Here is a 112,997-nt window from a genome sequence, read left to right as displayed (position 1 = left end):
AGCGCATGCGTGGGTTGCCCAAAAGGCTGCTGGGTCGCCCAAGGCAATTGCTTTGGTGTAGCAAGTTCGGCGGGGGAGTTGCAGGGGTTTGTTGCACCCTCGCTCTGGGCTTTTGTTAGGAGCGGGCGGAATCTTCAGTCACAAAGAACGCGTCCAGCACCGGCATCAGCCCCGGAAACTCCTGCGCAAACCGATCCCGGTTCACAAAATATGCCTCGCAGGCCACCGCAAAGAACTCGGACTGCGATGTGGCCCCATACGCGTCCAGCCAGGGTCGTTCGGCGCCAAAGCGCTCGGCCAGGATCACACGCTCGCGGAACTGTTCATAGGCTGGCTCCCAGGCATTCCACCAGGCCTCGTAGGCAGCGCGGCCAGTGCGGGCACCCAGGAAACCAGCGGGCAACGGTGGGCAGCCATTGGCCTCGCCGCTGCGCATGTCGAGCTTGTGAACGAACTCGTGCACCACCACGTTGTGGCCGCGCTCAGTGCTCTCACGCCCGTTGGAGGCGTGCTCCCAGCTGAGCATGATGGGGCCGCGTTCCATGGCCTCGCCCAGCAGCACCTGCGTGTGCTCATGCACCACACCGGCTTCGTCCACCGTCTGGCGGCGTGCCACCGCCTCGCCGGGGTGCAGCACGATGGTCACGAAATCGTCGTACCAGTCCAGCGCCTTCGCCGGGTCGCCCCAGTGCAGCAGGGGCAGGCAGGCCTGCGCCGCAATGTCGATGGCCATGGCGTCGGTCACCGCCAGGCCGTGGGCACCGTGGAATTCCTTGTGGTGCAGGAAGAGGGCGCTGAGCGCGCGCAGTTTGGCCTGGTCATGCAGCGACAGCGCCGCCAAAAAGGGGTAGCGCCGGAGGGTCTGCAGCCACAGGGCGGCGGAGATGTCGGGCACAGGGGCCACCGTGGCGCGGACACGGCTCCAGAGCCGGTTGAAAAGAGGTGGCATGGCGATCGAGCAGCGGGAAGTGAAACCCCGCACAGTTCAGGATCGCTCGTACATGGGGGCCAGGGGAAGCCGTTCCAAGCCCGCATGGGACAAACGCAGTATTTCCGCGCGGGGCGGGAATGCTGCAGCGTCCCAGTCGCTCAGCACCACGCGCTGCAGGTTCGAAGCCAGCTGATGGTCGGCCGGGCGGTGGGTGTGCCCGTGGACCAAGGTGTTTGCCTGGGCCGCCTGCAGCCAGGCGATGGCTGTGGGGCCGTCTACGTCGGCGTAGGTGACGCCGGACTGCTTGCGCGCCTCGCTCTCCTGGCGGATGCCGCGTGCCTGCGCACGGCGGGTGGCCAGGGGCTGTGCCAAAAACTGCTGTTGCCATTCGGCGCTGCGGGCCTGCAAACGAAAGCGCTGGTACTCGACATCGTCCAGGCACAGCAGGTCGCCATGGCTGAGCACGAAGCGCTGGCCAGCGAAGGTCAACACGGTCGGGTCTGCCAGGCCCGTGATGCCACACTGCGCAAGGAACGCTGGGCCCGCCAGAAAGTCGCGGTTGCCGTGCATGAAATACACGGGCTGGCGCTGGGCTGCCGCCCTGAGGGCCGCGCAGCCCTCGGCCTCAAAGCTGCCGTTCTCGGCAATGGCGTCGTCGCCCACCCAGACCTCGAACAGATCACCCAGGATGAAGAGGGCATCCGCTTCGGTGGTTGCCAGGTAGTGCTGCCACGTGGCCACAGTGGCGGGCTCGCTGGCCTGCAGGTGCAGGTCCGAAATGAATTCGACCGTGCGCCAGTGCGAGGGAGCGGCAAGCTCCTCGAACCGGGGCACGGTCGTCACGGCGGGGCCTGAATGGTTCATTCCTTGCGCTGCAGCGTGCAACTGGCGGCCGACACTGGCGCGGCCTCGGCGGCAGACGCCGAGCAAGGGCCGCCCCGCAGCGAGGGCGTCGTCCCCCTTCCCGCAGCGCGCAGCGTTGCGTGAGAAAGGAGAAAGCGCGCAGCGCCACAGGGGGATGCCATGCTCAGAGGGCGACGGCCTTCTCGATGATCACGTCTTCCTTCGGCACGTCGTCGTGGAAACCCTTGCGGCCGGTCTTCACGGCCTTGATCTTGTCCACCACGTCGGCGCCGCCAACCACCTTGCCGAACACGGCATAACCCCAGCCCTGGGCCGAGGGGGCGGTGTGGTTCAGGAAGCCGTTGTCGGCCACGTTGATGAAGAACTGCGCGGTGGCCGAGTGGGGGTCGCTGGTGCGGGCCATGGCCACGGTGTAGTTGGCGTTCTTCAGGCCGTTGTTGGCTTCGTTCTCAATAGGCGCGTCAGAGTTTTTCTGGTTCATGCCGGGCTCAAAACCGCCGCCTTGCACCATGAACCCGGGGATCACGCGGTGGAAGATGGTGTTGTTGTAGTGGCCCTTGTTCACATACGACAGGAAGTTGGCCACCGACTTGGGGGCCTTGGCTTCGTCGAGTTCGAGGGTGATGACGCCGTAGCCGGCAATGTGCAGTTCGACTTGGGGGTTGCTCATGGCAAGGTTCTTTCGATCAATGAATCAACAAAAAGGGATTACTTCACCAGCGTGGCGGAGTTGATGGTGACTGGGGTGGTGGGCACGTTCTGGTGCGGGCCCTTGTTGCCCGTGGCCACAGCCTTGATCTTGTCGACCACGTCGTTGCCGCTCACCACTTTGCCGAACACGGCATAACCATGGCCGTCCGGGCTGGGGGCGTTGAGCATGGCGTTGTCCTTCACATTGATGAAGAACTGCGACGTGGCGGAGTTGGGGTTGCCCGTGCGCGCCATGGCGATGGTGTAGTTGTCGTTCTTGAGGCCGTTGCTGGCTTCAAGGGGAATCGGGGCCTTGGTGGGCTTGGGGATCAGGTCGGCGGTGAAGCCGCCGCCCTGGATCATGAAGCCGTCGATCACGCGGTGGAACACTGTGCCGTCATAGTGCTTGTCCTTGACGTAGCCCAGGAAGTTCTCGACCGTCTTGGGCGCCTTGGCAGGATCGAGCTGGACCACGATGTCGCCCATCGAGGTGGACAGCTTGACCTTGGGGGCATCCTCCGCATGCACGGATGCTACTGAAAACATAGCTGCTAGCGCAACACTGGCAAGCGCCAGGGTCGAATTTCTTCTGGAAATCATCCAATCACTCCTTCGAAAAATATCTGCCATTGTTGGCCCCGCCGCGCCCAGTACTGGCGCTTGACGGGGCCCGTGCGGGCGCCTTCGGCGACTTCGCCGAACGTTACCACCATGGTGTCGGCGGAATCTGTCCAGCGCAGGTAAGACTTGTCCTTGAGGTGTAGTTCCCGGCCCCGCAGTGCGCGGGTCTCGGTCTTGAGCACCTGGGACCATTCTTCCAGCGGCTTCTTGCGGTAGCTCTGGAAATCCGGTGCGTAAAAGCCCAGCAGGCGCTTCATGTCGCCTTCGGTCTTGGCGCTGCGCCAGGCGTTGAGCACCGCGTCGAAAGACTTGCGGTCTGCCTGAACGGCGTGCGGTGCCACCCACTGCAGCTGGCGGGCGATGACCACGGGCGTGGAGCGGGGCTCCACGGTGCGCAGAATGCGTTCCAGGTCGGGGTTGGCCAGCACCAGGCAACCATCGGTGGCCAGCGGGGCGCGGGCGAACTGGTCGGGCGGCGTGCCGTGCAGCCAGATGCCGCTGCCAGTCTTGCCCCGGCTCTGGTCCAGGGGGTTGGGGTAGTTGATGGGCAGGGCGCCTGCGCCGTAGAAGTCCTTGAGCGTGGCGGGGTCCAGCCGGCTGGTGATGAAGTAGACCCCGAGCGGCGTGCGCTGGTCGCCTTCCAGGTTTTTCTCGATGCCCAGCTTGCCCACCGAGGCGTAGTAGTCCGCAATCAGCTGCAGGCCCTTGGGGGTGTTCTCGAAAAGATACAGGCGTGAGCGCGAAGCGTCCACGGCAATCGCATGGCGCGAGCGGGGCGAGAGCTCCAGGAACTGGGCGGGAATGCTGTGTGCTGGCGGGCGGCTGCGTTGGGCGTCCACGCGCTGGCGCGATTCGTTGCGCAGTTCTTCCAGGGTGGTGGCCGCCTGAAGACTGCGCGCCGAATCGGGTTCTGGCACATCGCCCATGCGGCGGATGGGCCGCGTGCGTGACATCAGCAGGTCGCCCACGGCCAGCTGCGCGAGCTGGAAGTTGGGATAGTCGCGCGCCAGGGTTTCGGCCTGGGCCAGCGCCTCGCGGCTACGGCCTTCCGCGATGAGCTTGTAAACCGCCAGCAGGCGTGCTTCCGCCTGCCCGTCGCGCAGATCGGGCGACTTGGCGGCGGCCGGTTCTGCCGCAGAGGAGAGGGCTGTGCGGCCGACCTTGCCGCTCTGGGCGTGCGCGGGCGCCGCCTGCAGCAGTGCGGCGAGGAAAAAAGTGCCAGCCGCGGCACGGCGGCCTGGTGCGGACAGCTCCACAAACATGCGCGGTTTCAGGTTCAGGCCTTCAGGGGCGGGCCGCAGAAAACGCCCGCGCTGCAGGCGCAGGCCCGGCGTCGGGGCTCAAGGTCAACCGCCGGTGGATTCGCGGACGATGGTCCAGCGGCCGTTGTGGTTCACCAGATCCAGCGTCTTGCGGCTGGTTACGTTGAGAGCATCGGCGGTGTAGGCCTGGCGAAAGCGGGCAGTGGCCTTGCTGCCATTGACCGCAACGCTGATATCGGACAGCTGGACGCTGATCTTGGATTTGCCCACGATGCGGGCCTCGCGCTCTTTTTCCCAGACGGCGCGCGTCTGGCGACCGGGTGGATCGAAGGATTTGTCGTAGGCACCCAGGTAGCCTGGCATGTCTTTGGAGGACCAGGCGGTGGCCCATGCCTGCACGGCGGATGTGACGGCCTGGACGGTGGCAGTGTCGCTCGCCGCTGCTGGGGCGGTGGCGGGTGCTGCGGCAGCCGCCTGGGTTTGGGCTGTCGCAGGAGCGGGTGTAGCGGCGGGAGCTGGCGCTGGTGCCGGTGTGGGGGCTGCCGCCGGGGCCGGGGCCGGTGCAGGCGCTGGGGCGGCTGCGGTTGGCGCGGGCCGCTGCGTGGCCACTATGGCGGGGGCCGGCGCGGTAGCGGGGGCGGTGGCAGCCGGACGGCCTGGCTTGCCGGTGGCATCGGGTGCGAACAATTCGCGGATCAGCGCCAGCTTGGGTTTGACGGAATTGGCATTGGTGGCATCGAGCTGCAGCGCCTTGTTGTACGCCTGGCTGGCGAGCTTGGCGTAGATGTCGCCGAGGTTCTCGTGGGCGGTGGCGTAGCTGGGGTTGGTGCGGATCGCCATCTCCAGCGCCGTGCGGGCCTTGTCCAGCTGGTTCTGGTTGGCGTAAAGCACTGCCAGGTTGTTATAGGGCTCGGGCAGCTCGGGATACTCTTCCGTCAGCTTGGTGAAGGTGGTGATGGCATCGGCGGGCTTGCCCGAATCTGCCTGCGCCACGCCGCGCAGGAAGCGCAGCTGCGGGTCGCGTGGGTTGGCTGCCAGGCGCTGGTCGGCCTTGGCGAGCGCGTCGGTGGGCTTGCCGGCCTTGATCAGCTGGGTGATTTCCGTGTAGTCGTCGGCCTGGGCCGCGCCAGTGCCCACAAGCGCGGTCAGTGCCAGCAGGCGCAGGAGGCGTGGAAGTGTGCGGCGGACTTGCTTCATGGGGGCTTCAAAGGTGTTGGGCAGCGTCTGTCCCGGGCGGGGGCTTATACTGCGGCGGATTGTAGCTGAGGGGGTTGTCATGACGGTACGCTGTTGCCGCGGGTGATTTCGCTGGACGCCCCTCGCTGGGCCAACCCCCACCAAGGGGCCGCCGCCCCCTGCTGCCGGGGCTCATTTCGCCCACCCCATCAAGTCTCCGTTACTGAAATCCCATGAGTTTGCGCATCTACAACACGCTGTCGCGTGCATTGGAAGACTTTTCTCCGCTCGAACCTGGCCATGTGCGCATGTATGTGTGCGGCATGACCATCTATGACCTGTGCCACATCGGGCACGCCCGCATGATGATGGCGTTCGATGTCGTGCAGCGCTGGCTGAAAAGCACTGGCTACCGCGTCACCTATGTGCGCAACATCACGGACATTGACGACAAGATCATCAAGCGCGCGCTGGAGCGGGGCATCACCATCCGTGCCCTCACCGACGAGATGATCGCCGCCATGCACCAGGACATCGGTCTGTTGGGCATCGAGCCGCCCTCGGTCGAACCCCGCGCCACCGAATACGTGCCCCAGATGCTCGCGCTCATCGGCCAACTGGAAGGCAAGGGCCTGGCCTACCGCGCCAGCAATGGCGATGTGAACTATTCCGTGCGCAAGTTCGACGGCTACGGCAAGCTTTCGGGCAAGTCGCTCGATGAACTCCGGGCGGGTGAACGCGTGGCGGTGCTCGACGGCAAGGAAGACCCGCTCGACTTCGTGCTGTGGAAGTCCTCCAAGCCCGAGGAGCCGCCCGAGGCCAAGTGGGACAGCGAATTCGGCTCCGGCCGCCCTGGCTGGCACATCGAATGCTCTGCCATGTGCGGCGCCACGCTGGGCGAGACGTTTGACATCCACGGCGGCGGGGCCGATTTGCAGTTCCCGCACCACGAAAATGAGATCGCCCAGAGCGAGGGCGCCACCGGCAAGCCGCTGGCCAAATTCTGGGTGCACAACGGCTTCGTGCGGGTCGACAACGAGAAGATGTCCAAGAGCCTGGGCAACTTCTTCACCATCCGCGACGTGCTCAAGACCTACGACGCGGAGACGGTGCGCTTTTTCATCGTGCGCGCCCACTACCGCAGTGCGCTGAACTACAGCGATGCCCATCTGGACGACGCGCGCCAGGCCTTGAAGCGCCTGTACACCGCGCTGAGCCTGGTGGCGTCCGCCGATGTGGCAAGCATTGATTGGGCCGACCCTCACGCAGCGCGCTTCAAGGCGGCAATGAACGAAGACTTTGGCACGCCCGAGGCGGTGGCCGTGCTGTTTGACCTGGCAGGTGAAGTCAACAAGACACGTTCAGCCGGGCTGGCGAGACTGCTCAAGGCGCTCGGAGGTTGCCTGGGCATCCTGCAAGGTGACCCCAAAGCCTTCCTGCAGGCGGGGGCGGGCGGGGTGGACGAGGCGGACATCCAGGCGCAGATTGCGGCCCGCGCTGCGGCCAAGGCGGCCAAGAACTTCGCGGAGGCCGACCGCATTCGCAATGCGCTGCTGGACCAGGGCATCGTGCTGAAGGACTCCGCCGCAGGCACCACCTGGGAAGCTGCGCAGTGATCTTCAAATATCTAGTGAAAAACGCCCCTGCGGCAGACAGGGTTTGCGGTGGCTGCTACTAAAAAAATAGCGCCAGATGCCCTGGTTGCAGAACCCGCGCTGGCCACGCCCGACTACTGGGCCGAGGCGTGCAAACACCTGGTGAAGAAGGACCGGGTGATGAAGCGCCTGATCCCGCAGTTTGGCGATGCCGCATTGCAGAAACGCGGCGACGCGTTCACCACGCTGGCGCGGTCGATCGTGGGCCAGCAGGTCTCGGTGAAGGCCGCCCAGACCGTGTGGGAGCGTTTTGTTGCGCTCCCCCGCAGCATGAAGCCCGCCTCCGTGCTCAAGCTGAAAATCGACGACATGCGTGCTGCCGGCCTGTCAGCCCGCAAAGTGGATTACTTGGTGGACCTCGCCATCCACTTTGAAGAAGGCAAGCTGCACGTGAAGGACTGGGCGGCGATGGACGACGAAGCCATCATTGCCGAGCTGGTCGCCATCCGCGGCATTGGCCGCTGGACGGCGGAGATGTTCCTGATCTTCTATCTGATGCGGCCCAACGTATTGCCCCTGGACGACCCAGGGTTGATCGCCGGCATCAGCCACAACTATTTCTCGGGCGACCCCGTCAGCCGCAGCGACGCCCGCGAGGTGGCCGAGGCCTGGAAGCCCTGGAGCAGTGTGGCGACTTGGTATATTTGGCGCTCGCTCGACCCATTGCCCGTTGCTAACTGACGCGCTTTAGAAAACTCGTTAACCGTCGGTTACAGTGCGTGCCATTCATGGCAGCCGCAACCGTCGCGATCCCCTAGGAGAAAAACGTTGGCGAAAAAAACCTTTCTGGATTTCGAACAGCCGATTGCTGAACTCGAATCCAAAATCGAAGAACTGCGCTACGTGCAGACCGAGAGTGCCGTCGATATCTCGGAAGAGATCGACCAGCTGAGCAAGAAGAGCCAGCAACTCACCAAAGACATCTACAGCGAACTATCGCCCTGGCAGATCACGAAGATTGCCCGCCACCCCGAGCGTCCCTACACGCTCGACTACGTGCGTGACATCTTCACCGACTTTGTCGAACTGCATGGCGACCGCCACTATTCAGACGACCTGTCCATCGTGGGTGGGTTGGCGCGTTTCAACGGCCACGCCTGCATGGTGCTGGGCCACCAGAAGGGGCGCGACACGAAGGAGCGCGCGATGCGCAACTTCGGTATGAGCAAGCCAGAGGGCTACCGCAAGGCCCTGCGCCTGATGAAGACGGCCGAGAAGTTCAAGCTGCCCGTGTTCACTTTTGTGGACACGCCCGGAGCCTATCCCGGCATTGACGCCGAAGAGCGCGGCCAGTCCGAGGCCATCGGCCGCAACATCTTCGAGATGGCGCAGCTGGAAGTGCCCATCATCACCACCATCATTGGCGAAGGCGGCTCCGGCGGCGCACTGGCCATCAGCGTGGGCGACCAGGTCGTGATGCTGCAGTACGCCATCTATTCGGTCATCAGCCCAGAAGGCTGCGCCTCCATCCTCTGGAAAACCAGCGACAAAGCCCAGGAGGCTGCCGATGCCCTGGGCATTACCGCCCACCGCCTGAAGGCCCTGGGTCTGGTGGACAAGATCGTGAGCGAGCCCGTGGGCGGTGCCCACCGCGACCACAAGCAGATGGCCGCCTTTCTGAAGCGCGCGCTGGGCGACGCGTTCCGTCAGGTGGCCGACCTCAAGACCAAAGACCTGCTGGACCGCCGCTACGAGCGCTTGCAGAGCTACGGCCGCTTCAGCGACACCAAGGCCGACAGCCGCTGACCGATTTGCAGCCTCTCGCGCATTGCGCCCACGGCCCTTCGGGGCCGTTGTTGTTTTTGCAGCCAGAACCTGGCGCCCTGCGCACTTACCCCGACTGGCGCACAGCCTGATACCGGATGTAACATGGCCCACGGCCGCCCGTGCGGTTGGATGAAGGGGTGCTCCATGTCGCTTCTGAAGACTCTCAAGGGCCAGATCCTCGCGCTGTCTGCCATGTGCATGATCGCTGCCCTGCTGGTGCTGACCCTGGTCAACTACCTTTCGGCGCGCGGGCAGGCGCAAGTGTCGCTGGCGGAGGAGGGCCTGGCCACGGCCAAAAGCCACGCCGAGACCATCGAGGAGTGGGCCCGGGCCAAGGCCGCGATCATCGCTGCGTCCGTCACCGCCTTTGAAGAGCCCGAGCCCGCCAAGCCGCTGGCCCTGCTGCGTGACGCAGGCAAGTTCAGCACGGCTTACTTTGGCTATGCCGACAAGAAGTATGTGTTTTCCGAAGCGCGCAATTTGCCCGCCGACTACGACCCCACTGCGCGGCCCTGGTACAAACAGGCGGCGCAGGCTGGCACATCGGTGGTCACGCCGCCCTACATTTCAGCGTCTGACCAGAAGCTTGTTGTGACGTTCGCCACCCCGGTCGGCGCAGGCACAGCCCTCAAGGGCGTAGCGGCGGGCGACGTCTACATGGAGTCGGTGGTGGCCAACGTAGCCTCTATCCGGCCCACGCCCCAGAGCTTCGGTTTCCTGGTGGCAGCCGATGGCAAGATCATTGCCCACCGCGATCAGGCGCTCACCCTCAAGCCCATTGCGGAGCTTTCCAAAGACCTCGCCATCGACAAACTGGTGGCAGCCGCCAAAGACAGCAGCACTCTGCTGCCAGCAGACATTGGGGGGCGCAGCCGCCTGCTGAGCGTGGTCCCCATCGCGGGCACCTCTTGGATGCTGGTGGTGGCGCTGGATGAGAGCGAGGCAATGGCTCCCATCCGCTCGATGCTGGCCACATCCCTGGTCTCCAGCGTGCTGGTTCTGGTGGTGGCCGTGGGGCTGCTCGGCGTGATCCTGACCCGGCGCCTGCGCCAGCTGACCTTGGTGCGCGACGCCATGCACGAGATCGGTGCGGGCGACGGCGACCTCTCGCGCCGCATCGACGCGCAGGGCGAGGACGAACTGGCACAAATTGCCGCCAGCTTCAACAGCTTTGCGGGCAAGCTCTCGGGGGTGCTGGCGCAGATCCGCGATGCGAGCAGCTCGGTGCGTGTGGCCGCCGAAGAGATTGCCACCGGCAACCAGGACCTGAGTGGGCGCACCGAGCTCACGGCGTCTAGCCTGCAGGAGACCTCGGCCTCCATGCAGCAACTGACTGAAACCGTGCGCCACAACGCAGACTCTGCCCGACAGGCCAACCAGCTGGTGGCCCAGGCGTCCAGCGTGGCGCAGCACGGCGGACAGGTGGTGGGCAACGTGGTGACCACCATGGAGCAGATCAACGCCGCGTCGCGCAAGATCAACGACATCATTGGCGTGATCGACGGCATTGCCTTTCAGACCAACATCCTCGCGCTGAATGCGGCGGTGGAGGCAGCACGCGCCGGCGAGCAAGGTCGTGGCTTTGCAGTGGTCGCGAGTGAAGTGCGCAGCCTGGCCGGGCGCAGTGCGGAGGCTGCCAAGGAAATCAAGCAGCTCATCAGCGCGTCGGTGGAACAGGTGGAAAACGGCTCGCGGCTGGTGCACGACGCGGGTACCACCATGAACGACATCGTGACCTCGGTGCAGCGCGTGACGGACATCATGGCCGAGATCACGGCATCCACCAACGAACAGAGCACGAGCATCAACGAGGTGGGGCAGGCGGTATCGCACCTTGACCAGATGACCCAGCAGAACGCCGCGCTGGTGGAGCAAAGCGCCGCAGCCGCGCAGAGCCTCAAGGACCAGTCGGTGCGGCTGTCGGAGGTGGTGGGCACGTTCCGTCTGTCCTCCGATGCCTCGCATGCCGCACCGCGTTTGTCTGCACCGGTTGCTTGACGGGGCAAAGAGTGTGGAATGTGAGAAGAAGGGAGGGCGCCCGCGATAATCGGCGCCCATGTACTCCCGCCCTGTCCATTGCTTTTGTGCACCTGATGCGGCACCACCGTTTCGTGGCGCAGGCCGGGTGCCGGAATGACCCAATCGTTCGATGCTGCCATGCAGGCGTTTGCGCCCGCACTGCCGCTGGCCGTGGGGCTGAGCGGCGGGGCTGATTCCACGGCTCTGCTGCTGGCCTGTGCGCGCCGTTGGCCCGGGCAAGTGCAGGCCATCCATGTGCACCACGGCCTGCAGGCGGCGGCCGATGGGTTCGAGCAACATTGCGCTGCCTTGTGCCAAGACCTTGGTGTGCCGCTGTGGGTGGAGCGGCCGGACGCCCGCCACGCCCCTGGCCAGAGCCCCGAAGATGCTGCCAGGCAGGCAAGATACAAGGCTTTTGAGGCTGTAGCGCTTGCCAGTAAAGCGCAATTAGCTATTAAATCAATAGCAATTGCACAACACGCGGACGATCAGGCCGAGACGCTGCTGCTGGCGCTGTCGCGTGGCGCGGGCGTTGCCGGGCTGGCCGCCATGCCCGCCCGCTGGGAACGCGCCGGCGTGGTGTGGCACCGCCCGTTGCTGCCGGTGGCCGCCATAGACATCCGCAGCTGGCTGCGGGCGCAGGGGCAGGGTTGGGTGGAAGACCCCACCAACACCGACCAGCGCTACACCCGCAACCGTATTCGTGCACAACTGTTGCCCGCACTGGAGGCCGCCTTTCCCGCGTTTCGCGATACGTTCGCCCGCTCGGCATCCAACGCCGCGCAGGCGGCGGAACTGCAGGGCGAACTGGCGCAGCAGGATCTGGCACAGGTCGGCGTACCGCCGCAGATCACCGCGCTGCAGGGCTTGAGCCGGACGCGCCAGGCGAATGTGCTGCGCCACTGGTTGCGCCAGTTTCACCACACCACGCCCGCGGCGGCGCAGCTGGGCGAGTTGCTGGATCAGTTGGCCGTCTGCACAACACGCGGCCACCGCATCCACATCAAGGTGGGGCGCGGATTTGTGGTACGGGCCGGGCCAAATATCGATTGGCACAGTCCCCAGGTTTTGGTCCCCTGATCGCACGAACATTGGCGGCGCGCCACAACCGTGTTTTGCCTGGCGCCGTGGCTTCGGAGGCGTCACCCCAACAATTCCAAGGGCATGGATCGTTCACGAAGAAGCCGGGTCCGGCACACTGATCACTTGTGAGGAAGACGAAAAAATGGAACAAGCCGTTGTATCCGGCATCGCTTGCAACCGCGATGAAGCCAAGATCTCCGTGCTGGGCGTGCCCGGCAAGCCCGGCATCGCCTACCTGATCCTGGGCGCCGTGGCCGAGGCCAACATCGAAGTGGACGTGATCATCCAGAACGTGGGCAAGGACGGCAAGACCGACTTCAGCTTCACGGTCCATCGCGGCGACTGTGCGCGCACGGTGGACTTGCTCAAGGAAAAAGTGGCGCCTGTACTGGGCGCGCAAGAGGTCGTTGGCGACACCAAGATCTGCAAGGTCAGCATCGTCGGCATCGGCATGCGCAGCCATGTGGGCGTGGCCAGCAAGATGTTCCGCGTACTGAGCGAAGAGGGCATCAACATCCAGATGATCTCCACCTCCGAAATCAAGACGTCGGTCGTGATCGACGAAAAGGACGTCGAACTGGCCGTGCGCAGCCTGCACAAGGCGTTCGAGCTGGACCAGGAAGTCGCCTAAACCGCCAGAAGCGCCTCAGAAATGGGGCATAATAGTGGGATTGGAAACGTGACCGAGTGGCCGAAGGTGCTCCCCTGCTAAGGGAGTATGGGGTGTAGAGCCTCATCGAGGGTTCGAATCCCTCCGTTTCCGCCAAGATAAAGCCCAAGTGATTCATTCACTTGGGCTTTTTTCTTTGAGCCATCTGTCTTTTCAGCCTGTCTTGCAGAGCCTTGCAAACTCGCAAGCCCACGCTGCGCTCATTCGTCGATGGAGGCACTCCAGCGGCTGCCCCACTCGTCCCCTTTGTTGCTCACTTTGTCGATCTCGCGCCGATCGCGTTTGGTGGGGCGGCCTTCGTGCAATGTGGCGGCGGGTTCTGGGGCCAGGCGGCGCAGTTCTGCGGCCTTCTCGCGGGCGGCGATGCTGTCGGGCGTCTCCTCATACAGCTGCTGCGCCACCGGCGCAGGCCCGCGCGCCCCGCTCAGGCGCAGGACCTGCACGGTGCGGGCCACTGGCCCTTGGCGCAGGGCCACGGTGTCGCCGCAGCGCAGATCCCGCGCGGGTTTGGCCAGCTGGCCATTGACCGTGACGCGGCCCTTGCCGATCTCTTCGGTGGCCAGACTACGGGTTTTGTAGAAGCGGGCGCACCACAGCCACTTGTCGAGCCGCATTGTCTCCAGGGTGTTCATACGGGGGATTGTGCCGCGTGGATGGAGCCGCCCATGTCAGCCGATGGCGCGGCCAGCGGCAGGCGCACCACGGCGTCCAGCCCTGCCATCCTGCTGCCCACCATGCGGTTGGTCAAAGCGATGCTGCCACCGAGGGCTTGCACGATCTCATGGCAAATGGCCAGGCCCAGGCCGCTGCCCGTGCGCACATCGCCTGCTGAAAACGGCTGGAAGAGGCGCGTCGCCAATTCATCGTCGATGCCGGGGCCGTGGTCGCTGATGGTCAGCGCCACATGGTGGCTGTCGGTGCGCAGGTCCACGGTGAGTTCGCTGCCCTGCGGGGCATGGCGCACCGCGTTGTGCAGCAGGTTGCGGCTTAGCTCACGCAGCATCCATTCATGGGATTGGACCAATGCCGGCTCGGTGTGTATGCCGAAGTCCAGGTCGCGCTGGGCGATCAAGGGCGAGATCTCCAGCGCCACGGTGCGCAGCAGTTCGTCCAGCCGCGTGGCAGGGGGAGTGCTTTGCTGGCGCAGCTGCTCTACCTTGGCCAGCGCCAGCATCTGGTTGGCCAGCTGCGTGGCGCGGTCCACCGTATCGCTGATCTCCTGCAGTGCTTGCTGGGGCTCCACATCGCCGCGCAAGGCAGACTGCACCTGGGTCTTGAGCACCGCCAGCGGCGTGCGCAGCTGGTGCGAGGCATCGCGCACGAAGCGCTTTTGGTGCCGCAGCAAGTGGCGAAGGCGTTGCATGACCTCGTTGGTGGCATCGATCAGCGGCTGCAGCTCGCGCGGGGTGGACGGGGCGGCGATGGGGCTCAGGTCGCCCTCCCTGCGCCCTTGCAACTGCAGACTCAGCTGCCGCACGGGGTGGATGGCCCGCTGCACCACCAGCACCACGGTCAACGCGATCACGGCGATCAACAGTGCCTGGCGCAGCAAGGTATTGCGCAGAATCTGCAGGGCCAGCGTTTCGCGCACTTCCAGGGTTTCGGCCACCTGAATCACGGCCATGGCGCGGCCTTCGGAACTGGCCACGGGCTGCAGCAGCACGGCCACGCGCACATCGCGGTCGCGGAAACGGTCGTCATAAAAATCCACCAGCGCAGCATAGGGTGGTCGGTCCGGGATGGTCCCCCGCCAAACAGGCAGCTCGTCAAACCCCGACACGATCTCACCGCGCAGCGTGGATACGCGGTAGAACATCTGGCTCTGGTTGTCGGCCTCGAAGGCCTCCAGCGCTGAATAGGGCACGATGGCGCGCAATTGCGCGGCGTCGTCGTAGCCCCGCACATCCAATTGTTCGCTGATGCTTTTGGCCGACGCCAGCAGGGTGCGGTCGTAGGCCGTATTGAGCGAGGCCAGGGTTTGCTGATAGAGGCTATAGGTGTTGAAACCAATGAACAGCGCCACTGGCAGCAGGATGCCTAGCAGCAGTCGACGGCGCAGCGAAGGGTGGCGGGGCGAGCCTTTTGATCCTGTCATGTGTCGGCCCGCAGCAGATAGCCCAGCCCGCGCAACGTCATCAGGGTCAGTCCGGTGCCTGCCATCTTCTTGCGCAGGCGGTACACCACGACCTCAATGGCCTCGTACTGCACATCCAGCTGGCCGGGGAACACCAGTTCGTACAGCCGTTCCTTGGTCACGGCATGGCCTGGCTGGGCGAGCAAGGCGTGCATCAGCGCCAGTTCGCGCGGTGTCAGCTCCATCACTTCGCCATTCAGGTAGAGCGCGCCGCTGTCCTTGTCGTAGCGGATGGCGCCGATCTGCACGGTGCTGGGCGCCATGGGGGTGCCGGGGGCAGGGTCGGCGCTGCGGCGCACCAGGGCGCGCAGGCGTGCTTCCAGTTCATCCAGATCAAAGGGTTTGGGCAGGTAGTCGTCCGCCCCCGCGTTCAGGCCCATCACGCGGTCGCCCACGGTGCCGCGTGCGGTGAGGATGAGCACGGGGGTGCGCAGTCCGCGTGAGCGGGCCTGCTGCAGCACCTGCAGGCCATCCAACCCTGGCAGGGTCAGGTCCAGGATCACCGCATCGGGCTGCCGGGCGGCCCATTGGCTGAGTGCTGCACGGCCGTCTCCCACGGCGGTGACTTCCATGCCACGGCGTGTCAGTGCGCGGTGCAGCGTGGCCTGCATGGTGGGGTCGTCTTCAACAAGAAGCAGTTGCATGCGCGGCACCATATCACCGTCTCATTGTGCGGGGCGCATGAGTGTTTTCCCTGAGTCCACGGACAGCCGTTTGACAGGCAGGGCGCGCATCATCGAGCGGTTCGCAAACCTTACAAGGAGACTCCATGCGTCGCGATATCTTCCTCAAATCACTGGCAGCCATGGCCGCTGCAGGCGTGCTGCCCGTTTCGGCCCAGAGCGCACCCACCCTCAAGATGATGATCCCCGCCAACCCCGGCGGTGGCTGGGATTCCACGGGCCGTGCCTTGGGCAAAGCCATGCAGGATGCAGGCGCCGCATCGTCGGTGTCCTATGACAACAAGGGTGGCGCTGCGGGTGCGATCGGCCTGGCCCAGTTCGTCAACGCCAGCAAGGGCGACCCGAACGCCATGATGGTGATGGGCGCCGTGATGCTGGGTGGCATCATCACCGGCAAGCCGCCGGTGGGCCTGGACAAGGTCACGCCACTGGCACGTTTGACCAGCGAATACAACGTGTTCGTGCTGCCCGCCAATTCGCCTTTCAAGTCCATGAAGGATGTGGTGGACCAGCTCAAGAAAGATCCTGGCAGCGTGAAGTGGGGCGGTGGTTCGCGTGGCTCCACCGAGCACATCGCAGCCGCGATGATCGCGCGCGAAGTGGGCGTGGACCCTTCCAAGATCAACTACGTGGCTTTCCGTGGGGGTGGTGAGGCCACCGCCGCCATCCTGGGTGGCAACGTCACCGTGGGCGGCAGCGGCTACAGCGAGTTTGCCGAGTACATCTCTGCGGGCAAGATGCGCGCCGTGGGCGTCACCTCGGGCTCGCGCCTGAAGGGCGTAAACGTGGCCACGCTCAAGGAGCAGGGCATCAACGTCGAAATCGGCAACTGGCGCGGTGTGTATGGCGCGCCTGGCATCACGGCCGAGCAGCGCAAGGCGCTGATCGACGCGCTGGCCAAGACCTTCAAGCACAAGGCCTGGCAAGATGCCATGGAGAAGAACGGCTGGACCCCGGCCTGGATGGCGGGTGACGAGTTTGCCAACTTCGTGGATGCCGAGTTCGCCAGCATGCGCGCCACGATGGCCAAGTCCGGAATGATCTGAAGCAAGGCGCGCCAGTCGCCTTCAACCCTGTGGGGGTGGGTGGTGGCGCTGCCGCAGCAGTGGTTGGTGCGAAGGAAAAAAACATGACACAACAACATTCGTCGCGCTCCAAGCCCTTGCAGACCCTGATAGGGGCGGGGCTGGTGGTGCTTGCGCTGTGCCTGGCTTGGGGCGCCAGCTCGGTCAGCTCTGAAGCTGGCTATGGCGGTGTAGGCCCCAATTTCTTCCCCTGGATGGTCAGCATTGCCTTGCTGATCTGCGGTGTGCTCTGCGTGGTGCATGCCCTGACCGGGGGGTTCCGTGAGCTGGAAGAAGGATCGGGCGACGAGCGCGCCCACTGGAAGGGCTTCATCTGGGTGTCGGCCGGGCTGCTGCTCAATGCCCTGCTCATCACGACGCTGGGCTTTATCCTGAGCTGCGCGCTGTGCTTTGTGCTGTCGGTGCGGGGCTTCCGGAGTTCCGAAGGCGAACTGGACCTGCGTCTGCAGGCCTGGATCAAGGATTCTTTCATCGGTGTGGCCGTGGCCGCCCCGGTGTACTGGATGTTTACGCAATTGCTGGCCATCAACCTGCCCGGCCTGACCAACACGGGGTGGCTGTAAAGCCTGCACGCTATGGAAACGTTGAATCTCTTGATGCAGGGTTTTGCGACCGCTGCGACCCCCATCAACCTGATGTGGGCCTTCGTGGGCTGCATGATCGGCACTGCGGTCGGTGTGTTGCCCGGCATCGGTCCCGCAGTGGCCGTGGCCATGCTGCTGCCCATCACCGTCAAGGTCGAGGCCACGGCCTCCATGATCTTCTTTGCCGGCATCTACTACGGAGCCATGTACGGCGGCTCCACCACCTCCATCCTGCTCAACACACCCGGTGAGGCCGGGTCCATGGTGACTGCCATGGAGGGCAACAAGATGGCCAAGAACGGCCGCGCCGGCGCAGCGCTGGCCACGGCCGCGATTGGCTCGTTCGTGGCGGGCACCATTGCCACGGTGCTGGTCACGTTCTTTGCCCCATTGGTGGCTGAATACGCCGTGCGCCTGGGCCCGCCCGAGTACTTCATGCTCATGGTGCTGGCCTTCACCACCGTGAGCGCGGTGCTGGGCAAGAGCACGCTGCGTGGCATGGTCGCCCTGTTCGTGGGGCTGGCCATGGGCCTTATCGGTATCGACCAGATCTCGGGCCAAGCGCGCTACACCGGCGGCGTGCCCGAGCTGATGGATGGCATCGAGGTGGTGTTGATCGCCGTGGGCCTGTTTGCGGTGGGTGAAGCCTTGTACAACGTGATGTACGAAGGCAAGTCCGACGAGACACAGAACCGCCTGACGAGCACACACATGACCAAGGAAGAGTGGAAGCGCTCGTGGCCGGCCTGGCTGCGTGCCACGTTCATCGGCTTTCCGTTCGGCACCATCCCTGCAGGCGGCAGCGAGATCCCCACCTTCCTGAGCTACGCGGCTGAAAAGAAGCTCAGCAAGAACAAGGAAGAGTTCGGCACCACCGGCGCCATCGAAGGCGTGGCTGGCCCAGAGGCCGCCAACAACGCGGCCATCACGGCCACGCTGATCCCGCTGCTCACGCTGGGCATCCCCACGTCGAACACCACGGCCATCCTGCTGGGCGCGTTCCAGAACTACGGCATCCAGCCCGGGCCGCAGCTGTTTGACACCAACGGTGCGCTGGTGTGGGCGCTGATCGCGTCGATGTACATCGGCAACGTGATGCTGCTCATCCTGAACCTGCCCCTGGTGGGCCTGTGGGTGAAGCTGCTGAACATTCCCAAGTCGTACCTGTACGCGGGCATTCTGGTGTTCTCCACGCTGGGCGTGTATGGCATGCGCCAGAGCGCGTTCGACCTGGTACTGCTGTATGCGATTGGCCTCTTGGGTGTGGTGATGCGCCGCTTTGACTTCCCGGCCGCACCAGTGGTGGTGGGCATGATCCTGGGCCCCTTGGCCGAGGCGCAGATGCGCAATGCCGTGTCGATTGGTGAAGGCAAGTGGACCATCTTCCTGGAACGTCCAGGCTCGCTGACACTGATCATCATCGTGCTGGCCGTGCTCATCCTGCCGCGCCTGCTGCGGCGTTGGGCGGCGCGCAAGCTGGCGTTGGCGCAGACCTGACCGGACGCGCGCAGTGCGCGTCCTTCACCCACAAAAAAACCGCGCTGCAATGGCGCGGTTTTTTGTTTTTTGGGTAGCCGTCGGGAGGGGCGATTTCTTAGAACAGGTTCTTAGCGTTTGCGCAAGCCAGACACCGGAGGCTTCATGCCTCCGGTGTCCTCCCCACCAAGGTGACTTGCGTGCTCACAAGCCGCGAATCGTACCATAAAATGCGAATAATTCTTATTTGCAAAGGTGGCGCATGCAATCACTTCCGCAGGAGTTTCTGGCGCTGTGCCGCCAATTGGGCGATGCGCAAAAGCGCTGCAGCGCCACGGTGTCTGCCCAGGCGGCGCAAATTGCGGCCCTTCAAACCCAGGTGGTGCGACTGCGTGCCGAGGTGATCGTGCGGGACACGCGCCTTGCCCTGGCGCAGGACGAACTGGCGCAGATCAAGGTGGTGCACCCCAGCCTGCCACGCCGCCGGGCGATGGCCCGCCACATCAGCGTGCTCGTCGACCGCATTGCGGGCCTGTCGCGCGAATGCCTGCGCTGGCGGCTGGCAGCCCAGGCGAAGGTGGCGCCGGCCCAGGCTGCGGAGCCCCCCCGGGGCCACCCCGCGAGGGCCGGTGGTGTTGCCAACCACCCGTCTCAGCGCTGGGCGGTGGACCGCACCGCCTCCACCGGGCTGCGGGACGGCTCGCTCGATGCCAACCTGGCCGCTGCCGATTTGGTCATCTGCCAGACCGGTTGCATCAGCCACGACGAGTACTGGCGCGTGCAAGACCACTGCCGCCGCACAGGCAAGCCCTGCATCCTGGTGGACCAACCCCTGGCCGTGCGCGAGGCCGAGGCGCTGGCCGCCATCCAGCCCATGGTGATTCTGCGCATGACGCGCGCGCAGTGTCCCGTGGGCAGTGCGCCGGTGGCCGATGGCATCATGATTTTGGATAAAAAAAGCCGCTAGCGCTTTATGGATTTGCGCTAATAGCTATAAAAATAGTAGCAATCGAGCTGCATGTTGTCTGCGGTGTGACTGCACTTGGCCAGACCCCGCCGCGCTACCATCCGCAGATGCCCTTGCTCACCGATGACGCCCCCGCACTGCCGCTGGATGCCCAGGGCATTCTTGAACTGGCGGCGCGCTCCATGTTCCAGCTGTTCTCCAGCGTCAGCCAGGGCATGTTCCTGGTGGACCGCAGCGGCCGCATCGTGTGGGTGAACGAGGGCTATCAGCGCTTTCTGCCCGACCTGGGTTTCTCGTCGGTCGATCAGTTTGTCGGGCGCACGGTGGAGGAGGTCATCCCCAACACCCAGATGCGCCGTGTGCTGGAGACCGGCCAGCCCGTGCTGATCGACCTGCTCACCAACAAGGCCGGCACCTTTGTGGTCAGCCGCATCCCGCTGCGCGACGATGCCGACCGCGTGATCGGCGCCATTGGCATCGTGCTGTTTGACCACCCCGAGACCACACTGCAGCCGCTGATCAGCAAGTTCGCGTTGCTGCAGCGCGACCTGGACGACGCGCGGCGCGAGCTGGCCAGCCAGCGCAGCCGCTCGCTGGCCGTGGCGGGCGACGGCGAGCGGCGCGCCAAATACACCTTTGCCAGCTTTATCGGCTCCAGCCCCGCAGCGGCCGAGGTCAAGCGCCAGGCGCGGCGCGCGGCGCAGTCCAGCAGCCCAGTACTGTTGCTGGGCGAGACCGGCACAGGCAAGGAGCTGCTGGCCCATGCCATCCACGCTGCATCCAGCCGCGCGAGCGGCCCGTTTGTGAGTGTCAACATTGCCGCCGTGCCCGACACGCTGCTCGAAGCCGAGTTCTTCGGCGTAGCCCCAGGCGCCTACACCGGCGCCGACCGCAAGGGCCGCGACGGCAAGTTCAAGCTGGCCGACGGTGGCACGCTCTTCCTCGACGAAATCGGCGACATGCCGCAAAGCTTGCAAGCCAAGCTATTGCGGGCCTTGCAGGAGGGCGAGATCGAGCCGCTGGGCTCCAACAAGCTGGTGCCCTTCAACGTGCGCATCCTGGCGGCCACCTCGCGCGACTTGGCGACGCTGGTGCGCGAAGGCAAGTTCCGCGAGGATTTGTTCTACCGCCTGCACGTGCTGCCTGTGCGTGTGCCACCGCTGCGGGCGCGCCGCACCGACATCCCGGCGCTGGTCGAGGCGCTGGGTGAAGACCTGGCCCTGCGCAACGGCACGGCCCCACCCGAGCTGCTGCCCGACGCCATGGCGTTGCTGGCGGGCCAGCCCTGGCGCGGCAATATCCGCGAGCTGCGCAATGTGCTGGAGCAGGCCGTGATGCGCAGCGACTCCCCGTCCATCGACGCGGCGCAGCTGGAGCGCGTGCTGCGTGAAGCCGGCGTGGAACCCGCCGCACCTGCCCCTGTGCAGGACGCCGCCCCGATGGGCGATGCCGAGGATGAAAGCCGCTACCTGCGGCCGCTGTCCGAACAGGTGGCCGAGCTGGAGCGGCGTGCCATCGCCGCGACCCTCAAAGCCCATGGTGGCAACAAGCTCGCCACGGCACGTCAGCTGGGCATCTCGCGGGCCACGCTCTATGGACGTCTGGAAAACCCTGAATAAATATTGGGCATATGTCTGATTTACAGACAATTTATTTGTCCATAAATCAGACTGTGTCGCACAGGTGTCAGCAGAAGTTTCATAAAAATCAACAGCTTGCGTGTTGGCATGAACTGTGCAATGTTCAGGCATCACAACAAGGAGACATCGCCATGCACCGTCGCACCCTGGTCGCCCTCGCCACTGCAGCCGTTACCGCCGCCACGCTTTCCGCCCCCGCATTCGCCCAGACCGGCGAGATCCGCATCGCCCACGTCTACAGCAAGACCGGCCCGCTGGAGGCCTACGGCAAGCAGACCCAGACCGGCCTGCTGATGGGCCTGAACTACGCCACCGGCGGCAGCATGACCGTCAATGGCAAGAAGCTCGTGGTGATCGAGAAGGACGACCAGGGCAAGCCCGACCTGGGCAAGAGCCTGCTGGCATCGGCCTACTCCGATGACAAGGCCGACATCGCCGTAGGCCCCACGTCGTCGGGCGTGGCTCTGGCGCTGCTGCCCGTGGCCGAGGAATACAAGAAGATCCTGCTGGTGGAGCCCGCCGTGGCCGATGCCATCACCGGCGACAAGTGGAACAAGTACATCTTCCGCACCGGCCGCAACAGCAGCCAGGACGCCATCTCCAACGCCGTGGCCATCGACAAGGCCGGCGTCACGGTGGCCACGCTGGCGCAGGACTACGCCTTTGGCCGCGACGGCGTGAAGGCCTTCAAGGACGCACTCAAGAACGCCAAGCTCGCCCACGAGGAGTACCTGCCCACCACCACCACCGACTTCACCGCCGGTGCGCAGCGCCTGATCGACAAGCTCAAGGACGTGCCCGGCCGCAAGGTCATCTTCATCATCTGGGCAGGCGCGGGCAACCCCTTCAAGATCGCCGACATGGATCTGAAGCGCTACAACATCGAGATCGCCACCGGTGGCAACATCCTGCCCGCCATGGCTGCGTACAAGAACTTCCCGGGCATGGAAGGCGCCACGTACTACTACTTCGGCATCCCCAAGAACCCCGTGAACGAAGCCCTGGTGGCCGCGCACTACAAGGAGTTCAAGACCCCGCCGGACTTCTTCACCGCCGGTGGTTTCAGCTCCGCCATGGCGCTGGTCACTGCCCTCAAGGCCACCGGTGGCGACACCAATACCAACAAGCTCATCAAGACCATGGAAGGCATGAGTTTTGATACCCCCAAGGGCAAGATGACCTTCCGCAAGGAAGACCACCAGGCCATGCAGAGCATGTACCACTTCAAGATCAAGGTGGACCCGGCCTTCGCCTGGGGCGTGCCCGAGCTGGTGCGCGAGATCAAGCCTGAAGAGATGCAAGTGCCGATTCGCAACAAGCGATAAGCGGATTTGCGTGGCCCCGGGGCGCTGCCCCTGGGGGCTCATCCCGCGGGGGCGGCCGCCCCTTTTTTTCCAGTGAATTGATGCATGAACTCCCGGATTACACGGGGGCTGGGTCGGTTTTTCTCAAAATTATTTGGAGACAAGACAACATGGCTTTCAATTTCATCCGGGCGGCCGCAGCAGGAGCTGCCATCACGCTGTGCGCTACGGGCGGTGCATATGCCGCCGTCAACCTTCCCGCGCTCAAGATCGACAAGACCCAGACCACCGTGTCGGGCCTGTCCGCAGGCGGCTTCATGGCCGTGCAGCTGCACGTGGCGTATTCGGCCACGTTTGCCAAAGGGGTGGGCGTGGTTGCGGGCGGGCCGTTCTATTGCGCCGAGGGCTCGGTCGTCAATGCCACGGGGCGCTGCATGGCCAGCCCGGCGGGCATTCCCACCAGCACGCTGGTCAGCACCACCAACACCTGGGCCAGCCAGGGCGCCATCGACCCCGTGGCCAACCTCCAGAACTCGAAGGTCTACCTGTTCTCGGGCACGCTCGACAGTGCGGTCAAGACCGGCGTGATGGATGCCCTGCGCACCTACTACAACAGCTTTGTGCCGGCCGCCAACGTGGTCTACAAGAAGGACATCGCTGCCGAGCACGCCATGGTCACCGACGACTACGGCAACGGTTGCACCACCAAGGCAGCGCCCTACATCAGCAACTGCAACTTCGACCTGGCGGGGGCCATGCTGCAGCACCTGTACGGCCCGCTCAATGCACGCAACAACGCGGCGCTGCCCACCGGCAACTTCATCGAGTTCAACCAGAGCGAATTCATCTCCAACCACGGCATGGCCACCACGGGCTGGGCCTATGTGCCGCAGGCCTGCCAGGCGGGCGGCAGTGCCACCTGCAAGCTGCACGTGGTGCTGCATGGCTGCAAGCAGAACATCAGCGATGTGCAGCAGCAGTACGTGCGCAACACCGGCTACAACCGCTGGGCCGACACCAACAGCATCGTGATGCTGTACCCGCAGACCAGCACCGCGGCCACCAACAGCTGCTTTGACTGGTGGGGCTACGACAACGCCAACTACGCCAAGAAGTCCGGTCCGCAGATGGTCGCCATCAAGGCCATGGTGGACCGCGTTTCCAGCGGCGGCACCACCAACCCGCCGGTGGACCTGCCTGCCCCCACGGGCGTGAGCACCTCGGGCGCCACGGCCAGCAGCATGGCGATTGCCTGGAATGCCGTCTCGGGCGCTGCCAGCTACAACGTGTACCGCAATGCCAACAAGGTCAACGCGCTGCCCGTGACCGCAACGAACTACAGCGACACCGGCCTGGCCGCTTCCACCACCTACAGCTGGACCGTGCGTGCCGCCGATGCCAGCGGAGCAGAGGGCGCTGCATCCGCCGCCGCATCGGGCACCACGTTGGCAGCCCAGGGCGGCGGAGGCACCTGCACCACCGCCAGCAACTACGCCCACACCATGGCCGGCCGTGCCTATGTGTATGGCGGCTACACCTTTGCGCTGGGCTCCAACCAGAGCATGGGGCTGTGGAACATCTTCGTGAACAACACGCTGAAACAGACGAGCCCGAACTACTACGTCATCGGCACGTGCCCTTGACAATGCGCTGAACGCCGCGCGCTCTGTTCATGTCAGGACAGGGCGCCCGACACCAACGAATGAAGAAGACCGTGAAAGTGAAACACCACCCATGAGCACCTTGTCTACCAAGGACTTGACCATCCGCTTCGGCGGCCACGTGGCGGTCAACGCCGTGACCTGCTCCTTCGAGCCCGGCACGCTGACCGCCATCGTGGGCCCCAATGGCGCGGGCAAGACCACGTACTTCAACCTCATCTCCGGGCAGCTGCGCGCCAGCGCGGGCAGTGTCACCCTGGGCGGGCAGGACCTCACGGGCCAGTCGGTCTCGGCGCGCACGCATGCGGGCCTGGGCCGTGCCTTCCAGCTCACCAACCTGTTTCCCAACCTCAGCGTGCTGGAGAACGTGCGCCTGGCCGTGCAGGCCACGCAAGAGGGCAAGCACCGCCGGGGCCTGAACCTTTGGAGCATCTGGAGCGACCACCGCGACCTGACCGACCGCGCCCGCGCCATCCTGCAGGCCGTGGCCATGCTCGACCGCCAGGACACGCCCGTGGCCAGCCTGCCGCACGGCGACCAGCGCAAGCTCGAAGTGGCACTGCTGATGGCGCTGGAGCCGCAGGTCTACATGTTCGACGAGCCCACGGCCGGCATGAGCCACGACGAGGCCCCCGTGATCCTGAACCTGATCCGCGAACTCAAGAAGGACAAGACCAAGATCATCCTGCTGGTGGAGCACAAGATGGACGTGGTGCGCGAACTGGCCGACCGCATCATCGTGCTGACCAACGGCACGCTGGTGGCCGACGGCCCGCCGGCCGAGGTGATCGCATCGCCCGTGGTGCAGGAAGCCTACCTGGGCGTCACCAAGGACGCAGACAAGGAGGCCGCATGAGCTCCACGACAAACTCCGCGAACCTGCTCGAACTTAAGGGCGTGCACACCCACATCGGCGCGTACCACATCCTGCACGGTGTGGATTTGGCGGTGCCCAAGGGCCAGCTCACCATGCTGCTGGGCCGCAACGGCGCGGGCAAGACCACCACGCTGCGCACCATCATGGGCCTGTGGCATGCGTCGCAGGGCTCGGTCCACTTTGCGGGCAAGGACATCACGGCGCTGAACACACCGCAGATCGCGGGCATGAACATCGCCTACGTGCCCGAGAACATGGGCATCTTCGCGGACCTGACCGTGAAGGAAAACATGCTGCTGGCCGCGCGCGGCGCCAAGAACGCCGCGCAGATGGACTCGGCCCGGCTCGAATGGATCTTCAAGCTCTTCCCGGCCGTGGAGAAATTCTGGAACCACCCGGCCGGCAAGCTCAGCGGCGGTCAAAAGCAGATGGTGGCCGTGAGCCGCGCCATCGTCGAGCCGCGCGACCTGCTCATCGTGGACGAGCCCAGCAAGGGCCTGGCCCCCGCCATCATCAACAACATGATCGATGCGTTCGACCAGCTCAAGAAGAGCGGCGTGACCATCCTGCTCGTCGAGCAGAACATCAATTTCGCCAAGCGGCTCGGCGACACCGTGGCCGTGATGGACAACGGCAAGGTGGTGCATGCGGGCAGCATGGCCGCGCTGGCGCAAGACGAGGCACTGCAGCGGTCGCTGCTGGGGTTGGCACTATGAATTTCACACCAGATTTCAAGCTTTTTTGGCCACTGGCGCATGATGGTAAAGCGCTGATAGCTATTAAAAATATAGCATTTGCGCGCACGCTGCTTGCCGCGCAAGGAGACCGGGCATGAGCATCACCCGCGACTTCGACTGGAAGCCCCTGGCCCTGGTGCCAGCGCTCGCGCTGCTGGTGCTGCCCTTCATCGGCTCGCCCAGCACCTGGCTCACGCTCACGGTGGCGGGGCTGGCCATGGGCATGATCATCTTCATCATCGCCTCGGGCCTCACGCTGGTGTTCGGCTTGATGGACGTGCTCAACTTTGGCCACGGCGTGTTCATCGCGCTCGGCGCCTTTGTGGCCACCAGCGTGCTGGGCACCATGGGCGACTGGACGGGCTCCGACCAGCTGTGGCGCAACCTGGTGGCAGTGCTGCCGGCCATGCTGGTGGCCATGGCCGTCGCAGGGGCGGTGGGCCTGGCGTTCGAGCGCTTCATCGTGCGGCCCGTGTACGGCCAGCACTTGAAGCAGATCCTCATCACCATGGGCGGCATGATCATCGGCGAAGAGCTGATCAAGGTCATCTGGGGCCCCGCGCAGATCCCGTTGCCGCTGCCCGAAGGCATGCGAGGCTCGCTGCTCGTGGGCGACGCCGCCATCGAGAAGTACCGCCTCGTCGCCGTGGCCGTGGGCCTGCTGGTGTTCGCCGTGCTGGCCTGGACGCTGTCGCGCACCAAGGTCGGCCTGCTGATCCGAGCCGGCGTGCAAGACCGCGAAATGGTCGAGTCCCTGGGTTACCGCATCCGCCGCCTGTTCATCGGCGTGTTCGTCGTGGGCTCGGCCCTGGCGGGTCTGGGCGGGGTGATGTGGGGCCTGTACCAGCAGAACGTGATCCCGCAGATGGGCGCGCAGGTCAACGTGCTGATCTTCATCGTGATCATCATCGGCGGCCTCGGGTCCACGGGCGGCGCCCTCATCGGCGCGCTGCTGGTGGGGCTGATGGCCAACTACACCGGCTTTCTGGTGCCCAAGGTGGCGCTGTTTTCCAACATCGCGCTGATGGTGGCCATCCTGCTGTGGCGCCCGCAGGGTGTCTATCCCGTGGCCAACCGCTGAAGAGGAGCCGACTGATATGCTGAACCGACTTCTCTCCGGCGACTACCCGCGCAGCAAGGTACTGGCGGTGATCCTCGTGGCCATCCTCATCGGGCTGGCGTTTGCACCCTTCCTGTTCCCGGGCGTCAAGGCGCTGTCCGTGGCCGCCAAGGTGCTGATCTTCGTGGTGCTGGTGGCCAGCTTCGATCTGCTGCTGGGCTACACCGGCATCGTGAGCTTTGCGCACACCATGTTCTTTGGCATCGGGGCCTATGGCATCGCGGTGGCCACCACGCGCATGGGGCCCACCTGGACGGCGCTGGGCGTGGGCATTGGCGGCGCGCTGCTGCTGTCGCTGCTGCTGTCGCTGGCGGTGGGCTTGTTCTCACTGCGCGTGCGCGCCATCTTCTTTGCCATGATCACGCTGGCGGTGGCCGCCGCGTTCCAGACGCTGGCCTCGCAGCTGTCGGACATCACCGGCGGCGAAGACGGCCTGACCTTCAAGGTGCCCGAGATCCTGTCGCCCAGTTTCGAGCCCTTCGATGATCCTTTCCTGGGCGTCGCTATCGATGGCCGCCTGATCTGCTACTACCTGCTGTTCGTCACTGCCGTGGCGCTGGTGCTGGCGCTGCTGCGCATCGTCAATTCACCGTTCGGCCGCGTGTTGCAGGCCATCCGCGAGAACGAGTTCCGCGCCGAGGCCATTGGCTACCGCGTGGTGGTGTACCGCACCACCTCCAGCGTGTTGTCGGCGCTGTTTGCCACCATGGCAGGCGCGATGCTCGCGCTCTGGCTGCGCTACAACGGGCCCGACACCTCGCTCAGCTTCGAAATCATGATGGACTGCCTGCTGATCGTGGTGATCGGCGGCATGGGCACCATCTATGGCTCGGCCATCGGGGCCGTGCTCTTCCTGGTGGCGCAGAGCTATCTGCAAGATCTGCTGCGCCTGGGCCACGAGGCCACATCGGGGCTGCCCTGGGTGTCTGCCTTGCTTTCGCCCGACCGCTGGCTGCTGTGGCTGGGCGTGCTGTTTGTCCTGTCGGTCTATTACTTCCCCACCGGTGTGGTGGGGCGCCTGCGCGCGGCAGCTGCGCGCAAGGCGGCGTGAGGAAGCCAACGCCGCCTGGGCGGTCGTTGGTGGGATGGAGCTGTGCGAAAAGCAAACAAGAAATACCAGGAGACAAGCACATGAAGATGAGCATGATGAAGGCGCGGGTGCGTCCGTTCGTTCCCGCTGCCGTGGCCGCCGCCGTTTTGGTCGCCTGTGGGGGCAGCAGCGACGGCGACAGCGCCGCGCTCAACACCAAACCCGCCTACCTGGGCACGGTCAGCGAGGCCACCTACGACGGCAGCACCAATGACCTGCTCACCGCGGGCCTGGGCGCCACGGGCCTGGCCGCTGCAGTGCCGCCCGCCTCTGCCGACCCACTCAAGCCCACCGCCGCCGAGCTGCGCCGCCTGGCCATCCACACCAACTACCGGGCCATGCTCGACATGACGGCCGCGGGCGGATATGGCCTGCTGTACGGCCCCAATGTGGATGCGCAAGGCAAGGCCACGGCGGGCGAGGGCAAGGTGGCCGGCACGGAATACATCGCGTTTGCCGACGACGGCACGGGCCGCAAGAACGTTACGCTCATGGTGCAGGTGCCCACCAGCTTCAACCCGGCCAAGCCCTGCATGATCACGGCCACGACCTCGGGTTCGCGCGGGGTGTACGGCGGTATCTCCACGGGCGAGTGGGGCCTCAAGCGGGGCTGCGCCGTGGCTTACTCGGACAAGGGCACCAGCGGCGCGCCCCACGATCTGCAAAACGACACCGTGCCACTCATCGACGGCACCCGCGCCACGGCCGCTGCTGCGGGCAAGAGTGCGGCGTTCAACGCAGGCCTCACGTCCACGGAACTGGCGGCCTTCAACACCGCCACGCCCAACCGCTTTGCCTTCAAGCACGCCCACTCGGGCCAGAACTCCGAGAAGGACTGGGGCACCACCACGCTGCAGGCCGTGGAGTTCGGCTACTACGTGCTCAATCAGCGCTACGGCAACACCAACGCAGCGGGCCAGCGCCTGAAGACACTCACGCCCGGTAACACCATCGTCATTGCGTCCAGCATCTCGAACGGCGGGGGCGCCGCCATTGCTGCCGCAGAGCAGGACACGCAGGGCCTGATCAGCGGCGTGGCCGTGTCCGAGCCCGCGCTGGAACTGCCCGCCAACCCCGGCGTCACCGTGCGCCGTGGCAGCACCGAGGTGGCCGTCACGGGCAAGACGCTGGTGGACTTCACCACCTACGCCAACCTGTACCAGGCCTGTGCGTCGCTGGCGCCGTCAGTCAGCACCAGTCCCTTTGCCGCAGCGTTTGCGGCAGGGTTTGCCAGCGCCGCGCTGCCCATCGCCCCCAACCGCTGCGTGGCGCTCAAGACGGCGGGGCTGCTCTCGGCATCCACCACCGCAGCGCAGGCCGAAGAGGCGCTGCAAAAGCTGCGCGCCTATGGCTGGGAGCCCGAGTCGAACGACCTGCATGCCTCGCTGGCGGCATTCGAAGTGGCCCCGGCCGTGGCGGTGACTTTTGCCAACAGCCTGTCGCGCAGCAGCGTGAAGGACCACCTGTGCGGCTTCAGCTATGCGGCCACGGCGACCACAGGCGCGGTGGCGCCCCTGGCGGCTGCAGCGTTGCCGGGCATGTTTGCCACCGGCAACGGTGTGCCGCCTTCCGGTGGCATCAACCTCGTGAACAACCTGGGCAAGCTGGGCCCGGCGCGTGACTTCCTGTCGTTCTCGGACACGGGCGTGGCCGACTGGAATACGGCGGGCGCGCTGTGCCTGCGCAACCTGGTGACCGGCACCGATGCGGCCGCCAAGAAGCTGCAGGCCGGCGTGGACGAAACGCGCCGCAACGGCAACCTGCGGGGCAAGCCCACTGTCATCGTGCACGGCCGTGCCGATGCGCTGCTGCCCGTGAGCCACACTTCGCGCCCCTATGCCGCGCTGAACAGGAAGGTCGAGGGGGCTGCCAGCAGGCTCAGCTATGTGGAAGTGGCCAACGCCCAGCACTTTGACGGTTTCATCGGTCTGCCCACCGTGCTGCCGGGCTACGACACGCGGTATGTGCCGCTGCACGTGTACCTGAACCATGCGCTGGATGCCGTGTACGAGCACCTGGCCAACGGCAAGGCCCTGCCCGCCAGCCAGGTGGTGCGCACCGTGCCCCGTGGCGGCACGCCCGGCAGTGCGCCAGCCATCACTGCGGCCAACGTGCCGCCGCTGGCCACCGTGCCTGCCGCGGCCAATGCGATTGCCATCACGGCGGGCGCCATCTCCATCCCCGACTGACGCAGGCCGCAGGGCTGCAAGAGTAGGGATCACGCCCGTGCTGCGCGCCCGTTGCAAGCGCGCGCGGCGCCGGGGCCGTGCGTTTCTGACACCAAGGATGGACGTATGAATGCTGTGATGAAGACCTGGGCTCGCCGTATGGCGGCGGCGCTGGCAGTGCCCGTTGGGCTGTTGCTGGCGCTCGGGGCCAGTGGCGGTGCGCCGGCACGCGCGGCAGAGATTGTGGTCGGGCAAGTGGCCCCGCTATCGGGTGTGCTGGCCAGCACCGGCGCGCAGATGGTGCTGGGCGGCAAGATCTACTTCGACTGGGTCAACGCCCAGGGCGGCGTGCACGGCGCCTCCATCCGCCAGGCGGTGGTGGACGACGCCTACAAGGTGGCCGACACCGTGAAGCTGACCCGTGAAATGCTGGCCAAACCCGAGGTGGTGGCGCTGTATGGCTTTGCGGGCACGGCCAACATCACCCAGCTGCTGGCCGACGGCGTGCTGGAGCAGGGCGGCGCCGCGCTGGTGGCGCCCTACACCGGGGGCGAATCGCTGCGCAACCCGTTCAACCCCTGGATCTTTCATGTGCGCGCAGGTTATGTGGACGAAACCGAGCACATGGTGCAGCAGCTCACCACCCTGGGCATGAACCGCGTGGCCGTGATGTACCAGGACGACGGGTTTGGCAAGGCGGGCCTGGCGGGGGTGGAGGCAGCGCTGGCCAAGCGCAATCTCAAGCTGGTGGTGGCTGCGGGGTATGAGCGCAACACCGACAAGGTGGACGATGCCGTCAAGGCCATCAAGGCGGCCGACGTGCACGCCGTCATCATGATCGCCGTGAACAAGCCCGCCGCCGCGTTCATCCAGCGCTACCGCGAGCAGGGTGGTGGCGCGCAGCTCTACAACATCTCGGTGGTGGACCCGACCGAGCTGGTCAAGCTCGCGGGCCTCAAGAATGCACACGGCCTCGGTATCAGCCAGGTGGTGCCTTACCCCTACCGCCCACAGCTGCCGGTGGTGCGTGAATACCAGTCGCTGCTCAAGAAGTACGCCCCCGAGGCCGAGGTCAACTACACCAGCTTCGAGCAGTTTCTGGGTGCCAAGGTGCTGGTCGAGGCCCTGCGCCGTGCCGGGCCCTTGCCCACGCGCACCAAGATCGTCAAGGCGCTGGAGTCAATGCAAAGCTATGACCTGGGTGGCATCACGCTCGGCTATTCGCCCACCAATCGCATCGGCTCACGCTACGTTGAAGTGACGGTCATCGGCAGCAACGGCCGCCTCATGAAATGAATGCTTCGCTCCCAGTCCGCAGGTTGTTTGATCAGCAACTGGCATCCCTCTACTGACTCACAAGGTTGTCCACCATGACTCCGTTATCGCGCTATGCCACTTGCGCTGGCTATGAAATCCACTACATGGAGTGGGGGGCGCGCGATGCCCCCGTGGTGGTGGCTTGGCACGGCCTGGCGCGCACCGGGCGCGACATGGATGAGCTGGCAGCCCACCTGGCGCCTCGCTACCGCGTGATCTGCCCCGACACCATCGGCCGGGGCCTGAGCCAGTGGGCGCGTGCGCCGCAGGACGAATACCGCCTGTCGTTCTACGCGCGCATTGCGGCCGGCCTGTTTGACCAGCTGGGTATCGAGCAGGCGCACTGGGTGGGCACATCTATGGGCGGCGCCATCGGCACCGTGTGCGCCTCGGGCCTGTTCGAGCCACAGCTCAAGGGCCGCATCACCAGCCTGCTGCTCAACGACAACGCGCCCCGCCTGGCGGATGCCGCGCTCGAGCGCATCAAGGCCTATGCGGGCCACCCGCCATCGTTTGACACGGTGCAAGAGCTGGAGGCGTTCTTCCGGCAGGTGTACCAGCCCTACGGCTGGCTCAGCGATGCGCAGTGGCGCCGCCTGACCGAGACCTCGATCCGCCGCCTGCCCGATGGCCGGGTGACGCCGCACTACGACCCGGCCATGGTGCAGCAGTTCACGCACCACGCCAACGACTACCTGATCTGGGACCACTACGACGCGCTCGACATCCCTGTGCTCTGCCTGCGCGGTGCCGACTCGGACCTGGTGCTGCGCGAAACCACTGCCGAGATGTTGACCCGTGGCCCCGGTGCGCGGGGCCGGGCGCAGGTGGTGGAGGTGCCCGGCTGCGGCCATGCCCCCGCGCTCAATGTGCCGGAGCACTACGCGCTGGTAGACGGGTTTCTGGCCGACGCGGGTTGACGCGGGGCGGGGCGTTGCGGGGGTATCCCCGGGAGCTAAAGGTAGCCGGGCTGGGGGTACATTGGCGCAACGCCTTTGAGTCCGCTGTCATGAAACCCCTGAAGCCCCTTCTGCTCACCGCCTCGCACCTGCTCACCTTGGGTCTTGGGTTTGCGCTGGGCGTGTATGCGCTGCCGATCCTGATCGCGCCGGATGCTCCCACGCAGCAGGAAATCCAATCCCGCCTGCCCGCCGCCCGATGGACCGCCACCTTCCGCCGTGACCTCAAGGACAGCGATGCCTTGCACTGGGGCGAGGGCGCTGTGTCTGTCGGCCCGCAAGCCATCAGTCTGCTGGGCAAGCTGGCCCCGGGGCCGGACTACAAGCTCTACCTGTCGCCTGAATTCGTGGAAACCGAGGCCGACTTCAAGCGCCTCAAGCCGCAGATGTTGCGCGTGGGGGATGTGAAAACGTTCAACAACTTCATCGTCCCGGTGCCGCGGGGCGTAGACCCGGCCAGGTTCAACACCGTGATCGTGTGGTGTGAGACTTTCAGCGAGTTCATCACCGCCGCGCAGTACCGGTAGTTCTGGCCGTTAAGTCGGGGTCTGCGGAGCGATTTGCGCCAACGCTGCCTGCAGCCCGGCCAGGCCACCTACGCGCTGATCATTGATGAAGATCTGCGGCATCTGCCGCACTGAGGGCCCGCACTTGGCATAAAAGGCCAGGCGCTCGGCCTCGTCATCGATCTTGATTTCCTCATACGGCAGCGAGCGCGACTTGAGGAGCATCTTGGCCGACTCGCATTGCGGGCAGGCGGACTTGGAATACACAGTGATTTGAAGAGTCATGGCGCAAGTTTACGGGGCGCGGTGTGGGCCAGAGGTGCCAGAGGCCATCCGACACCGCATGGAAATCCCATTGAGTTACCATTTGGTTTGTTTTGCGACTGATTGGTAATTTATGTCCCGATTGTTCCCATGGGCCCACCGGTCTGTGCTGCTGGTGATGGTTGCCATGGTGTTGGCCCTCACTGGCTGCTCATCCGCCAGCCCACCCCCCGGCATCGCCCCCTTCACCCCGTTCGACCTGGCCCGCTACGAAGGCCGTTGGTACGAAGTCGCCCGGCTCGACCATTCGTTTGAACGCGGCATGACGGATGTGAGCGCCACCTACCAGCGCCGGGAGGACGGCAGCGTGCGTGTGCTCAACCGGGGCTTTGACACCGGCAAGAACGACTGGCGCCAGGCCGAGGGCAAGGCCCTGTTCACGGGCGATGCCAACATCGCCTCGCTCAAGGTGTCGTTCTTTGGCCCGTTCTATGGCGGCTACCACGTAGCCGCGCTGGATGCGGACTACCAATGGGCGCTGGTGGTGGGGCCCGACCGCAGCTACTGCTGGATCCTGTCGCGCACCAAGCAACTGCCCCCTGGCGTACGCGAACAACTCATCGCCCGTGCACAGGCCCTGGGCATCGACACCCAGGCGCTGATCTGGGTGACGCACGAACGCACCGACCCAAAATCATGAACCTTCCTGCGCCACAAACCATTGCCGTCATTGGCGCAGGCCTGGCAGGTCTGTCGTGTGCGCAGGCGCTGCTGCAGGCAGGCCACATCGTGCATGTGTTTGACAAAAGCCGTGGCCCTTCCGGCCGCATGAGCACCCGCCGCGCTGAAGACGAGCACGGTCCCTGGCAGTGCGACCACGGCGCGCAGTATTTCACCGCCCGCGATCCCGCCTTTCGTGCGGAGGTGGCCCGCTGGCAGCGGGCTGGCGTGGCTGCAGTGTGGGATGCCCGGCTGGCCAGTTTTGACGGCAGCATATGGACCACGCCGCACACTCCGCTGGAGCGGTTTGTGGGCACACCGCGCATGACGTCGCCCGCCGCGTGGCTGGTGCAGAGCCTGGGTGACCGTGCGCTGGCACGGTGGCAAACCACCATACAGGGGCTGGACCGCACCGAGGGCGGTTGGACCATCACTTCCGCAGAGCATGGCCCACTCCACCAGCGTTACGACGCTGTGATGCTGGCGGTGCCCGCCCCGCAGGCCGTACCGTTGCTCGCCCCCGTAGCGCCCGCTGGCGCTGCCGTGGCCGCCAGCGCGCGCATGCGTGGCAGCTGGGCCGTGATGCTGCGCTACGCCGCCCCCGTGGCCATGCCGTGGGAGGGCGCCTTCATCAACACTGGCCCGTTGCGCTGGGTGGCGCGCGACAGCAGCAAGCCCGGCCGCACCGGCGCAGAAACCTGGCTGCTCCACGCCACCGCCGAATGGAGCGACGCCCATATCGAGGACAACGCCGAGTCCGTCACCGCCACCTTGCTCGCCGCCTTTGCCGCCCTGGGTGGCCCCACACCCTTGGCCGTCATCGCCCACCGCTGGCGCTATGCGGACACCGAACCTGCGCTCACGCTGGGCAGTTGGTGGAACGCATCGCTGCGCCTGGGGATGTGTGGTGATTGGTTGAATGGCGGCAAGGTCGAAGGCGCCTGGCTCAGCGGGCGGACACTGGCTGCGCAAATGTAGTCCGACTGAAACCGTTTTACCTTTCACTTCACGTTTGCCACTGCCATGCGGATGCGCAAGAAGCACGACCTGCCGCAGAAAATCTGCCAACACTGCGGCCTGCCCTTCACCTGGCGCAAGAAGTGGGAGAAGGTGTGGGACGAAGTGAAGTTCTGCTCCGAGCGCTGCCGCAGCGAAGGCAGGCGCGCGGGCCACGCAACCGGCGGCTCGAAAGGAGGGGGGACTGCATGAGCACCGTCGTTTTCTGGTTCCGCAACGACCTGCGCCTGCACGACCAGCCCGCGTTGCAAGCCGCGTTGACCGGCGGTGCCACCCACCTGCTGCCCGTGGTGTGCCAGCCCCCGGCGGATGAGGTTACGCCCTGGGGCTTTGCCCGCGTTGGCCCACACCGTCAAGCCTTTGTGGCCGCCGCGCTGCGTGACCTGGGTGCGCGCATGGCCGCGCTGGGCAACCCATTGCAGGTGTGCCACGCAGCGCCCGCCGCGGCATTGCCTGCGCTGGCGCGCGCCGTGGGCGCCACCACAGTGGTGTGCGAAGACATTGCCGCCCCCTACGAGCAGGCCGAGGTCGCAGCCCTGCGTGCTGCCGGGCTGCAGGTGCACACCGTGTGGCACAGCAGCCTGCTGCAGCCTGCCGACATGCCCTGGCCTGCGGCCGAACTGCCTGCCGTGTTCACCCCCTTTCGCCAGGCTGTGGAGCGTGCCGACATCGCGCCCCCCGCACCGTTGCCACCACCCGTATCTCTGTTGCCGCCCCCGCAGGTGTCATCCGATGTGTGGGAGGCCTTGGGCGCAATGCCTGCATGGGCAGAACAGGGTGCCGCCGCAACCGACAACCTTGCAGGGCGCGACCCGCGCTCCTCTTTCCCCTACGGCACGCCCGCGTGTGATGGCAGCGAAACCCTCGCACTCGGCCACCTGGTGCAGTACCTGGCCCGCAAGTTGGCCCACAGTTACAAGGCCACCCGCAACGGCCTCACGGGGCTGGACTACTCCAGCAAGTTCTCACCCTGGCTGGCCACGGGCGCGCTCTCGCCCCGAAAAATTCATGCTGACCTGAAAACCTTTGAACGCGACCACGGTGCCAACGACGGCACCTACTGGCTTTGGTTTGAGCTGCTGTGGCGCGATTATTTCCGGCTGCTGCATCTGCAACATGGCGCGGCGTTGTACCGCGCACGGGGCCTCTCTGCGTTGCCACTGGCCCCGCACAATGTGCAGGGGTTCGAGCGCTGGTGCCAGGGCCGTACGGGCGAGCCGCTGGTGGATTCCGCCATGCGCGAGCTGGCTTCTACCGGGTATCTGAGCAATCGCCTGCGCCAGGTGGCTGCCAGCTATCTCATCCACGACCTGCACTGCGACTGGCGTGCAGGCGCTGCGTGGTTTGAATCACAACTGGTGGACTACGACGTGTACAGCAACCAGGGCAACTGGCTTTACATTGCCGGGCGCGGCACCGACCCGCGCGGAGGCCGCCGCTTCAACCCGATCAAGCAGGCGCAAGAGCACGATGCCGACGGCAGCTACCGCCGCATGTGGGGCACGGCATGAGCACCCCGCAACCGCGCACCCACACGTTGCGCTTGCTGCTGGGTGACCAGCTCAACCCCGCGCATTCATGGTTTGCCACGCTGGACGAAGGCGTGGTCTACGTGTTGATGGAAGTGCGGCAAGAAACCGACTATGTGCTGCACCACGTGCAAAAGATCCTCGCCATCTTTGCCGCCATGCGCGACCTGGCCCGCCACCTGCGCGAGGCGGGGCACCGCGTGCGTTACGTGGCGATTGACGACGCGAGCAACCGCCAGTCGATGCCTGCCAACCTGGCCGCCTTGATGGCCCACTACGGCGCGCACACGCTGCAATACCAGCACCCCGACGAATGGCGGCTGGATGAGCAACTTCGCACCTGGGGTGCAGAGCAAGCCTTTGCCGTGCAGGTTGTCAGCAGCGAGCACTTCTACACCACCCGCACCGAAATGGCCGAGGTGTTCAAGGGCCGTAAGCAGTGGCTCATGGAGCACTTCTACCGCCGCATGCGCCAGCGCCACAGCGTGCTGATTGACGAGGCTGGCGAGCCTGAAGGCGGCCAATGGAACTACGACCACGACAACCGCAAGCCCTGGCCTGGCACCCCTGCGCTGCCGACCGACGCCCGCCCCACGCACGACCACAGCGCCCTGTGGGCCACCATCCAGGCCGCAGGCGTGCAAAGCTTTGGCAACCCGCAGGCCCATGCGCTGCGCTGGCCGCTGAACCGGGCCGAGGCACTGGTGTGGCTCGACCACTTCATCACCACCACGCTGCCGCACTTTGGCGCGTACGAAGACGCCATGAGCACGCAGAGTGCGCGGCTGTTTCACTCCCTGCTGTCCTTCGCGCTCAACACCAAAATGCTGCGCCCGCACGAGGTGGTGCAACGCGCCCAAGCCGCTTACCACGCAGGCACTGCGCCCCTGCCTGCCGTGGAGGGCTTTGTCCGCCAGATCCTGGGCTGGCGCGAATATGTGCGGGGCATCTACTGGGCCCACATGCCCGGCTACGACGAGCGCAACGCTCTGGGCCACAGCAAGCCTCTGCCGGAGTGGTTCTGGACGGGAAAGACCCGCATGCGCTGCATGCAGCACGCCGTGGGCCAGTCGCTGGAGCATGCGTATGCCCACCACATCCAGCGCCTCATGGTCATCGGCAACTTTGCGCTGCTGGCGGGGCTCGACCCGGCCGCCGTGCACCGCTGGTACCTGGGCGTGTATATCGACGCCTTTGAATGGGTGGAAGTGCCCAACACCGTGGGCATGAGCCAGTTTGCCGACGGCGGCCTGTTGGCCACCAAGCCCTACGTGAGCAGTGCCGCCTACATCGACCGCATGAGCGACTACTGCGGCGGCTGCCACTACGACAAGAAGCTCAAGGTGGGCGAGAGTGCGTGCCCGTACAACGCGCTGTACTGGGACTTTTTTGCGCGCAACGAAGGCACGCTGGGCAGCAACTTCCGCCTGGGCATGGTGTACCGCCAGTTGCAAAAGATGCAGGGCCCGCAGCTCGATGCGCTGCGCGAGCATGCGGCCAGCCTGCGCACTAGACTCGATATGCTTTGACTACACATTCCACACGCACCATGAGATTGCACGAATACCCCGTGCCACGCCTATCTGCCCAGATCATTCAGGAGTGGGCTCCTGAACTTGCGGCCCGATATGGCTGCACGGTAGAGTCGTTTTTGGACAAACCCAATCACACCATCTTTTTCCCATCCCAAACGCTTCGCATCGAACTCATGGACGGGTCTGCGGCCGAGTTCAAGTATGCGTTTGCGCTGGTGAGCGAGGCACGCCGCACCATCGCGGTTTTCACCGAACACTGCGGTCACCATGTGTTCCCGCACTACGAAACCAAAGTGTTTTGCGATGGCGCGCAGGTCTACACACAGTCCACGCACCAAGGCGACTGGTCTTCTCCATGAACTCGCTTCCCCACGGCTACCGCGCCCTGGTCATCGGTGCCACCGGCGCCATCGGCAGCGCCTTTCTGGCCCACTTGCAGGCAGACCCACGCTGCGCCCTGGCCGTGGGCCTGGGCCGTGACACCCACCCGGCGGTCGATTTGGATGACGAATCCACCATCGCCGCAGCCGCCCAGCAGCTCAAGGCCCAGGGGCCGTGGCACTGCATCATCCACGCCGCTGGCCTGCTGCATGGCCCCCACGGCCTGCCGGAAAAGCGCCTCGGCCAGATGAACTACGCGCAGATGGAGGCTACCTTCCGCACCAACACCTTTGGCCCTGCGCTGGTGCTGGCCCACTTCGCGCCGCTGCTGCCCAAACAAGAGCGCGGCCTGCTCGCCGTGCTCTCCGCCAAGGTCGGCAGCATTGGCGACAACCGCCTGGGTGGCTGGTACAGCTACCGCGCATCGAAGGCCGCCCTTAACATGCTGCTCAAAACGGCGTCGATTGAAGTGGCCCGCACCCACCCACTGGCCGTGCTGGCAGCGCTGCACCCCGGTACGGTCAATTCAGCGCTATCGGCGCCGTTCCATGGTGCAGAGATTGGGCGGCCTGCCGAAGAGGCCGCAGCGGATTTGCTGCGCGTGCTCGATGGCCTCAGCGCCGAGGCCACCGGTGGGTTTTATGCCTACAGCGGCGAGCAACTGCCCTGGTGATTGCAGGGCTTTTGCTATTGTTTTGATACCGCTCATCTTTATAGGACAAGCGCTAGCGGCCCATTGGGCATAAAACGGTGCCATTGGCCGCATCTCAGATCGGCGGGTAGGCCCCTGTGCCGCTCGGCCAGGCTGTCAGCACCTCATAGCCATCGGGCGTCACCGCTACCATGTGCTCCCACTGGGCAGACAGCGACCGGTCCTTGGTCACCACCGTCCACCCGTCGGCCAGCTCTTTGGTCTCGCGCTTGCCAGCGTTCAGCATGGGCTCGATGGTGAAAATCATCCCCGCCTCCAGCGTCAACCCTTCGCCGCGCCGCCCGTAGTGCAGCACCTGCGGTTCATCGTGATAGACCTGCCCAATGCCGTGTCCGCAGTATTCACGCACCACGGTGAAATGCTCGCGCTGCGCCACCGCTGCAATGGCGTGCCCCACATCACCCAGCTTTGCCCCGGGTTTCACTTGCTGAATGCCCGCGCGCAGCGCTTCATACGTCGTCTCCACCAGGCGCCGCGCCAGGACGCTGGGGGCGTCCACGCAGAACATGCGGCTGGTGTCGCCAAACCAGCCATCCTTGTTCACGGCCACGTCGATGTTGACGATGTCGCCCTTTTTCAGAACCTGGTGGGGTGAGGGGATGCCGTGGCACACCACATGGTTCACCGAGGTCAGCACCGTCTTGGGGTAGCCCAGATACCCCACGTTGGCAGGCGTGGCGCCTTGCACATTTACGATGAAATCGTGGCAGATGCTGTCCAGCGTTTCGGTGCTCACGCCCGGCACCACATGGGGCTCGATCATGTCCAGCACCTCTGCTGCCAGCTGGGCCGCCCGCCGTGCCATGAGCAGTTCTTCGGCCGAGCGGATGGGGACTCCACCACCGCGCGCCATCAGTGCTTCCCTGCCGGGCGTGCGCCCGCTTTGTCCAGCTGCGCCGTGGCCGCCAGCGCCACATCCAGCCCGCCTGCCAGTTCTGCCCGCACGAGAAGTTGGCAGATTTCGCGGTGGTCCAGATCGGGATACATCTCGGTCAGCATGCCCACCCGCATCCAGTGCTCTGCCTGGGAGTTGATGGACCGGCTGAGTGCGCCGCTGGCCACGCGCAGGTTTTCGTGCATCTGGTCTGAAATTTTGACAATTCCCATGGGCTATCTCTATATGAAACGTATGCGTATTGTATATGTTTTGTATGGTCGGCGTTGGGGTGGGGAATGTAGTTGGTGGCATCTCCACCGCCAAGGCCTCCAATGCAGTCGGAATGCACAGTGCTATGGTTTTTGGACGAGTGGTCGGCTCTCAACAAGCGCTAGCAGCCAATTCCACCAATTTCTGCATCGTGTGTGTTTGAACTGTTGGCCGCAAAGATCCATAGCTGGTGTCGGCCAGGAACGGAAGTTGGCAAGAGGGTGCTAACGTCACATTCATGCTTGAGGACTATTTCTCCCTTCAATTGAAATTTGCCAAGTGCTACGCGGTGAAAGCAGCAGTGCCGTTCGACGTCGCCATTGACCGTTGTACCAACTTGCGACGCAGGCTGAATCTGTGGGGGGACACTGGCGCGAGTAGGTGGGATCTCTTTCTGGACAGGGTAAAAAGCGCGGTCGATGACCATGCCGAGCAAGTCGCTTTATGTGCCGGGTTCCAACGATCTCTTTCCTACGTCGGAGTCAAACGGTCGTTCGGCTGTTTCTCTTACGATCCGCCCGATGCATACGGTACCTTGCGCATCCACTTTGTTGCGCCGGATGGAATCAATTCCAGTCCGCTGGCTATTGAGAATTCCAGTGCGAGGAGGGCCGACCTGCAAGATCTGATTTCGCATGTTCAGCGCACTGAGCCCAGCGTTACAACCGTGCGCGGCGTTTCCTGGCTCTACAACCTGCAGGCATATAGGCGGCTCTTTCCAACGGCCTATAGCGCTTCAGTTCAGTCCGCACGGTTTCCTTTGCACTTGAACGGGAGTTCAACCTGGGGCCAGGTACTGAACTGGCGGCAGGAGGTGAAACCAGCTGTACGAGATCAATTGTTAGTTCGCCTCCATGACATGGAGGTCGCAACTCCTTGGCGGGTCTTTCCGCTCCAAGCTTTGGTCGCTACAAGCCAGATCGAGGTGTTTTATGACTGGTTCAAATGAAGGTTTTCGAATGCGGGGCATGGGCCCGAACCAGTCTTCCAAGTGACCTGCTTGGGTGACCGCAACCGTTGCAAGCTGCTCGCATTGTTCCTTTCTCAAATCCCAAACTTCTTCACCCGATAAGCCATCGTCGCCCGGCTGATCCCCAGCAGCCTTGCCGCCGACGCCACATTGCCTCCCGCGCTGTGCAGCGCCTGCCGCAGCAATTGTTCTTCGGCTTGATGCAGTGGCGCGACCGTTGGCGTGGCGGTGGGGGTCGGGTTCCAGCAGGATGTTGACTGTGGGGGGGCTGGGTTCTGCGGGGCAACTGCCCCCGCGGCAACTCCGCGTTGCGGCTGCCCCGCCGCATGCAGCGTGCCCGTGCTGTTCGGATTCAGGTGCAGCGACATCACGTCCGAACTGGGCTGTTCGCCCCCGGCAAACAAATGGTGCGGCTCGATCGGCTCGCCATCGGTTGCCAGGATCACCGCCCGTTCAATCAGGTTCTGCAGCTCGCGGATGTTGCCGGGGAAGGGGTAGTGAAACATCGCCTTCACCGCCGCCTGGCTAAAGCCCGGCACCTGGCGCTGGTGCTTGCGTTGGTAGTGCGCCAGAAAGTGGCTCATCAGCAGGGGGATGTCGTCGCGCCGGTCGCGCAGCGGGGGCAGGTGGATGGGAAAGACGTTCAGGCGGTAGAACAAGTCTTCGCGGAACGTGCCTTCGCGCACGGCCTGGCGCAGGTCGACGTTGGTGGCGGCGACCAGGCGCACGTCCACGCGCACGGTGCGGGTGCCGCCCACGCGCTCGACCTCGCCCTCTTGCAAAGCGCGCAGCAGTTTGCCCTGGGCCACCAGGCTGAGCGTGCCGATTTCGTCGAGGAAAAGGGTGCCGCCGTGCGCGCGCTCAAAGCGCCCGGGGCGCGATGTGCCTGCGCCGGTGTAGGCGCCGCGCTCCACGCCAAACAGTTCGGATTCGACCAGCGTCTCGGGAATGGCTGCGCAGTTGATGGCCACAAAGGGCTGGTCTTTGCGCGGGCTGATGCGGTGCAGCATGCTGGCGAACATTTCTTTGCCCACGCCCGATTCGCCGGTGAACAGCACGGTGGCGGCGGTGGGGGCCACGCGCTGCAGCATGTGGCAGGCGGCGTTGAAGGCGGAGGAGGCGCCCACCATGGTGGCCTGGGCCGCGGGCTCGGCGGCGGTGCCTGCAGGGGGCGCTGAGGCTTTGCCCGGTGGCATGCCCAGGTAGGTGGTGCGCGCCTTGCCCTGCGTCCCTTCTGGCATCGAGGGGGGCAGCGATGCGGGCGGGGTGCCCACAAAGTCCTGGGCGTTCAGGTAGAACAAATCCTGCTCGGGGTCTTCCCACAAATGGGCCGACTTGCCGATCACGCGGCAGTGGGCCGCGCCGGACGATCGGCAGTCCACCTCGCGGAACACGATCATGTGGCCGAACAAGGTGCTCACGTACCCTGTGGCGTATCCCACCTGCATCCAGCACGCTGGCGATCCGCCCACGCCATAGGCGGCAATGTGCTCGTCGTCCTCGCTGGAGTTGTGCCACAGGAACTCTCCTTCGTACGCGCCCCTGTCCGCGTCGTAGCGGGCGTGCACCACCTCCACCTGCACCACGCCCTCCAGCGCATGCAGGCGGGTGCCCGCAATGGCCGCGGCCGTGGGCTCGGCATTCGGCCATTGCTGGCGCACCAGGCGGGCGTCGCGCGCGCCGCTCACATAGCCCGCGCGGGTGAGCAGGCCGCGAGCCTTGTCCAGGCCGATGCTGTCGATCAGCTCCCGCCGCAGCGAGCCCAGGGCTTCGGAGTGCAGCAGGATCATGCGCTGGTCTTGCAGCCAGATGCGCCCATCGCCGGGGGAGAAGAACAGGCACTCGCTGATGTCGGCCACCGTGGGGTGGGTGTGCTGGCTCACGCCGACGGTGTCGAACCCGCCCAGGGCAGAGGGCTCGGTCGTGGCGAGCAAACCCCCGGCCTGGCCGGTGGCGGTGCGGCGATTCAGATCGGCCAGGGAGACACGGCGTCGGGACATGGACTTCTCCGGCAGTCATCAAAAATCGATCAAAAAGTGATCATTTGAGCAATTGGCAAGCAGTCATTTGTTTATGAATGGTAACTATTTGGCGGGAAAAAGTCGCCTGTGCCAGCCGTCTTTAGGCCTAGGGAAAGTCCGTAGCGTCCCCTCTCAAAAAAGCCCCGTTGAGCGTGTTCAACGGCGTTGGGGCGCGTGGGGCTGGTACGCCCGTTGCAATTTGAGGTCACACCGCCGCGGCAATGCGGTGGGTTTTGATTTCAACCAAGGAGCAATGCAATGGGTGTTTCAGAAAAACCAGGCCTGCTGGACAACCGCCTGTGGGCGGGCAAGGCCTTCGATGGCGCGTGGTCTACCGCGCTGAGCATGGCGCGTGACGCGGTCGAGCCCGCCACGGGCCAGGTGTTGAGCCGCGTGGGCATTGCCAGTGCGGCCGACATGCAGGCGGCCATTGGCCGGGCGCAGCAAGCACAGGCCGCGTGGGCGGCCACGGGGCCGCGCGAGCGTGCGGCGGTGTTCCACCGTGCGGCCAGTATTTTTGAGCAGCACTTTGACGAACTGGCCATGGCGGTGGCCCGCGAAACCGGCGGCATCGTGCCCAAGGGCCAGCACGAGGTGCGCGAGGCCATCACGCTGTGCCACCTGGCCGCGGCCCTGCCCATGCAGGCCCAGGGCCAGGTGCTGCCCAGCACGCCCGGCCGCCTGTCGATTGCGCGGCGCGTGCCGCACGGTGTGGTGGGCGTGATCTCGCCGTTCAACTTCCCGCTCATCCTGGGCCTGCGCTCGGTGGCCCCGGCGCTGGCGCTGGGCAATGCGGTGGTGCTCAAGCCCGACACGCGCACGCCAGTCAGCGGCGGCTTCATCATGGCCCGCGTATTTGAAGAGGCCGGCCTGCCCAAGGGCTTGCTGCAGGTGGTGCCCGGCGATGCCGAGGCGGGCGAGGCGCTGGTGGTGGACGAGCGCGTGCCCATGATCGCCTTCACAGGCTCGCCCACGGTGGGCCGCCGCATTGGCGCGCTGGCCGGGCAGCACCTCAAGAAGGTGTCGCTGGAGCTGGGCGGGGCCAACAACCTCATCATTCTGGAAGACGCCGACCTGGACGCCGCGGCCAGCGCCGCCGCGTTTGGCGCGTGGTTCCACCAGGGGCAGATCTGCATGGCATCGAACCGCATCCTGGTGCACGAGTCGATTGCCGAAGGCATCCTGCAGCGCATGGTGGGCAAGGCCACGCACCTGCCCGTGGGCGACGGTGCCAGTGGCCAGGTCGCCATGGGGCCGATGATCGACGCCAAACAGCTGCAACGCTTCGACAAGCTCATCCAGGACAGCGTGGCCCAGGGCGCCAAGCTCGAAGCGGGTGGCACCTACGAGGGCCTTTGCTACAAGCCCACGGTGCTCTCGGGCGTCAAGCCCGGCGTCCGTTCGTTCGACGAAGAGCCCTTTGGCCCGGTGGCCAACCTCGTCACCTTCCGCACCGACGACGAGGCCGTGCAACTGGCCAACACCAGCCAGGGCGGCCTGGCTGCAGCCGTCATCAGCCCCAGCGTGGGCCGCGCCATGGCCATCGGCCAGCGGCTGCGTGCGGGCATGGTCCACATCAACGACCAGACGGTGAACGACGAGTGCACCAACCCCTTTGGCGGCCCCGGTGTGGGCGGCAACGGGGGCAGCGTGGGTGGTCCGGCGGACATTGATGAATACACGCAGTGGCAGTGGATCACGGTCAAGGACGCGCTGCCCGCATTTCCGTTCTAGCAGCGACAACCCCCTGAGGCGCTGCGCGCCTTCCCCCTTCTCTCGAATCGCTGCGCGATGCGGGAAGGGGGACGCCGCCAGCGCGGCGGGGCGGCCCTTGCGCGGCGGCCCTCGCCTGTGCTGCGCCAGTTGCCGAGGTCGGCTGCATGCACGACGGCCACAGAGCAAACGAATACGCCCAGGCCTTCATGGACACGGGCACTGATCGACAAAACTTAAGGAGACAACTTTCATGACCCTTCACAACAAAACCATCGTCGTCACCGGCTGCTGCTCCGGCATCGGCGCAGACTTTGCCAAGCTCGCCCGCCAGCAGGGCGCCCGCGTGATCGGTGTGGACCGCAATGCGCCCACACTCACGCTTGACGGCTTTGTGCAGGTGGACCTGGGCGACCCGGCCGCCATCGACGCTGCCGTGGCGCAACTGCCCGCCAAGATCGATGCGCTGGCCAACATTGCAGGCGTGCCGGGCACATCGCCCGCCGAGCTGGTGGGCCGCGTCAACTACCTGGGACTGCGCCACTTCACGCACCGTGTGCTGGAGCGCATGGGCGAGGGCGGCTCCATCGTCAATATCTCTTCCATCCTGGGGGCCGAGTGGCCCCAGCGCCTGGAAACCCACCGCGCCCTGGGCGCCGCCACCAGCTTTGAAGAAGGCGCCAAGTGGCTGGCCGCCCACCCCGTGGCGCAAGACACCTGCTACCAGTATTTCAAAGAAGCGCTGATCGTGTGGACCTACACCCAGTCGCAAAAAATCTTCATGGAGCGCGGCGTGCGCATGAACTGCGTGGCCCCAGGCCCCGTGTTCACGCCCATCCTGGGCGACTTTGTACAGATGCTGGGCCAGGAGCGGGTGGAGAAAGACGCGCACCGCATGAAGCGCCCGGCCTTCAGCGATGAAGTGGCGCCTGTGATTGCGTTCCTGTGCAGCGACGCGGCACGCTGGGTGAGCGGCATCAACCTGCCCGTGGATGGCGGGCTGGCTTCCACCTACATCTGAGCGAAGGGGCCACACATGTCCGCACAACAGCTCCAGGCCATCTTGCAGATGGCCGCGCAAAACCCACCGCCAGCCCAGCCCACTCCCGCGCAGCTGCGTGCGTGGTTTGATGCCAGCAACTCGCAGATGCCCCTCGCCCAGGGGCTTCCCATCCAGACGCTGCGCATCCCCAACGGGGCGGGCGGCACCATGGCTGCGGAGTTGCTGAGCACGCCGCAGGCTGACCCGCGCAGGCTCATCATTTACTACCACGCTGGCGGATTTGTGTTTGGCTCGCTGGCCTCGCACCGGGCGCTGTGCTCGTACCTGGCGCAGTTCAGTGGCGCGCAGGTGCTCAACGTGGACTACCGCCTGGCACCGGAACACCCCGCGCCCGCAGCACACGACGATGCGCTGGCCGCCTACCAGTGGGCGCTGGCCAATGGCTATGCCGCGTCGGCCATTGCGCTGATGGGCGACTCGGCGGGCGGCAATCTGGCCTTGTCCACCGCCGTGCGTGCCCGCAACCAGGGGCTGCCGCTGCCTGCGGCCGTCGTGGCCTTGTCGCCCGCGCTGGACCTGGCGTCCGAAGGCGAGTCCCACCATACCGTGGACGACCCATTCATCACGCGTGAGCTGATGGGATTTTTCAACGCCATGTATGTGCCGGGTGGCGATGTGCGTTCGCCCACGGTCACGCCGTTTTACAGCGCCGACCTGCAGGGCCTGCCGCCCGTGCAGCTGCAGGTGGGCGGCTGGGAGCGCTTGCGCGACGACGCCGTGACCATGGCCGCACGCTTGAAGGCGGCGGGCGTTGAGGCGGAATGCACCGTGTGGGACGGCATGGTGCATTGCTGGCAGCTGTTTGCGCCCGTGCTGGATGAGGCGCTGGCTTCGCTGGAGCAGGCGGGGCAGTTCATCGCCGCGCGCCAGCGCACCGCCGCCACATAGCGCAGCGCCCCTCGGTAGAACAAGGACTGAACCCATGATGAAACGACTCACCGGCGCAGGCCGGGGCGCAAGCCTGCGCGGCGCAAGGAGAGCGCTGCTGTGGTGGCGCCCCAGCGCCCTGCTGTTGCCGCTGTGCATGTGCATGTGCATGTGCCTGTGTCTGTGGCTGCTGCTTTGGCCCGCCGCCCACGCGCAGCAAGGCGCACAGCGGCCCATCAAGGTGGGTGCGGTCAGCGCTCTGAGCGGACCCCACGCATTCCCGGAGTCCTCGCAGGCTGCCAAGGCCTACATCGACGCAGTGAATGCCGCCGGCGGCATTGGGGGCCGCCGCATCGAATACATCTCGCTCGATGAAGGGGTCTCGCCCGCCAGCGCCACGGCAGCGGCGACGAGGCTCATCAACGACACCGAGGTGGTGGCGCTGGCGGGCAGTTCCGGCTTGCTGGACTGCGCGGCCAATGCACCTCGCTATGAAGCGGCGCGGTTGATGTCGCTGCAAGGGGCCTCGGTCTCGCCCGCATGCTTCCGGTCGTCGCATGTGGTGCCGCTCAACAACGGACCCTACGTGGGGCTGGCCAGCGCCGTGCTGTTTGCCCACCACACGCTGCGCAGCCGAAAACTGTGTGCCCTGGCGCTGGATCTGCCAGGCATGGCCGAGGGTTACCAGCAGGCGCTGGAGCGCCTTGGCACAGCGAAAGCCATGGAGGTGCCGCAGCTGCAGTTGGTGGGGGTTGACCAAGAACCTGCCCCCGTCCTTCGGGCCGTGAAGGGGCAGGGGTGCGACACCGTGATTTTCACGGGGCACGAGGCCGCGGTGCTCCGCTGGAGCGAGGCCGCCCACGCGCTGGGGGCGGGCGGAATGACCTGGATCTATCTCACCCCGGCCTACACCGACCGCGTGGCCCGCGCACTCGCCCCGCAGGATGGCGCCGTGTATGTGATGGCCGAGTTCGAGCCCTGGAAGAGCCGGTCCTTGCCCGCGCAGGACTGGCGCCGCCTGATGCAGGACGCCCGCTTGCCCCTGAGTTCGCTGTCGCAAGGCGGCTATGTGGCGGCCCAGATGCTGGTGCGCGCACTGCGCCAGGTCGAAGGGCCCATCACCCGCGAGACCGTGACCCGTGCCCTGCAGCAGATGCCGCCCACCAGCCATCCCCTGCTGGGGATGCCGTTTGAGATCGGCCAGCGCCGCGCCCACAACCCCAACCGTGCGGCCCTACCGCTCAAGCTGCAGCAAGGCCACTGGTACATCGCGACCCCCGCCTGGATCGAGGTGCCCGAGCTGCTGGCGCCCTGAGGCCTTGCGGCAGCATTTTTGTGAACGGATCGATTTCCCCTGAGACCCGAAGCGTGCATTTCAAAAAACCAACCTGAACGAGGAGACAACATGACAACGCAACAGACAAAACCTTTCCGCCTGGCTCTGCTGGCCCTGGCCGGCACGCTGTGCACAGCGGCCTTCGCCACCGAGGGCGGGGGCTCCACCTATCCGCTGGGCACCGAGAACTTCGTGGCGGGCGCCGCGCCGCCGCCCGGCCTGTATGTGCTGGAGTACCTCAACTACTACACCACCAGCCGCGTGAACGACGGCCAGGGCAACGCCGTGCCCATCCCCGGCTTCAAGGTGCGCGCCGCGGCCGCTGCCACGCGCCTGATCTGGATCACCCCCCAGGAGGCGCTGGGCGGCCTGGTAGCCGCGCACGCCATCCTGCCTGTGGTGGACCTGTCGGTGCGTGCCGGTGGTGCAAACGATTCGCGCACCGGACTGGGCGATGTGACGGTCGGGGGCTCGGTGGCTTGGCACCACTCGCCGCAGCTGCACAGCGTGTTGGGGCTTGACGCCGTGCTGCCCACAGGAGCGTATGACCGCACGCGCCAGGCCAATATTGGCCGCAACTATCTGTCGCTGCAGCCCCTGGGCGTGCTGACCTGGATGGACCCCAGTGGCTTCAACGGCGACGTGAAGGCCACGCTGAATTTCAACCGCACCAATGGCGACACCAACTACCGCTCTGGCCGCGAACTGATCGTGGACTACGCCGCGGGCTGGGGCCTGGGAAATGGCTGGGTGGTGGGCGTGGGCGGCTATGTGTACCGGCAGTGGAGCGACGACAAGGTGGGCGGCGTGGCGCTGGCGGGATCGCGTGGCCGCAGCCAGTCCATTGGCCCGTCGGTGCGCTACGCCAACGGCAAGGGCTGGCTCATCACCGCCAAGGTCGAAAAGGAGTTCGGTGTGCGCAACCGCGCCCAGGGCTCGCAGTTCTGGCTCAAGACCACCATCCCTTTCTGAACCCTGCAACTGAATTGATCACTGGAGACATTCCCCATGACAACCAACACCCCTGAATCCACCGTGGCCGCCTTAGAAACCGAACAGGCTACGTCCCTCACCATCTCGCGCCGTGGGCTGATCACTGCCGCGGGCGCTGGCGGCCTGGCGCTCAGCGCCGGCCCGCTGTGGGCCCAGGCTGCGGGCGCCGCGCCCGTGCTCAAGGTGGGCTTCATCAGCCCGCGCACCGGCCCGCTCGGTGCCCTGGGCGAGACCGACACCTTCATCCTGGCCCAGGTGCGCAAGACGCTGGCGGCGGGCCTGACCATCGGTGGCGTGAAGTACGCGGTGGAGATCCTGGACCGCGACACGCAGTCCGACCCGGCCCGCGCCAGCCAGCTGGCCAAGAGCCTGATCAACAGCGACAAGATCGACCTCATGCTCACCACCACCACACCAGAAACGGTGAACCCGGTGTCGGATGCGTGCGAGGCGGCGGGTGTGCCCTGCCTGTCCACCGTGATGCCGTGGGAGGCCTGGTACTTTGGCCGCGGCGCCAAGCCCGGCGCGCCTTCGCCCTTCAAATGGACGTACCACTTCTCGTTTGGCGGTGGCAGCTTCACCACGTCGTACACCTCGCAGTTTTCTGCGTTGCCCACCAACAAGAAGATCGGTGTGCTGTACCCCAACGATGCCGATGGCAACGCCATCCGCGGCACACTGGCACCCGAGCTGGCCAAGGCGGGCTTCACCGTGGTGGATGCCGGGCCGTACGAGAACGGCACTACTGATTACTCCGCGCAGATCGCCAAGTTCAAGGCCGAGCGCTGCGAGATCTTCAACACCTTCCCCATTCCGCCAGACTTCGCCACCTTCTGGCGGCAGGCGGCCCAGCAGGGCTACACGCGCATGGTGAAGATCGCGCAGATCGCCAAGACGGGCTTGGTGCCGTCGCAGGTGGAGGCCTTGGGCCCGCTGGCGCTGAACCTGGGTGCAGGGTGCTTCTGGCACAAGAGTTTTCCCTACGCATCGGCGCTCACTGGCCTGACCGGCGTACAGCTGGCCGACGCGTACGAGGCCAGCACCGGCAAGCAGTGGACGCAGATGCTGGGCTCCACCATGTCGCTGTTCGATGCAGGCACCGAGGCGCTGAAAGCCAGCACCAACCCGCGCGACAAGGCAGCGCTGGCCAAGGCCATCAGCACCCTTAAGGCCATCACCATGCAAGGTCCGGTGGACTTTGCCAAGGGGCCCGTGCCCAACGTGTCGGTGACGCCCGTGGTGGGCGCCCAGTGGGTCAAGCCCGCAGCGGGTAGCAAGTTCAAGCTCGACATCGTGGTCACCGAGAACGCCACCGACCGCAACATCCCTGTGGCGGCGGCGCTCAAGTCCTACAGCTGATCGTCCATGCCACATTCACCTCCATATCCGCAATCCCCGCCAGCGGGCGGGCCGCAGCATCTGCTGCAGGCCCGGGGCATCGACATGCACTTTGGTGCCTTGAAGGTGCTGGACCAGCTCGATTTTTTGGTAGGCGCCGACGAGGCCGTGGGCATCGTCGGGCCCAACGGTGCGGGCAAGACCACGCTGCTGAACGTGCTGGCCGGGGCGCATGCGCCGAGCCAGGGCACTGTCTGGTTCCAGGGGGTGGATGTGAGCGCCCGCAGCGCGGCAGACCGCTGCCGTGCAGGCATTGCACGCACTCACCAGGTGCCCCGGCCGTTCCTTGGCATGACGGTGTTTGAAAACGTGCTCACCGCCGCCACGCACGGCGCGGGCTTGCACGCCCGCGATGCTGGCGACTGCGCCATGGAGTGCCTGCGCCTGTGTGGCATGGAGGCGCTGGCCAACCGCCGTGCAGAAACGCTGGGCCTGCTCGGCCGCAAGCGGCTGGAGCTGGTGCGCGCGCTGGCCACCGGCCCCCAGGTGCTGCTGCTCGACGAGATCGGCGGCGGGCTGACTGATGCCGAGGCCAGCGAGCTGGTAGCCATGGTGCGCACCATCCAGGCCCGCGGCATTGCCATCGTCTGGATCGAGCACCTGGTGCACGTGCTGCTGCAGGTCGCCACGCGTCTGGTGTGCATGGACGGCGGGCGGGTGATCGCCGATGGCGATCCACAAGCCGTGCTGAACGATGCGACGGTGGTCGAGGCCTATCTGGGCGGGGTGGCGGCATGAGCGCCGCCCGGCCGCCCGAAGGCGCTCGCACCGCAGCCGAAGGCGAAGGACATCGAATGAGTGTGTTGTTGAGCATTGAGACACTGAACGCCCACCATGGGCAGCTGCCTGCCGTGCGCAATGTGTCGCTGCAGGTGCGCCAGGGCGACATCCTGGCCCTGGTAGGGGCCAACGGGGCGGGCAAGACCACGCTGCTGCGCACGCTGGCCGGTGCACACCGCGCCAGCAGCGGCACGGTGCGGTGGGATGGTGTGGACATCACCCGCATGCCTGCCCAAGAGCGTGTGGCCGAAGGCCTGGCCCTGGTGCCCGAGGGGCGGCGCCTGTTTGCAGGCATGACGGTGCGCGAGAACCTGCTCGTGGCGCGTGCTTCGGGGCGGCGCGGGCAGTGGAGTTTTAACACCGTGCTGGACGCCTTCCCGCAGTTGGCCCCCAAGCTGAATGCCCGTGCGGGCGAGCTGTCGGGCGGGCAACAACAGGCCGTGGCCATTGGCCGCGCGCTCATGACCAACCCGCGCGTGCTGCTGCTCGACGAAGTCTCGCTGGGCTTGTCGCCCCTGGCCGTGCAGGGCGTGTACGAAGCCCTGCAGGGCGTGATGGGCCAGGGCACTACGCTGGTATTGGTCGAGCAAGACCTGCAGCGCGTGCAGGCCGTGGCCAGCCGCATTGTCTGCATGCTCGAAGGCAGCGTGGTGGCCGACGCGCCCGCCGACCAGCTCACCCGCGCGCAGATCACCGCGTTTTACTTTGGCGCGCAGCGGCCCGAATCTGCGACCGGCAGCCACACCGCGGGCAGTGCCGACGGCGAAACTGCCAGCCACGCAAGCCACACCCACCCTGCCCATAAGGAGGCCGCATGAACCTTCTCAACCAGATCCTCCAGGGCCTCCTGCTGGGCGGCTACTACGCCTTGCTGGCCTGCGGGCTGTCGTTCATGTTCGGGGTGATGCGCATCATCAACCTGGCCCACGGCAGCCTGACCGTGGTGGCGGCCTACCTGCTGTGGGTGCTGGCCGAGCCGATGGGCTGGCACCCATTGCTGGCCCTGCTGGCGGTGGTGCCTGCCATGGCGCTGCTGGGCTGGCTGCTGCACCAACTGGTGCTGGAGCGCAGCGCGCGCGTGGGCGCGCTGGTGCCCTTGCTGGCCACGTTTGGCCTGGCCAGCGTGATCGACAACGTGCTGTTCCAGCACTTCGGTGCCGACACGCGTTCGCTGGCCACCTCCATTGGCACGCTGGCGTACGACAGCTGGGAGCTGCCCGGCGGCCTGTATGTGGGGCAGCTGCCCACCCTGGTGCTGGTGCTGGCGGTGCTGTTGCTGGGCGGGCTGCATGCCATGCTGGCGCACACGGCGCTGGGGCGGCAGATCCGCGCAGCGTCGGAAGACGCCGACACCGCGCGCCTGGTGGGCGTGCGCACCGGCACGGTGTTTGCGGCGGCTTCGGCCATCACCATGGTCACCGTCACGCTGGCCGGGGCATCGCTGGCCCTGCGAGCCACGTTCGATCCGTTCTCGGGACCGCAGCAGCTGATCTTTGCGTTCGAGGCCGTGATCATCGGCGGCGCGGGATCGCTGTGGGGCACCTTGCTGGGCGGCGTGGTGCTGGGCGTGGCGCAGAACCTGGGGGCGCAGGTGCATCCCCAGGGTTTTCTGATCGCAGGGCACGCCACCTTTCTTGTCATCCTGCTGGCCCGGCTCTACGCGAGCGGTGCGCTGCGCAGGTTCTTCTCCTCCCGCCGCAGGGCTGCGCCATGAATGCTCCCATCACTTCTGCACCCCTCGCACCCACGGGTCCATCCCCATGGGTCATAGAGCGCTGGACGCGCGCGTCCATCGCCTTCGCCAGCGCCACCGTGCTGCTGCTGGTCGTGCTCTGCCTGGGGCCGCTGTGGCTGCTAGCAGGCACGGTGGACCGGCTCACTACGCTGTTCATCTACGTGATCCTGGCCGTGATGTGGAACGCTTTGGCGGGCTACGCCGGACTGGTGTCGATTGGCCACCAGGCGTTCTTTGGCCTCGGGGCCTACGCCATGGTGCGGCTGGTCGATGTGGGCCTGGGCCCGTACCCGGCACTGCTGGTGGGCGCTGTGCTGGTGGCCCTGGTGGCGGTGCCGCTGGCGGCCTTCATGCTGCGACTTCAGGGCGGCGAATTCGCCATTGGCATGTGGGTGGTGGCCGCGCTGGCGCATCTGTGCGTGAACCTGGACAGCCTGGTGCAGGGCGAGACGGGCACCTCGATGATTGCGCTGCAGCAGTACGCCGCCGACGACCGGCGTGCATACACCTATTGGGCCGCGTTGGCAGCCATGGCCGGGCTGTGCTGGGTGGTCTTCCTGCTGTTGCGCAGCAAGGTGGGCACGGCCGCGAAGGCGATTCGCGACAACGAGACGGCAGCCATCTCCCTCGGCGTGCGCGTGGTCGCCATCAAGCGGTTGGTGTTCGTGCTGTCGGCGTTTGGCTGCGCCCTCGCAGGCGGGCTGTGGCTGGCCACGTCGATCAGCTTTCAGCCCAAGACCTATTTCAGCGTGCAGTGGACGGCCTACATGATCTTCATGGTGCTGGTGGGTGGCATCGGCACCATGGAAGGCCCCATCCTCGGCGCGCTGCTTTTCTTTGCAGTCGAAACCCTGTGGGGCGGGCAGGGCGTGCTGTATCTCATCGGCCTGGGCGCCATTGCCATGCTGTTCGCGCTCTTCCTGCCCAAGGGCATCTGGGGCGCGGTGCAGCAGCGGTGGGACGTGCACCTGCTGTCGGCGGGCTACCGGGTACGGGCACACAAGCCGCGCAACCCTGAGGGAGAAACCAATTTGCTATAAATTGAATAGCATCCAATGAATGCAGATAAGCGCTGAGTGCCAATTTGATTCAGAAAAATGCCCGCGTGCGCCGCCCAACCTGGTGGGGGCAGCGTGCGCGGGCAGGGTGGGGAATCACTGGCCCCAGAACGCATCTTCCTGCGCCGGATCGCTGGAGAACAGGCGGACTTCCACAATCTTTCCATCCACGATGTGCAGCAGATCCATCCCCGCCTGCTGGAGCGTGAGGCCGTCGCGCTCGCCCGCAAACTCGATGCTCACGGCCACCCAGTCTCCGTTGGCCATGTAGTGGTCGGCCCGGGTGATCGCAAACGTTCCTTTCGACACGGCCATCATCCGGCCCAGCATCTGGCCCACGGCGGCCATGCCACGGTGCGTGCCCGAGAACTGGTGGTGGCCCGGCTGGTGCCAGACCACGTCGGGTGAGACAACGCGGCCGAGGGTGGCCTGGTCGCCGGTTTGTGCGGCTTGGATGTAGGTCTTGGCGATTTCAATGGCGTGCATGTGGATTCCTTGGTGAATTTAGGGCAACGCCCAGTGGGCGCTGTAAGGTCATTGTTGGACAATAAGAGCCCCTGCGGGCGGTGAAAACTGGGCGATTTACTGTCACTTCAGGACAAACCTCTGCACCCGCCGTTGCTGACCCATGACCCCACGCCACCACAAACCCGCCGCAGCCCGCCACCCCGACATCCAGCACCTGAGCTACCAGCCCGAGGGGCTGTACCCGCTCGACCTGGAGATATTCCGGGTATCGGACCTGCGGCAACGGGTGGGCGGCGAGGCGCTGGCGTCCACCTACCGCTACGCCTTTCCGACCCTGATCTTTGTGACGCAGGGAACCTGCCTCCACCTGGTGGACTTCGAGCACGTGCGCTGCGGCCCGGGGTCGGTGCTGGTCCTGCGGCCCGGCAAAGCCCACAGCTTTGGAGACACCCAGGACTGGGACGGGTGGATGGTGCTGTTCCGCCCCGAATTTCTGTGGGCAGCGGCCCCCGCCGCGCAGGCGCAGGCCCCGGTCGACGGGCTGGACGGCCTGCCCACCGCGTGGGCGCTGGGCAGCGGGAGCGCGCCGGTGATCGCCCACGCCATTGCGCAGATGCACCAGGACACGCAGACCCACGCCGCATCGCTGCATGCCCATGCCCTGTTGCGCTATCAGCTCTATGCCTTGCTGACGCGGCTGCGCATGGCGCACGAGCAGCAGTCAGCGCAGCGCGTACCGCAGGGGCGCGCGCTGCAGAGATTCAAGGCGTTTGAATTGCTGGTGGAGAAGTACTTTGCCGCCTGGCACCAGCTGCCCCGGTATGCGCAGCAGCTGGGCTGCTCCGAGAAAAGCCTGGTGCGCGCATCGCTGGAAGCAGCCGGGGTCACGCCCAAGGCCTTCATCTCCGCCCGCATCGTTCTGGAGGCCAAGCGCCTGCTGGCCCACACCACCTGGCCGGTGGCGCGCGTAGCCGAGGGGCTGGGCTATAGCGATCTGGCGAACTTCGCCAAGTTCTTCAAGCGGGAGGCGGGGTGCACGCCGACCGAATTTCGCAGCAGGCAGACGGCCCATCAGCAGGGGATGGCGGGGCGCATGCAGGCAACGGCTACGCTTCCGATTCCCCCACGGCCCACAGCCTGAACGGCCCGGCCGCCGCGCCGGGGCATGCCCTGCCCGAGACACACGGCGCCCGCAGCTGCGCAGCCAGCAAGCTACCCAAGCAGTTGGACCGTGCGCGGGTCTTTTTCCCCGGCGAAATACTTTTGCAGCACCGCGTCGAAAACGCTGCCCGGCGCAGACGCTTCCGCAAACAGCGTCATGCTGGAGCGCAGCTTGAGGTCGTCTGGCGTGCCCAACACATCCAGCGCAGAAGACGTCTCCAACCCCAGCAGGATCTGACAGCACTCGCGCAGGCGGCCCGCCAGCACCGGGTGCGCCAAGTACGCCCGCGCCTCGGCCAGCGATTGAGTGGCATAGCGCTGCGCCATGGCGCTGTGCCCCAGCCCCTTGATCTGCGGAAACACAAACCACATCCAGTGCGTGCGCTTTTTGCCCGCCTGCAGTTCGCCAATCACGCGGGGCCAAACAGACTCCTGGGCTTGCAGGAAACGGTCGAGGTCAAGGACGAGGGGCATGGCGGGGCTTGGTGATGGGCTGGCTGATGATGTCCAGAGCAGTGTCAGGCCGAGCGCGTGGCAGCTGGCATATCTGGCTGCGTTTGAGCCAACGATGCACCGCACCACGGGCAATGTCGAATGACAGTCTTGCTCGGCTCGACCCACCAACACGGCAGGCTCTCTGGGCCGGCCAAGCCATAACGGATTGGAAGGCCTGCGTCGGAACCATCAACGGCGTGAAACATCTCAGTGCAACAGTACGCTTGAGACATCCTTATCCATTCGTACCGTTCTGGCTCCAGCTCCGACTTTCTCCACTCAAGGCAGGCACTGCATTGCGACACGTGCTCAATGGCTGCATTCAGCTTCGTGTCCGCAAACAGGCTCGAATCGACGTCCAGGCAATCGTCCAATGCGAGGCTTAGGGCCGTTTGGTCGCCTAGATTTGCGTGCCAAAAGGTCTTGATTGCAGATCGAGAATCAGCACAAGCATGCGCTGCTTGGACCACACCCAAGGGGTCAGTGCCCATCAGCTGTTTGTCCTTCCTGGAAGTCATAGGGGTGGCCTGAAGTTTGAATTCACCGGCGGGTACGGCTTTGGCCCCGCTGGCGGCAACGAAATTGTGCCGCAGAGGGGTTGAGACAAATGGGTGGAGGTGAGTTTTGTAAGCCGCTCTTAGTGGATGGTGACTGCGAATCCTTGGCCGGGCAAGAATGGAGTGGTGATAGCAGTGCAGGAGAGAGAAGGGGGTGGCGTGCCCGTGACACACCGCTACGCCCCGTGCAGAATGAACCGATGAGCACTACCTCCACCTCCTCCTTCCAGTCCAACGCAGACGGCACCCAGGTCACCACCTACACCTGGGCCGAGACCCCGGGCCAACCTGTGGGCGTCGTGCAAATCTCCCACGGCCTTGCCGAGCACGGCGAGCGCTACGACCGCTTTGCGCGGGCGCTGAACGCCGCAGGCTTCATCGTCCACGCCGTGGACCATCGCGGCCACGGGCGCACGGCAGGTGGCAAGCTGGGAGACTTTGGCAGCGCTGGCTTCAGCGGCCTCATTGCCGACGTGGCCCAGTTCGGCGCACTGCTGCGCGCGCAGCATGGGCCGCAGCAGCTCCCGCTCTTTTTGTTTGGTCACTCCATGGGCTCCTTCGCAGCGCAGGCGGCCATCCTGGACCACTCATCCACCTGGTCCGGCGTCATCCTGTCAGGCTCCACCGCCCTCGACCTGCTCGCTGCCGCCATGGCCAACGCCCCCGCTGATGCGCCCGCCGGGCTCGCGGCATTCAACGCGGGGTTTGAGCACCGCACCGGCTACGAATGGCTGTCGCGCGACGCCGCAGAGGTCGATGCCTACGTGGCAGACCCCTGGTGCGGCTGGGACATGCCGCCCGATGTGATCCCCTCACTCTTCGCCCCCGCGCCCCGGCTGGCCGACACCGCGCTGCTCGCGCGCATCCGCAGCGACTTGCCCATCCTCATCGCATCCGGCGACGCAGACCCGCTGGCTGCAGGCTGGGTCTTATTGGAGCAACTGGGGCAGCGGTACCGAGATGCCGGTGTGGCCGATGTGACGGTCAAGCTGTACCCGGCGGCGCGGCATGAAATCTTGAATGAGACCAATCGGGATGAGGTGACGGGGGATATCGTGGCGTGGCTGCGGGCGCGTTCCCGCATTGCGTAGTCACGGCTCCCGTAGCAGCAGTCTGTTGAAACGGCTCCCACGGCAGTTCATGCGAACAGCTCTGCCACCCTCTCCAGGAATGCCTGCATGTTCAGCTCGGCGTCCAGTGTTTCACGGGTGATAACGTCGGCGTTCCCGTGGCGCGCCCCGTACTCGATGCGCAGCTGCATTTGGCCGTCGTCGTCCAGTGCGTTGTCGTAGCCCATCCGGTACATACGCCAGATGTCACCGCGGTGAGCCAGTGCCAAAAAGCGATGCTCGTCGAGGCCCGTGATGGGTGGAAAGCAAAGGCACACCACTTTGATCGCGCCCTCACCAGCCCTGCCGGGCAGAGTGACCACATGGCACCTGAGGTCGTCCGGGGGGATGCGCGCGGAGCCAGGCAAGGTGGCGGCCTTGTCTTGCCACACGCGCGTGAGCTCGGATGCACCATCCGGACCTCCGAACCTGGCCCAAAAGCCACCTGGGTCTTTGCGCAGGTCCTGGTGCAAAGCTTCGGCCACTTCATAGTGGTGACAGCGCCGCCCGCGCGGGTCGGCGGTGTGGATCAGCAGCGATGCCGGAATAGGGCGCAGTGCGGCCCGCCAGGCAGCTACGTCGTGCCAGCGGGCCAGGGGCGGCGTGTGGGCCAGCGCGGCGCGCACGGCCGCCAGGGCCTCGCGTTCCTGAGGCGCGCGCCAATGGTTGCTGTGCTGCCAGTGGTCCTCCAGCTCGCGGGCGATGTTGGCTGCCTGTGGGTTGCCATTGAGGTGGGCGATGACGAGGCGCTGCGCAAGCGGGAAGGCCTCGTCACGCAGGCTGCGCGAGCCGTCGGAGCCGTCGGGGCGGCCCGACCAGGTGTACGCGTTGCGGTAGGGAGTACGCACCGTGTCGGCACTGGCGTCGTTGAGCAGTTGGTCCAGCCCATGCAGGTCAGTGCACAGACCCGCCAGGGGCAGCACGCGACCACATACCAGCGCAAGGACCGCAGGCAATTGCGACAGACGTTCGAGTGTCCACCGGTGCAGGGAGCCCGGCCCGGGCTCGAAGAACGCCATGCCCAGCTCGAAGGCCGTGTCCTGGTGAGGCTCGGGGCCCAGGGCTTGTGCCAGCACAGCGGTACAAGCGTCATGCCACACACGCAGGGTCAGGTTCAGCACTTCATAGCGCATCAGATTGACGATCAGCACCTGGCGCACAGCACCGAGCCCTCGGGCGAGGACGATGGGCGCGTCGGGCTTGTCGGGTGGTGCAGCTTCCAGCGCAAAACCGCTGCCAGCCATGGCGCGCGCCAGGGCAGGGGCCAAAACTTCTCGCACCTCGCTCTCGCCGCGCAGCGCGTCTGGCGGGAGCGCCCCCCAGGGCCGCTTTTCGGCGGGCGCCACAGGCGTGGCAGCTTGCGCGAACTCGGTCGGCACTACCCGGCCGTCGGGCAGAAAACCTACGCCCAGCGTCGCGTCATACGCCACCAATCCCAGTGCACCGGCAATCTCCACAGCCGTCCGGTATGCAGGCATCTCATCCACGTTCGGGAGGTCAAACTGCCATGCCGCGCGACGGCAGGCGTTGGCCTGCTGCAAGGGCGTGGTGCGGCCCGTGTCCTTGAAGCGATCCTCGAACCGCAGCGCGAACTCGACAAAGCGCAGGTTCTTGCCGTCCGCGCGTGCGTGCAGTAACTCGCGCATGGCTTCCAGCGCCGCAAAGCTCTCAGGCAGCGGCAGGGCATGGCGATCGGGGTCGAAGAGGTGAAGGCTAGAGGGCATGGCTGAGCGGATGCAAAGGGTTGGCTCGCGGAGCTTAGCCGGGATCAGGGCCGGGCAGCTTCACCGCACGAGAGGGACTTCACGCTCGCGTCGCGTAGCAGCATGCCGGCCTCCCGCTTTTCCTGTTCGGGCACTCCATGGGCTAGTTCGCAGCGCAGGCGGCGATTTTGGACCAAGCATTCTCCTGGTCCGGCACCGTGATGTCAGGCTCCACCGCTCTCGACCTGTTCGCCGCCGGCATGGCCAACGCCCCCGCCGACGCGCCCGCCGGGCTCGCTGCATTCAACGCAGGCTTCGAGCACCGCACCGGCTACGAATGGCTGTCGCGCGACGCCGCAGAGGTGGACGCCTACGTGGCAGACCCGTGGTGCGGCTGGGACGTTCCGGATGACGTGATCCCCTCGCTTTTCGCGCCTGCGCCCCGGCTGGCTGACCTCGCGCTGCTCGCGCGCATCCACAGTGACTTGCCCATCCTGATCGCGTCAGGCGATGCGGACCCGCTGGCCGCAGACGGGGTGTTGAGCGGTATCGGGATGCGGGAGTAGCCGATGTGACGGTCAAGCTGTACCCGGCGGCGCGGCATGAGATCTTGAATGAGACGAATCGGGATGAGGTGACTGGGGATATCGTGGCGTGGCTGCGGGCGCGGGTTTGAGAGGGGTAGTCGGTTTTCGATGACTGTTAGCGAGCGGAGGCCATAGGTTAGGAGCAGCCGGTGGCGCGCAGGAAAAGTAGTCGCTTAACGCAGAGGTAAGTGATCCTTTGCCGCAATATGCCCGAGTCAATCGGGCCGTCACCCTCCATAAGAGCGGCTAACCAAACGCAGCGGAGCGGGCCTGGCTCGGCGTTCCGCCGCAGGCAATACAAGGAGTACGACAAGGCGGGACAACGACGCCAAGGGAGCTTGCTGTTGTCCGTGTTAAGCAATCCATGGCCAACAACGCTTTGCCTTCTCGAAGACCGCACTTGAAACCAAGTTCAGCGCGATCGCGAATAAGCTGGTGAGCGCTAGCGCAAGAATCGGATGAGCCCTCACCCAATCAGAAAGTCGAAAGTAAAGCGTCTTTTTGAGACCTGTCAGCTCTTTTTTCAGTGCGGGAAGGAATTTGGCGTCTACCTGCCGCTGATGTAAACGATTTCGGCAGGCGTCGCAAAGGCAAGGCCGTTGAAGGGAGAAGACGATATCTCCTTTGCTGGAGCACATGTCAAAAAGGCAGCCCCGGATGTCATCATGCTTCCAGCTCAGTTCACCGGTCGGTGGAATCCGCCCCTCCGCCTTGTACAAACAGGTCAGTTCGTACGCCACGCGCAGGATGAACGTCTCTACAGTGAAGTTCTCGTACTGCACGATCTCGGCCATCTCGTGGAGAGAGAGGATCGCGACGTTTTGGGGCAGCCGGCGTAAGAAGTAGTTGTCCTCAAGTGGAGCGTTGATTAGACCTAGGGTTAGATCCGCGCCATGCGAAGGGGCTAACACCTTGGCAAGTTGCTCGTCCGTGTATTGCCAGTCGTCACCTTCTGCATCTGGGAGTTGTCCTACTGAGGCACGGTGCTCTATTCGCATGACGACGCTGCTCCACTTCTCCAAGTAGGGCACATCTACAGGCTGCTTGAGGCTACCGAGCGTCACTAGCGAGATGCGGATTTGGTTCATATGGCGTGAAGGCTAACGTAATGTGTCTCGCAAAACCTGGTAGACAAGCTGGGACCTTCGGGATATTCAGGACACAAGCTTCTCTCAAACCTGGCTTGCAGCACAGGTTTGCTGGCGACTGCTTAACCAGACATCCAGATATGAAAATTTCAAGAAATCCGGCAGACGTCAACGAGGCGAAACTATAGCCCGCTACAAAGCAAGGACCGCGCACTTAGGCTGCACATTTGGACTGGTCAGGCAGGCGGTTGTGGGTGAACGACCACCTTGTTGTCGTATTGCGCAATTTCGGTTAAGAGCTCAATGCTATCGGTTGCCCTGCATGCCAGGACGGCGAGTTTGCCCTTGACGTGGCGTCGAGACGTCAACTGAACTAACGCCTAGCAACCGAACAAACGCGCATCTAGTTCATCTTTTGATGGAACAGCACGCAAGTAAATCATCCTGATCAAGATGCGCCGGAGTAGCTCGAAGGTCGCTAGGAGATCTTCGCTTTGGTGCTTGGGCTTACCGTGAGCTGCTGCCGACCGCTTATCGTACAAGTGTGCGATTGCCTTTTGCCTAGAGCGGCGCGTTTCCCCCGGCTCTTCCAAAAAGCTGGCGATGAGTGCCGAAACGCGGAACTTCAGCTCAGCCGTCGAGGGCGAGAAGAGTGCCTCCATCGCCGCCCATAGCGATACCAATGCAAGGGCCTCGTTCTCGATGAACTGGGCGGCGTCCAGCGCATCGAGTGCAAGTCGAAACTCGGTACTGGAAGAGTAGAGCTTGTGCGCGGATCGCCAGTTCGTCTGAACCCAAACAACGCTGTCAAGCAGCGACGATGTCTCGATGAGACCAAGCCGTGTGCGCTGCTTGAATGACTCTAACGGAATGACGCGTGGGCCGTCACCGTCCATGTGTATTAGGTCCGTGAACGGGTGCTCTGACATTGCATGCAGGCGGATAGCCGGATTGGTCCACAGCCGAAGTAGCGCTCCCAAAAAACGGGCGATTTCGTACTGCTGGGAGCGCGACTGAAAGTCTGTGCTTGGGACTACAAGCTCTGCGGAAATGCGGGTTTTCTTGCCGCCTAGTTGCCAGAAGGCTGGTCGAGGCAAGGGTGGAAAGCCGTCTGCACCCAGCGTGCGCCCGTTCGCCTGTTTAGAGTCCTCTTCTGTGTTGACCAGCAGAAGTGACGAGATGAAAGTTGCATCTGCGCCACGAAGGAATATGCCCTCCCCGAGGTCTATGCACCGTTCACTAAGTGGCAACTCAGTGAGAGCCACGTAGAGAGGAGGCACTACGTCAATGCTTTCCTGACTCATTCGATTCAACTCCTGCGTGCGCTGTATGTCGTCCAGTAGGTCAGGACTAGGCCATTGAACGTGATGCGAAGCCGCAAGCTACCCGTTCGGTTCGCACTGCTTCTCGTGGCCGATAGTATGCGTTCGATGTAATGGCCGAACGACAGCTCTCGCAGCTATGCTGCCAGAGCCTCGCGCATTCAAATTCTTCGGCCACTGGTCCGACTACCGCCCGCGCGCGCCTCGCCCCCTCCGCGCACCCCCCGCCACCTGGCAAGCCCTCCGATAAGCACGCAGCGTCAATTCCGCCCGCTGCATCACCGTATCTTCCACAGCGGTAGCACGGTCGGCCAGTTCGTCGGCCTGCGCCTGCAACAACTCCGCCGGGCTCATCCCCGACGCCTCTCCCGTCAGCAGCGCAATCCCCTCGCTCACATGCCCCATGGTGTAGACATGAAACAGCCCGCGTTCCACCGCGTCCAGCACGCTGCGGTCCAGCATCAGGTGGCGCTGGTTGCGGGCGGGGATCAGCACGCCCTGCGTGCCGTCCAGCCCTGCGGTGCTGCAGGCGCGGAACCAGCCTTCGATCTTTTCGTTGATGCCGCCCACGGGCAGCACCTCGCCGTGCTGGTTGAGCGCGCCGGTCACGGCAATGCCTTGGCGCAGGGGCAGGCCTGACAGGCTGGACAGCAGCGCGTACAGCTCGGCGCACGAGGCCGAGTCGCCTTCCACGCCGCTGTATTCCTGCTCGAACACGATGGACGCATTCAGCGCCAGCGGCGCTACATGGCTGAACAGGGCGGTGAGGTAGCTGTGCAGGATGAGCACGCCCTTGTCGTGGATGGGGCCGGACATGTCCACCTCGCGCTCGATGTTGAGCAGGCCCTCTTGCCCGGCAAAGGTGCGCGCGGTGATGCGCACGGGGAAGCCGAAGCGGTAGTCGCCCAGGTCGATCTGCGTCATGGCGTTGATCTGGCCGGTGATGGAGCCCTGCAGGGTGATCAGGCGCTCGCCTTCGGTGATGGAGTCGTGCAGCTCTTCTTCGGGCTGGTTGTGGCGCTGGGTGCGGGCGGCCAGGGCGGCCAACACGTCGGCGGCTTGCACCAGGGTGCCGCCGCGTGCCTTGCACAGGGCGGCGCTTTCGATGGCCAGCGCTTCGGTGTGCGCAAAGCGTCCGCTCTGGCGGCGCTGGTCGTCGGCCTCGCGGTGGGTCTGCTCCAGCACCAGGGCCACGGCGTCGGGGCCGAAGTGGGGCAGGCCGCGCTTTTTGCAGACTTGGGCCACCAGGATGGCGGTGGCGTGGTGGGTGGCGGGGGTGGCGGCAAAGTGGTCTGAAAAATCCACCTTCACGCGAAAGCGGCGTGCGGCGTCGGGGTCGGCGTCTTGCAGCGCGTAGTACTCGTCCACCGATCCGATCAGCACGATCTTTACGTCCACATCCACCGGCTCGGGCTGCAGCGCCACGGCGCCGCCGGGGCCATGGCCTGGGCCGCCGCCTTCCTCGATCTGCAGGCGCCCGCAGCGCAAAAAGCGGCGCAGGCGTTGCCACAGGCCTTCTTCGGCGGCCAGGTCGTGCAGGTGCAGCAGGATGAAGCCGCCGTGCGCCTTGAGCAGGCTGCCCGCGTGGATGCTGGTGTGGTCGGCCTGCACGGTGTCGGCGTCCGAGCCGTGCTCGATGCTGCCAAACAGCGTGCGCTGGGTGGGGTTGTCTTCCACCACCACAGGGGCGGCGGTACGGCCGTGGTTGTCTACCACCAGGTTCACCTGGCAGCGCGCCAGCAGGTCGTCGAGTGCGTCCTTGCGGTCGTCTTCGGCGTCGGTGCCCTGGTCGCCACCTCGTTCGGCATCGAGGGGCTCGAACAGGTCGATGTCGCCCAGCACCGCATGCTCTACCTGGTCGAGCCAGTGCGTGAGCTTGACGGTGTCCTTGATCTGCTTGCGCAGGCCCTGGCGGATGTCGTGCAGCGCGTGTTCCACCAGGGGCTTGATGGAGTGGCGGCGCAGGGCAATCAGAGCGTCGTCGCGGGCGCGCTCCAGCGGGCGGGTGGCTTCGAGAAAGCGGGCGATCTCGGTGCGCAAGGCGTGCTCGGCGGCGTCAATCTCTGCGCGGCGCTCGCGGGGCAGGGCGCGGGCTTCGGCTTCTGTCAGCGGCTGGCCTTTGGGGCCGGTGAGGGTGAACACCATCTGCCCGCCCTCGCGCGAAATGCGGAACTGGCGCGCCTCGGCAAACGCGTCCAGCACGGCAAAGGCCTCGCTCTCTTGCGCTTGCCAGGTTTTCTCGATGCGTTCGGCGTCGGCCTTGAAGGCGGCGGCTGCGAGGTGTTTGGGGATATCGGCCTGCAGGTTCTTGGCCATGTCGGCCATGCCTTGGCGCAACTGCCGGCCCTGGCCCGCCGGCAGGCGCAGGGCGAGGGGGTGGTCGGGCTTGTCGAAGTTGTGCAGGTAGCACAGGTCGGGCGGCACGGCGCGTTCTGCCGCAGCAGTCTGCATGGCCTGGCGCAGCAGCGATGCGCGCCCACTGCCCACTTCGCCCAGCACGAAGAGGTGGTAGTCGGGCTGGTGCAGCCCCAGGCCAAACTGCGCGGCGGCCTGCGCGCGCTCCTGGCCGATCCAGGGCAGGGGCAGGTCTTGCAGCTCGGCCGTGCTGGCAAAGCCCAGCGTGGCGGGGTCAATCGTCAGGCGCAACTGGTGGGGGGCGAGGGCGGAAGCGGGCATCAGTACAGGTGTTGGGGGAGGGGCAGGGTCACCACAGTGTGTCTGCCATCCAAAATATGAGTCAAATTGGCTGCTAGCGCTTTGTATATAAGCGCTAGTAGCTATAAAAATGGTAGTAACGGGCAGTCAGTGAGCTACCGGGCATGCACCCTTGGGTGCGCCACCCGCCTGCGCATGGCTGCGCGCATCGGCCAGCGCCGCAGCGGTGGGCGCCTCGGTGGGCCAGCCCGCCAAGTGCTGCTGCGCCACGCGGCTGAGCGCGGTGATCCAGTGGTTGTTGTCGTTCAGGCAGGGGATGTAGTGAAACTCCTTGCCGCCCGCGTGCAGGAAGGCCTCGCGCACTTCCATGTTGATTTCTTCCAGCGTCTCCAGGCAGTCGCTGGTGAAGCCGGGGCACACCACGTCCACCCGCCGCGTGCCGGCCTTGCCCAGTGCCTCGATGGTGGGCTGGGTGTAGGGCTCCAGCCACTTGGCCTTACCAAAGCGCGACTGGAAGGTGATGCGGTAGCGCTCCGCGCGCAGGCCCAGGCGCTCGGCCAGCAGGCGGCCCGTCTTGCGCGCCTCGCAGTGGTAGGGGTCGCCCAGGTGCAACGTGCGCTCGGGCACGCCGTGGAAGCTCATCACCAGCTGGTCGGGCTGGCCGTGGTGTTTCCAGTGGGTTTCGATGGTGCGGGCCAATGCGTCGATGTAGCCGGGGGTATCGTGATAACGGTTCACAAACCGCAGTTCGGGCACGTTGCGCGTGCGTGCGGCCCAGGCATACACCGCATCGAACAGGCTGGCCGTGGTGGTGGCTGAATACTGCGGGTACAGCGGCAGGATCAGGATGCGCGTGGCGCCCTCGGCTTTGAGCGCATCGAGCTGGCTGGCGATGGAGGGGTTGCCGTAGCGCATGGCATGGCGCACCAGCACGGCGTGCCCGGCCTCGCCCAGCCAACCGCGCAGCAGCGTGGCCTGTTTGGCCGTCCACACCGCCAGGGGCGAGCCCTCGGGGGTCCACACGCTGGCGTATTTGGCGGCGGATTTGGCGGGGCGGGTGCGCAGGATGATGCCGTGCAGGATGGGCCACCACACCAGCTTGGGAATCTCCACCACGCGGTGGTCGCCCAGGAACTGCGCCAGATAGCGGCGCACGGCCGGGGCCGTGGCGGCGTCGGGCGTGCCCAGGTTGCACAGCAGCACGGCGGTGCGGTCGGCCTGGCCGTGGGTGTAGGGGGGGTCGGGGGCAAAGGGTGAGCGCATGGCCCCATTGTGGCAAATGGCCCTGGCCCTTTGCGCCGACGGGTGCATGGCCCACGCATGGACCTGCGGGGTGAATGGGTGGGGCGTGTCGGGTATTCTCGCCAGACCATGCCTGCACCCATCCCTGACCTGCCCCCGGCGCAATCGCTGGACAAGGGCCGCATCCGCGCCATCACCATTGACCTGGACGACACGCTCTGGCCCATCTGGCCCACCATTGAACGTGCAGAGGCACTGCTGCTCCAGTGGCTCACAGAACACGCGCCCGCCACGGCCGCCCTGTTCCAGAGCACCGAGGCGCTGCGCGCCATCCGCAACCAGATGGTGACCCTGCGGCCCGACTTGAACCACGACCTGAGCGCGCTGCGCCGGGAGTCCATTCGCCTGGCGCTGACCCAGGCGGGTGACGAGCCCGCGCTGGCCGAACCCGCGTTTGAGCTGTTCTTTGCCGAGCGCCAGCGTGTGCAGTTGTTCGACGATGCCCACGATACGCTGGCTTTCCTCGCGTCGCGCTACCCGGTGGTGGCGGTGTCCAACGGCAATGCGGACGTTCACAAGGTGGGCATTGGCCATTATTTCCAGCACAGCCTGAGCGCTGCAGTGCTGGGCGTGGCCAAGCCCGATGCGCGCATCTTCCACGCCGCCGCAGGCATGCTGCAGGTGCCGCCGCACGAGGTCCTGCACGTGGGCGACGACGCTGCCCTGGACGCCCGGGGCGCGATGGATGCGGGCATGCAGGCCGTGTGGTTCAACCCCGCCGAGCATGCGTGGCCGTATGACACGCCGCCCCACGCCACGGTGGGCAGCCTGACAGCGCTGCGCGAATTGCTGGATTGATTTGGAAGCTCCCCTGTGCCGCGTTCGCCGCCTTCCCCTGGAGATGGCGATGCGCATGCTGCGGGGTGGCCTTTGTCCGGCGTTTTTAGCCGGGGCCGCGCCCGTTTCGCGGGCGCGTGCAGCGGCCAACCATTGAGTTGGGCCATGGCGGGCTCCCGCCTTGTTTCTTGTCGCAGGTCAAGGCTTGGGCGCGCCATCGCGGCCGGAGCGCTTGATCCCACCGGCGGTTGACGCCACACTCACCCGTCGCCTTGCCGACCATTCCACCATGCCCCGCAATCCCCCCGCCTTGCCCCGTGTTCGCACCATCGGCCTCATGCAGCCCATGACCTGGCTCGTTCTGGCCTGGCGCGACATGGCGCGTGCGGGCTGGATCAGCTTTGCCCATGGCCTGGCGCTCACGCTGCTGGGGGCGGCCATTTTTGCGGTGGCGCACAACCGCTTCTGGCTGCTGGCCGGGGCGCTGTCGGGTTTTCTGGTGGTGGCGCCGGTGCTGGCCACCAGTCTCTATGCGCTGAGCCGAGCGCTGGAGCGCGGCGAGCCCGCGAACCTGGGTGTGGTGCTCAAGACCTGGCTCAACTGGCAGGGCAGCCACGTCAACAAATGGGGCAACGACTACTGGTGCATGGTGCAGTTCGGCGCCTTGCTGGCGCTGGCGGCCACGGGGTGGGTGATGACGTCGGCGGCGCTCATCACGCTGCTGGCGCCGGTGCCCATCCACACGCCACTCGATTTTCTGCGCCATGTGGTGCTGGCACGGGATGGCTGGCTGTTCGAGATCTGGCTGGCCCTGGGCAGCCTGATGGCGGCGCCGATCTTTGCGTCCAGCGTGGTGGCCATGCCCCTGCTGCTGGACCGCCGCGCCACGCTGCTGCAGGCCGTGCTGACCAGCTGGCAGGCCGTGATCGGCAACCCGCTGCCCATGGCGTTCTGGGCGGCACTGATCCTGGGGTTCACGCTGCTGGGGCTGGGCTCGCTGCTGCTGGGGCTGATCGCCGTCATGCCCATGCTGGGCCATGCCAGCTGGCATGCCTACCGCGACCTGGTCGACGCCTCCAGCCTGCCTGAACGCGATGCCACCAAACCCGCGCAGACAAGTGGGGTGGCACCGTGATCTTTGGTTTTACCGAGGCGCAGATCTCGGGCTTCTTCCTCACCTACGGGGTGGGCGCGTTCATCCTGTACATGCTGTTCATCATCGGGCAGCTGGCGTGGGAGTCCAAGGCCGGGCGCTTTGGCACTTTTGTGCTGTTCCTGGGGCTGGGCGTGGGGTTTTTGGGGTTTCTGGCCAAGGTGGCGATCCAGTGGTGGCTGGAGAAGTGAGATCGCCTGCCCGTGGCCGGGCGGGGTAGAGGTCGGCGTTGCCCCGATGTTTTCTTTGGCCCCAGATCACTACTGCGCAGGGCCCGCCCTGTGACCCACCACAGCTCTTCCTGGACCGAGCACCACACCCGGCTTGTCGCCCTGGTGCGTGCATCGCCTGCGTTGATGGGGGCGCTGCGTGCCGTCCGGATGCTGGGGCTGGGCTCGTGGTGCATAGGTGCCGGTGCGGTGCGGTCTCTGGTGTGGGACGACTTGCATGGGTTTGCAGAACCCACGCCGCTGGACGATGTGGATGTTGTCTACTTCGACCCCGCTCGGGAGGGCACAGAACACGATGCGGCGCTGGAACACCGCCTGCGCCAGGAGATGCCGTCCGTGGTGTGGGAGGTGACCAACCAGGCCACCGTGCACCACTGGTTTGCCCGCCACCTTGGGCAGCCAGTGGCGCCATTGGAGTCGCTGGAAGACGGAGTGGGCACCTGGCCGGAGATTGCCACTTGCGTGGGTGTCTTCCTGCGTGCGGACGATTCCATCGGCGTTGTGGCACCCCACGGTCTGGACGACTTGTTCAACTTGATCGTTCGCCACAACCCGGTGCGCGCCGATGCGCGAACCTACCGCGAGCGTGTGGCCTCCAAACGATTTGCCGCGCGCTGGCCGCTGCTGTCCATCCGCCCCGCTTGAGGCGGATTCGTGCCCTGAGCCGGTGACCGCCTCAGCGCGGCCAGGACCGTAGGCCCAGCTCCTGCGCCAGCTGGCGGTACTCGCTCAGGCTGCGTTGCACAAAGTCCTCCAGCGCCGCGCCGGTGCGTGCAAACGGGTACAGGCCGTGCTGGCTGCACAGCGCGGCATAGCCAGGGGCGGCCAGCGCTTCGGCAAAAGCGGCCACCCAGGCGCGCACGGCCGCATCGGGGGCGCTGGCCGCCATATACAGGCCGCGCACCGTGGGCCAGACCAGGTCGATGCCTTGCTCCCGCGCCGTGGGCAGGCCAGCCAGGGCGCCTGGCAGGCGGGCCTGCGACAGCACTGCCAGAAAACGCAGCGGGGCACCCTTGTCCAGGGCCTGCTGGGCCTCGGCCGCGTCCCCGGTGAAGATGCCGATGTGGCCGCCGCGCAGCGCCTTCAGGGCCTCGCCGCCGCCTTCGAACGAGACAAAGCGCATGCGTTTGGGGTCTTGCCCTGCTGCGCGCGCCAGCAGCGCGGCCTTCATCCAGTCCTGGCTGCCCAGCGTGCCGCCCGCCCCGAAAACGACGCGGGTCAAGTCCTTGCGCAGCGCCGCCACCACATCCTGCAGGTGCTGGTGCGGTGAGTCGCGGTGCACGGCCACCACGCCGTAGTCGGTGCCCAGGGTGGCGAGCCAGCGCACGGCGCTCACCGGGTGGGGGCCGAAGCGGCCCTGCGCGATGTTCAGCAGCGAGCCGCTGGAGAACGCCACCAGGGTGCCCGGCCCGCCCAGCCGCCCGGTGGCTACCTGGTCAAACGCCACGGCACCAATGCCGCCCGGAAGGTAGCGCGTGCGCAGCGGCGGCCGGGCGGGGCGCACGGCCTGCACGGCCTGTGTGGCCAGGCCGCAGGTCAGGTCGAACCCACCACCGGGCCGCGAAGGGGCCACACATTCGGCCGCCTCGGTGGAGGCATCGGCGGCCCATGCAGCGGGCCACCAGGCCGAGGCCGACGCTGCGGCCAGGGCCAGCAGGGCTTGCCGGCGTGGGCTGCTGTCTGGGCCGGGGAGGGGCATGGGAAGGTTGCGCATGATGTGCTGCGTGCGGGGTCGGGAGGGCCGAACAACGTGCCGTATGAGATCAGAACATCAGGGACGTGGCCACCACAGGATGGCCAGCAGGCCGGGGCCGCCCGCGCGGTCTTCCAGCCGCAGGGTGCCCCGGTGCCGTTCGGCGATGGACCGCGCAATCGCCAGGCCCAGGCCCGACCCGCCCGCAGCCGCTTGCGAGCCGCGCCGGTAGCGCTGGCCCAGCGCATTGCGTTCGCTGGCGGGCAGGCCGGGGCCGTTGTCTTCCACGCTGACGCTCCAGCCCAGGCCGTCGCCCGCAGCGGATACGGTGACCGTGCCGTGCGCGGGTGTGTAGGCAATCGCGTTGGCTGCCAGGTTGGTCAACGCCTCGCGCAGCAGGCCGCTGTCGGCCACCGCCATGAACTCCGGCGTGGGGGTGTGGATGCCAAAGTCGATCTGCCGCGCGCGGGCACGGGGCAATAGCTCCAGCGCCACGGTGCGCAGCAGGGCCGCGAGGTCGAAAGGGGCCAGTTCGACCGCCGCCGTGTCGCTGCGGCCCAAGGCCAGCAGCTGCTGCGTACTGCGGGTGGCGCGCGCGATCTCGCCACCGATGGCATCCAGCGTGTGTTGCACCTGGGTCGCATCGGCCTCGCGCCGGGCGTAGTCGATCTGCATCTGCAGGGTGGTGAGGTGGGTGCGCAGCTGGTGCGAGGCGTCGTCCAGAAACTGCCGCTGCTGCGCCACCAGGTCCTGCGTGCGCGCCATCTGTTGGTTGGCAGCGGCCACCAGGGGACGGATGTCGGCGGGCAGGTCGGTGTCGGCCATGGGGGTCATGTCGTCGGGGTTGCGCGCCTGTACCTCGCGGGCCAGGCGCGCCAGGGGGCGCAGCGCCACGGCCAGTGTGGCGGCGGTACCCAGCACCATGAGCGCCAGCACCAGAGCGTCGCGCAGCGCAGCCCGGCGCACAAACCGGCGGGTGAACTCCTGCCGCGAGCGGGTGCTTTCGGCCACCTGCACCAGCACGCTGCCTGCATCGGGTCCAGGGGCTGCGACTTCTACCGCGCGGCGATAGGCGGCCAGCCGCACGGATTCGCCAAAGTAGGTGGCGTCGTAGAAGCGGGGCACGCCGGGTTCCAGCGGGCCGGGGGGCAGGGGGAGGTCGGCATTGCCCAGCTCGACCAGGCCATCGGACGAGGCCACCCGGAAGTACACCGGCCCGCTGGCCGTGAGTTCAAAAAATTCGAGCATGGTGTAGGGCAGCTCGGCCGACAGGCCGCCCGATGCCGTGGAGATGTTGGCGTCGATGGATTTGAGTGCCCCGAGCAGCGAGCGGTCGTAGGCCGCATTGGCCGCCTCCAGCGCATCGTGCCGCGTCATCCACAGCTCCACGCCCGTGACCACGGCCAGCAGCGGCAGCAGCAGCACAGCCAAAAGCCGCCACAGGCTGGCCCGGCGCAGACGTTGAAACAGACGCATGCCCTTCACGCCGGTCTCCGGCAGATGGGCGCAATCGTGCGCACTGGCGCGGCCCAGGCCAATGCCACCGTGGAACTGGTTTTGCCAGCCCACCGGCGGCGTCCCCCCCGAGGGGGGAAGACGCGCAGCGTCTCAGGGGGGCGCCACATCACTGGATTCGAGCGCGTACCCTAGGCCGCGCAGGGTGGTGATGCGCACACCACTGCCATCGAGCCGCTTGCGTAGGCGGTGCACAAACACCTCCACCGCCTCGGGGTGCACGTCTTCGTCGTCGGAGAACACGCGGTCCAGAATCTGCTGCTTGGAGAACGGCTCGCCGCTGCGCTGCACCAGCACGCGCAGCACCGCATGCTCGCGCGGCGACAAGGCCAGCGGCTCGCCGTGCAGCGTGAACTGTTTGCGCGCGTTGTCGTACACCAGTGCGCCACAGGCCAGGCGCGGGTGTTCGTTGCCGCGTGCGCGGCGCACCAGGGCGTGCAGGCGGGCTTCCAGCTCGGCCAGCTCAAACGGTTTGGCCAGAAAGTCGTCGGCTCCGGCGTTGAGCGAGCGCACGCGCTCGTCCAGCGAGTCGCGTGCGGTCAGGATCAGCGCGGGCAGGCGCTGGTCGCGGTCGCGCAGGCGCTGCAGCACGGCCTGGCCGTCCAGCCCGGGCAGGCCCAGGTCGAGCACCAGGGCGTCGTAGTTGTCGTGCTGCTGCAGGGCCCGGTCGGCCAGGCGCCCATCGTTCACCCATTCCACCTGGATGCCCGCATGCTCCAGTGCACGGCTGAGCCAGGTGCCCAGGCTGTGTTCGTCTTCGGCCAGGAGGATGCGCATGGGGGGATGCTAATGCCGCTAGAGTGTGCTTGGTGCGCCTGCGTGGGACCGGAGACTTTTGAAATGGGCGGGCTCCAAGGCGACGGCCACGGCTGGCGTTCCCCTTGGCCTCTTAGTCGGGTTTGACCTTGGCCCGCAGCAGCACCTTTTTCCAGCGCTCCTGCTCGGCCGCAATGAACTGTGCAAACTGGGCTGGCGTGCCGCCAATCGCTTCGGCGGCGTCACCGTTCAGGCGCTCCAGCGAGGCGGGGGCCTTGACGGCCTTGGCGGTTTCGGCCGCCAGCTTGTCAAGGTGTGCCGGCGCGAGGTTGGCGGGGGCCAGCATGCCGTACCACTGGGTCATCTCAAAACCTGGAAAGCCCTGTTCGGCCACGGTCGCCACGTCGGGCAGTTGTGGCAGGCGCTTGGCCGAGCCCGTGGCGATGCAGCGCACCTTGCCCGATTTGATGAACGGCAGCATGGCCGCAGCGCCCACGGATGCGGCGTCAAGGCGGCCCGAGAGCAGGTCGGTCATCATGGGGCCGGTGCCCCGGTAGGGCACGTGCAGCATGAAGATGTCGGCGGTCATCTTGAGGTATTCAAACGCCAGGTGCCCCGCGCTGCCGTTGCCGGCCGAGCCGTAGCTGAACTTGCCCGGGTTCTTCTTCACGTAGGCGATGAACTCCTTGAGATTCTTGGCGGGTACGTCGGGGTGCACCACGTACAGGCTGGGCACCTTGGCCAGCAGGCTCACGGGCTTGAAGTCCTTGTTGGCGTCGTAGGGCAGCTTGTCGAAGATGAAAGGGTTCACGGCCAGCGTGCCGATGTGGCCCAGGATCAGCGTGTGCTGGTCTTCCGCACGGGCCACTTCGCCCATGGCGATGTTGCCAGCGGCGCCGGGCTTGTTGTCCACGTACACGCTTTGCCCCAGGGTCTTGCTGAGTTCGGCAGCCGTGGAGCGCGCCACGATCTCGGAGCTGCCGCCCGGTGCAAAAGGCACCACGAAGCGGATCGATTTGGCAGGCCAGGCGGCCTGGGCCGATGCCAGCGTGGGCAGGAGGCCGCCCATTGCCAGTGCGCCGCCCGCGCCCAGCAGGTGGCGGCGGGTGGGGTGGAGGGTGTGGGAAAGGTGGTTGTCGAACAGCATGGTTGTCTCCGTGAAAGCCATCAAGGCGTTACCAGATGCCATGGTGCGCGCTGCGTGCTTTCGGAATGCTGTCAGTCGGCCTGGGGTTTTCCCGATGTCCTTGGGGCAAAGGGGCTTTGGCTCAGACGGTCAGGGCAGTGTTGCGACCGCTGTACCGCTGAGCACAGCACCTTCCAGCGTGGCGGGGTAGGGGCCATCCACGTAGTCGCCGCAGGCCGTCAGCCCCGGCAGCACCTGCATGCCGGGCCGCTGCAGGCCGGGTGTGCAGGCAAAGGTGGCGCGTTTTTCGACCACGGTCTGCAGGGGCTGCAGGGTCGATATGCCCAGTTGGGTGGCTGCCTGCTGCAGCACCTGTTGTTCAATCAGCAAGCGGTCTCCGTCACTGGCACTGACCACAAAGGCCAGCAAGCCGTGGGTGCCATCCAGCTGGCCCCGGTCGAACACGAACTGCGCGGGGTGTTCGGCGGTATTGCGCAGCGCCAGCATGGGCAATGGCAGGCGCACGCCGGGGGCATGGGCGTAGACGGTGGTGATGGCTTCAAAGCGCAGGGCACCGGCCTGGGTACTCCATGGGCTGGCACTGGCCAGCCCTGCAATGCTGGCCACGCCTGCCACAAGCCGGCTCGCCTCCCACGAAGGGCAGGCCAGGGTGATGTGGTCGAACACGTCGGGGCTACTGTTTGCGGCGCTGGTATTGCTGCTCGCGCACACCACTTGCCAGCGCCCGCCCGGCTGCGGTTGCAGCCGCTGCACCCGTTGCCCGGTGACTATCGTGCCGCCGTGGTGGCCCAGCCAACGTGCGGCGGGCTCGGGGAACAGGGCACCCAGGTCCGCGCGGGGCAGCAGCAGGTTGGAGCCACCGCGCCCGCTGAACAGGCTGTCCTGCAGCACCCGCAGAAACACCTGGCCGCTGGCTTCGCGGGCCGGGGTGTTCAGCGCCGACACGCACAACGGGTCGATGAACTCGGCCATCAGGCGCGGCGTGAGCGGCGCGCACAACTCGGCCACCGAGGTGGTGGGCTCGCAGCGAAAACCGCGCAGCTGCCACGCCGTGGCGGTGCGCAGCAGCGCCAGCTTGTCGCGCCAGCTCCAGCCTTTTGCATGGACGATGCCGAGCAGGGCATCCAGCGGCGGGGGCAGATCGGGCAACTGCAGGCCCTGGCCATCGGGAAACTGCAGCGTGAGCGGCAGGCGCAGCAGCGCAGTGTCAGGGTTCACACCCACCAGCCGCATCAGCCGCAGGCTTTCGGTGTAGGCGCCGATGAGAATGTGCTGGCCGTTGTCGAGCGTAATGGGGGTGTCGTCGGGCTGGACGGCAGGCACAGCGCGCGCGCGGCCGCCCACGGTGCGTGCGGCTTCAAACACGGTGACCTGGCGGCCTGCCTGTGCGTGTGCAATGGCCGCAGCCATGCCGGCCCAGCCGGCACCGACGATGGCGACTTTCATAGGCGCTGCGGCACTGCCACTACATCCGGCCGAGGGCCTGGACCTTCCACGCGAGCCAGAACTTGCGCAGCGGCGTGAGTTTGATGCGCTGGTGCAGCACCTGGAAGTTTTCGTGCTCGATCTCGCGCAGCAAGGTACGGTAGATGCTGGCCATCATGAGACCGGGTTTCTGTGCCCGGCGGTCGGCATCGGGCAGCAGGGCAAAGGCTTCGTCGTACAGGCGGTGCGCACGCTCGGCCTGAAAACGCATCAGCGCGGTGAAGCGGTCGGAGTAGGTGCGCTTGAGGATCTCATGCGCCTTCACGTCGAACTGCTGCAGCTCGCTCACCGGCAAATAGATGCGGCCCAGCATGGCGTCTTCGCCCACGTCGCGGATGATGTTGGTGAGCTGGAACGCCAGGCCCAGCGTGTGGGCGTAGTGGGTGGTGCGCTCGTCGGTCTGGCCGAAGATGCGCGCCGTGACTTCGCCCACGATGCCGGCCACGAGGTGGCAGTAGCCCTTGAGGCCTGCAAAGTCGAGGTAGCGTGTTTGCTCCAGGTCCATCTGGCAGCCGTCGATGACGGCCTGTAGGTGGCGCTGTTCAATCCCGTAGTCGGCGGTGTGGGGCATCAGCGCAAGCATCACGGGGTGGGTGGGCTGGCCTGCATAGGCCTTGGCCACCTCGGCCTGCCACCATGCCAGCTTGGTGCGTGCCACGCCGGGGTCGGTCACTTCATCGACCACATCGTCCACTTCGCGGCAAAACGCGTAGAACGCCGTAATGGCCGCGCGGCGCGGTGCGGGCAAAAAGAGAAAGGCGTAATAGAAGCTGCTGCCCGAGGCCACGGCTTTTTGCTGTACGTACTGCTGCGGTGTCATGGGGCGGGATTGTCCCATGGGCCAGCCGGCTGCCGGTGAAGCCCGCGCAGCCAAAGCCAGTCCACTGGGAGCGTCCCCCTCAGGGGATGGTGCGCAGCGCCTCAGCGAGCATCAAAACGCAATCTGTTCTACGCCGATGTCGCTAGGGCGGCGCAGGGCTTCCTTCATGAACACGCTCATGGGCAGCGTGCCCTGATCAGAGCTGAACCACTTCTTGTAGAGCGTGGTCATCTCGCCGCTCTGAATCATGCGACGCGTCACGCGGTCCACCAGCTCCTTGAACTTGGGGTCTTCGCGGCGCAGACCGATGCTGTAGGGCTCGACAGACAGGCGCTTGTCCAGAAACTGATATTCGTCCATGGCTTTGCCCAGGCGTGTCAGCGGAATCCAGATCCCTGCATCGTCGGCGAATGCTGCGTCTGCGTCTCCCTTGGCGAGAGCGTTCACTGCGTCCAGGGTACTGTCCACAGGAACATAGTTGAACTTGCGCACGAAAGTGCGTTCGTTGGCCTTGAGCAGGTTTTCGTTGGTGGTCTTGGCCTGTACGGCGATCTTCTTGCCCTGCAGATCGTCTAGTGTCTTGATGCCCGAATTCTTGCGCACAAGGAATGCGGAAGAGGCCACGAAGATGTGGTGGCTGAAGGCGATCTCTTTCTGGCGCGCCGCGGTGTTGGCTGTACCGCCGCACTCCAGGTCGACCACGTTGTCTTTCACATCGGTGATGCGGTTCTTGCCGTCCACCAGCAGGTATTTGAGGCGCAGGTCGGGGCGCTTGAGTTCCTTCTTGATTTCTTCGTAGATCTGCAGGCAGATGTCCACCGTGTAGCCCTGGACCTTGCCGGTGGTGGCCTCCTTATAGGAGAACGGCAGGGATTTTTCGCGGTGGCCCAGCCGCAGTTCACCTGCGCTGGCAATACGGGCTAGGGTGTCTTCAGCCCAGGCGGGCATGTGGGCGAGGACAAGTGCTGCCATCAGCGCCCAGGGGCGCAATGTCATGGAGATTTTCATGGAGAGGAAGAGTCAGAAAAGCGCCAGGGGCGCTCACAAAGACGTCTGTCAAACGTCAAGCGGTGTTGCAGAGCGCGGATTGTGAAGGGGCCGGGGGGCGTTGTGTACGCTCGTGACTGGTGCGTCAGCATTCCACAACATTCACCGCAAGGCCTCCACGCGAAGTCTCCTTGTACTTCACCTTCATGTCCGCACCGGTCTGCATCATGGTCTTGATGACCTTGTCGAGCGAAACCACGTGCTGGCCGTCGCCGCGCAGGGCCATGCGGGCGGCGTTGATGGCCTTGATGGCGCCCATGGCGTTGCGTTCGATGCAGGGGATCTGCACCAGGCCGCCCACCGGGTCGCAGGTCATGCCCAGGTTGTGCTCCATGCCGATCTCGGCGGCGTTTTCGATCTGCTCTGGGCTGCCACCCATCACGGCAGCCAGCGCACCGGCGGCCATGGAGCAGGCTACGCCCACCTCACCCTGGCAGCCGACCTCGGCGCCGGAAAGGGATGCGTTTTCTTTGTAGATGATGCCGATGGCGCCTGCGGTCAGCAAAAAGGTGGCGATCCCGTCGTCGTTGGCAGGGATCGGGCCTTGCAGGAAGTTGACGTAGTAATGCAGCACGGCCGGTATCACGCCGGCAGCGCCGTTGGTGGGCGCCGTCACCACGCGGCCCCCAGCGGCGTTTTCTTCGTTGACGGCCATGGCGTAGAGGTTCACCCAGTCGAGCATGGAGAGCGGGTCGCGCAGCGCGGCTTCGGGCTGGGTGCTGAGGCTTCTGTGCAGCTCGGCCGCGCGGCGGCGCACGTGCATGGGGCCGGGCAGGGTGCCGGTGCTGGCGCAGCCGCGTTGCACGGCCCCCGCCATCGTTCTCCAGATGGCCAGCAGCTGGCGCCGCACCTCAGCGGCGCTGCGCCAATGCTCCTCGTTGGCGGCCATGAGTTGCGCCGGGGAGAGGCCGGTGGCCTGGCACTGGGCCAGCAGCTCGGCGCCCGTGCGAAATGGGTAGGGAAGGCCACGGCCATGGCCTTCGGCGCCGGTCGCAGGAGTGGCGGCCAGATTGAGCACCCGCTCGCCTGCCGCGTCGACCACAAAGCCGCCGCCCACCGAGTAGTACTCGCATGCCGCTATCTCGGTGCCTTGCGCGCCAAACGCATGAAACGCCATGCCGTTGGGGTGCAGTGGCAGGCTTTTGCGGCGGAACAGCAGGTGCTCTTTGTCGACAAACGGCACCGGGTGTTCGCCCAGCAGGGCCAGCGTTTGGCGGGTGCGGATGTCGGTAACGACCGGGGTGATCTGATCGGGGTCCATCTGGTCGGGTTCATGCCCCGCCAGGCCCAGCAATACGGCCTTGTCGGTGCCATGGCCCACACCGGTGGCGGACAGCGAGCCGAACAGCTCGACAGTGACATGGTGCACGGCGGCCAGGCCCAGGGTGTCGCGCAGATGGCAGGCAAATTGCCGCGCCGCAATCATGGGGCCCACGGTGTGGGAGCTGGATGGGCCGATGCCGATCTTGAAGAGGTCGAAAACGCTGACGGACATGGTTTGGGGCTACCGGGTAGGTTCCTGGGATGCGTGGATGCCCTGGAGGCACGGAAAGCAGCGATGGCGCGGGTGGCGCCATCGCTGGTCTCAAGACAACAACATCCTTCGCACTGCCTGCACTCTTGGTGCTGGAGTGGGCGCGAGGCTAACCGCGCAGGGCCCGGCCGGCACACGCGTAATCCCTGGGGTGTCGCGGTGTGGGGCGGGCTGCCCATGCACTGGATAGAGTGAGTGAATTCAATATTGATAGCAAACAAATGAATGTAGTTAAGCGTTATGGGCGGTTTTCATTCAAATTTTCTGCTGTTAAACCACGCTGGCGTGGCTGCGCTTGTTGCCCATGAATGTTTCTTACAGTGCAGCGGGCCGGGTCGCCACCAGCGCCAGGTACATCACAGCCTGGGGTGCCGTGGGCGGAGGCTGCCGCGTGATGCGGGGGCGCACGGACCATGGATGCAGCAGGGCCCCAAGCGCAGCGCTGGTGAAGGGCCCGCGCGCAAAAACTTCGCACGACAGGATGTGTTCTCGGCCAGCGCCGGCCTCCTGTAGCAGGCGCTCGGCGGCGTTGCGCATCAGAGTGAATTGGCCACCGGTGTCTGGTGGTGGGCTGGCCAGTGGCGTGCCTGAAGGGTAGGTGATGCAGACGGAGAGCGTGGTGGGTGCATGCCGCACACACACATGCAGTGCGGAGGGCGCAGGGGTTTCGGCGGCGTGGCTCGATGGGGGTCGATAGGAGCGGTGGCCGCCGAGGGCCCGCGTGCCCTGCGCGCCCGTCATGCGGGGCTGCCGTGGCGGGGCTTCCATGGCCGCCTTTTGCACCAGCCCAAAATCCTCGCGGCTTGGGTGCTTGCCCATCGCCTGAGCGGAGTGCGCGGCTGGCGCGCCGGGGCCTGTGGGGGTGGGTGCATTGGTGTGGTCAGGGGTGCGGTGCACACCCGGCACATAATGAGTAAATCTATCCAGTCGGTTGGCTTTTTTCCAGGCATGCCGCAGATCGTACGAAGCAAAGTAGCAGCTGACTATCGACAATATTTCCTTAAATCATGAATTCAACTCATGCCAAAAGTGGCAGCAGCGTTGTCGCGTCCGGTCCAAGTTGTGCCAGCGGCCCGCGCCGTTTGCCGCCTCTGAACATGCTGCGTGCCTTTGAGGCGGCGGGGCGGTTGCTGAGCGTGACCCACGCTGCGCGTGAGCTGAGCGTCACGCAAAGCGCAGTGAGCCACCAGATCAAGGCCCTGGAGGAATGGCTGGGCGTGGCGCTGGTGGCGCGCGACGGACGGCGGCTGGCACTGACCACCGCAGGGGCGGCGCTGCTGCCCGGGCTGACGGGGGCGCTGGACCTGATGGCGCAGTCCACTGCAGGCATCGAGCGGCTCACGCGGCGCAACACGCTCGTGGTGAATGCCACGTCCACGTTGGCCTCGCAGTGGCTGATCCCTCGGCTCGCAGGCTTTTGTGCGCAGATGCCGGGGCTGGATGTGCAGCTGGTCACCACGGTAGGGCACCTCGATTTCGAGCCTGCGCAGTACGACGTGTCGATCCGCTGCTTTGCAGACAGTGAATTGGCAGCGCTGCCCGAGCGCGCGGGCTGGCGAGGCGTCAGCCTGGAGGCGTTCATCCCCGAGCAGTTCACGCCCGTGTGCAGCCCTGCCATGCTGGCGGGCGCCAAGGCCATGCTGTCGCCCCAAGGGCTTGCGCAGCACACGTTGCTGCACAGCCGATCCACACCCTTGGTCTGGCAGCAGTGGCTGGAAAGGGCGGGGGCTCCTGGCCTGCAGCCCTTGGGCGATTTGGTGTTTGACCACGCACACCTGAGCGTGCAGGCCGCCATCCAGGGTCTGGGGGTGGCGCTGGGCAACCCGCGCTTTCTGGGCGATGCGCTCGCCAGTGGCTTGCTGGTCATGCCGTTCCCAGAGCTGCTGTCGGGCGAGAAGAACTATTGCTGGCTACGGCCCGCGCGTGCAGCGCAGGACCCGGCCTCGGTGGCCTTCTGCGCGTGGCTGGCGTCGGCTTAGGGCTGCGGGGCGCGTGTTGCCAGATGGGTTTGGAGGAAATAGGCGGCCACCGTGAGCAGGGCCCACGCCAGCAGCACATCCCAGAACGCCATGACCAGCCACACCGGCGCTAGCAGGGGGCCTGCGAGCGGAATGACATAGAGCGCGAGGCGGTGTGTCCAGAACCCCGGGGCCGACATGCAGGGTGACGAGAAGGGATCGAAACTGCCTGGCGAGCAGCCCAGGGCGCCCAGCACCTCCAGCGCCATCCGGTTGCCCAGTATGGGCGTGCCGAAGGCCACGCAAAAGCCGATGAGCCCGAGCAGCAGTGTCCAGAAGGCGGCGCGTGATGCCCGGCGCGCGATGTCAGCGCCGTGGACCCTGGCGCGGCGCGCTTGGCTGCGTCCCGGCATCGCAGCCGCGCTGGCGGCATGGTGTGCAGCCCGGTGGGTGGCCACCAGCGCGAGCACCCACAGCGCGATCAGCGCCCAGAAGTTGTGCAGCAGTACAAAGGGGTAGTCCGAAATACCCCCGGCCGAAAGAAACGGCGTGAGTCTCAGGCCCAGCGCATTGGGCAGCCAGGAGCAGCTGCGCAGCGCGGGATTGGCGTGCGGCTGGCATTGCAGCAGCTCCAGCAGGCGCTCGGCCACCGTGCCGCCCACCATCGCAAAACAGAGGCAAAAGAGGATCAGTCCCCACTGGAGGACCTTGAAGAGGTGTCTGTATGACACGGGATGCTTCCTCCCCGGTTGGGTGATCGTGTGGCCGTTGGCTGGTGTCCGAGTGTGCGCCGCGCTGTTTGTATGGCCTGCTCGGTCTGGTCGCTTGCGCTATCGCTACATCACCAGCGCCCGGCCCAGCATCACGCACCAGTCCCAGCCTCGAAGGCGCGGGCGCGTGTGCAGGCTGCCGCCGCGCAGCGCATCCACCTTGTCGAGGATGCGCAGGCCGCCCTGCACCACCAGCCGCAGTTCCCATCCGGCTCGGCCAGGCAGGCGATGCACCAGTGGGGCTCCGCTCTGAATGCTGGCACGGGCCCATTGGGCGCAGTCGGTGATGAGGCGGATGTTTTCGGGCGTGTTTTGCAACGCCAGCAACTCGGCCTGGCAGGCACCGTGGGCAGCGCAGTCGGCGCGGGGCAGGTAGTGGCGGCCCCGGGGGATGTCCACGGAGAGGTCCTGCCAGAAGTTGATCAGTTGCAGCGCGGTGCAGATGGCGTCGCTTTCTTCCAGCGCCTGGGTGTCCGTCACGCCGTACAGATGCAGCAGCAGGCGGCCCACGGGGTTGGCCGAGCGGCGGCAGTAGTCCAGCAACTCGGTGCGGTCTGCGTAGCCCTCGGCGTCGCGGGTTTTTTCGACGTCCTGGGCAAAGGCGCTGAGCAGGTCTGCCAGCAGCGGCACGGGCAATTGGTGGCGGCGCAGCACCGATTCCAGCGGCAGGAACACGCTCGCCCAGCGGGGCGAAGGCGGCTGGCCTTGCGCGATGGCCATCAGGTCGGCATGGTAGGCGGCTAGGTCGGCCAGGCGGGTGGCGGCCGGCGCGTCGCCTTCGTCCGCAATGTCATCGGCGGTGCGGGCAAAGCCGTAGATGGCGGCAATGGGCTGGCGCAGGTGGGGTGGGCACAGCAGGGACGCGACCGGGAAATTTTCGTAGTGTGTGACAGGGGCGGCCAACGCGGCCGTTTCATCCTGTCGGGAGGGCTGGCGGGGCGTTGGAGCGGAAGTTGCAGCGCCAAGGGCTGCGGGTGAGGAGGGGCTGGGTCGGTCGTTCACACCCCGGATTGTCGCTTGACAAGGCGGGGTGCTTCTCATAGATTACTAACCGGTCAGTCAGTAATCAAAAAAGCCAATTCATTCAGGGACAAGGAGGCTGGCCCGTACCCGTTGCAACGCAGGCATTCGTGCCTGCGTTTTGCGTGCAGCCCCCTTGTAGCCCTTCTTTATTCACCGGATTTCCCATGCGCACACCCTCCGCCTCGCGGCCCCTTCCACGGCACTCCCGGACCCTGCTCGTGCTGGCCACAGCGGCTTTGCTGGCCGCCTGCTCGCGCCCTGCGCCGCCCGAAGAGCCTGTGCGCTCCGTCAAATTGTTGACCGTGGGAGTGGGCGCGCTGCAGTCCAGCCTGGAGTATTCGGGCGAGGTGCGGGCGCGTGTGGAGTCGCGTTTGGGCTTTCGCGTGGCGGGCAAGATCGTCAAGCGCCAGGCCGAACTGGGGCAGCGGGTACGCGCCGGAGAGGTGCTGGCCCAGCTGGACCCCAAGGACTACCAGCTGGCCACCGACGCCGCGCGTGCGCAACTGGCCTCGGCCACCACGCAGCGTGACCTGGCTGCTGCCGACTACAAGCGCTACCAGACCCTGAAGGACCAGAATTTCATCAGCGGCGCCGAGCTGGAGCGCCGTGACGCGACGCTGAAAGCCGCGCAAGCCACGCTGGACCAGGCCCGCGCGCAGCTGTCATCGCAAGGCAACCAGGCGGCTTACACCACGCTGGTGGCCGATGTGTCGGGCGTGGTGACAGGGATCGATGCCGAGCCGGGGCAGGTGGTGTCGGCCGGAACCCCCGTGGTGCGCATTGCGCAGGACGGGCCCCGCGACGTGGTGTTTGCGGTGCCCGAAGACAAGGTGGCGCAGATCACACAAGGCTCCGAAGTGGCGGTGCGTGGCTGGTCCGGCGGCGCCAATCTGACAGGCCGCGTGCGCGAAGTGGCGGCCAGTGCCGACGCTGCCACGCGCACCTACCAGGTCAAGGTGGCCATTGATGGTGCAGACGCGCCTGCGCTGGGTGCCACGGTGTATGTCATGCCCAAGGCCCTCAGCCACGCGGGCATTCCGGCCATCAAGCTGCCCACCAGCGCGCTGCGCCAGGAGGGCCAGTCCACGGCCGTGTGGGTGTACGACCCAGCCAGCAGCACGGTGAAGTCGCAAGTGGTACAGATTGCGACGGCCGATGGCAACGAGGCCGTGGTGGCTGCGGGCCTGGCGCCTGGCATGCAGGTGGTGGCCACGGGCGTGCATGTGCTCTCGCCCGGCCAGAAGGTGCTGGTTTATCAGCAAAAAGTGGCCTCGGCGCCCGCCAATAAAGCGCAGACAGCTACCAATCCAGTAGCAATTCCTGCAGTGCCCGTCGCATCCGCTGCTGCGGCCGCCACGGCTGCGGCACCCGCAGCTTCCACTGCCAACTGAGGCCGGCCATGACGCAAGTACAACCCAAAGAGGGGTTCAACCTCTCCAAGTGGGCGCTCGACCATCCCGCCCTGACGCGTTACCTGATGGTGGTGCTGATGCTGCTGGGCTTTGCCGCCTATTTTCAACTGGGGCAGGACGAAGACCCGCCCTTCACCTTCCGCGCCATGGTGGTGCGCACCTACTGGCCCGGCGCCACGGCGCAGCAGGTGGCCGAGCAGGTCACCGACAAGATCGAGCGCACGCTGCAAGAGGTGCCGTATGCCGACAAGATCCGCAGCTACTCCAAGCCCGGCGAGTCGCAGATCATTTTCCAGATCAAGGACTCATCCAAGGGCAGCGAGGTTGCCAACGTCTGGTACAGCGTGCGCAAGAAGGTGGGCGACATGCGCTACACCCTGCCGCAGGGCATCCAGGGCCCGTTCTTCAACGACGACTTCGGGGATGTGTACGGCGTGATCTACGCGCTGGAATCCGAGGGCTTCAGCTACGCCGAACTCAAACAGTTTGCCGACGACGCGCGCCAACAGCTGCTGCGCGTGCCCGATGTGGCCAAGGTCGAGCTGTTTGGCGTGCAGGACGAAAAGCTGTTCATTGAAATTTCGCAAAAGCGCCTGTCGCAATTGGGCCTGGACATGAACCAGGTGCTGGCCCAGCTGGGCCAGCAAAACGCTGTGGAAAGCGCGGGCGCGATTCAAACGCCGCAGGACCAGGTACAGGTGCGCGTGGAAGGCCAGTTCAACGCCATCGAAGACCTGCGCGCCATGCCTATCCGTGGCCCGTCGGGCGCGCAATTGCGCCTGGGGGATATCGCCGAAGTCAAGCGCGGCTATGTGGACCCGGCCACCGTGAAGGTGCGCCACCAGGGGCAGGAGGTGATTGCGCTGGGTGTCTCCATGGCCAAGGGCGGGGACATCATTGCGCTGGGCAAGGCGCTGCACGCGGCCACCGACCGCATCGGCAGCACCTTGCCGGCAGGGGTGAAGCTCGTCAACGTGCAAGACCAGCCCAAGGCCGTGGCAACCTCGGTGAACGAGTTCGTCAAGGTGCTGATCGAGGCCGTGGTCATTGTGCTGGCGGTGAGTTTCATCGCACTGGGTTTCCACAAGCGCCCCGGCAAGAATCCGCTGTGGAAGCGCTGGTACATCGATCCACGCCCGGGGCTGGTGGTAGGCATCACCATCCCGCTGGTGCTGGCCGTGACCTTCCTGGCCATGTGGTACTGGGGCATTGGCCTGCACAAGATTTCGCTGGGCTCGCTCATCATTGCGCTGGGCCTGCTGGTGGACGACGCGATCATTGCGGTGGAAATGATGGTGCTCAAGCTCGAAGAGGGCTATGACAAGGTGCGTGCCGCCACCTTTGCCTACGAGATCACGGCCATGCCCATGCTCACGGGCACGTTGATCACGGCAGCGGGCTTTTTGCCCATCGGCCTGGCCAAGTCCACGACGGGCGAATACACGTTCGCGATCTTTGCCGTGACGGTGATCGCGCTGGTGCTCAGCTGGATCGTGTCGGTGTACTTCGTTCCGTATCTGGGGACGCTGCTGCTCAAGGTTCCGCCCCATGTCGTGGCCGCCCAGGCGAACAAAGGCATCACGGATGACCCCCACGAGGTGTTTGACAGCCCGTTCTACCGCGTCTTCCGCCGCTTGGTGAACTGGTGCGTGCTGCACCGCTGGCTCACCATCGGCGCCACGGTGCTGACCTTTGCGCTGGGCATTGTGGGCATGGGCCAGGTACAACAGCAGTTCTTCCCGGATTCGAGCCGACCCGAAATCATGGTGGACATCTGGTTCCCTGAGGGCACATCCTTTGCGGGCAATGAAGAGGTCACCAAACGGGTGGAGCAGCGCCTGTTGTCAGAGCCGGGTGTGAACACGGTCAGCACTTGGGTCGGTTCGGGCGTGCCCCGTTTCTACCTGCCGCTGGACCAGGTGTTTCCGCAGAGCAATGTGTCGCAGTTCATCGTGGTGCCCAAGGATTTGAAGGTGCGTGAATCGCTGCGCGTGAAGCTGCCAGCGCTGCTGGCCGAGGAGTTCCCGGAAGTGCGTGGCCGCGTGAAGCTGCTGCCCAATGGGCCGCCCGTGCCGTATCCCGTGCAGTTCCGCGTGGTGGGGCCCGATCCGCTGGTGCTGCGCGAACGTGCCGATGAGGTGAAGGCGCAGCTGCGCCAGAACCCCAACATGCGCGGCGTGAACGACAACTGGAATGAGTCCGTGAAGGTGCTGCGTCTGGAAGTGGACCAGGCCAAGGCGCGCGCACTGGGCGTGACGAGCCAGTCCATCGCCCAGGCGTCCAAAACCATCTTGTCGGGTACGCAGGTGGGCCAGTTCCGCGAGGGGGACAAACTCATCGACATCCTGCTGCGCCAGCCGCTGGACGAGCGCAATGCCATTACCGACATTGCCAACGCTTACCTGCCCACCGCCTCGGGCAAGTCGATCCCGCTCACGCAGATCGCCAAGCCGGTGTTCACCTGGGAGCCCGGTGTGATGTGGCGCGAGAACCGCGACTACGCCATCACCGTGCAGGGCGATGTGACCGAAGGCCTGCAGGGTGCCACGGTAACGGCCGCGCTGCTGCCTGCCCTCAAGGACATCGAGGCGAAATGGCGAGCCGCCGGTCAGACGGGTTATCGCATTGACGTCGCGGGGGCCGTGGAAGAAAGCTCCAAGGGCTCCGCTTCGATTGCCGCCGGCATTCCGATCATGTTGTTCATCACCTTCACGCTGCTGATGCTGCAATTGCACAGCTTTAGCCGGGCGATGCTGGTGTTCCTGACCGGGCCATTGGGCCTGGCGGGGGTGGCGGCGGCGTTGATTCTGCTCAACCGGCCGTTCGGCTTTGTCGCGCTGCTGGGGGTGATTGCGCTCATGGGCATGATCCAGCGCAACTCGGTGATCCTGATCGATCAGATCGAGCAAGACCGCGCTCGGGGTGTGCCGGCGTGGGATGCGATTGTCGAATCCGCCGTGCGCCGACTGCGCCCCATTGTGCTGACAGCCGCTGCCGCGGTGCTGGCCATGATCCCGTTGTCACGCAGCGTGTTCTGGGGCCCGATGGCCGTGGCCATCATGGGTGGGTTGGTCGTGGCCACCGTGCTGACCCTGCTCGCGTTGCCGGCAATGTATGCGGCTTGGTTCCGCGTCAAACGGCCTGCGCCTGAGGTCCTTGGAGGGGTTTGATTCCCACCCTGCCCGCATCAGGGTAAAATAGAAGGTTGACCGATTTCACACAGGCGGCAGTTCGTGCCGCCTGTTTGTTTGTTGTAGAACCGCGCGGGTGGCGAAATTGGTAGACGCACCAGGTTTAGGTCCTGACGCCAGCAATGGTGTGGGGGTTCGAGTCCCCCCCCGCGCACCACCCATGTGAGACTTTGCGGAACACGGCGCTGCTGCGCTGCAGCCAGCACGATCCACATTCATAAGAGGAATAGCCATGGCCGTTACTGTTGAAACCCTTGAGAAGCTCGAGCGCAAGATTACGCTGAGCGTGCCCGTCACCCTGATCCAGTCCGAAGTCGACACGCGCCTCAAGCGCCTGGCCCGCACGGTCAAGATGGACGGTTTCCGTCCTGGCAAGGTGCCCATGAACGTGGTGGCCCAGCGCTATGGCTATTCGGTGCAGTACGAAGTGCTCAACGACAAGGTCGGCGAAGCCTTTGCCGTGGCAGCCAACGAAGCCAACCTGCGTGTTGCCGGCCAGCCCCGCATCACCGAAAAGGAAGGCGCGCCCGAAGGCCAGGTCACATTCGACGCCATTTTCGAAGTGTTCCCTGAAGTCAAGATCGCTGATCTGGCCGATGCGGAAGTCGAAAAGCTGTCGGCCGAAGTGACCGACGCCGCCATCGACAAGACCATTGACATCCTGCGCAAGCAGCGCCGCAGCTTCGCCCAGCGCGCCATCGACGCCGCGGCACAAGACGGTGACCGCGTCACGGTGGATTTCGAAGGCAAGATCGACGGCGAGCCGTTTGATGGCGGCAAGGCCGAAGACTTCCAGTTCCTGGTGGGTGAAGGCCAGATGCTCAAGGAATTTGAAGACGCCGTGCGTGGCATGAAGTCTGGCGAAAGCAAGACCTTCCCCCTTGCATTTCCTGCCGAGTACCATGGCAAGGATGTCGCCGGTAAGACCGCTGACTTCCTCGTTACGATCAAGAAGATCGAAGCCGCCCACCTGCCCGAAGTGAACGATGCCCTGGCCAAGTCGCTGGGTATCGCCGACGGTTCTGTGGATGGCCTGCGCGCCGACATCAAGAAAAACCTCGAGCGTGAAGTCAAGTTCCGCCTGCTGGCCCGCAACAAGCAAGCCGTGATGGACGCCCTGGTGTCCAAGGCCGAACTGGACCTGCCCAATTCCAGCGTGCAGGCTGAAATCGCCCGCCTGCTCGAAGGCGCCCGCGCTGAACTCAAACAACGTGGCATCAAGGACGCCGACAAGGCCGAAATCCCTGAAGACGTGTTCCGCCCCCAAGCTGAGCGCCGCGTGCGCCTGGGCCTGGTGCTGGCTGAGCTGGTGCGTGCCAACGAACTGCAAGCCAAGCCTGAGCAACTCAAGGCCCACATTGACGAACTGGCTGCCAGCTATGAGAAGCCAGAAGACGTGGTGCGCTGGTACTTCGGTGATCGCCAGCGTCTGGCCGAAGTGGAAGCCGTTGTGATTGAAAACAACGTGACCGAATTCGTGCTGGGCAAGGCCAAAGTGGTTGAAAAGGCCGTGTCTTTCGACGAACTGATGGCCCAACAGGGCTGATAGGCCCAGGCCGGGCGGCTTGCTACCGAATCGCCCGGTTGTTGCCGATACACGCCAGGGGCTTGTGCTTTCGTGCACAAGCCCCAATTCATTTCTGGGTACAGTACCTGCTTGTCTGGAGAAAAACATGAGCGCATTGGAAATACAAGGCCTGGGCATGGTCCCCATGGTCATCGAGCAGTCGGGCCGTGGCGAACGGTCCTATGACATCTACTCGCGCCTGCTCAAGGAGCGTGTGATTTTTCTGGTGGGGCCGGTCAACGACCAGACCGCCAATCTGGTGGTAGCGCAGCTGCTGTTCCTGGAAAGCGAAAATCCTGACAAGGACATTTCGTTCTACATCAACTCCCCTGGCGGTTCGGTGAGTGCTGGCATGGCGATCTTTGACACCATGAACTTCATCAAACCCGATGTATCGACCCTGTGCACCGGCATGGCGGCCAGCATGGGTGCCTTCCTGCTGGCGGCCGGCGCCAAGGGAAAGCGTTTTGCGCTGCCTAACTCCAAGGTCATGATTCACCAGCCTCTGGGTGGCATGCAGGGCCAGGCGACTGAAATCGAAATCCATGCCCGCGAAATTCTCAAGACCCGCGAGCAATTGAACAAGATTTTGGCCGAGCGCACGGGCCAGCCGCTCGAGAAGATCCAGCGTGACACCGAGCGTGACTATTTCCTGTCGGCCGATGAGTCCAAGGAATATGGTCTCGTCGATCAGGTGATCAGCAAGCGCGCCTGATCCCGGTAGGGTCGCGCGGCGGCGTTTTCCCCTGGGGAAGACGCCGTTTTTTATTTGGTTATCATCCCGACAACTTTCCGTAACAAGCAAGGCATTGCCCCCATGGCCGAGAAAAAAGGCTCTTCCAGCGAAAAAACCCTTTACTGCTCTTTCTGCGGCAAAAGCCAGCACGAAGTGAAGAAGCTGATCGCCGGTCCGTCGGTCTTTATCTGCGACGAGTGCATTGACCTGTGCAACGAGATCATTCGCGATGAGCTTCCGGCCGGTGACCTGGCGCGAGAAGGCCGCAGTGACCTGCCCACCCCGGTAGAGATCAAGACCAACCTCGACAACTATGTGATTGGCCAGGATGTGGCCAAACGCACGCTCGCGGTGGCGGTGTACAACCACTACAAGCGCCTGCGCCACAAGGACAAAGCCCACAAGGACGACGTCGAGCTCTCCAAGAGCAACATCTTGCTGATCGGGCCCACGGGTTCGGGCAAGACGCTGCTGGCGCAGACCTTGGCGCGCATGCTGGACGTGCCGTTTGTGATGGCCGACGCCACCACGCTGACCGAGGCAGGCTACGTGGGTGAGGACGTGGAAAACATCGTCCAGAAGCTGCTGCAAAGCTGCAATTACGAGGTGGAGCGTGCCCAGCGCGGCATCGTCTACATCGATGAGATCGACAAGATCTCGCGCAAGTCGGACAACCCCAGCATCACCCGCGACGTGTCGGGCGAGGGCGTGCAGCAGGCGCTGCTCAAGCTCATCGAAGGCACGATGGCCAGTGTGCCGCCGCAGGGTGGGCGCAAGCACCCTAATCAGGACTTTCTGCAGATCGACACGACCAACATCCTGTTCATCTGTGGCGGTGCGTTTGCAGGGCTGGAAAAGGTCATCGAGAACCGCACCGAAGCCTCGGGCATCGGGTTCGGTGCATCGGTCAAGAGCAAGAAACAGCGGTCGCTGACCGAGGTGTTCACCGAGATCGAGCCAGAGGATCTGATCAAGTTTGGCCTGATCCCCGAACTGGTGGGGCGTATGCCCGTGGTGACGGCTCTGGCAGAGCTGAGCGAAGACGCGCTGGTGCAGATCTTGACCGAACCCAAGAATGCGCTGGTCAAGCAATACAGCAAGCTCCTGGCCATGGAAGGAGTGGACCTGGAGATACGTCCTGCCGCCTTGAAGGCCATCGCCCGCAAGGCGCTGGCCCGCAAAACGGGGGCCCGGGGCCTGCGCTCGATCCTGGAGCAATCGCTGATTGGCACGATGTTCGACCTGCCCAATACCAGCAACGTCGAGAAGGTGGTGGTGGACGAGTCCACCATCGAAGAAAACAAGCCGCCGCTGCTCGTCTACCGCGAAGCGGCCAAGAAGGCCTGAGATGACCGGAGCGGGCGCTTTGTTGACGCCCATTGAACCATCAACCCTTGCGGCAGTGCGGCTGCGTGCAAGGGTTGAAAATCCCCACATGTGGACCAACTTCCACAGAGCACTTTGAGGATTTCCATGTCCGGACATACACCCCTGCCAGCCACCCCTATAGACCTGCCACTGTTGCCTCTGCGCGATGTGGTGGTGTTTCCCCACATGGTCATCCCGCTTTTTGTGGGCCGCCCCAAGAGCATCAAGGCACTTGAATTGGCCATGGAGGCCGACCGGCGGATCATGCTGGTCGCCCAGAAAGCTGCGGCCAAGGATGAACCCTCCGTGTCGGACATGTTCGATGTCGGCTGCGTTTCCACCATCCTGCAGATGCTCAAACTGCCTGACGGCACCGTCAAGGTGCTGGTAGAAGGCCAGCAGCGCGCCCTGGTAACGTCCATTGAGGATGCAGAAACCCATTTCACTGCCACTGTGACACCGGTCGAGGCTACGCCCGAGGCCAACAAGCCCAGCGAGATCGAAGCGCTGCGTCGCGCGGTGATGCAGCAGTTTGACCAGTACGTCAAGCTCAACAAGAAGATTCCGCCGGAAATCCTGACTTCGATCTCCAGCATCGACGATCCAGGCCGCCTGGCCGACACCATTGCCGCCCACCTGCCTCTCAAACTCGAAAACAAACAGGTGGTGCTGGATCTCTCCGATGTGAAGGCGCGCCTCGAAAACCTGTTCGAGCAGCTCGACAGGGAGGTAGACATCCTCAACGTCGACAAGAAGATCCGTGGGCGTGTGAAGCGCCAGATGGAGAAGAACCAGCGCGACTTTTACCTGAACGAACAGGTCAAGGCTATCCAGAAGGAGCTGGGCGAGGGCGACGAAGGCGCCGACATTGAGGAGATCGAGAAAAAGATCAAGCTCGCCAAGATGTCTGCCGAGGCGCGCAAGAAAGCTGATGCTGAGCTCAAGAAGCTCAAGCTGATGTCGCCCATGTCGGCCGAGGCCACCGTGGTGCGCAACTACATCGACGTGCTCACTGCGCTGCCCTGGAGCAAGAAGACCAAGATCAAGCACGACCTGGTGAATGCCGAGGGCGTGCTCAACGAAGACCATTTCGGCCTCGACAAGGTCAAGGACCGCATCCTTGAGTACCTTGCGGTGCAGCAGCGCGTGGACAAGGTCAAGGCGCCCATCCTGTGCCTGGTCGGCCCTCCAGGCGTGGGCAAGACCTCGCTGGGGCAGTCGATTGCCAAGGCCACCGGCCGCAAGTACGTCCGCATGGCCCTGGGTGGCATGCGCGATGAGGCCGAGATCCGCGGCCACCGCCGCACCTACATTGGCGCACTGCCGGGCAAGGTGCTGCAGAGTCTGTCCAAGGTAGGCACGCGCAATCCGCTGTTCCTGCTCGACGAGATCGACAAGCTCGGTACCGACTTCCGTGGCGACCCGTCAAGTGCACTACTGGAGGTGCTGGACCCCGAGCAGAACCACACCTTCGGCGACCACTACGTCGAGGTGGACTTCGACCTGTCCGACGTGATGTTCGTCGCCACCTCGAACTCGATGAACATCCCGCCGGCCCTGCTCGACCGCATGGAGGTGATCCGCCTGTCGGGTTACACCGAGGACGAGAAGACCAGCATCGCCATGAAGTACCTGCTGCCCAAGCAGCTCAAGAACAATGGCGTGAAGGACGAGGAACTCGAGATCACCGAGCCCGCCGTGCGCGACATGGTGCGCTACTACACGCGGGAAGCTGGCGTGCGCTCGCTGGAGCGCGAGTTGTCCAAGATCTGCCGCAAGGTGGTCAAGGGCTTGCAGCTCAAGAAGCTCGAGCCCAAGGTCATTGTCACTGCCGACAATCTGCCTGACTTCCTGGGCGTGCGCAAGTACACCTATGGCCGTGCCGAGTTGCAAAACCAGGTGGGGCAGGTGGTGGGCTTGGCTTGGACGGAAGTTGGCGGTGATCTGCTGACCATTGAAGCGGCCATCATGCCCGGCAAGGGGGTGATCACGCGCACTGGTTCGCTGGGTGATGTGATGAAGGAATCCGTGGAGGCTGCTCGCACCGTGGTGCGCAGCCGCTCGCGGATGCTGGGAATCAAGGATGAAACGTTTGAGAAGCGTGACATCCACATCCACGTGCCAGACGGTGCCACGCCCAAGGACGGTCCGAGCGCGGGGGCTGCGATGACCACGGCTTTTGTTTCGGCCCTCACGGGTATTCCCGTGCGTGGTGATGTGGCCATGACGGGGGAAATCACCTTGCGCGGCGAAGTTACAGCCATTGGTGGTCTGAAAGAGAAGCTGCTGGCGGCCCTGCGGGGTGGCATCAAGACGGTGCTGATCCCGGAAGAGAATGTGAAGGACTTGGCCGAGATTCCGGACAACGTGAAGAGTGGTTTGGAGATCGTGCCGGTGCGCTGGATCGACAAGGTGCTGGAAGTTGCCCTTGAAACCAAACCAGTGCCCCTGACGGACGAGGAAGTGGCGGTGGTGACGACGCCTTCTGCCGACAAGGCCGTTGCGGCATCGGGTGCCACAGATGGCTTGAAACATTGATGCAAATTTTTTTGGGGAGCCCCAAAAAATGCGCTACAATTCATTCCATCGTAGCAAACGTTGTACAATGTGAGGCTTCGGTAAAATGCGGGAATAGCTCAGTTGGTAGAGCGCAACCTTGCCAAGGTTGAGGTCGAGAGTTCGAGACTCTTTTCCCGCTCCAATTTCCACAAAAAGGGAAGCATTAGCTTCCCTTTTTTGTCAGAGGAATGTGAATTCCTGGCGCGGTAGCAAAGCGGTTATGCCCCGGATTGCAAATCCGGTTAGTCCGGTTCGACTCCGGACCGCGCCTCCAGATACGGTCCATGCCGTCGATGTTTGAAGATCCTCCAGGATTGGAGCATCGAGGGAGATCGTAAAACGATGAATGGTGATTGGTTGATTTTTTGGTTTGCAATCGAGCAGAGCCAAAAAATAGCGATATAATTCGAGGCTTGCTGGTTGGTGTTAATGGAAACATTGGCGGCAGTCAGAAAATGCGGGAATAGCTCAGTTGGTAGAGCGCAACCTTGCCAAGGTTGAGGTCGAGAGTTCGAGACTCTTTTCCCGCTCCATATTTGTAAGGGAAGCTTCGGCTTCCCTTTTTTCTTGGTGGCGCCGGGCAGGCGGTTTGACGAACAGCCGCCCTGTGACCAGAGATACGACAGGGCATTGCGCGCATGCGCTGCCCGGGTTACGCTGCGATGCAGGTGTGCGTTGGGCAGCCGGCGCCCCGATGGTGAAATTGGTAGACACTGCGGACTTAAAATCCGCCGCTTTCCTGAAAAGGGGCGTGCCGGTTCGACCCCGGCTCGGGGCACCACTACGATTCAATCATGTCAAGTTACAACGCTCCCTTCGAAATCCACGTCCACGGACAAGTCCAGTTGCGCGCCGATGCGAGCTTTGACCAACTCCAGGAGGCGCTCAAACCCCTGTGGAAGTACGCTGGAGCCCGCTCGCTGGCCGATGGTGCGACCAGCGCTTACGAAGAAGAGCCAGGCATCAAGTTCGATGCCCAGGAGCACTTGTTGCAGATGTGCTGGACGGTGCGGGGCGATGAAGACTTTCGCCAGTCGCTCGACGAGATGTGCATGAACCTCAACGAGCTGGCCGAACAGGGGGCCGCCATAGAAGTCACGTTCTACGACGCGGACTTCGACGAGGAAGAGGAAGATCAGGGCGCGGAGTCGCGCGACGACTTCGTCATGCTGTTTGTCGGCCCCACGCCCGCGGCCATCATGCAGGTGCAGCGTGATCTGCTGGTGCAGGACGTTGTGAACATGATGGAGCGCCACTTTGATGGTGCCGAACTGGGCGGCGTGGTGGCGGAGATCGACAAGCTGTTCAGCCAGCGCTTTGACGCCCTGGTGAACTCGCTGGAGATCGGCAAACCTCCGCGTGGCCCGGGTGGAGGGGGCTCTGGCAGCGGTCACGGTGGCGGAGGTGGCCGCCGTCCGCGCCACCTGCACTGAGCCTGGCCAGGCACACGGCGTTGCGGGAGTGCTTGTTTTCTGTCCGCGCTCGTGTTGAAAAACAGGCCGGCAGGCTGTGGCAATAGCCCGGGTTGCATGCATGGGCTCCACGGCACTGCCGCGCAGTTCTGTAGCTCTGTGATTCCCTGCGCGCTGTCCCGTCTCCCATGACCTCCGATCTACCGTATCTGCGTTCCTACCCCGCGTCCTTGCAAGACCAGGCGCGTGATCTGTTGGCGCAAGGGCGGCTGGGAGCCATGTTGCAGCGCAAGTACCCCCAGGCCCATGCGGTGCGCAGCGACAGGGCCCTGTACGACTACGCACAGGAACTCAAGGGGCGCTACCTGCGCAACGCGGGGACGGTCAACAAGGTTCTTTTCGACAACAAGATCCACGTAGTGCGCCACGCCCTGGGGTTGCACACTGCGGTCTCGCGTGTGCAGGGCAACCGGCTGGCGGCCAAGCATGAGATCCGCATTGCGTCGATGTTCAAACAGGCGCCGGACGAGTTCCTGCGCATGATCGTGGTCCACGAGCTGGCCCACCTTCGTGAGAAGGACCACGACAAGGCTTTTTACCAGCTGTGTACCCACATGGAGCCGCAATACCACCAGTATGAGTTCGATCTTCGCCTGTACCTCACCCACATGGAGCATGTGGGGGAGCGGTTGTGGGGTGGGGCTTCAGAAACCGGTTCAGTGTAGAAAGTGGATGCTATTTATTTAATAGCAACGAACGCTTGTTGGTAAAGCGCCAGGCCCCCAAAATATGTTGAATCAGGGTACAGACACTGTTTCACAGCAGTCTGCAGGCAGACCCAGCCAGCGCTCGGCTGCTGCCTGAAGCATGGCCACCGGCCCGGTGGTAAGCAGGCGGGTGCGAGAGACATCCGTGGTAGGGGCACCATCGGGCGTTGCCAGCAGCCCCGCTGTCTCCAGCAATCGTCGCGTCTGCCGGGCCACGGGTTCACCGGTCTCGATGAATTGCACATGGGGGCCTACCAGTGCCCGAAGTTCGTGGGCCACAAAAATATAGTGGGTGCACCCAAGCACCAGCGTATCGATCTGCCCTGGTGCTGTGCCGAAGTCGCCCATGGCCTGAAGGTACCGTTCGCACAGGGCACCCGTTTCCGTTGCACCCACCGGGGCGCCGAGCACGGGCGCTGGCCGGGCCACACTGCGCTCGATGGCGTGCGCCAGGCCGTCACAGGGCTGCACCACGAACTGGGCCTGTTCGGCCAGCGAGCCCAGCAGCTTGCCGAACTTGGCGCTGGTGAGTGTGCCCCGTGTTCCGATCACGCCCACGCGACCGGTTCGGGTCACCGCCAGCGCAGGCTTGATGGCGGGCTCCAGGCCCACAAGAGGTAGATAAAGGTGGCTGGTGCGCACCTCGTGGATGGCCGCCGCCGTGGCGGTGTTGCAAGCCACCACCAGGGCCTTGATGTGGTGCTGTTCGAGCAGGTACCGCGTGATGGCGTGGGTGCGGGCACCCACATAGGCATCGCCCCGTTCGCCGTACGGCGCATGGGCACTGTCGGCCAGGTACACAAAACGCTCATGGGGCAGTGCCGCCCGCAGAGCGCGCAGTACGCTCAGGCCCCCCACGCCGCTGTCAAACACGCCGATGGGGAGTTGCTGTGCTTCGGTCATGGATCCTTGTGAACCGGAGAAGGAACAGAGTCGGGGAGAAAGCCCGGCGGGGGCAGGCGCTATGGCCTGCCCAACACTGCTCAGGCGGGTTTTGTGTTCATCAGGCTGCGGCAGCGACGCCGATGCCCTTGAACTCGCCCGTGGCGATCTTCTTTTGCCATTCGGCCGGGCCGGTGATGTGGGCGCTGGTGCCGCCGGCGTCCACCGCCACGGTCACGGGCATGTCCACCACGTCGAATTCGTAGATGGCTTCCATGCCCATGTCGGCAAAGCCCACCACCTTGGCGGTCTTGATGGCCTTGCTGACCAGGTAGGCGGCGCCGCCCACGGCCATCAGGTACGCGCTTTGGTGCTTCTTGATGGCTTCGATGGCGACCGGGCCGCGCTCGGCCTTGCCGATCATGGCGATCAGGCCGGTTTCGGCCAGCATCATTTCGGTAAAGCCGTCCATGCGGGTGGCGGTGGTGGGGCCGGCGGGGCCAACGGCCTCGTCACGCACCGGGTCCACGGGGCCAACGTAGTAGATGACGCGGTTGGTGAAGTCCACGGGCAGTGGCTCGCCTTTGGCCAGCATGCCCTGGATGCGCTTGTGGGCGGCGTCGCGGCCGGTCAGCATCTTGCCGTTCAGCAGCAGGGTGTCGCCGGGTTTCCAGCTGGCGACTTCGGCCTTGGTCAAGGTGTTCAGGTCCACCTTTTTGCTGGTTTTGTAGTCGGGCGTCCAGTTCACGTTGGGCCACAGGTCCAGCGACGGCGGGTCCAGGTAGACCGGGCCGCTGCCGTCCATCACAAAGTGGGCGTGGCGGGTAGCGGCGCAGTTGGGGATCATGGCCACGGGCTTGCTGGCGGCGTGGGTGGGGTACATCTTGATCTTCACGTCCAGCACGGTGGTCAGGCCACCCAGGCCTTGCGCGCCAATGCCCAGGGCGTTGACCTTTTCCATCAGCTCGATGCGCAGGGCCTCGACCTTGGTCAGCTCGGCGCCAGAAGCCTTTTTGGCCTGCAGCTCGTACATGTCCAGGTCATCCATCAGGCTTTCCTTGGCCATCAGCACGGCTTTTTCAGCGGTGCCGCCGATGCCGATGCCCAGCATGCCGGGTGGGCACCAGCCAGCGCCCATGGTGGGCACGGTCTTCAGCACCCAGTCGACGATGCTGTCACCGGGGTTGAGCATGACCATCTTGCTCTTGTTTTCGCTACCGCCGCCTTTGGCTGCGACCGTCACTTCCACGGTGTTGCCGGGCACGATCTCGGTGAAGATCACGGCTGGGGTGTTGTCCTTGGTGTTCTTGCGGTCGAAGTGTGGGTCGGCCACCACGCTGGCGCGCAGGGTGTTGTCGGGGTGGTTGTAGCCACGGCGCACGCCTTCGTTGATGGCGTCGTCCAGGCTGCCCGTGAAGCCCTCCCAGCGCACGTCCATGCCCACTTTCAGGAACACGTTGACGATGCCGGTGTCCTGGCAGATGGGGCGCTGGCCGGTGGCGCTCATCTTGCTGTTGGTCAGGATCTGGGCGATCGCGTCCTTGGCCGCCGGGCTTTGCTCGCGCTCATAGGCGCGGGCCAGGTGGGCGATGTAGTCGGTGGGGTGGTAGTAGCTGATGTACTGCAGCGCGGCGGCTACGGATTCGATGAGATCGTCCTGGCGGATGGAGGTGGTCATGGCGTGTCGTGGGGAGTCTTATGGAGAACGCAAGCACGTTCCTGTTCTGCCCGCCGCACGCACTCCTGGCTGGCCACTGCCGGTCTTCCAGAAGCACTGCCGATGGCAGGCGGACCGTATTTTGACAGACCCCCGCCAGCGGAGCTCCGCGCGCGCAATGGCACACCCCGCCGTTGCGCCAATTGCCGCGTGACGCGGGAACCCCGCCCGATGGTTCCGGGGTGCTATTCGCTCTCTTCGTCTTCGTCCGTGGCTTCGCTTTCCGGCAGGTCGTCTGCAGTCAGCGGAGCGGCATGGCCATGCGTGCCATGCTGCATGTCGGGGGCTTCCGGCAGGCCGTTGTCTTCCATGTCCATGCCGGGTTCTTCACTTTCCTCCGACATGTCTTCCACGTGGTCGGGCAGGATGTCCCGCGCCAGGGGCTGGGGGGCGGGTTCCACGCTGCTGCGCTCGCCCGTGCCAAAGCGGTCGGTGTCGCTGTCGGTCTCGGAACTGTAGGCGCCCGCACTGTCGCTGCCGGAGTCGGAGGCGTCGCTGGGCCCCAGGCTGTCAATGCCGGTCGCACTGTGGGCCGGGGGAAGGTGGTCGGCGTCAATGCCGAGAAGGCTGCTGGTGGCCATGAGGGTCTCCAGGTGTGTAGGAGGGGGCGTGCGCCAGTCCTGGGGGCCAGCGCGGCAGTGGCAGCGTTGCCGCTGAAGTGCCATGGTGCGCCGACCGTGGTTTGCACGGCGTCAGGCGACGCTGACACGGGTGTCGTCCTTTTCCGACGAAGTGCCATGGCCGGGGCTTTCAAGCGCGCAGCAGGCGGCCTTACAGCTCTGGCAACGACCCGATGACGGACGGCGTGAAGTCTGCACTGCCGACCGGTTTTTCACCTTGTGACCAAGCCAGCAGCGTGTCTGCCGGCATGGGATGGGCATAGAAGAAGCCCTGCAATTCATCACAGCCCATGCCCAGCAGAATATCGCGCTGGCCGCTGGTCTCCACCCCCTCGGCCACCACCCGCAGCCCCAGGGCATGCGCCAGGCTCACCACTGCGGCCACCACGGCGCGGGCGTCTTCGCTGCTTTCCAGGTCGTTCACGAAGCTGCGGTCGATCTTGAGTTGCTGCGCCGGCAGCTGGCGCAGGTAGTTCAGGCTCGAATACCCGGTGCCGAAGTCGTCGATGGACAGGAACACCCCGATGCGTGCCAGCCCCTCGAAGGTGCGCTGCGTGGCCTTGATGTCCTCCATGGCCACCGATTCGGTGATCTCGCACAGTAGCTGCGAGGCATCGAGCCCGTGGCGCAGCAGCGCCTGCTCGATGCGCTCGGCAAGCCCGGCTTCGCGCAGCTGGTGCACCGACAGGTTGATGGCCACGCGCATGCGTAGGCCGCTGCGGGCCCACTCGGCGGTCTGGCGGCAAGCTTCATTGATGACCCAGTTGCCCAGCCGTCCGATGAGGCCGAAGCGCTCGGCCAGCGCGATGAAGACCATGGGGCTCACCATGCCATGCTGGGGGTGCTTCCAGCGCAGCAGCGCTTCCACCCCGCTGATCTGGCCGCGCGTGCCGTCGATCTTGGGCTGGTAGTGCAGGGCCAGCTGGCCCCGGTCAATGGCTTGGCGCAGGTCGTTCTGCAACTCCAGCTGCTCTGAGGCGTCCGAGCCCATGTGGGGTTCAAACAGCGCATAGCAGCCGCCGCCCGCGCGCTTGGCGGCATACATGGCGGCATCGGCGTTGGCCACCAGCTTGCCGCGCTCCCCGTGGTCGGGGTGCACGACGATTCCGATGGAGCAGGCGATCTGCACCTGTTTGCCCGCCACTTCGAAAGGCTCCGAGAGCGATGCCAGCACCCGGTTGGCCACCATCACGCTCGCGGCCACGTCGGTCACGTCTTCCAGCAGGATCAGAAACTCGTCTCCGCCGACGCGGGCCACGGTGTCCCCTTCGCGCGCCTCGCGGCGCAGGCGGTCGGCTGCGCTGCGCAGGATCACGTCGCCCGCGGCATGGCCAAAGGAGTCGTTGATGGGCTTGAAGCCATCCAGGTCCACAAACAGCACGGCCAGGCGGTCTTCCACGCGGTGGTGGTTGGTGCGATCCAGGCGCAGCAGCGCGTGGATGAGTCGGTCTTCGAACAGCAGCCGGTTGGGCAGGCCGGTCAGCGCGTCGGCGAACGCGCGTTTTTGCAGCTCGTCGTTGGCGGCCTGCAGGCGGGTGTTGCTGTCCTGCAGCGACTTCGTCAGGCGCTCGGCCGTGGCCTGCAGCCGCGCGTCCAGAATGGACGTGAACAGTGTGCTCACCAGCAGCATGCCCGTGGCCATGAGCACCATGGCTGTGAGGCCCGGGCCGCCGAGCTCGCCCGCGCTCAGGCACACGGAGCCCATGGCAAAGCTGGCCGCCGCCATGCCGGTGTAATGCATGCCGCAGATGGCCACCGCCATCACGAACGATGCGGCCAGCTGGTAGGGCAGGCGCTGGCTGGGCCGCACCCGGCGCAGCAGCTTGAAGATCAGCAGGGCCGTGGCCGATGCCAGCACCGCGATCAGCACCGACAGCGCCACCAGCGGCGGGTTCCAGACGATGCCTGGCGCCATCTCCATGGCGGCCATGCCGATGTAGTGCATGCCGCTGATGCCGGCACCCATCACCAGCGCACCCATGGCCAGTTGGGCCCGGCCAAAGGTTTCCTGGCTGGCCAGCTGCAGGGCCATGGCAGATGCGGTCACCGCTGCCAGCCACGACAGCAGCGTGGGGCCGCCGGCAAAGCCGATCTCGATGGGCAGCCTGAAGGCCTGCATGCCCAAAAAGTGCATGGCCCAGATGCCCGTGCCCATGACGATGGAGCCTGCTGCCCACCAGGCCAGCCCGACGCGGCGCTGCGCTGTGCGCACGCGGCGCGCCAGGTCCAGTGTCACGTATGACGCCAGCATGGCGATGGCAAAGGAGGCCACCACCACGAACAGGTTGTAGCTGGAGGGCATGAACGTGTTCATGGTGCAAAGAATGCTGGGGTTGGATGGGCAGGGTGCATCGGGCGCGCGGCGCCGTCAAGAGGCCCAGGGCGGATAGGCCGCGGCAGCGCAATGGATGAATGAAGCAGGCACGGGGCGGAAAGGGCATGGCCGCGCGCGTCGGAGTGTATCCACCGGTGCGAATGCGTGCCGGCGCGGGGGTTTGGCCTGCAGCGGGCGGATTGGTATCCATCGCCATGCCCCCGCAGATGCCCCCACCGGCAGTGTTGGCGGCGAGGCTTGTTGCTCTTTGCTGCGGGGCTTGCCGCACACTGGCCGGGCGCAACCCGCTCAGGCTGTGCAACTCCATAAATGAGAATGGTTCGCTTTTGCATTATGCTGCTGGGCGCGCCGATGTTCCTGGCTGCACCCGTTTTGGGGCCAGACGCAGGCAGCCCCTGCAGCCCCGCGGCGGCTCCGGGCCGACCCGTGCGTCTGCCCGCCCTTTCTCACTTTTCCTGCTTTTCAACTTGGAGAACCGCTGCCCATGACCTCCCGTACCGAACGCGACACCTTTGGCCCCATCGAGGTCCCTGCCGACAAGCTGTGGGGCGCGCAGACGCAGCGCTCGCTGCAGAACTTCGACATCTCGGGCGAGCAGCAGCCGCGCGAGATCATCAAGGCGCTGGCCCAGGTCAAGCGCGCCTCGGCCGTGGTCAACCAGGCCCTGGGCCTGCAGGACGCCAAGAAGACCGACGCCATCGTCGCCGCCGCCGATGAAGTCATCGCAGGCAAGCACCTAGGCGAGTTCCCGCTGGTGGTGTGGCAGACGGGCTCGGGCACCCAAACCAACATGAACGTCAACGAGGTGCTGGCCAACCGCGCCAGCGAGATTCTGGGCGGCGAGCGCGGCGAAGGCCGCCTGGTGCACCCCAACGACGATGTGAACCGCAGCCAGTCGAGCAACGATGTGTTCCCCACCGCCATGCACGTGGCCGCCGTGGAGGCGCTCACGCACAAGCTGCTGCCCGCGATCGCCAAGTTGCGCGCCACGCTGGACAAGAAGGCCAAGGACTTCGACGGCATCGTCAAGATCGGCCGCACCCATCTGCAGGATGCCACCCCGCTCACGCTGGGCCAGGAGTTCTCGGGCTACGTGGCCCAGCTCGACCATGGCGAGCGCCATGTGCGCGCCGCGCTGCCCCATTTGTACGAGCTGGCCCTGGGTGGCACGGCGGTGGGCACGGGCCTGAACGCGCCCAAGGGCTATGCCGAGCAGGCCGCCGCAGAATTGGCGCGCCTCACGGGCCTGCCCTTCGTCACCGCGCCCAACAAGTTCGAGGCGCTGGCCTCGGTGGATGGCCTGGTGCACGCCCACGGAGCGCTCAAGACACTGGCGGCCAGCATGATGAAGATCGCCAACGACGTGCGCTGGCTGGCCAGCGGCCCGCGCAGCGGTATCGGCGAGCTGAGCATCCCCGAGAACGAGCCCGGCTCGTCCATCATGCCGGGCAAGGTCAACCCCACGCAGAGCGAGGCGGTGACCATGCTGGCCGCCCAGGTGTTCGGCAACGACGTGGCCATCAACTTCGGCGGTGCCTCGGGCAACTTCGAGCTCAATGTCTTCCGCCCCATGGTGGCCCACAACTTCCTGCAGAGCGTGCGCCTGCTGGCCGACGGCATGGTGAGCTTCAACGACCAGTGCGCCGTGGGCATCGAGCCCAACCGCGAGCGCATCACCGAGCTGGTGGACCGCTCGCTCATGCTGGTCACCGCGCTCAATACCCACATCGGCTACGACAAGGCCGCTTTCATTGCCAAAAAGGCGCACAAGGAAGGCACGAGCCTGCGCGAGGCGGCCGTGGCCTCGGGCCATGTCACGGGCGAGCAGTTCGACCAGTGGGTGGTGCCGGGCAACATGGTGGGGCGCTGAGCGCCTGGCAAGGCGCCACTCGCCAAAAAATTCAAGCCAAAATGGCCTCCAGCGCTTTATCCATAAGCGCTAAAAGCTACTATTTTTGTAGCAAACGCTGACTCAAGGCATTGCAACGCTCCCGCGCCGCAGCTCTACCCCTGCTGCGCCAGCGCCTCCAGCTGTTCCTGCTGGTGCACCACGATGCCGCGCTGGTGGATGCCGATGATGCCCTCGCGCTCCATCCACTTGAGTTCCACATTGATGCGCTGGCGCGAGCCGCCCAGCAGTTGTGCCAGCTCGTCCTGCACCAGCGCCAGCCCGATGGCGCCACGCTGGCCGGGCACGGCGGCGCGCTCGCCGAAGCGGCGCAGCACATGTAGCAGCTGCTTGGCCAGCCGTGCGCGCAGGGGCAGGGTGGCCATGTCTTCCATCATCCAGTACAGGTAGCGCATGCGGCGCGCCTGCAGCGTGAGCAGTGCCTCGCCGAACTCGGGGTGTTCGCGCAGCAGCTGGCGGAACACGCCCTCGGCCACGCTCAGCACCGTGGTGGGGCCGTGGGCGTGCGCGTCGTAGGTGTTGGGGCCGCGGTGCAGCACCTCGGCCTCGCCCACCCAGATGCCGGGCTCCACGTAGGCCAGCGTCACCTGCTTGCCCGACGGTGTGGTGCGCCGAAACCGGATGGCACCGCTGGCACAGGCAAACCAGTCCTGCGCCAGATCCCCCTGCTCGACGATCATCTGGCCATGCGTATAGCGCGTGATGCGGCCCAGCCGGAAGATGTCATGCCGCAGCGACGGCGTGAGCGCGGCGAACCAGCGGCCCCGGTTGATGGCCTCGCGCTCGGGCAGGCTGAGGAAGGGGCGTTGCAGGTGGTGGTCGGCCGGGGAATGGGTGGACTCTGGCAAGGCAATGGTGGCGGTGGGCATGGCGGCAGGCTGGAGTTGGGCGGGGCCGGCCTGTGCGCAGGGCCGGGCGGAAAGACGGTGAAAAGGCGCAGCATGCCAGTTTAGCGATACAGCCCGCACCGCGATGGTCCTGCACGGCACTTGCGCGACACCCCATCGCCGGGTGCCGCAGCCCTGCCTACGCTTTGGCGCTGGGGTGCGCCTTGTGCTGCCTTTGTGGCTTGCGCAGAAACGCCAGCAGTCGGCGCTCCGCCGCACTCAGGCCCCGTGGCGATGTGGTGCCGCCGATGTGATTCCACACCTCCTGCATGCCCGGCCCCGCGTCGGATGCCAGCCGCGAGCCCAGATCCAGCACGGCCGGGTGCACATACGACTTCTTGCACACGGCCGGCGTGTTGCCCAGCTGGCGCGCCACCTCGGCCAGGATGGCCTTGGCGCTGTAGCGCACGTTTTTGTCGGCCGCGCCGGAGGCGTCGGTCTGGGTGCAGGCCAGGCGTGTCAGCTCCAGCGCCTGCGTGGTGCCGTGCCAGGTGCGGAAGTCCTTGGCGGTGAAGTGATCGCCTTCGGTGCTGCTCACGCCCTGTGTGATCTCGCGCAGGTAGTCATTCACGTCGCCCGAGCCCACGGTGCGCGGGGTGCCGTCCTCATCTTCGTACTGGAAGAGCTCCTGCCCGGGCAACTGCTGGCAGTGGCGCACCACGCGGACCACACGGGGATCGCTCAGCTCGGCCTCCTGCTGCACGCCGCTCTTGCCCCGAAAACGCAGCTTGAGCTGGCTGCCCTTGACCTGCACATGCCGCGTGCGCAGCGTGGTCAGGCCGTACGACTTGTTGGTGGCGGCATATTCCTCGTTGCCTACGCGCAGGAAGGTGGTGTCCAGCAGGCGCACCAGGGTGGCCAGCACCAGGGTGCGGGTCAGCGGCTGGCCGCTGCGGTGCGCCGCCAGCTCGCGCGCCACGCGGCTGCGGATGCGCGGCAGCGCACGGCCGAAGGCCTGCAGGTGTTCGAACTTGCCCTCGTCGCGCTGCTTGCGCCACTGCGGGTGGTAGCGGTACTGGCGCCGCCCGCGTGCGTCCAGCCCAGTGGCCTGCAGGTGGCCGTTGGGCAGCGGGCAGATCCACACGTCGCTGTAGGCGGGCGGGATGGCCAGGCGCTGGATGCGGGTGATCTCGTCTGGGTCTTGGAGCCACTGGCCATCGGGCTGGCGGTAGCGAAACGCCTTGGCGCCGTTGCGCACGCGGGTGAGGCCGGGCATGGCGGGTGTGACGTACACCAGCCCACCGGGCAGCTTCTGTGGGCGCGTTGGGGGCCGGTCTGGCGCAGGCGCGCGGGGCGTTGGGGAGAGAGTGGGCATCGGGGCGAACAGGTGGTAAGGGCCAGTGCGTGGCCCCGATCACACCTGTGCCCGGGCGGTGGCGGTGTAGGTGCGCTCCATGCGCAGGGGTGAGACAGGGACCGAATCGGTAGCCTGTTGTGCCACCATTGTGGGTAAAAAATGGATTCTGCGCTTATTGGATAAGCGCAAGTAGCTGCAAAAAATGTAGCAACCTGCTTGATCGGACCACGCTCAATCGGCCGCAGTCGGGTCCAGGGCAAAACCCACGCCGTACACCGAACGAATCCAGTCGCTGCCATCGGCACTGGCGGCCTTGAGCTTCTTGCGCAGGTTCTTGATGTGGCTGTCGATGGCGCGCTCGTTCACGTCCAGCGTGTCGTCGTAAGCCTGGTCCAGCAGCTGCGCGCGCGAGAAGATGCGCCCGCGCTGGCGGGCCAGCACCTGCAGCAGCCGGAACTCGCGCCGCGTGAGGCCCAGTGGCGTGCCGTGCAACGTGGCCTGCCAGTGCGATTCGTCCAGCATCAGCGCCGCCACCGTGGTGGTGGCTGCCGGGGGCTCTTGCGCGGCGGCGGTGCGGCGCAGCACGGCCTTGGCGCGCGCCACCACTTCGCGCGGCGAAAAAGGCTTGCAGATGTAGTCGTCCGCGCCCAGCTCCAGGCCGATGAGCCGGTCCACTTCTTCGACGCGTGCGGTCAGCATGATGATGGGGTACTGTGTGTGGCGGCGTGCCTGGCGCAGCACCTCCAGGCCATCCATGCCGGGCAGCATGATGTCCAGCAGCGTGAGGTCGGGCGGCGCGGCCAGCATGCTGGCGAGCGCCGCGCGGCCATCGGCCTGGTGTTCCACGGTATAGCCCGCGTGGCGCAGGTAGTCGACCACGATGGCGGCGATGTCGGGTTCGTCTTCGACGACGAGGATGCGGTGGCTCATGAGGGGTTGTCCAGCAGTGGCAGTTGCAGCGTGATGCGCAGACCGCCCAGGGGGGAGGTGTCGGCCACCAGCGTGCCGCCGTGCGCGAGCACGATGGCGCGGCAGATCGCCAGGCCCAGGCCGGAACCGCCATGGTCGCGGTTGCGCGAGGTTTCGGCACGGTACAGGCGGTCAAAGATGCGTGGCAGCTCGTGCGCGGGCACTCCGGGCGCGCTGTCGTCCAGTTGCACCTGCAGTTGGGCGGCTCCATCGGCCGGTGGCAACAGGCGTGCCGAGAGGCGCAGCAGGCCGCCCGCGTCGGTGTAGCGCAGGCTGTTTTCCAGCAGGTTCAAGAACACCTGGTGCAGTTGCTGCGCATCGCCGCGCACCAGTGGGGCGGGTATTGGGGTGGGCGTTGACACGGACGACTGCGCGGCCAGGGCGTCCAGGCCCATGGTATCTACATCGATGGCGGCCTGCGCCAGGCGCGGGCGCATCGACGCCAGCGCTTCGGTCAGCAGCGACAGCGGGTGCACGGGCACCTGGGCCGATGGCGCGCTGGTGCCGGCGGCGTCCAGGCTGGCACGCAGGTCGCCCACCAGCTGAATCAGGCGCATCACCTGCCGGTGCAGGCGCAGCGCGGTCTTGTCGTCAAAGGGGCGCACGCCGTCCTGCACGGCTTCGATCTCGGCGCGCATGGCTGCCAGGGGGGTGCGCAGCTCGTGGGCCACGTCGCCCAGCCACTGGCGGCGCGAGGACTCGATGCTGCTCAGTTGTTCGGCCATGGTGTTGAAGGTGCGGGCCAGCTGGGCCAGTTCATCGTTGCCGTGCACAGGCACACGGGTGTGCAGGTGGCCCTGCGCAATGCCGCGTGCGCCGGTGGCAAGGGCTTCGACCGGCGCCAGCCAGCGCCGTGCCAGCCAGCCCGACAGCAGCAGTGCCAGCGCCAGGCCGGCCAGGCCTGTCCACGCCACAAAGCCCAGGTGTTGCGCCAGAAAGGCCTGGTCGGCATCGCTGCGCACGCCCTGCGGGGGGGCCAGCACCAGCTGGCCGATGGTCTGGCCATCGGCACCGGTCAGGGCCAGGCGCGCGCTGCCGGGCTGGGGCGTGGCACCTGCCACCCGGTTTTGCTGTGCATCCACCAGGCCCAGGCGGGGGAACAGGTCATCGGGGTGGCGTTGTGGGCCACCCGCGCTGCGCTCGCCCGGGGGCGGGCCGCCGTCGGGGGGCGGTGGCGGGGGCTGCTGCATGCTGCGGTCCACTGCCGGGTTGCCGTTCGCCAGTTCGGGGGGCATGCCGGGCGGACCGCTCCGGTCGGTGGGCGGGGGGCCTTCAGCGCCCTGGGCGCCTGAGCGGCGCAGGCTTGCCCCTGGGTGGCTGAGCTGGCCCCAGAGGCGGGGCTGGTTGCGCAGGGTGTCCCAGCCGCCGGTCTGCGTGTGGTGGGCCTGCAGGCGCTCGGCCAGCCAGCCCATGCGGGCCAGTTCGATCTCTGCCACATACGGCCCCAGGCCCCGCTGCAGACCCAGGCGCGAAAAGCCCGCAAAAATCAGCAGCAAGGCCACCAGCAGGGCGGCCAGGGCGATGAAGGCTTTGCGGTGCAGGGTCAGGCGGGGCATCGATGGGGGTGTAGGTGTCGTCAGCGGGCGGGGGGCGGGCCGCCTGCTCCGCCGGGGCCGCCAGGCCCGCCTGCGGGCATGGCCACCAGGGTGCCGCCCATTGTGCGGCATGTGCCTGCGAGCGATTTGCCATCGGGCATGGTCAACGTCACGCTGGCGCCTTCGGTCTTGCCCTTGCAGGCGGCATAGGCCTCGGGCGGCGGCGCGGGTGGGTCCTGCCGGCCCTGGGATTGCGCCAGCACGGGGGTGGCGGATATTGTAGTCAGCATGGTCGTAAGCGCCACGCGGGCCAGCCAGCGGGGATGAAGAGAGTGCATAGGCATGGTGTTTTTCTTTCAGTGTTGTGGAGAAAAGAGGTCAGCGAGTCAGCGCCAGCACGTGCTACCGGCGCGGCGTGTGCGAGGACGCAGTGGATTAAGGAAAGCGTTTGACGGGTGGGGCACGCCGTCAGAAACCGGCGCCGCCCAGGCCAGTGCACCCGTGGATCCGGCTTGGCCGGGCCACCGGGTGTGTCCCCCTCCGGGGGAAGGCGCCAAAGGCGACTCAGGGGGGCTTTCAGTCAAGCAGCGATCGAGATCGTGATGTTGGCCGAGTACCCGCCGCCGCTGTTGGCCTGCATGGTGGTCATTTCCAGCGTGGTGCCGTCGCTGAAGACGTTGTCCGTGGCAAACGACATGGACGCCAGGTTGCGCACGCTGGCGCTGTAGCCCGAATTGGCGCTGTAGATGGTGCTGAGCAGCGCGGTGGGGAAGGCCAGCTGCGTGGTCTTGATCTTGTTGCTCGCGTTGCTGGCTGCGGCCAGGCTGCGGTACACCTCCAGGTGCATGTGTGGCATGCGGCCCGCGTAGCAGCCGGGCACGACGGTGGTGAAGGTGACGGTGCCGTTCGCATCGGTGGCCTGCACGCCGCGCAGGTAGTTGTCGGCGATGTTGCTGGAGCTGTACACGGAATAGTTGCCGTCCTGCGTGCAATGCCACAGGTAGATGGCGTAGCCGGACAGCGCAGCGCAGCTCGCGTTGGTATTGGTCAGCGTGATCGTGATGGTGAACGGCACGCCGCTGACCTGCGTGGACGAACCGATGGAGCTGCGGATGTCCGAGCGCACGATGCCGCTGAGCGCCAGCACGTTGTAGGTGTTGTTGCTGGCATTGGAGCCATCGGCAGGGTAGGGGCCGGCGGTTTCCTCGGGGACGACCGAGCAGGTGGTTGTGGTGCCGGTACCCGTGCCGGTACCTGTTCCTGTTCCTGTTCCTGTTCCTGTTCCTGTTCCTGTTCCTGTTCCTGTGCCGGTGCCGGTATCAGTGGTGTCTGTGGTGTCTGTGTCGCTGCCCCCACCCCCGCAGCCCAACAGGGTGGCCATGCCCAGCGAGCCCAGGGCGTTCAGGGCAAAGCGGCGGTTGGAGGGCGTCTGCGCGGCGGCGGCAAAGGGGGCGACGGTGGCTTGGGCGGCGGTGGTGCGGTCCATGGATTTCTCCTGCAAGTGGGGTATGGCCTGCACTGTGCCGCCCGATTGGGGAGAAATTTGGGAGCAAAAACGGTCCGATTGATTGCTATGATTTATATAGCTTTAAAAGCCTAGCCTTAAAGCGGCAGAGCGCTTTTTTATTGCGAAGACGGGATCCGAGCGCCAGCCTTGGTCAAGGCTTTACCTAGCGATCCCTGTGGCTTCGTGCCGGCAGCTGAAAGACCGGTCGCTGCGCGCAATGTCGTCGCTGCCGCACTGCCATTTGTGGATGTCCGTCTGCTGTTTGCGGGTGCGCAGCACCGGGGTGTAGACCAGGTGCTTGCCAGCCAGCGCCATGTCGCCTGTGCTGTCGGCAATGGTCAGCCGCACCACGCCATTGGCTGGATCGATGGCCATGGCCTGGAAACCTGCGGGAAGCTGCCCGGGCCGGCCCAGGCCCACGGTGGCTGCGCTGGTGGGGAAGGCGCCCGTGCTCTGGTAGTGGTTCTCGACCAGCCGCAGCACGGTGCGCGCCGCGCCGTCCAGCTGGCGCACCATCTCGCGGCGGGGATTGGCGGGCTCGTCGCCCTGGTTCCACAGCACCACGGCCACCATCGCCGCAAAGCTGAAGGCGGCCACCCCTGCCAGCATGACCAGTCCCTTGAGGACCCAGCCGGGGCCACGGACCAAGGCCACGGCCTTCTGGATGGCGGTGTCGCTGGCACGGCGGGACACCACGAAGGTGCCGGTCATCGAACTGTGCAGGCCCCGCTCGCCAAACAGGGCGGTCAGCAAACGGTGCAGCAGGAATGGCACCGCCAGTGTCAGCCCCAGGGTGAGCGAATACTTCAGAAAATGCCGCAGCACGGACCGCACGAGGCCCGGGCGCTCGCCCGAGCGGGTGACTACGCGCTGGCCCAGCAGCCGCTTGCCGGCAGAGCCCTGGCCCAGCGCGTCCATCAGCGCCGGGATGAACAGACCCAGGGTCCCCAGCGCCAGCGCCACCGGGTAGGTGGTGGCGGGCGCGCTGTCAAAGGCCGGACGGGCAAACACCCAGGCCAGAACCAACGCCATCGGGATGGCCACCATGGTCACCCCATCGATCAGCGTGGCGCCCAGGCGTGCCATGGTGCCCGGGAACACATCTTCGAGCTGCAGGTTCGTCTGGGTTTGCGGGGGCTTGTCAGGGGCTGATGCTGATGCCTGCCCGCCGGCCACGGCCAGCGGCGCCTGGCAGCTGAAGCAGTGTGTGTAGGAGGCAGGGTTCTGCCAGTTGCAAAGGGGGCATTGCATGGTGGGTGCGCAGCAAAAGGGATAAAGGGTGAAGGGGGCGAAAAAGGGTGAAAGGGGAAATGTAAAAGAGGCCGCTCTGGGCGGCCTCTTTTATGGGGGGTGGGTCGTGTCAGTGGCGCGCGGGGGGCGCGGAGTGCGACATCAGCCGGTCCGTCAACGCGATGGCCAGTGCGCTCAGCAGGAACACCACGTGGATGATGGTCTGCCACATCAGCACCTTGATGTCATAGTTGGCGGCGTTGATGAAGGTCTTGAGCAGGTGGATCGAGCTGATGCCGATGATGGCGGTGGCCAGCTTGACCTTGAGCACGGAGGCGTTCACGTGGCTCAGCCATTCGGGCTGGTCGGGGTGGTCTTCCAGGTGCAGGCGCGAGACAAAGGTCTCATAGCCGCCCACGATCACCATGATCAACAGGTTGGAGATCATCACCACGTCGATCAGCGCCAGCACCACCAGCATGATGATGGTCTCGTTGAGCGCGGTCACCTCGAAGTCGCTCTTGTAGCCGATGCTCGACACCAGTTGCTTGAGCGCCGCCGTGTTGCCGAAAGCGGCCTCGATCAGGTGCACCAGCTCCACCCAGAAGTGAAACACATACACCGCCTGCGCCAGGATCAGGCCCAGGTACAGGGGCAGCTGCAGCCACCGGCTGGCAAAAATCAGCGAGGGCAGGGGGCGCATGGGCGAGGGAGTGGCGGGGTTTTTGGGGAGGGACATGGAATGTAGGGTGGGTCTTGGGTCGCGCGATTTTAGGGGTGCCGCGTGACACCCCTCGCGCGCAAGTGCTTTCCTGTGCAGGGGCAGGTTGCCGATTCTGTAAGCTTCGTGCCAGTCAGTGGCTTGTAAGTGCCGCGCCCGACAGTACCGCCCAATTCCAATTCCATCAGACCCAGGAGACAACACCATGAGTGCGCCCACATCTGCCATCGAGTCCGTATTGGTTGAGAACCGCGTGTTCCCGCCCGCCGATGCGGTCGTCAAGGCCGCCCGCGTGTCAGGCATGGCGGGCTACGACGCGCTGTGTGCCGAGGCCGACAAGGACTTCGAAGGCTTTTGGGCGCGCCTGGCCCGTGAGAACGTACAGTGGACCAAGCCGTTCACGCGCACGCTGGACGAATCCAACGCGCCGTTCTACCAGTGGTTTGCCGACGGCGAGCTCAACGCCTCGGCCAACTGCCTGGACCGGCACATCGGCACGCCCACCGAGAACAAGACCGCCATCATTTTCGAGGCCGACGATGGCACGGTCACCAGGATCACCTATAAGGAACTGCTGGCCCGCGTGAGCCAGTTTGCCAATGCGCTCAAGGCCCATGGCGTGGCCAAGGGCGACCGCGTGCTGATCTACATGCCCATGACAATCGAAGGCGTGGTGGCGATGCAGGCCTGTGCCCGCATTGGCGCCACGCACAGTGTGGTGTTTGGCGGCTTCAGTGCCAAGGCGGTGCACGAGCGCATCATCGACGCGGGTGCCGTGGCCGTCATCACTGCCAACTACCAGATGCGTGGCGGCAAGGAGCTGCCGCTCAAGGCCATCATCGATGAAGCCCTGGCGACGGGCGGCTGCGACACTCTGCGCCACGTATTTGTCTATGAACGCACATCCACGGCCTGCAACATGGTGGCAGGGCGTGACAAGACCTTTGCCCAGGCGCTTGCAGGCCAGAGCACCGACTGCCCGCCCGTGGCAGTGGGGGCAGAACACCCCCTGTTCATCCTGTACACCAGTGGCTCCACCGGCAAGCCCAAGGGTGTGCAGCACAGCACCGGGGGCTACCTGCTGTGGGCCAAGCTCACCATGGACTGGACGTTTGACCTGCGCCCTGACGACGTGTTCTGGTGCACGGCCGACATCGGCTGGATCACAGGGCATACCTATGTGGCCTACGGCCCGCTGGCGGCGGGTGCCACGCAGATCGTGTTTGAAGGCATTCCGACCTTCCCGAACGCAGGCCGCTTCTGGCAGATGATCGAACGGCACCAGTGCACGATCTTCTACACCGCGCCCACCGCCATCCGCTCGCTCATCAAGGCCGCCGAGGCCGACGCCGCCGTGCACCCCGCACGTTCCGACCTGTCGAGCCTGCGCATCCTGGGCAGCGTGGGCGAGCCCATCAACCCCGAAGCCTGGATGTGGTACCACAAGAACGTGGGTGGCGAGCGCTGCCCCATCGTGGACACCTTCTGGCAGACCGAAACGGGTGGCCATGTCATCACGCCGCTGCCCGGTGCCACCCCGCTGGTTCCTGGCAGCTGCACGCTGCCATTGCCTGGCATCACCGCTGCCATCGTGGATGAAATGGGCAACGACGTGGCCAATGGCGCGGGCGGCATCCTGGTCATCAAGCGCCCGTGGCCCAGCATGATCCGCACCATCTGGAACGACCCTGAGCGCTTCAAGAAGAGCTACTTCCCCGAAGAACTCAAGGGCTACT

At 65.3% G+C, this 112,997-nt stretch carries 98 protein-coding genes, 6 tRNA genes and 2 pseudogenes (1 of these 106 running past the window's edge); 63 read left to right on the top strand and 43 right to left on the bottom strand.

Translation table 11 applies throughout. From position 1 onward, the window contains the following. Positions 1–115: 115 nt before the first annotated feature. The 6 genes from IB243_RS18885 to IB243_RS18860 all read right to left on the bottom strand — a co-directional run bounded on the left by IB243_RS18885 (position 116) and on the right by IB243_RS18860 (position 5,565). Positions 116–949, bottom strand: coding sequence for a zinc-dependent peptidase (locus tag IB243_RS18885; RefSeq protein WP_192428708.1), 834 nt, complete (start codon positions 947–949; stop codon positions 116–118). A gap of 36 nt (positions 950–985) precedes the next feature. Beyond that, entirely contained in the window at positions 986–1,795 is an 810-nt protein-coding gene (locus tag IB243_RS18880) for a UDP-2,3-diacylglucosamine diphosphatase (RefSeq protein ID WP_192428707.1), read from the bottom strand. Between the two features lie 163 nt (positions 1,796–1,958). Next, entirely contained in the window at positions 1,959–2,465 is a 507-nt protein-coding gene (locus tag IB243_RS18875; protein ID WP_010460411.1) for a peptidylprolyl isomerase, read from the bottom strand. Positions 2,466–2,503: 38 nt separating this feature from the next. Further along, the gene (locus IB243_RS18870) at positions 2,504–3,085 is read right to left on the bottom strand and encodes a peptidylprolyl isomerase (RefSeq protein ID WP_029413587.1); all 582 of its coding nucleotides are present in this window, start codon (positions 3,083–3,085) and stop codon (positions 2,504–2,506) included. Further along, complete coding sequence (locus tag IB243_RS18865) at positions 3,082–4,368, bottom strand: L,D-transpeptidase family protein (protein ID WP_192428706.1); 1,287 nt, start codon at positions 4,366–4,368, stop codon at positions 3,082–3,084. Before IB243_RS18865 ends, IB243_RS18870 begins: the two co-directional genes overlap by 4 nt. A gap of 84 nt (positions 4,369–4,452) precedes the next feature. Further along, positions 4,453–5,565: a nuclear transport factor 2 family protein gene (locus IB243_RS18860; protein WP_192428705.1), complete on the bottom strand. Its 1,113-nt coding sequence runs from the start codon at positions 5,563–5,565 to the stop codon at positions 4,453–4,455. A 212-nt stretch (positions 5,566–5,777) separates the two neighbouring features. Here IB243_RS18860 and cysS point away from each other — a divergent pair, with 212 nt between their 5' ends. The 7 genes and pseudogenes from cysS to IB243_RS18825 all read left to right on the top strand — a co-directional run bounded on the left by cysS (position 5,778) and on the right by IB243_RS18825 (position 12,834). Further along, positions 5,778–7,160 (top strand): cysteine--tRNA ligase, encoded by a 1,383-nt coding sequence (gene cysS, locus IB243_RS18855; RefSeq protein ID WP_192428704.1) that lies wholly within the window; start codon positions 5,778–5,780, stop codon positions 7,158–7,160. 48 nt (positions 7,161–7,208) lie between these two features. After that, positions 7,209–7,880: a DNA-3-methyladenine glycosylase gene (locus tag IB243_RS18850; RefSeq protein ID WP_057223150.1), complete on the top strand. Its 672-nt coding sequence runs from the start codon at positions 7,209–7,211 to the stop codon at positions 7,878–7,880. Between the two features lie 87 nt (positions 7,881–7,967). Next, positions 7,968–8,945: an acetyl-CoA carboxylase carboxyltransferase subunit alpha gene (locus IB243_RS18845; protein ID WP_010460423.1), complete on the top strand. Its 978-nt coding sequence runs from the start codon at positions 7,968–7,970 to the stop codon at positions 8,943–8,945. 165 nt (positions 8,946–9,110) lie between these two features. Continuing rightward, positions 9,111–10,964 carry a methyl-accepting chemotaxis protein gene (locus tag IB243_RS18840; RefSeq protein WP_192428703.1) on the top strand — a complete coding sequence of 618 codons (1,854 nt, stop codon included), beginning with the start codon at positions 9,111–9,113 and terminating at the stop codon, positions 10,962–10,964. Between the two features lie 135 nt (positions 10,965–11,099). Then, positions 11,100–12,065 carry a tRNA lysidine(34) synthetase TilS gene (gene tilS / locus IB243_RS18835; protein ID WP_192428702.1) on the top strand — a complete coding sequence of 322 codons (966 nt, stop codon included), beginning with the start codon at positions 11,100–11,102 and terminating at the stop codon, positions 12,063–12,065. Positions 12,066–12,156: 91 nt separating this feature from the next. After that, positions 12,157–12,699: pseudogene (locus tag IB243_RS18830) on the top strand (ACT domain-containing protein); the annotation flags it as partial. Positions 12,700–12,741: 42 nt separating this feature from the next. Further along, a tRNA-Ser gene (locus IB243_RS18825) sits at positions 12,742–12,834 on the top strand. Between the two features lie 104 nt (positions 12,835–12,938). On the opposite strand, the gene IB243_RS18820 is transcribed toward IB243_RS18825, so the two are convergent. The 3 genes from IB243_RS18820 to IB243_RS18810 are packed head-to-tail and all read right to left on the bottom strand — an operon-like array spanning position 12,939 to position 15,528. Beyond that, entirely contained in the window at positions 12,939–13,370 is a 432-nt protein-coding gene (locus tag IB243_RS18820; protein ID WP_192428701.1) for an RNA-binding S4 domain-containing protein, read from the bottom strand. After that, positions 13,367–14,833, bottom strand: a complete 1,467-nt coding sequence (locus IB243_RS18815) for a sensor histidine kinase (RefSeq protein ID WP_010460430.1) — start codon at positions 14,831–14,833, stop codon at positions 13,367–13,369. The genes IB243_RS18820 and IB243_RS18815 overlap by 4 nt, the downstream gene beginning before the upstream one ends. After that, positions 14,830–15,528: a response regulator transcription factor gene (locus IB243_RS18810; protein ID WP_010460431.1), complete on the bottom strand. Its 699-nt coding sequence runs from the start codon at positions 15,526–15,528 to the stop codon at positions 14,830–14,832. Before IB243_RS18810 ends, IB243_RS18815 begins: the two co-directional genes overlap by 4 nt. 113 nt (positions 15,529–15,641) lie before the next feature. On the opposite strand from IB243_RS18810, the gene IB243_RS18805 reads away from it, so the two are divergent. The 15 genes from IB243_RS18805 (at position 15,642) to IB243_RS18735 (ending at position 33,067) form a co-directional block, all read left to right on the top strand. Beyond that, a complete protein-coding gene (locus IB243_RS18805) occupies positions 15,642–16,601 on the top strand; it encodes a tripartite tricarboxylate transporter substrate binding protein (RefSeq protein ID WP_010460433.1) in 960 nt (319 codons plus the stop codon). Between the two features lie 83 nt (positions 16,602–16,684). After that, positions 16,685–17,203: a tripartite tricarboxylate transporter TctB family protein gene (locus tag IB243_RS18800; protein WP_057225060.1), complete on the top strand. Its 519-nt coding sequence runs from the start codon at positions 16,685–16,687 to the stop codon at positions 17,201–17,203. Between the two features lie 12 nt (positions 17,204–17,215). Then, positions 17,216–18,721 carry a tripartite tricarboxylate transporter permease gene (locus tag IB243_RS18795; protein ID WP_029413600.1) on the top strand — a complete coding sequence of 502 codons (1,506 nt, stop codon included), beginning with the start codon at positions 17,216–17,218 and terminating at the stop codon, positions 18,719–18,721. A gap of 241 nt (positions 18,722–18,962) precedes the next feature. Continuing rightward, complete coding sequence (locus IB243_RS18790; RefSeq protein ID WP_192428700.1) at positions 18,963–19,667, top strand: DUF2325 domain-containing protein; 705 nt, start codon at positions 18,963–18,965, stop codon at positions 19,665–19,667. A gap of 107 nt (positions 19,668–19,774) precedes the next feature. Next, positions 19,775–21,286: a sigma-54-dependent Fis family transcriptional regulator gene (locus IB243_RS18785; RefSeq protein WP_010460441.1), complete on the top strand. Its 1,512-nt coding sequence runs from the start codon at positions 19,775–19,777 to the stop codon at positions 21,284–21,286. A 152-nt stretch (positions 21,287–21,438) separates the two neighbouring features. Continuing rightward, positions 21,439–22,632: a substrate-binding domain-containing protein gene (locus IB243_RS18780; RefSeq protein ID WP_010460443.1), complete on the top strand. Its 1,194-nt coding sequence runs from the start codon at positions 21,439–21,441 to the stop codon at positions 22,630–22,632. 149 nt (positions 22,633–22,781) lie between these two features. Next, positions 22,782–24,254 carry a PHB depolymerase family esterase gene (locus tag IB243_RS18775; RefSeq protein ID WP_192428699.1) on the top strand — a complete coding sequence of 491 codons (1,473 nt, stop codon included), beginning with the start codon at positions 22,782–22,784 and terminating at the stop codon, positions 24,252–24,254. Positions 24,255–24,345: 91 nt separating this feature from the next. Continuing rightward, complete coding sequence (locus IB243_RS18770; protein ID WP_192428698.1) at positions 24,346–25,128, top strand: ABC transporter ATP-binding protein; 783 nt, start codon at positions 24,346–24,348, stop codon at positions 25,126–25,128. Further along, the gene (locus tag IB243_RS18765; protein ID WP_192428697.1) at positions 25,125–25,865 is read left to right on the top strand and encodes an ABC transporter ATP-binding protein; all 741 of its coding nucleotides are present in this window, start codon (positions 25,125–25,127) and stop codon (positions 25,863–25,865) included. The genes IB243_RS18770 and IB243_RS18765 overlap by 4 nt, the downstream gene beginning before the upstream one ends. Before the next feature lie 115 nt (positions 25,866–25,980). Continuing rightward, positions 25,981–26,967 (top strand): branched-chain amino acid ABC transporter permease, encoded by a 987-nt coding sequence (locus IB243_RS18760; protein WP_010460452.1) that lies wholly within the window; start codon positions 25,981–25,983, stop codon positions 26,965–26,967. 16 nt (positions 26,968–26,983) lie between these two features. After that, positions 26,984–28,057, top strand: coding sequence for a branched-chain amino acid ABC transporter permease (locus IB243_RS18755; protein WP_192428696.1), 1,074 nt, complete (start codon positions 26,984–26,986; stop codon positions 28,055–28,057). Between the two features lie 80 nt (positions 28,058–28,137). Continuing rightward, positions 28,138–30,285 (top strand): D-(-)-3-hydroxybutyrate oligomer hydrolase, encoded by a 2,148-nt coding sequence (locus tag IB243_RS18750; RefSeq protein ID WP_192428695.1) that lies wholly within the window; start codon positions 28,138–28,140, stop codon positions 30,283–30,285. Positions 30,286–30,390: 105 nt separating this feature from the next. After that, positions 30,391–31,560, top strand: coding sequence for an ABC transporter substrate-binding protein (locus tag IB243_RS18745; protein WP_192428694.1), 1,170 nt, complete (start codon positions 30,391–30,393; stop codon positions 31,558–31,560). A gap of 74 nt (positions 31,561–31,634) precedes the next feature. Further along, on the top strand, positions 31,635–32,501 hold the full coding sequence (locus tag IB243_RS18740; protein ID WP_192428693.1) for an alpha/beta fold hydrolase: 867 nt from the start codon (positions 31,635–31,637) through the stop codon (positions 32,499–32,501). 89 nt (positions 32,502–32,590) lie between these two features. After that, complete coding sequence (locus tag IB243_RS18735; RefSeq protein ID WP_192428692.1) at positions 32,591–33,067, top strand: DM13 domain-containing protein; 477 nt, start codon at positions 32,591–32,593, stop codon at positions 33,065–33,067. A 9-nt stretch (positions 33,068–33,076) separates the two neighbouring features. On the opposite strand, the gene IB243_RS18730 is transcribed toward IB243_RS18735, so the two are convergent. After that, a complete protein-coding gene (locus IB243_RS18730; RefSeq protein WP_057223177.1) occupies positions 33,077–33,331 on the bottom strand; it encodes a glutaredoxin in 255 nt (84 codons plus the stop codon). Between the two features lie 112 nt (positions 33,332–33,443). On the opposite strand from IB243_RS18730, the gene IB243_RS18725 reads away from it, so the two are divergent. The 7 genes from IB243_RS18725 (at position 33,444) to IB243_RS18695 (ending at position 39,165) form a co-directional block, all read left to right on the top strand. Then, on the top strand, positions 33,444–34,010 hold the full coding sequence (locus IB243_RS18725) for a lipocalin family protein (RefSeq protein ID WP_304503446.1): 567 nt from the start codon (positions 33,444–33,446) through the stop codon (positions 34,008–34,010). Further along, positions 34,007–35,008 (top strand): NAD(P)/FAD-dependent oxidoreductase, encoded by a 1,002-nt coding sequence (locus IB243_RS18720; protein WP_192428691.1) that lies wholly within the window; start codon positions 34,007–34,009, stop codon positions 35,006–35,008. Before IB243_RS18725 ends, IB243_RS18720 begins: the two co-directional genes overlap by 4 nt. A 45-nt stretch (positions 35,009–35,053) precedes the next feature. Next, complete coding sequence (locus IB243_RS27490) at positions 35,054–35,239, top strand: DUF2256 domain-containing protein (protein WP_192428690.1); 186 nt, start codon at positions 35,054–35,056, stop codon at positions 35,237–35,239. Further along, the gene (locus IB243_RS18710; RefSeq protein WP_192428689.1) at positions 35,236–36,558 is read left to right on the top strand and encodes a DASH family cryptochrome; all 1,323 of its coding nucleotides are present in this window, start codon (positions 35,236–35,238) and stop codon (positions 36,556–36,558) included. Before IB243_RS27490 ends, IB243_RS18710 begins: the two co-directional genes overlap by 4 nt. Then, entirely contained in the window at positions 36,555–38,105 is a 1,551-nt protein-coding gene (locus IB243_RS18705; protein WP_192428688.1) for a cryptochrome/photolyase family protein, read from the top strand. The genes IB243_RS18710 and IB243_RS18705 overlap by 4 nt, the downstream gene beginning before the upstream one ends. Before the next feature lie 122 nt (positions 38,106–38,227). Continuing rightward, positions 38,228–38,470, top strand: coding sequence for a hypothetical protein (locus tag IB243_RS18700; RefSeq protein ID WP_225585042.1), 243 nt, complete (start codon positions 38,228–38,230; stop codon positions 38,468–38,470). Continuing rightward, a complete protein-coding gene (locus IB243_RS18695; protein WP_192428686.1) occupies positions 38,467–39,165 on the top strand; it encodes an SDR family NAD(P)-dependent oxidoreductase in 699 nt (232 codons plus the stop codon). Before IB243_RS18700 ends, IB243_RS18695 begins: the two co-directional genes overlap by 4 nt. Positions 39,166–39,259: 94 nt before the next feature. Here the strand turns inward: IB243_RS18695 and map are convergent, their stop codons facing one another. Then, on the bottom strand, positions 39,260–40,057 hold the full coding sequence (gene map, locus IB243_RS18690; RefSeq protein WP_192428685.1) for a type I methionyl aminopeptidase: 798 nt from the start codon (positions 40,055–40,057) through the stop codon (positions 39,260–39,262). Next, positions 40,057–40,311, bottom strand: a complete 255-nt coding sequence (locus tag IB243_RS18685; protein ID WP_010460477.1) for a ParD-like family protein — start codon at positions 40,309–40,311, stop codon at positions 40,057–40,059. The genes map and IB243_RS18685 overlap by 1 nt, the downstream gene beginning before the upstream one ends. Positions 40,312–40,589: 278 nt before the next feature. Here IB243_RS18685 and IB243_RS18680 point away from each other — a divergent pair, with 278 nt between their 5' ends. Next, positions 40,590–41,300 carry a hypothetical protein gene (locus tag IB243_RS18680; protein ID WP_192428684.1) on the top strand — a complete coding sequence of 237 codons (711 nt, stop codon included), beginning with the start codon at positions 40,590–40,592 and terminating at the stop codon, positions 41,298–41,300. Positions 41,301–41,395: 95 nt separating this feature from the next. On the opposite strand, the gene IB243_RS18675 is transcribed toward IB243_RS18680, so the two are convergent. After that, on the bottom strand, positions 41,396–43,321 hold the full coding sequence (locus tag IB243_RS18675; RefSeq protein ID WP_192428683.1) for a sigma-54-dependent Fis family transcriptional regulator: 1,926 nt from the start codon (positions 43,319–43,321) through the stop codon (positions 41,396–41,398). Positions 43,322–43,600: 279 nt separating this feature from the next. Here IB243_RS18675 and IB243_RS18670 point away from each other — a divergent pair, with 279 nt between their 5' ends. The 10 genes and pseudogenes from IB243_RS18670 to IB243_RS18625 all read left to right on the top strand — a co-directional run bounded on the left by IB243_RS18670 (position 43,601) and on the right by IB243_RS18625 (position 54,267). After that, positions 43,601–45,076: a benzaldehyde dehydrogenase gene (locus IB243_RS18670; RefSeq protein WP_192428682.1), complete on the top strand. Its 1,476-nt coding sequence runs from the start codon at positions 43,601–43,603 to the stop codon at positions 45,074–45,076. A gap of 232 nt (positions 45,077–45,308) precedes the next feature. Beyond that, positions 45,309–46,076 (top strand): coniferyl-alcohol dehydrogenase, encoded by a 768-nt coding sequence (locus IB243_RS18665; protein ID WP_192428681.1) that lies wholly within the window; start codon positions 45,309–45,311, stop codon positions 46,074–46,076. Between the two features lie 15 nt (positions 46,077–46,091). Then, positions 46,092–46,904, top strand: a pseudogene (locus IB243_RS27310) (alpha/beta hydrolase); the annotation flags it as partial. Between the two features lie 136 nt (positions 46,905–47,040). Next, positions 47,041–48,300, top strand: a complete 1,260-nt coding sequence (locus IB243_RS18655) for an ABC transporter substrate-binding protein (RefSeq protein ID WP_192428679.1) — start codon at positions 47,041–47,043, stop codon at positions 48,298–48,300. Between the two features lie 90 nt (positions 48,301–48,390). Continuing rightward, positions 48,391–49,293, top strand: a complete 903-nt coding sequence (locus tag IB243_RS18650) for a transporter (RefSeq protein WP_192428678.1) — start codon at positions 48,391–48,393, stop codon at positions 49,291–49,293. Positions 49,294–49,329: 36 nt separating this feature from the next. After that, positions 49,330–50,673, top strand: coding sequence for an ABC transporter substrate-binding protein (locus IB243_RS18645; RefSeq protein WP_192428677.1), 1,344 nt, complete (start codon positions 49,330–49,332; stop codon positions 50,671–50,673). Positions 50,674–50,679: 6 nt separating this feature from the next. Then, positions 50,680–51,450 (top strand): ABC transporter ATP-binding protein, encoded by a 771-nt coding sequence (locus IB243_RS18640; protein WP_192428676.1) that lies wholly within the window; start codon positions 50,680–50,682, stop codon positions 51,448–51,450. 56 nt (positions 51,451–51,506) lie between these two features. After that, positions 51,507–52,310, top strand: a complete 804-nt coding sequence (locus IB243_RS18635) for an ABC transporter ATP-binding protein (RefSeq protein WP_192428675.1) — start codon at positions 51,507–51,509, stop codon at positions 52,308–52,310. Further along, positions 52,307–53,206 (top strand): branched-chain amino acid ABC transporter permease, encoded by a 900-nt coding sequence (locus IB243_RS18630; protein WP_192428674.1) that lies wholly within the window; start codon positions 52,307–52,309, stop codon positions 53,204–53,206. The genes IB243_RS18635 and IB243_RS18630 overlap by 4 nt, the downstream gene beginning before the upstream one ends. Continuing rightward, the gene (locus tag IB243_RS18625; RefSeq protein WP_192428673.1) at positions 53,203–54,267 is read left to right on the top strand and encodes a branched-chain amino acid ABC transporter permease; all 1,065 of its coding nucleotides are present in this window, start codon (positions 53,203–53,205) and stop codon (positions 54,265–54,267) included. Before IB243_RS18630 ends, IB243_RS18625 begins: the two co-directional genes overlap by 4 nt. Positions 54,268–54,381: 114 nt before the next feature. On the opposite strand, the gene IB243_RS18620 is transcribed toward IB243_RS18625, so the two are convergent. Continuing rightward, on the bottom strand, positions 54,382–54,771 hold the full coding sequence (locus tag IB243_RS18620; protein ID WP_192428672.1) for a nuclear transport factor 2 family protein: 390 nt from the start codon (positions 54,769–54,771) through the stop codon (positions 54,382–54,384). A 142-nt stretch (positions 54,772–54,913) separates the two neighbouring features. Between IB243_RS18620 and IB243_RS18615 the strand changes: the two genes are divergently transcribed. Next, positions 54,914–55,894, top strand: coding sequence for an AraC family transcriptional regulator (locus tag IB243_RS18615; RefSeq protein ID WP_192428671.1), 981 nt, complete (start codon positions 54,914–54,916; stop codon positions 55,892–55,894). Positions 55,895–55,965: 71 nt separating this feature from the next. Here the strand turns inward: IB243_RS18615 and IB243_RS18610 are convergent, their stop codons facing one another. Further along, positions 55,966–56,388, bottom strand: a complete 423-nt coding sequence (locus IB243_RS18610; RefSeq protein ID WP_192428670.1) for a DUF1810 domain-containing protein — start codon at positions 56,386–56,388, stop codon at positions 55,966–55,968. 778 nt (positions 56,389–57,166) lie between these two features. Between IB243_RS18610 and IB243_RS18605 the strand changes: the two genes are divergently transcribed. Then, complete coding sequence (locus tag IB243_RS18605; protein ID WP_192428669.1) at positions 57,167–58,057, top strand: alpha/beta fold hydrolase; 891 nt, start codon at positions 57,167–57,169, stop codon at positions 58,055–58,057. 47 nt (positions 58,058–58,104) lie between these two features. Here IB243_RS18605 and IB243_RS18600 read toward each other — a convergent pair whose 3' ends face one another. Continuing rightward, a complete protein-coding gene (locus tag IB243_RS18600; RefSeq protein WP_192428668.1) occupies positions 58,105–59,799 on the bottom strand; it encodes a hypothetical protein in 1,695 nt (564 codons plus the stop codon). A gap of 167 nt (positions 59,800–59,966) precedes the next feature. On the opposite strand from IB243_RS18600, the gene IB243_RS18595 reads away from it, so the two are divergent. Continuing rightward, the gene (locus tag IB243_RS18595) at positions 59,967–60,344 is read left to right on the top strand and encodes a hypothetical protein (RefSeq protein ID WP_225585041.1); all 378 of its coding nucleotides are present in this window, start codon (positions 59,967–59,969) and stop codon (positions 60,342–60,344) included. Between the two features lie 374 nt (positions 60,345–60,718). Here IB243_RS18595 and IB243_RS18590 read toward each other — a convergent pair whose 3' ends face one another. From IB243_RS18590 to hemH, 4 genes are all read right to left on the bottom strand, one after another. Next, positions 60,719–61,453 carry a hypothetical protein gene (locus IB243_RS18590; RefSeq protein WP_192428667.1) on the bottom strand — a complete coding sequence of 245 codons (735 nt, stop codon included), beginning with the start codon at positions 61,451–61,453 and terminating at the stop codon, positions 60,719–60,721. Positions 61,454–61,833: 380 nt separating this feature from the next. After that, positions 61,834–62,757 carry a HEPN domain-containing protein gene (locus IB243_RS18585; RefSeq protein WP_192428666.1) on the bottom strand — a complete coding sequence of 308 codons (924 nt, stop codon included), beginning with the start codon at positions 62,755–62,757 and terminating at the stop codon, positions 61,834–61,836. Positions 62,758–62,961: 204 nt separating this feature from the next. Beyond that, a complete protein-coding gene (locus tag IB243_RS18580) occupies positions 62,962–65,451 on the bottom strand; it encodes a Lon protease family protein (protein ID WP_192428665.1) in 2,490 nt (829 codons plus the stop codon). Between the two features lie 126 nt (positions 65,452–65,577). Continuing rightward, entirely contained in the window at positions 65,578–66,693 is a 1,116-nt protein-coding gene (hemH, locus tag IB243_RS18575; RefSeq protein ID WP_192428664.1) for a ferrochelatase, read from the bottom strand. Positions 66,694–66,801: 108 nt separating this feature from the next. Between hemH and IB243_RS18570 the strand changes: the two genes are divergently transcribed. The 4 genes from IB243_RS18570 (at position 66,802) to IB243_RS18555 (ending at position 69,537) form a co-directional block, all read left to right on the top strand. Then, on the top strand, positions 66,802–67,530 hold the full coding sequence (locus tag IB243_RS18570) for an HAD-IA family hydrolase (RefSeq protein ID WP_192428663.1): 729 nt from the start codon (positions 66,802–66,804) through the stop codon (positions 67,528–67,530). A 268-nt stretch (positions 67,531–67,798) separates the two neighbouring features. After that, the gene (locus IB243_RS18565; protein WP_192428662.1) at positions 67,799–68,644 is read left to right on the top strand and encodes a DUF2189 domain-containing protein; all 846 of its coding nucleotides are present in this window, start codon (positions 67,799–67,801) and stop codon (positions 68,642–68,644) included. Next, positions 68,641–68,853 (top strand): DUF2788 domain-containing protein, encoded by a 213-nt coding sequence (locus tag IB243_RS18560; RefSeq protein WP_192428661.1) that lies wholly within the window; start codon positions 68,641–68,643, stop codon positions 68,851–68,853. The genes IB243_RS18565 and IB243_RS18560 overlap by 4 nt, the downstream gene beginning before the upstream one ends. A 90-nt stretch (positions 68,854–68,943) precedes the next feature. Then, a complete protein-coding gene (locus IB243_RS18555; protein WP_370540362.1) occupies positions 68,944–69,537 on the top strand; it encodes a nucleotidyltransferase family protein in 594 nt (197 codons plus the stop codon). 31 nt (positions 69,538–69,568) lie between these two features. Here the strand turns inward: IB243_RS18555 and IB243_RS18550 are convergent, their stop codons facing one another. The 9 genes from IB243_RS18550 to IB243_RS18510 all read right to left on the bottom strand — a co-directional run bounded on the left by IB243_RS18550 (position 69,569) and on the right by IB243_RS18510 (position 79,786). Continuing rightward, positions 69,569–70,606, bottom strand: a complete 1,038-nt coding sequence (locus tag IB243_RS18550; RefSeq protein ID WP_192428660.1) for a tripartite tricarboxylate transporter substrate-binding protein — start codon at positions 70,604–70,606, stop codon at positions 69,569–69,571. Between the two features lie 57 nt (positions 70,607–70,663). Beyond that, positions 70,664–72,061 carry a sensor histidine kinase gene (locus IB243_RS18545; RefSeq protein ID WP_192428811.1) on the bottom strand — a complete coding sequence of 466 codons (1,398 nt, stop codon included), beginning with the start codon at positions 72,059–72,061 and terminating at the stop codon, positions 70,664–70,666. A gap of 132 nt (positions 72,062–72,193) precedes the next feature. Continuing rightward, positions 72,194–72,877 carry a response regulator gene (locus tag IB243_RS18540; RefSeq protein WP_010460538.1) on the bottom strand — a complete coding sequence of 228 codons (684 nt, stop codon included), beginning with the start codon at positions 72,875–72,877 and terminating at the stop codon, positions 72,194–72,196. A gap of 112 nt (positions 72,878–72,989) precedes the next feature. Continuing rightward, entirely contained in the window at positions 72,990–74,003 is a 1,014-nt protein-coding gene (locus tag IB243_RS18535) for a tripartite tricarboxylate transporter substrate binding protein (RefSeq protein WP_010460540.1), read from the bottom strand. Positions 74,004–74,132: 129 nt separating this feature from the next. After that, positions 74,133–75,449 (bottom strand): hydroxysqualene dehydroxylase HpnE, encoded by a 1,317-nt coding sequence (hpnE, locus tag IB243_RS18530; RefSeq protein WP_192428659.1) that lies wholly within the window; start codon positions 75,447–75,449, stop codon positions 74,133–74,135. Between the two features lie 19 nt (positions 75,450–75,468). Next, complete coding sequence (hpnD, locus tag IB243_RS18525; RefSeq protein ID WP_192428810.1) at positions 75,469–76,308, bottom strand: presqualene diphosphate synthase HpnD; 840 nt, start codon at positions 76,306–76,308, stop codon at positions 75,469–75,471. Between the two features lie 111 nt (positions 76,309–76,419). Beyond that, positions 76,420–77,304: an amino acid ABC transporter substrate-binding protein gene (locus tag IB243_RS18520; RefSeq protein WP_225585040.1), complete on the bottom strand. Its 885-nt coding sequence runs from the start codon at positions 77,302–77,304 to the stop codon at positions 76,420–76,422. 136 nt (positions 77,305–77,440) lie between these two features. Continuing rightward, on the bottom strand, positions 77,441–78,850 hold the full coding sequence (locus tag IB243_RS18515; protein ID WP_192428658.1) for an L-serine ammonia-lyase: 1,410 nt from the start codon (positions 78,848–78,850) through the stop codon (positions 77,441–77,443). 354 nt (positions 78,851–79,204) lie between these two features. After that, the gene (locus IB243_RS18510; protein ID WP_192428657.1) at positions 79,205–79,786 is read right to left on the bottom strand and encodes a hypothetical protein; all 582 of its coding nucleotides are present in this window, start codon (positions 79,784–79,786) and stop codon (positions 79,205–79,207) included. A gap of 200 nt (positions 79,787–79,986) precedes the next feature. Here IB243_RS18510 and IB243_RS18505 point away from each other — a divergent pair, with 200 nt between their 5' ends. Beyond that, positions 79,987–80,868: a LysR substrate-binding domain-containing protein gene (locus tag IB243_RS18505; RefSeq protein ID WP_035197260.1), complete on the top strand. Its 882-nt coding sequence runs from the start codon at positions 79,987–79,989 to the stop codon at positions 80,866–80,868. Here IB243_RS18505 and IB243_RS18500 read toward each other — a convergent pair. Both IB243_RS18500 and hpnC read right to left on the bottom strand, forming a co-directional pair. After that, positions 80,865–81,578 (bottom strand): hypothetical protein, encoded by a 714-nt coding sequence (locus tag IB243_RS18500; protein ID WP_370540361.1) that lies wholly within the window; start codon positions 81,576–81,578, stop codon positions 80,865–80,867. The two genes, IB243_RS18505 and IB243_RS18500, sit on opposite strands and share 4 nt — an antisense overlap. A gap of 105 nt (positions 81,579–81,683) precedes the next feature. Further along, positions 81,684–82,520, bottom strand: coding sequence for a squalene synthase HpnC (gene hpnC / locus IB243_RS18495; RefSeq protein WP_192428656.1), 837 nt, complete (start codon positions 82,518–82,520; stop codon positions 81,684–81,686). A gap of 284 nt (positions 82,521–82,804) precedes the next feature. Between hpnC and IB243_RS18490 the strand changes: the two genes are divergently transcribed. The 13 genes from IB243_RS18490 (at position 82,805) to IB243_RS18430 (ending at position 95,610) form a co-directional block, all read left to right on the top strand. Then, positions 82,805–84,031 (top strand): efflux RND transporter periplasmic adaptor subunit, encoded by a 1,227-nt coding sequence (locus tag IB243_RS18490; RefSeq protein WP_192428655.1) that lies wholly within the window; start codon positions 82,805–82,807, stop codon positions 84,029–84,031. Positions 84,032–84,039: 8 nt separating this feature from the next. Next, positions 84,040–87,222, top strand: a complete 3,183-nt coding sequence (locus IB243_RS18485) for an efflux RND transporter permease subunit (RefSeq protein WP_010460558.1) — start codon at positions 84,040–84,042, stop codon at positions 87,220–87,222. Between the two features lie 91 nt (positions 87,223–87,313). Further along, positions 87,314–87,400, top strand: a tRNA-Leu gene (locus IB243_RS18480). Between the two features lie 75 nt (positions 87,401–87,475). After that, complete coding sequence (gene tig, locus IB243_RS18475) at positions 87,476–88,789, top strand: trigger factor (protein ID WP_010460561.1); 1,314 nt, start codon at positions 87,476–87,478, stop codon at positions 88,787–88,789. A 127-nt stretch (positions 88,790–88,916) separates the two neighbouring features. Further along, a complete protein-coding gene (gene clpP / locus IB243_RS18470) occupies positions 88,917–89,525 on the top strand; it encodes an ATP-dependent Clp endopeptidase proteolytic subunit ClpP (RefSeq protein ID WP_010460564.1) in 609 nt (202 codons plus the stop codon). 102 nt (positions 89,526–89,627) lie between these two features. Next, complete coding sequence (gene clpX / locus IB243_RS18465) at positions 89,628–90,893, top strand: ATP-dependent Clp protease ATP-binding subunit ClpX (protein ID WP_010460566.1); 1,266 nt, start codon at positions 89,628–89,630, stop codon at positions 90,891–90,893. Positions 90,894–91,019: 126 nt separating this feature from the next. Further along, complete coding sequence (gene lon, locus IB243_RS18460; RefSeq protein ID WP_010460568.1) at positions 91,020–93,452, top strand: endopeptidase La; 2,433 nt, start codon at positions 91,020–91,022, stop codon at positions 93,450–93,452. Between the two features lie 87 nt (positions 93,453–93,539). Then, positions 93,540–93,615: transfer RNA gene (locus IB243_RS18455), tRNA-Gly, on the top strand. Positions 93,616–93,673: 58 nt separating this feature from the next. Beyond that, positions 93,674–93,747 (top strand) — tRNA-Cys (locus tag IB243_RS18450). Between the two features lie 183 nt (positions 93,748–93,930). Further along, positions 93,931–94,006, top strand: a tRNA-Gly gene (locus tag IB243_RS18445). 155 nt (positions 94,007–94,161) lie between these two features. Further along, positions 94,162–94,254 (top strand) — tRNA-Leu (locus IB243_RS18440). A gap of 13 nt (positions 94,255–94,267) precedes the next feature. Next, entirely contained in the window at positions 94,268–94,906 is a 639-nt protein-coding gene (locus IB243_RS18435; protein WP_029413648.1) for a DUF6806 family protein, read from the top strand. A gap of 167 nt (positions 94,907–95,073) precedes the next feature. Continuing rightward, complete coding sequence (locus IB243_RS18430; protein ID WP_192428654.1) at positions 95,074–95,610, top strand: M48 family metallopeptidase; 537 nt, start codon at positions 95,074–95,076, stop codon at positions 95,608–95,610. A 72-nt stretch (positions 95,611–95,682) separates the two neighbouring features. Here IB243_RS18430 and murI read toward each other — a convergent pair whose 3' ends face one another. The 4 genes from murI to IB243_RS18410 all read right to left on the bottom strand — a co-directional run bounded on the left by murI (position 95,683) and on the right by IB243_RS18410 (position 101,185). Next, positions 95,683–96,555 (bottom strand): glutamate racemase, encoded by an 873-nt coding sequence (murI, locus tag IB243_RS18425; protein WP_192428653.1) that lies wholly within the window; start codon positions 96,553–96,555, stop codon positions 95,683–95,685. A gap of 100 nt (positions 96,556–96,655) precedes the next feature. Then, complete coding sequence (locus IB243_RS18420) at positions 96,656–98,212, bottom strand: fumarate hydratase (protein ID WP_010460576.1); 1,557 nt, start codon at positions 98,210–98,212, stop codon at positions 96,656–96,658. A 224-nt stretch (positions 98,213–98,436) separates the two neighbouring features. After that, on the bottom strand, positions 98,437–98,832 hold the full coding sequence (locus IB243_RS18415) for a hypothetical protein (protein ID WP_010460578.1): 396 nt from the start codon (positions 98,830–98,832) through the stop codon (positions 98,437–98,439). 190 nt (positions 98,833–99,022) lie between these two features. Continuing rightward, positions 99,023–101,185 carry a bifunctional diguanylate cyclase/phosphodiesterase gene (locus IB243_RS18410; RefSeq protein WP_192428652.1) on the bottom strand — a complete coding sequence of 721 codons (2,163 nt, stop codon included), beginning with the start codon at positions 101,183–101,185 and terminating at the stop codon, positions 99,023–99,025. Between the two features lie 505 nt (positions 101,186–101,690). On the opposite strand from IB243_RS18410, the gene fumC reads away from it, so the two are divergent. Next, the gene (fumC, locus tag IB243_RS18405) at positions 101,691–103,076 is read left to right on the top strand and encodes a class II fumarate hydratase (RefSeq protein WP_192428651.1); all 1,386 of its coding nucleotides are present in this window, start codon (positions 101,691–101,693) and stop codon (positions 103,074–103,076) included. 134 nt (positions 103,077–103,210) lie between these two features. Here fumC and IB243_RS18400 read toward each other — a convergent pair whose 3' ends face one another. The 8 genes from IB243_RS18400 to IB243_RS18365 all read right to left on the bottom strand — a co-directional run bounded on the left by IB243_RS18400 (position 103,211) and on the right by IB243_RS18365 (position 111,279). Next, a complete protein-coding gene (locus IB243_RS18400) occupies positions 103,211–103,984 on the bottom strand; it encodes a Crp/Fnr family transcriptional regulator (protein WP_192428650.1) in 774 nt (257 codons plus the stop codon). Between the two features lie 157 nt (positions 103,985–104,141). After that, complete coding sequence (locus tag IB243_RS18395) at positions 104,142–105,317, bottom strand: DNA topoisomerase IB (protein ID WP_225585038.1); 1,176 nt, start codon at positions 105,315–105,317, stop codon at positions 104,142–104,144. A 213-nt stretch (positions 105,318–105,530) separates the two neighbouring features. Continuing rightward, positions 105,531–106,229: a response regulator gene (locus IB243_RS18390; RefSeq protein ID WP_192428649.1), complete on the bottom strand. Its 699-nt coding sequence runs from the start codon at positions 106,227–106,229 to the stop codon at positions 105,531–105,533. Then, entirely contained in the window at positions 106,226–107,824 is a 1,599-nt protein-coding gene (locus IB243_RS18385) for an ATP-binding protein (protein ID WP_192428648.1), read from the bottom strand. Before IB243_RS18385 ends, IB243_RS18390 begins: the two co-directional genes overlap by 4 nt. A 20-nt stretch (positions 107,825–107,844) precedes the next feature. Beyond that, positions 107,845–108,147: a hypothetical protein gene (locus IB243_RS18380; protein ID WP_225585037.1), complete on the bottom strand. Its 303-nt coding sequence runs from the start codon at positions 108,145–108,147 to the stop codon at positions 107,845–107,847. A gap of 236 nt (positions 108,148–108,383) precedes the next feature. Then, complete coding sequence (locus IB243_RS18375) at positions 108,384–109,289, bottom strand: intradiol ring-cleavage dioxygenase (protein ID WP_192428647.1); 906 nt, start codon at positions 109,287–109,289, stop codon at positions 108,384–108,386. Positions 109,290–109,469: 180 nt separating this feature from the next. Next, positions 109,470–110,561 (bottom strand): RDD family protein, encoded by a 1,092-nt coding sequence (locus IB243_RS18370; protein ID WP_192428646.1) that lies wholly within the window; start codon positions 110,559–110,561, stop codon positions 109,470–109,472. Positions 110,562–110,670: 109 nt separating this feature from the next. Further along, positions 110,671–111,279 carry a TIGR00645 family protein gene (locus IB243_RS18365; RefSeq protein ID WP_029413653.1) on the bottom strand — a complete coding sequence of 203 codons (609 nt, stop codon included), beginning with the start codon at positions 111,277–111,279 and terminating at the stop codon, positions 110,671–110,673. A 187-nt stretch (positions 111,280–111,466) separates the two neighbouring features. On the opposite strand from IB243_RS18365, the gene acs reads away from it, so the two are divergent. Beyond that, positions 111,467–112,997: the 5' portion of an acetate--CoA ligase gene (gene acs, locus IB243_RS18360; protein ID WP_192428645.1), read on the top strand. It continues 464 nt past the right edge of the window; only the first 1,531 of its 1,995 coding nucleotides appear in the window; its start codon is at positions 111,467–111,469; its stop codon lies beyond the right edge, outside the window.

The sequence above is a fragment of the Acidovorax sp. ACV01 genome (assembly GCF_014851495.1).
Classification (GTDB): domain Bacteria; phylum Pseudomonadota; class Gammaproteobacteria; order Burkholderiales; family Burkholderiaceae_C; genus Acidovorax; species Acidovorax radicis.
The sequence above is the reverse complement of the archived record's forward strand: the minus strand, read 5'-3'. Positions and strand labels throughout refer to the sequence as shown.

Excerpts from the sequence above, each read along its gene's own strand:
- IB243_RS18880 (WP_192428707.1), bottom strand. The coding sequence starts at position 1,795 with ATGAACCATTCAGGCCCCGCCGTGACGACCGTGCCCCGGTTCGAGGAG.
- IB243_RS18665 (WP_192428681.1), top strand. The coding sequence starts at position 45,309 with ATGACCCTTCACAACAAAACCATCGTCGTCACCGGCTGCTGCTCCGGC.
- IB243_RS18420 (WP_010460576.1), bottom strand. The coding sequence starts at position 98,212 with ATGACCACCTCCATCCGCCAGGACGATCTCATCGAATCCGTAGCCGCC.
- IB243_RS18490 (WP_192428655.1), top strand. The coding sequence starts at position 82,805 with ATGCGCACACCCTCCGCCTCGCGGCCCCTTCCACGGCACTCCCGGACC.
- IB243_RS18720 (WP_192428691.1), top strand. The coding sequence starts at position 34,007 with ATGAACCTTCCTGCGCCACAAACCATTGCCGTCATTGGCGCAGGCCTG.
- IB243_RS18625 (WP_192428673.1), top strand. The coding sequence starts at position 53,203 with ATGAATGCTCCCATCACTTCTGCACCCCTCGCACCCACGGGTCCATCC.
- IB243_RS18435 (WP_029413648.1), top strand. The coding sequence starts at position 94,268 with ATGTCAAGTTACAACGCTCCCTTCGAAATCCACGTCCACGGACAAGTC.
- clpX (WP_010460566.1), top strand. The coding sequence starts at position 89,628 with ATGGCCGAGAAAAAAGGCTCTTCCAGCGAAAAAACCCTTTACTGCTCT.
- IB243_RS18670 (WP_192428682.1), top strand. The coding sequence starts at position 43,601 with ATGGGTGTTTCAGAAAAACCAGGCCTGCTGGACAACCGCCTGTGGGCG.
- IB243_RS18750 (WP_192428695.1), top strand. The coding sequence starts at position 28,138 with ATGAAGATGAGCATGATGAAGGCGCGGGTGCGTCCGTTCGTTCCCGCT.
- map (WP_192428685.1), bottom strand. The coding sequence starts at position 40,057 with ATGGCGCGCGGTGGTGGAGTCCCCATCCGCTCGGCCGAAGAACTGCTC.
- IB243_RS18760 (WP_010460452.1), top strand. The coding sequence starts at position 25,981 with ATGAGCATCACCCGCGACTTCGACTGGAAGCCCCTGGCCCTGGTGCCA.
- lon (WP_010460568.1), top strand. The coding sequence starts at position 91,020 with ATGTCCGGACATACACCCCTGCCAGCCACCCCTATAGACCTGCCACTG.
- IB243_RS18550 (WP_192428660.1), bottom strand. The coding sequence starts at position 70,606 with ATGCGCAACCTTCCCATGCCCCTCCCCGGCCCAGACAGCAGCCCACGC.
- IB243_RS18545 (WP_192428811.1), bottom strand. The coding sequence starts at position 72,061 with ATGCGTCTGTTTCAACGTCTGCGCCGGGCCAGCCTGTGGCGGCTTTTG.
- IB243_RS18695 (WP_192428686.1), top strand. The coding sequence starts at position 38,467 with ATGAACTCGCTTCCCCACGGCTACCGCGCCCTGGTCATCGGTGCCACC.
- IB243_RS18770 (WP_192428698.1), top strand. The coding sequence starts at position 24,346 with ATGAGCACCTTGTCTACCAAGGACTTGACCATCCGCTTCGGCGGCCAC.
- IB243_RS18565 (WP_192428662.1), top strand. The coding sequence starts at position 67,799 with ATGCCCCGCAATCCCCCCGCCTTGCCCCGTGTTCGCACCATCGGCCTC.
- IB243_RS18820 (WP_192428701.1), bottom strand. The coding sequence starts at position 13,370 with ATGAACACCCTGGAGACAATGCGGCTCGACAAGTGGCTGTGGTGCGCC.
- hpnE (WP_192428659.1), bottom strand. The coding sequence starts at position 75,449 with ATGAAAGTCGCCATCGTCGGTGCCGGCTGGGCCGGCATGGCTGCGGCC.
- IB243_RS18785 (WP_010460441.1), top strand. The coding sequence starts at position 19,775 with ATGCCCTTGCTCACCGATGACGCCCCCGCACTGCCGCTGGATGCCCAG.
- IB243_RS18430 (WP_192428654.1), top strand. The coding sequence starts at position 95,074 with ATGACCTCCGATCTACCGTATCTGCGTTCCTACCCCGCGTCCTTGCAA.
- IB243_RS18675 (WP_192428683.1), bottom strand. The coding sequence starts at position 43,321 with ATGTCCCGACGCCGTGTCTCCCTGGCCGATCTGAATCGCCGCACCGCC.
- IB243_RS18725 (WP_304503446.1), top strand. The coding sequence starts at position 33,444 with ATGTCCCGATTGTTCCCATGGGCCCACCGGTCTGTGCTGCTGGTGATG.
- IB243_RS18370 (WP_192428646.1), bottom strand. The coding sequence starts at position 110,561 with ATGCAATGCCCCCTTTGCAACTGGCAGAACCCTGCCTCCTACACACAC.
- IB243_RS18635 (WP_192428675.1), top strand. The coding sequence starts at position 51,507 with ATGAGTGTGTTGTTGAGCATTGAGACACTGAACGCCCACCATGGGCAG.
- IB243_RS18375 (WP_192428647.1), bottom strand. The coding sequence starts at position 109,289 with ATGGACCGCACCACCGCCGCCCAAGCCACCGTCGCCCCCTTTGCCGCC.
- IB243_RS18400 (WP_192428650.1), bottom strand. The coding sequence starts at position 103,984 with ATGCCCACCGCCACCATTGCCTTGCCAGAGTCCACCCATTCCCCGGCC.
- IB243_RS18865 (WP_192428706.1), bottom strand. The coding sequence starts at position 4,368 with ATGTTTGTGGAGCTGTCCGCACCAGGCCGCCGTGCCGCGGCTGGCACT.
- IB243_RS18390 (WP_192428649.1), bottom strand. The coding sequence starts at position 106,229 with ATGAGCCACCGCATCCTCGTCGTCGAAGACGAACCCGACATCGCCGCC.
- IB243_RS18485 (WP_010460558.1), top strand. The coding sequence starts at position 84,040 with ATGACGCAAGTACAACCCAAAGAGGGGTTCAACCTCTCCAAGTGGGCG.
- IB243_RS18590 (WP_192428667.1), bottom strand. The coding sequence starts at position 61,453 with ATGAACCAAATCCGCATCTCGCTAGTGACGCTCGGTAGCCTCAAGCAG.
- IB243_RS18385 (WP_192428648.1), bottom strand. The coding sequence starts at position 107,824 with ATGCCCCGCCTGACCCTGCACCGCAAAGCCTTCATCGCCCTGGCCGCC.
- IB243_RS18605 (WP_192428669.1), top strand. The coding sequence starts at position 57,167 with ATGAGCACTACCTCCACCTCCTCCTTCCAGTCCAACGCAGACGGCACC.
- IB243_RS18710 (WP_192428689.1), top strand. The coding sequence starts at position 35,236 with ATGAGCACCGTCGTTTTCTGGTTCCGCAACGACCTGCGCCTGCACGAC.
- hpnD (WP_192428810.1), bottom strand. The coding sequence starts at position 76,308 with ATGACACCGCAGCAGTACGTACAGCAAAAAGCCGTGGCCTCGGGCAGC.
- IB243_RS18585 (WP_192428666.1), bottom strand. The coding sequence starts at position 62,757 with ATGAGTCAGGAAAGCATTGACGTAGTGCCTCCTCTCTACGTGGCTCTC.
- IB243_RS18870 (WP_029413587.1), bottom strand. The coding sequence starts at position 3,085 with ATGATTTCCAGAAGAAATTCGACCCTGGCGCTTGCCAGTGTTGCGCTA.
- hemH (WP_192428664.1), bottom strand. The coding sequence starts at position 66,693 with ATGCGCTCACCCTTTGCCCCCGACCCCCCCTACACCCACGGCCAGGCC.
- IB243_RS18365 (WP_029413653.1), bottom strand. The coding sequence starts at position 111,279 with ATGTCCCTCCCCAAAAACCCCGCCACTCCCTCGCCCATGCGCCCCCTG.
- IB243_RS18515 (WP_192428658.1), bottom strand. The coding sequence starts at position 78,850 with ATGTCCGTCAGCGTTTTCGACCTCTTCAAGATCGGCATCGGCCCATCC.
- IB243_RS18620 (WP_192428672.1), bottom strand. The coding sequence starts at position 54,771 with ATGCACGCCATTGAAATCGCCAAGACCTACATCCAAGCCGCACAAACC.
- IB243_RS18730 (WP_057223177.1), bottom strand. The coding sequence starts at position 33,331 with ATGACTCTTCAAATCACTGTGTATTCCAAGTCCGCCTGCCCGCAATGC.
- IB243_RS18735 (WP_192428692.1), top strand. The coding sequence starts at position 32,591 with ATGAAACCCCTGAAGCCCCTTCTGCTCACCGCCTCGCACCTGCTCACC.
- IB243_RS18875 (WP_010460411.1), bottom strand. The coding sequence starts at position 2,465 with ATGAGCAACCCCCAAGTCGAACTGCACATTGCCGGCTACGGCGTCATC.
- tilS (WP_192428702.1), top strand. The coding sequence starts at position 11,100 with ATGACCCAATCGTTCGATGCTGCCATGCAGGCGTTTGCGCCCGCACTG.
- IB243_RS18380 (WP_225585037.1), bottom strand. The coding sequence starts at position 108,147 with ATGCCTATGCACTCTCTTCATCCCCGCTGGCTGGCCCGCGTGGCGCTT.
- IB243_RS18755 (WP_192428696.1), top strand. The coding sequence starts at position 26,984 with ATGCTGAACCGACTTCTCTCCGGCGACTACCCGCGCAGCAAGGTACTG.
- IB243_RS18885 (WP_192428708.1), bottom strand. The coding sequence starts at position 949 with ATGCCACCTCTTTTCAACCGGCTCTGGAGCCGTGTCCGCGCCACGGTG.
- IB243_RS18740 (WP_192428693.1), top strand. The coding sequence starts at position 31,635 with ATGACTCCGTTATCGCGCTATGCCACTTGCGCTGGCTATGAAATCCAC.
- IB243_RS18580 (WP_192428665.1), bottom strand. The coding sequence starts at position 65,451 with ATGCCCGCTTCCGCCCTCGCCCCCCACCAGTTGCGCCTGACGATTGAC.
- IB243_RS18645 (WP_192428677.1), top strand. The coding sequence starts at position 49,330 with ATGACAACCAACACCCCTGAATCCACCGTGGCCGCCTTAGAAACCGAA.
- IB243_RS18650 (WP_192428678.1), top strand. The coding sequence starts at position 48,391 with ATGACAACGCAACAGACAAAACCTTTCCGCCTGGCTCTGCTGGCCCTG.
- IB243_RS18680 (WP_192428684.1), top strand. The coding sequence starts at position 40,590 with ATGCTTGAGGACTATTTCTCCCTTCAATTGAAATTTGCCAAGTGCTAC.
- IB243_RS18415 (WP_010460578.1), bottom strand. The coding sequence starts at position 98,832 with ATGGCCACCAGCAGCCTTCTCGGCATTGACGCCGACCACCTTCCCCCG.
- IB243_RS18610 (WP_192428670.1), bottom strand. The coding sequence starts at position 56,388 with ATGCCCCTCGTCCTTGACCTCGACCGTTTCCTGCAAGCCCAGGAGTCT.
- IB243_RS18655 (WP_192428679.1), top strand. The coding sequence starts at position 47,041 with ATGATGAAACGACTCACCGGCGCAGGCCGGGGCGCAAGCCTGCGCGGC.
- IB243_RS18630 (WP_192428674.1), top strand. The coding sequence starts at position 52,307 with ATGAACCTTCTCAACCAGATCCTCCAGGGCCTCCTGCTGGGCGGCTAC.
- IB243_RS18705 (WP_192428688.1), top strand. The coding sequence starts at position 36,555 with ATGAGCACCCCGCAACCGCGCACCCACACGTTGCGCTTGCTGCTGGGT.
- IB243_RS18640 (WP_192428676.1), top strand. The coding sequence starts at position 50,680 with ATGCCACATTCACCTCCATATCCGCAATCCCCGCCAGCGGGCGGGCCG.
- IB243_RS18570 (WP_192428663.1), top strand. The coding sequence starts at position 66,802 with ATGCCTGCACCCATCCCTGACCTGCCCCCGGCGCAATCGCTGGACAAG.
- IB243_RS27490 (WP_192428690.1), top strand. The coding sequence starts at position 35,054 with ATGCGGATGCGCAAGAAGCACGACCTGCCGCAGAAAATCTGCCAACAC.
- IB243_RS18615 (WP_192428671.1), top strand. The coding sequence starts at position 54,914 with ATGACCCCACGCCACCACAAACCCGCCGCAGCCCGCCACCCCGACATC.
- IB243_RS18410 (WP_192428652.1), bottom strand. The coding sequence starts at position 101,185 with ATGAACACGTTCATGCCCTCCAGCTACAACCTGTTCGTGGTGGTGGCC.
- IB243_RS18795 (WP_029413600.1), top strand. The coding sequence starts at position 17,216 with ATGGAAACGTTGAATCTCTTGATGCAGGGTTTTGCGACCGCTGCGACC.
- IB243_RS18505 (WP_035197260.1), top strand. The coding sequence starts at position 79,987 with ATGCTGCGTGCCTTTGAGGCGGCGGGGCGGTTGCTGAGCGTGACCCAC.
- IB243_RS18745 (WP_192428694.1), top strand. The coding sequence starts at position 30,391 with ATGAATGCTGTGATGAAGACCTGGGCTCGCCGTATGGCGGCGGCGCTG.
- tig (WP_010460561.1), top strand. The coding sequence starts at position 87,476 with ATGGCCGTTACTGTTGAAACCCTTGAGAAGCTCGAGCGCAAGATTACG.
- IB243_RS18535 (WP_010460540.1), bottom strand. The coding sequence starts at position 74,003 with ATGCTGTTCGACAACCACCTTTCCCACACCCTCCACCCCACCCGCCGC.
- IB243_RS18395 (WP_225585038.1), bottom strand. The coding sequence starts at position 105,317 with ATGCCCACTCTCTCCCCAACGCCCCGCGCGCCTGCGCCAGACCGGCCC.
- fumC (WP_192428651.1), top strand. The coding sequence starts at position 101,691 with ATGACCTCCCGTACCGAACGCGACACCTTTGGCCCCATCGAGGTCCCT.
- IB243_RS18790 (WP_192428700.1), top strand. The coding sequence starts at position 18,963 with ATGCAATCACTTCCGCAGGAGTTTCTGGCGCTGTGCCGCCAATTGGGC.
- IB243_RS18540 (WP_010460538.1), bottom strand. The coding sequence starts at position 72,877 with ATGCGCATCCTCCTGGCCGAAGACGAACACAGCCTGGGCACCTGGCTC.
- IB243_RS18780 (WP_010460443.1), top strand. The coding sequence starts at position 21,439 with ATGCACCGTCGCACCCTGGTCGCCCTCGCCACTGCAGCCGTTACCGCC.
- IB243_RS18600 (WP_192428668.1), bottom strand. The coding sequence starts at position 59,799 with ATGCCCTCTAGCCTTCACCTCTTCGACCCCGATCGCCATGCCCTGCCG.
- IB243_RS18775 (WP_192428699.1), top strand. The coding sequence starts at position 22,782 with ATGGCTTTCAATTTCATCCGGGCGGCCGCAGCAGGAGCTGCCATCACG.
- clpP (WP_010460564.1), top strand. The coding sequence starts at position 88,917 with ATGAGCGCATTGGAAATACAAGGCCTGGGCATGGTCCCCATGGTCATC.
- IB243_RS18800 (WP_057225060.1), top strand. The coding sequence starts at position 16,685 with ATGACACAACAACATTCGTCGCGCTCCAAGCCCTTGCAGACCCTGATA.
- cysS (WP_192428704.1), top strand. The coding sequence starts at position 5,778 with ATGAGTTTGCGCATCTACAACACGCTGTCGCGTGCATTGGAAGACTTT.
- IB243_RS18685 (WP_010460477.1), bottom strand. The coding sequence starts at position 40,311 with ATGGGAATTGTCAAAATTTCAGACCAGATGCACGAAAACCTGCGCGTG.
- IB243_RS18815 (WP_010460430.1), bottom strand. The coding sequence starts at position 14,833 with ATGACAGGATCAAAAGGCTCGCCCCGCCACCCTTCGCTGCGCCGTCGA.
- IB243_RS18810 (WP_010460431.1), bottom strand. The coding sequence starts at position 15,528 with ATGGTGCCGCGCATGCAACTGCTTCTTGTTGAAGACGACCCCACCATG.
- IB243_RS18860 (WP_192428705.1), bottom strand. The coding sequence starts at position 5,565 with ATGAAGCAAGTCCGCCGCACACTTCCACGCCTCCTGCGCCTGCTGGCA.
- IB243_RS18520 (WP_225585040.1), bottom strand. The coding sequence starts at position 77,304 with ATGACATTGCGCCCCTGGGCGCTGATGGCAGCACTTGTCCTCGCCCAC.
- IB243_RS18840 (WP_192428703.1), top strand. The coding sequence starts at position 9,111 with ATGTCGCTTCTGAAGACTCTCAAGGGCCAGATCCTCGCGCTGTCTGCC.
- IB243_RS18765 (WP_192428697.1), top strand. The coding sequence starts at position 25,125 with ATGAGCTCCACGACAAACTCCGCGAACCTGCTCGAACTTAAGGGCGTG.
- IB243_RS18805 (WP_010460433.1), top strand. The coding sequence starts at position 15,642 with ATGCGTCGCGATATCTTCCTCAAATCACTGGCAGCCATGGCCGCTGCA.
- murI (WP_192428653.1), bottom strand. The coding sequence starts at position 96,555 with ATGACCGAAGCACAGCAACTCCCCATCGGCGTGTTTGACAGCGGCGTG.